Annotated in this window: 109 protein-coding genes (2 of these 109 running past the window's edge); 54 read left to right on the top strand and 55 right to left on the bottom strand. The window is 62.6% G+C overall.

The features are described 5' to 3' along the window. Together AC3CBN_RS18895 and AC3CBN_RS18890 are read right to left on the bottom strand one after the other, a co-directional pair. Positions 1-364 carry the 5' end (the start) of a helix-turn-helix transcriptional regulator gene (locus tag AC3CBN_RS18895; RefSeq protein WP_488634529.1) on the bottom strand. The gene continues 449 nt to the left of window position 1, outside the view, so 364 of the gene's 813 nt are visible here — the first part of the coding sequence; it begins with the start codon at positions 362-364; its stop codon lies off the left edge, out of view. Positions 365-703: 339 nt separating this feature from the next. Beyond that, positions 704-1,495, bottom strand: a complete 792-nt coding sequence (locus AC3CBN_RS18890) for an SDR family NAD(P)-dependent oxidoreductase (protein ID WP_488634528.1) — start codon at positions 1,493-1,495, stop codon at positions 704-706. A gap of 179 nt (positions 1,496-1,674) precedes the next feature. Between AC3CBN_RS18890 and AC3CBN_RS18885 the strand changes: the two genes are divergently transcribed. Then, on the top strand, positions 1,675-2,682 hold the full coding sequence (locus AC3CBN_RS18885; protein ID WP_488634527.1) for a sigma-70 family RNA polymerase sigma factor: 1,008 nt from the start codon (positions 1,675-1,677) through the stop codon (positions 2,680-2,682). A gap of 72 nt (positions 2,683-2,754) precedes the next feature. Here AC3CBN_RS18885 and AC3CBN_RS18880 read toward each other — a convergent pair whose 3' ends face one another. Continuing rightward, the gene (locus AC3CBN_RS18880; protein ID WP_488634526.1) at positions 2,755-3,609 is read right to left on the bottom strand and encodes a LysR family transcriptional regulator; all 855 of its coding nucleotides are present in this window, start codon (positions 3,607-3,609) and stop codon (positions 2,755-2,757) included. Positions 3,610-3,760: 151 nt separating this feature from the next. Between AC3CBN_RS18880 and AC3CBN_RS18875 the strand changes: the two genes are divergently transcribed. Continuing rightward, the gene (locus tag AC3CBN_RS18875) at positions 3,761-4,762 is read left to right on the top strand and encodes a zinc-dependent alcohol dehydrogenase family protein (protein ID WP_488634525.1); all 1,002 of its coding nucleotides are present in this window, start codon (positions 3,761-3,763) and stop codon (positions 4,760-4,762) included. A 162-nt stretch (positions 4,763-4,924) separates the two neighbouring features. On the opposite strand, the gene AC3CBN_RS18870 is transcribed toward AC3CBN_RS18875, so the two are convergent. Together AC3CBN_RS18870 and AC3CBN_RS18865 are read right to left on the bottom strand one after the other, a co-directional pair. Further along, positions 4,925-5,218: a hypothetical protein gene (locus tag AC3CBN_RS18870; protein ID WP_488634524.1), complete on the bottom strand. Its 294-nt coding sequence runs from the start codon at positions 5,216-5,218 to the stop codon at positions 4,925-4,927. Between the two features lie 170 nt (positions 5,219-5,388). Continuing rightward, on the bottom strand, positions 5,389-6,861 hold the full coding sequence (locus AC3CBN_RS18865; RefSeq protein WP_488634523.1) for a PAS domain S-box protein: 1,473 nt from the start codon (positions 6,859-6,861) through the stop codon (positions 5,389-5,391). A gap of 185 nt (positions 6,862-7,046) precedes the next feature. Between AC3CBN_RS18865 and AC3CBN_RS18860 the strand changes: the two genes are divergently transcribed. From AC3CBN_RS18860 to AC3CBN_RS18845, 4 genes are all read left to right on the top strand, one after another. Beyond that, positions 7,047-7,208 carry a hypothetical protein gene (locus AC3CBN_RS18860; protein ID WP_488634522.1) on the top strand — a complete coding sequence of 54 codons (162 nt, stop codon included), beginning with the start codon at positions 7,047-7,049 and terminating at the stop codon, positions 7,206-7,208. Between the two features lie 43 nt (positions 7,209-7,251). Then, positions 7,252-7,596: a BON domain-containing protein gene (locus tag AC3CBN_RS18855; RefSeq protein WP_488634521.1), complete on the top strand. Its 345-nt coding sequence runs from the start codon at positions 7,252-7,254 to the stop codon at positions 7,594-7,596. A gap of 60 nt (positions 7,597-7,656) precedes the next feature. Continuing rightward, positions 7,657-7,854 (top strand): CsbD family protein, encoded by a 198-nt coding sequence (locus AC3CBN_RS18850; protein ID WP_488634520.1) that lies wholly within the window; start codon positions 7,657-7,659, stop codon positions 7,852-7,854. Positions 7,855-8,215: 361 nt separating this feature from the next. Next, positions 8,216-8,518 carry a putative quinol monooxygenase gene (locus tag AC3CBN_RS18845; RefSeq protein WP_488634519.1) on the top strand — a complete coding sequence of 101 codons (303 nt, stop codon included), beginning with the start codon at positions 8,216-8,218 and terminating at the stop codon, positions 8,516-8,518. Positions 8,519-8,620: 102 nt separating this feature from the next. On the opposite strand, the gene AC3CBN_RS18840 is transcribed toward AC3CBN_RS18845, so the two are convergent. Together AC3CBN_RS18840 and AC3CBN_RS18835 are read right to left on the bottom strand one after the other, a co-directional pair. After that, positions 8,621-9,520, bottom strand: coding sequence for a hypothetical protein (locus AC3CBN_RS18840; RefSeq protein WP_488634518.1), 900 nt, complete (start codon positions 9,518-9,520; stop codon positions 8,621-8,623). Positions 9,521-9,864: 344 nt separating this feature from the next. Then, complete coding sequence (locus tag AC3CBN_RS18835; RefSeq protein ID WP_488634517.1) at positions 9,865-10,332, bottom strand: nuclear transport factor 2 family protein; 468 nt, start codon at positions 10,330-10,332, stop codon at positions 9,865-9,867. 49 nt (positions 10,333-10,381) lie between these two features. Here AC3CBN_RS18835 and AC3CBN_RS18830 point away from each other — a divergent pair, with 49 nt between their 5' ends. Continuing rightward, on the top strand, positions 10,382-11,008 hold the full coding sequence (locus AC3CBN_RS18830) for a TetR/AcrR family transcriptional regulator (protein WP_488634516.1): 627 nt from the start codon (positions 10,382-10,384) through the stop codon (positions 11,006-11,008). Between the two features lie 99 nt (positions 11,009-11,107). Here AC3CBN_RS18830 and AC3CBN_RS18825 read toward each other — a convergent pair whose 3' ends face one another. Both AC3CBN_RS18825 and AC3CBN_RS18820 read right to left on the bottom strand, forming a co-directional pair. Then, positions 11,108-11,614 carry a hypothetical protein gene (locus AC3CBN_RS18825; RefSeq protein ID WP_488634515.1) on the bottom strand — a complete coding sequence of 169 codons (507 nt, stop codon included), beginning with the start codon at positions 11,612-11,614 and terminating at the stop codon, positions 11,108-11,110. 275 nt (positions 11,615-11,889) lie between these two features. Continuing rightward, on the bottom strand, positions 11,890-14,781 hold the full coding sequence (locus tag AC3CBN_RS18820) for a bifunctional diguanylate cyclase/phosphodiesterase (RefSeq protein ID WP_488634514.1): 2,892 nt from the start codon (positions 14,779-14,781) through the stop codon (positions 11,890-11,892). A 278-nt stretch (positions 14,782-15,059) separates the two neighbouring features. On the opposite strand from AC3CBN_RS18820, the gene AC3CBN_RS18815 reads away from it, so the two are divergent. From AC3CBN_RS18815 to AC3CBN_RS18780, 8 genes are all read left to right on the top strand, one after another. Further along, complete coding sequence (locus AC3CBN_RS18815) at positions 15,060-17,375, top strand: SpoIIE family protein phosphatase (RefSeq protein ID WP_488634513.1); 2,316 nt, start codon at positions 15,060-15,062, stop codon at positions 17,373-17,375. 4 nt (positions 17,376-17,379) lie between these two features. Further along, on the top strand, positions 17,380-17,772 hold the full coding sequence (locus AC3CBN_RS18810; RefSeq protein WP_488634512.1) for an STAS domain-containing protein: 393 nt from the start codon (positions 17,380-17,382) through the stop codon (positions 17,770-17,772). Positions 17,773-18,168: 396 nt separating this feature from the next. Continuing rightward, positions 18,169-19,680, top strand: coding sequence for an efflux transporter outer membrane subunit (locus AC3CBN_RS18805; RefSeq protein ID WP_488634511.1), 1,512 nt, complete (start codon positions 18,169-18,171; stop codon positions 19,678-19,680). Further along, positions 19,670-20,860 carry an efflux RND transporter periplasmic adaptor subunit gene (locus tag AC3CBN_RS18800; protein WP_488634510.1) on the top strand — a complete coding sequence of 397 codons (1,191 nt, stop codon included), beginning with the start codon at positions 19,670-19,672 and terminating at the stop codon, positions 20,858-20,860. Before AC3CBN_RS18805 ends, AC3CBN_RS18800 begins: the two co-directional genes overlap by 11 nt. A gap of 47 nt (positions 20,861-20,907) precedes the next feature. Further along, entirely contained in the window at positions 20,908-23,982 is a 3,075-nt protein-coding gene (locus tag AC3CBN_RS18795) for an efflux RND transporter permease subunit (protein ID WP_488634509.1), read from the top strand. Positions 23,983-24,321: 339 nt separating this feature from the next. Beyond that, a complete protein-coding gene (locus tag AC3CBN_RS18790; RefSeq protein ID WP_488634508.1) occupies positions 24,322-24,720 on the top strand; it encodes a hypothetical protein in 399 nt (132 codons plus the stop codon). Between the two features lie 31 nt (positions 24,721-24,751). Continuing rightward, positions 24,752-25,123, top strand: a complete 372-nt coding sequence (locus tag AC3CBN_RS18785) for a hypothetical protein (RefSeq protein WP_488634507.1) — start codon at positions 24,752-24,754, stop codon at positions 25,121-25,123. Positions 25,124-25,203: 80 nt separating this feature from the next. After that, complete coding sequence (locus tag AC3CBN_RS18780; protein WP_488634506.1) at positions 25,204-25,998, top strand: TOBE domain-containing protein; 795 nt, start codon at positions 25,204-25,206, stop codon at positions 25,996-25,998. 89 nt (positions 25,999-26,087) lie between these two features. Here AC3CBN_RS18780 and AC3CBN_RS18775 read toward each other — a convergent pair whose 3' ends face one another. Further along, complete coding sequence (locus tag AC3CBN_RS18775; protein ID WP_488634505.1) at positions 26,088-27,416, bottom strand: hypothetical protein; 1,329 nt, start codon at positions 27,414-27,416, stop codon at positions 26,088-26,090. A gap of 294 nt (positions 27,417-27,710) precedes the next feature. On the opposite strand from AC3CBN_RS18775, the gene AC3CBN_RS18770 reads away from it, so the two are divergent. Beyond that, positions 27,711-27,971: a hypothetical protein gene (locus AC3CBN_RS18770; RefSeq protein WP_488634504.1), complete on the top strand. Its 261-nt coding sequence runs from the start codon at positions 27,711-27,713 to the stop codon at positions 27,969-27,971. Here the strand turns inward: AC3CBN_RS18770 and AC3CBN_RS18765 are convergent. Next, complete coding sequence (locus tag AC3CBN_RS18765; protein ID WP_488634503.1) at positions 27,941-28,666, bottom strand: DUF4440 domain-containing protein; 726 nt, start codon at positions 28,664-28,666, stop codon at positions 27,941-27,943. The genes AC3CBN_RS18770 and AC3CBN_RS18765 overlap by 31 nt on opposite strands. Between AC3CBN_RS18765 and AC3CBN_RS18760 the strand changes: the two genes are divergently transcribed. Beyond that, the gene (locus tag AC3CBN_RS18760; protein WP_488634502.1) at positions 28,665-28,796 is read left to right on the top strand and encodes a hypothetical protein; all 132 of its coding nucleotides are present in this window, start codon (positions 28,665-28,667) and stop codon (positions 28,794-28,796) included. The genes AC3CBN_RS18765 and AC3CBN_RS18760 overlap by 2 nt on opposite strands. A gap of 35 nt (positions 28,797-28,831) precedes the next feature. On the opposite strand, the gene AC3CBN_RS18755 is transcribed toward AC3CBN_RS18760, so the two are convergent. Both AC3CBN_RS18755 and AC3CBN_RS18750 read right to left on the bottom strand, forming a co-directional pair. Continuing rightward, a complete protein-coding gene (locus tag AC3CBN_RS18755; RefSeq protein ID WP_488634501.1) occupies positions 28,832-29,668 on the bottom strand; it encodes a DUF2182 domain-containing protein in 837 nt (278 codons plus the stop codon). 8 nt (positions 29,669-29,676) lie between these two features. Beyond that, positions 29,677-30,441 carry a DUF899 domain-containing protein gene (locus AC3CBN_RS18750; RefSeq protein ID WP_488634500.1) on the bottom strand — a complete coding sequence of 255 codons (765 nt, stop codon included), beginning with the start codon at positions 30,439-30,441 and terminating at the stop codon, positions 29,677-29,679. Positions 30,442-30,567: 126 nt separating this feature from the next. Here AC3CBN_RS18750 and AC3CBN_RS18745 point away from each other — a divergent pair, with 126 nt between their 5' ends. The 4 genes from AC3CBN_RS18745 (at position 30,568) to AC3CBN_RS18730 (ending at position 36,396) form a co-directional block, all read left to right on the top strand. Next, positions 30,568-31,785: a helix-turn-helix domain-containing protein gene (locus tag AC3CBN_RS18745; protein WP_488634499.1), complete on the top strand. Its 1,218-nt coding sequence runs from the start codon at positions 30,568-30,570 to the stop codon at positions 31,783-31,785. Between the two features lie 35 nt (positions 31,786-31,820). Next, positions 31,821-32,474: a Vgb family protein gene (locus AC3CBN_RS18740; RefSeq protein ID WP_488634498.1), complete on the top strand. Its 654-nt coding sequence runs from the start codon at positions 31,821-31,823 to the stop codon at positions 32,472-32,474. Between the two features lie 555 nt (positions 32,475-33,029). Continuing rightward, entirely contained in the window at positions 33,030-35,858 is a 2,829-nt protein-coding gene (locus tag AC3CBN_RS18735; RefSeq protein WP_488636769.1) for a C1 family peptidase, read from the top strand. 127 nt (positions 35,859-35,985) lie between these two features. Then, entirely contained in the window at positions 35,986-36,396 is a 411-nt protein-coding gene (locus AC3CBN_RS18730; RefSeq protein WP_488634497.1) for a VOC family protein, read from the top strand. 54 nt (positions 36,397-36,450) lie between these two features. Here the strand turns inward: AC3CBN_RS18730 and AC3CBN_RS18725 are convergent, their stop codons facing one another. From AC3CBN_RS18725 to AC3CBN_RS18710, 4 genes are all read right to left on the bottom strand, one after another. Beyond that, positions 36,451-37,161, bottom strand: coding sequence for a DUF899 family protein (locus AC3CBN_RS18725; RefSeq protein ID WP_488634496.1), 711 nt, complete (start codon positions 37,159-37,161; stop codon positions 36,451-36,453). Positions 37,162-37,304: 143 nt separating this feature from the next. Continuing rightward, entirely contained in the window at positions 37,305-39,887 is a 2,583-nt protein-coding gene (locus tag AC3CBN_RS18720; protein WP_488634495.1) for an ATP-binding protein, read from the bottom strand. Between the two features lie 85 nt (positions 39,888-39,972). Beyond that, the gene (locus tag AC3CBN_RS18715; protein WP_488634494.1) at positions 39,973-40,323 is read right to left on the bottom strand and encodes a DUF4242 domain-containing protein; all 351 of its coding nucleotides are present in this window, start codon (positions 40,321-40,323) and stop codon (positions 39,973-39,975) included. Between the two features lie 149 nt (positions 40,324-40,472). Continuing rightward, positions 40,473-41,093 carry a hypothetical protein gene (locus tag AC3CBN_RS18710; RefSeq protein WP_488634493.1) on the bottom strand — a complete coding sequence of 207 codons (621 nt, stop codon included), beginning with the start codon at positions 41,091-41,093 and terminating at the stop codon, positions 40,473-40,475. 284 nt (positions 41,094-41,377) lie between these two features. Between AC3CBN_RS18710 and AC3CBN_RS18705 the strand changes: the two genes are divergently transcribed. Further along, positions 41,378-43,687: a transferrin receptor-like dimerization domain-containing protein gene (locus AC3CBN_RS18705; protein WP_488634492.1), complete on the top strand. Its 2,310-nt coding sequence runs from the start codon at positions 41,378-41,380 to the stop codon at positions 43,685-43,687. A gap of 138 nt (positions 43,688-43,825) precedes the next feature. On the opposite strand, the gene AC3CBN_RS18700 is transcribed toward AC3CBN_RS18705, so the two are convergent. The 3 genes from AC3CBN_RS18700 to AC3CBN_RS18690 all read right to left on the bottom strand — a co-directional run bounded on the left by AC3CBN_RS18700 (position 43,826) and on the right by AC3CBN_RS18690 (position 46,310). Further along, entirely contained in the window at positions 43,826-44,092 is a 267-nt protein-coding gene (locus tag AC3CBN_RS18700) for a GIY-YIG nuclease family protein (protein ID WP_488634491.1), read from the bottom strand. Positions 44,093-44,212: 120 nt separating this feature from the next. Then, positions 44,213-45,730, bottom strand: a complete 1,518-nt coding sequence (locus tag AC3CBN_RS18695) for a hypothetical protein (protein ID WP_488634490.1) — start codon at positions 45,728-45,730, stop codon at positions 44,213-44,215. A gap of 64 nt (positions 45,731-45,794) precedes the next feature. Then, positions 45,795-46,310 carry a hypothetical protein gene (locus AC3CBN_RS18690; RefSeq protein ID WP_488634489.1) on the bottom strand — a complete coding sequence of 172 codons (516 nt, stop codon included), beginning with the start codon at positions 46,308-46,310 and terminating at the stop codon, positions 45,795-45,797. A gap of 211 nt (positions 46,311-46,521) precedes the next feature. Here AC3CBN_RS18690 and AC3CBN_RS18685 point away from each other — a divergent pair, with 211 nt between their 5' ends. Beyond that, positions 46,522-47,202 carry a 2'-5' RNA ligase family protein gene (locus AC3CBN_RS18685; RefSeq protein ID WP_488634488.1) on the top strand — a complete coding sequence of 227 codons (681 nt, stop codon included), beginning with the start codon at positions 46,522-46,524 and terminating at the stop codon, positions 47,200-47,202. Between the two features lie 17 nt (positions 47,203-47,219). Here the strand turns inward: AC3CBN_RS18685 and AC3CBN_RS18680 are convergent, their stop codons facing one another. Both AC3CBN_RS18680 and AC3CBN_RS18675 read right to left on the bottom strand, forming a co-directional pair. Further along, positions 47,220-47,717, bottom strand: a complete 498-nt coding sequence (locus tag AC3CBN_RS18680) for a hypothetical protein (RefSeq protein ID WP_488634487.1) — start codon at positions 47,715-47,717, stop codon at positions 47,220-47,222. Positions 47,718-47,936: 219 nt separating this feature from the next. Further along, on the bottom strand, positions 47,937-48,338 hold the full coding sequence (locus tag AC3CBN_RS18675) for an ExbD/TolR family protein (protein WP_488634486.1): 402 nt from the start codon (positions 48,336-48,338) through the stop codon (positions 47,937-47,939). Positions 48,339-48,510: 172 nt separating this feature from the next. On the opposite strand from AC3CBN_RS18675, the gene thpR reads away from it, so the two are divergent. From thpR to AC3CBN_RS18635, 8 genes are all read left to right on the top strand, one after another. Then, positions 48,511-49,122, top strand: a complete 612-nt coding sequence (gene thpR, locus AC3CBN_RS18670; RefSeq protein ID WP_488634485.1) for an RNA 2',3'-cyclic phosphodiesterase — start codon at positions 48,511-48,513, stop codon at positions 49,120-49,122. Positions 49,123-49,236: 114 nt separating this feature from the next. After that, positions 49,237-50,634: a M20/M25/M40 family metallo-hydrolase gene (locus tag AC3CBN_RS18665; RefSeq protein ID WP_488634484.1), complete on the top strand. Its 1,398-nt coding sequence runs from the start codon at positions 49,237-49,239 to the stop codon at positions 50,632-50,634. An 88-nt stretch (positions 50,635-50,722) separates the two neighbouring features. After that, on the top strand, positions 50,723-51,490 hold the full coding sequence (locus tag AC3CBN_RS18660; RefSeq protein WP_488634483.1) for a class I SAM-dependent methyltransferase: 768 nt from the start codon (positions 50,723-50,725) through the stop codon (positions 51,488-51,490). Positions 51,491-51,533: 43 nt separating this feature from the next. Continuing rightward, positions 51,534-51,707, top strand: coding sequence for an oxidoreductase-like domain-containing protein (locus AC3CBN_RS18655; RefSeq protein WP_488634482.1), 174 nt, complete (start codon positions 51,534-51,536; stop codon positions 51,705-51,707). A gap of 158 nt (positions 51,708-51,865) precedes the next feature. Beyond that, positions 51,866-52,675, top strand: coding sequence for a creatininase family protein (locus AC3CBN_RS18650; protein ID WP_488634481.1), 810 nt, complete (start codon positions 51,866-51,868; stop codon positions 52,673-52,675). Positions 52,676-52,723: 48 nt separating this feature from the next. Next, entirely contained in the window at positions 52,724-53,899 is a 1,176-nt protein-coding gene (locus AC3CBN_RS18645; protein WP_488634480.1) for a YncE family protein, read from the top strand. Between the two features lie 1,027 nt (positions 53,900-54,926). Further along, positions 54,927-56,024: an AI-2E family transporter YdiK gene (ydiK, locus tag AC3CBN_RS18640; protein ID WP_488634479.1), complete on the top strand. Its 1,098-nt coding sequence runs from the start codon at positions 54,927-54,929 to the stop codon at positions 56,022-56,024. An 84-nt stretch (positions 56,025-56,108) separates the two neighbouring features. Next, entirely contained in the window at positions 56,109-57,107 is a 999-nt protein-coding gene (locus tag AC3CBN_RS18635; protein ID WP_488634478.1) for an LLM class flavin-dependent oxidoreductase, read from the top strand. Positions 57,108-57,116: 9 nt separating this feature from the next. On the opposite strand, the gene AC3CBN_RS18630 is transcribed toward AC3CBN_RS18635, so the two are convergent. The 10 genes from AC3CBN_RS18630 to AC3CBN_RS18585 form a co-directional block, all read right to left on the bottom strand. After that, positions 57,117-58,064 (bottom strand): HDOD domain-containing protein, encoded by a 948-nt coding sequence (locus AC3CBN_RS18630; RefSeq protein WP_488634477.1) that lies wholly within the window; start codon positions 58,062-58,064, stop codon positions 57,117-57,119. Between the two features lie 181 nt (positions 58,065-58,245). Beyond that, positions 58,246-59,508, bottom strand: coding sequence for a TIGR03862 family flavoprotein (locus AC3CBN_RS18625; protein WP_488634476.1), 1,263 nt, complete (start codon positions 59,506-59,508; stop codon positions 58,246-58,248). A gap of 8 nt (positions 59,509-59,516) precedes the next feature. Beyond that, positions 59,517-60,071 (bottom strand): YaeQ family protein, encoded by a 555-nt coding sequence (locus AC3CBN_RS18620; protein WP_488634475.1) that lies wholly within the window; start codon positions 60,069-60,071, stop codon positions 59,517-59,519. 48 nt (positions 60,072-60,119) lie between these two features. After that, a complete protein-coding gene (locus AC3CBN_RS18615; protein WP_488634474.1) occupies positions 60,120-60,875 on the bottom strand; it encodes a slipin family protein in 756 nt (251 codons plus the stop codon). Positions 60,876-60,899: 24 nt separating this feature from the next. After that, on the bottom strand, positions 60,900-62,264 hold the full coding sequence (locus tag AC3CBN_RS18610) for an NfeD family protein (RefSeq protein WP_488634473.1): 1,365 nt from the start codon (positions 62,262-62,264) through the stop codon (positions 60,900-60,902). Between the two features lie 114 nt (positions 62,265-62,378). Next, positions 62,379-62,891 carry a hypothetical protein gene (locus AC3CBN_RS18605; RefSeq protein ID WP_488634472.1) on the bottom strand — a complete coding sequence of 171 codons (513 nt, stop codon included), beginning with the start codon at positions 62,889-62,891 and terminating at the stop codon, positions 62,379-62,381. A 60-nt stretch (positions 62,892-62,951) separates the two neighbouring features. Beyond that, the gene (gene minE / locus AC3CBN_RS18600; RefSeq protein ID WP_488634471.1) at positions 62,952-63,221 is read right to left on the bottom strand and encodes a cell division topological specificity factor MinE; all 270 of its coding nucleotides are present in this window, start codon (positions 63,219-63,221) and stop codon (positions 62,952-62,954) included. A gap of 5 nt (positions 63,222-63,226) precedes the next feature. Next, complete coding sequence (gene minD / locus AC3CBN_RS18595) at positions 63,227-64,042, bottom strand: septum site-determining protein MinD (RefSeq protein WP_488634470.1); 816 nt, start codon at positions 64,040-64,042, stop codon at positions 63,227-63,229. 43 nt (positions 64,043-64,085) lie between these two features. Then, on the bottom strand, positions 64,086-64,862 hold the full coding sequence (gene minC / locus AC3CBN_RS18590; RefSeq protein WP_488634469.1) for a septum site-determining protein MinC: 777 nt from the start codon (positions 64,860-64,862) through the stop codon (positions 64,086-64,088). Then, complete coding sequence (locus tag AC3CBN_RS18585; RefSeq protein WP_488634468.1) at positions 64,859-65,479, bottom strand: GNAT family N-acetyltransferase; 621 nt, start codon at positions 65,477-65,479, stop codon at positions 64,859-64,861. Before AC3CBN_RS18585 ends, minC begins: the two co-directional genes overlap by 4 nt. A 209-nt stretch (positions 65,480-65,688) precedes the next feature. On the opposite strand from AC3CBN_RS18585, the gene AC3CBN_RS18580 reads away from it, so the two are divergent. From AC3CBN_RS18580 to AC3CBN_RS18550, 7 genes are all read left to right on the top strand, one after another. Continuing rightward, on the top strand, positions 65,689-66,918 hold the full coding sequence (locus tag AC3CBN_RS18580) for a sensor histidine kinase (RefSeq protein ID WP_488634467.1): 1,230 nt from the start codon (positions 65,689-65,691) through the stop codon (positions 66,916-66,918). Positions 66,919-67,033: 115 nt separating this feature from the next. Then, positions 67,034-67,675 carry a response regulator gene (locus tag AC3CBN_RS18575; RefSeq protein ID WP_019464490.1) on the top strand — a complete coding sequence of 214 codons (642 nt, stop codon included), beginning with the start codon at positions 67,034-67,036 and terminating at the stop codon, positions 67,673-67,675. A 225-nt stretch (positions 67,676-67,900) separates the two neighbouring features. Further along, positions 67,901-69,253 carry an SRPBCC family protein gene (locus AC3CBN_RS18570; protein ID WP_488634466.1) on the top strand — a complete coding sequence of 451 codons (1,353 nt, stop codon included), beginning with the start codon at positions 67,901-67,903 and terminating at the stop codon, positions 69,251-69,253. Between the two features lie 169 nt (positions 69,254-69,422). After that, positions 69,423-70,355, top strand: coding sequence for an ABC transporter ATP-binding protein (locus AC3CBN_RS18565; RefSeq protein WP_488634465.1), 933 nt, complete (start codon positions 69,423-69,425; stop codon positions 70,353-70,355). Further along, positions 70,352-71,086, top strand: a complete 735-nt coding sequence (locus tag AC3CBN_RS18560; protein WP_488634464.1) for an ABC transporter permease subunit — start codon at positions 70,352-70,354, stop codon at positions 71,084-71,086. The genes AC3CBN_RS18565 and AC3CBN_RS18560 overlap by 4 nt, the downstream gene beginning before the upstream one ends. 2 nt (positions 71,087-71,088) lie before the next feature. Beyond that, positions 71,089-72,984 (top strand): GldG family protein, encoded by a 1,896-nt coding sequence (locus AC3CBN_RS18555; RefSeq protein ID WP_488634463.1) that lies wholly within the window; start codon positions 71,089-71,091, stop codon positions 72,982-72,984. A gap of 97 nt (positions 72,985-73,081) precedes the next feature. Further along, positions 73,082-73,960 carry a cytochrome c oxidase assembly protein gene (locus AC3CBN_RS18550; protein ID WP_488634462.1) on the top strand — a complete coding sequence of 293 codons (879 nt, stop codon included), beginning with the start codon at positions 73,082-73,084 and terminating at the stop codon, positions 73,958-73,960. Between the two features lie 44 nt (positions 73,961-74,004). On the opposite strand, the gene AC3CBN_RS18545 is transcribed toward AC3CBN_RS18550, so the two are convergent. Together AC3CBN_RS18545 and AC3CBN_RS18540 are read right to left on the bottom strand one after the other, a co-directional pair. Continuing rightward, complete coding sequence (locus tag AC3CBN_RS18545) at positions 74,005-74,484, bottom strand: copper chaperone PCu(A)C (protein WP_488634461.1); 480 nt, start codon at positions 74,482-74,484, stop codon at positions 74,005-74,007. Further along, complete coding sequence (locus tag AC3CBN_RS18540; protein WP_488634460.1) at positions 74,481-75,098, bottom strand: SCO family protein; 618 nt, start codon at positions 75,096-75,098, stop codon at positions 74,481-74,483. The genes AC3CBN_RS18545 and AC3CBN_RS18540 overlap by 4 nt, the downstream gene beginning before the upstream one ends. An 80-nt stretch (positions 75,099-75,178) precedes the next feature. Here AC3CBN_RS18540 and AC3CBN_RS18535 point away from each other — a divergent pair, with 80 nt between their 5' ends. Continuing rightward, positions 75,179-75,565 (top strand): DUF423 domain-containing protein, encoded by a 387-nt coding sequence (locus AC3CBN_RS18535; RefSeq protein WP_488634459.1) that lies wholly within the window; start codon positions 75,179-75,181, stop codon positions 75,563-75,565. 6 nt (positions 75,566-75,571) lie between these two features. Here AC3CBN_RS18535 and AC3CBN_RS18530 read toward each other — a convergent pair whose 3' ends face one another. From AC3CBN_RS18530 to AC3CBN_RS18515, 4 genes are all read right to left on the bottom strand, one after another. Further along, positions 75,572-76,036: a DUF1203 domain-containing protein gene (locus tag AC3CBN_RS18530; protein WP_488634458.1), complete on the bottom strand. Its 465-nt coding sequence runs from the start codon at positions 76,034-76,036 to the stop codon at positions 75,572-75,574. 118 nt (positions 76,037-76,154) lie between these two features. Further along, the gene (locus AC3CBN_RS18525) at positions 76,155-76,346 is read right to left on the bottom strand and encodes a type II toxin-antitoxin system antitoxin (RefSeq protein ID WP_488634457.1); all 192 of its coding nucleotides are present in this window, start codon (positions 76,344-76,346) and stop codon (positions 76,155-76,157) included. Further along, the gene (locus tag AC3CBN_RS18520; protein ID WP_488634456.1) at positions 76,336-77,205 is read right to left on the bottom strand and encodes an SPFH domain-containing protein; all 870 of its coding nucleotides are present in this window, start codon (positions 77,203-77,205) and stop codon (positions 76,336-76,338) included. The genes AC3CBN_RS18525 and AC3CBN_RS18520 overlap by 11 nt, the downstream gene beginning before the upstream one ends. A 65-nt stretch (positions 77,206-77,270) precedes the next feature. Next, complete coding sequence (locus tag AC3CBN_RS18515) at positions 77,271-78,785, bottom strand: transglutaminase-like domain-containing protein (RefSeq protein ID WP_488634455.1); 1,515 nt, start codon at positions 78,783-78,785, stop codon at positions 77,271-77,273. 146 nt (positions 78,786-78,931) lie between these two features. Between AC3CBN_RS18515 and purT the strand changes: the two genes are divergently transcribed. From purT to adhP, 3 genes are all read left to right on the top strand, one after another. Continuing rightward, entirely contained in the window at positions 78,932-80,113 is a 1,182-nt protein-coding gene (gene purT, locus AC3CBN_RS18510) for a formate-dependent phosphoribosylglycinamide formyltransferase (RefSeq protein WP_488634454.1), read from the top strand. A gap of 183 nt (positions 80,114-80,296) precedes the next feature. Next, positions 80,297-81,817 (top strand): FMN-binding glutamate synthase family protein, encoded by a 1,521-nt coding sequence (locus AC3CBN_RS18505; RefSeq protein ID WP_488634453.1) that lies wholly within the window; start codon positions 80,297-80,299, stop codon positions 81,815-81,817. Between the two features lie 132 nt (positions 81,818-81,949). Next, entirely contained in the window at positions 81,950-82,987 is a 1,038-nt protein-coding gene (gene adhP / locus AC3CBN_RS18500; protein WP_488634452.1) for an alcohol dehydrogenase AdhP, read from the top strand. A gap of 35 nt (positions 82,988-83,022) precedes the next feature. Here adhP and AC3CBN_RS18495 read toward each other — a convergent pair whose 3' ends face one another. From AC3CBN_RS18495 to AC3CBN_RS18480, 4 genes are all read right to left on the bottom strand, one after another. Then, positions 83,023-83,733: an arginyltransferase gene (locus AC3CBN_RS18495; protein ID WP_488634451.1), complete on the bottom strand. Its 711-nt coding sequence runs from the start codon at positions 83,731-83,733 to the stop codon at positions 83,023-83,025. 102 nt (positions 83,734-83,835) lie between these two features. Next, positions 83,836-84,228: a hypothetical protein gene (locus AC3CBN_RS18490; protein ID WP_488634450.1), complete on the bottom strand. Its 393-nt coding sequence runs from the start codon at positions 84,226-84,228 to the stop codon at positions 83,836-83,838. Positions 84,229-84,351: 123 nt separating this feature from the next. Beyond that, positions 84,352-85,215, bottom strand: a complete 864-nt coding sequence (tesB, locus tag AC3CBN_RS18485) for an acyl-CoA thioesterase II (protein WP_488634449.1) — start codon at positions 85,213-85,215, stop codon at positions 84,352-84,354. A 72-nt stretch (positions 85,216-85,287) separates the two neighbouring features. After that, a complete protein-coding gene (locus AC3CBN_RS18480; protein WP_488634448.1) occupies positions 85,288-85,878 on the bottom strand; it encodes an N-acetylmuramoyl-L-alanine amidase in 591 nt (196 codons plus the stop codon). Between the two features lie 85 nt (positions 85,879-85,963). On the opposite strand from AC3CBN_RS18480, the gene AC3CBN_RS18475 reads away from it, so the two are divergent. The 3 genes from AC3CBN_RS18475 to AC3CBN_RS18465 all read left to right on the top strand — a co-directional run bounded on the left by AC3CBN_RS18475 (position 85,964) and on the right by AC3CBN_RS18465 (position 89,171). Further along, the gene (locus AC3CBN_RS18475) at positions 85,964-86,491 is read left to right on the top strand and encodes an alpha/beta hydrolase (RefSeq protein WP_488634447.1); all 528 of its coding nucleotides are present in this window, start codon (positions 85,964-85,966) and stop codon (positions 86,489-86,491) included. Next, complete coding sequence (gene rlmKL, locus AC3CBN_RS18470; RefSeq protein WP_488634446.1) at positions 86,488-88,683, top strand: bifunctional 23S rRNA (guanine(2069)-N(7))-methyltransferase RlmK/23S rRNA (guanine(2445)-N(2))-methyltransferase RlmL; 2,196 nt, start codon at positions 86,488-86,490, stop codon at positions 88,681-88,683. The genes AC3CBN_RS18475 and rlmKL overlap by 4 nt, the downstream gene beginning before the upstream one ends. 125 nt (positions 88,684-88,808) lie before the next feature. Continuing rightward, on the top strand, positions 88,809-89,171 hold the full coding sequence (locus AC3CBN_RS18465; protein WP_488634445.1) for a hypothetical protein: 363 nt from the start codon (positions 88,809-88,811) through the stop codon (positions 89,169-89,171). A gap of 82 nt (positions 89,172-89,253) precedes the next feature. Here the strand turns inward: AC3CBN_RS18465 and AC3CBN_RS18460 are convergent, their stop codons facing one another. Then, positions 89,254-89,682: a DUF6491 family protein gene (locus AC3CBN_RS18460; RefSeq protein ID WP_488634444.1), complete on the bottom strand. Its 429-nt coding sequence runs from the start codon at positions 89,680-89,682 to the stop codon at positions 89,254-89,256. A gap of 215 nt (positions 89,683-89,897) precedes the next feature. Here AC3CBN_RS18460 and egtB point away from each other — a divergent pair, with 215 nt between their 5' ends. Both egtB and egtD read left to right on the top strand, forming a co-directional pair. Beyond that, a complete protein-coding gene (egtB, locus tag AC3CBN_RS18455) occupies positions 89,898-91,151 on the top strand; it encodes an ergothioneine biosynthesis protein EgtB (RefSeq protein ID WP_488634443.1) in 1,254 nt (417 codons plus the stop codon). Next, the gene (gene egtD / locus AC3CBN_RS18450) at positions 91,148-92,140 is read left to right on the top strand and encodes an L-histidine N(alpha)-methyltransferase (protein ID WP_488634442.1); all 993 of its coding nucleotides are present in this window, start codon (positions 91,148-91,150) and stop codon (positions 92,138-92,140) included. Before egtB ends, egtD begins: the two co-directional genes overlap by 4 nt. An 80-nt stretch (positions 92,141-92,220) precedes the next feature. Here the strand turns inward: egtD and AC3CBN_RS18445 are convergent, their stop codons facing one another. The 5 genes from AC3CBN_RS18445 to AC3CBN_RS18425 form a co-directional block, all read right to left on the bottom strand. Beyond that, complete coding sequence (locus AC3CBN_RS18445; protein WP_488634441.1) at positions 92,221-93,378, bottom strand: calcium:cation antiporter; 1,158 nt, start codon at positions 93,376-93,378, stop codon at positions 92,221-92,223. A 12-nt stretch (positions 93,379-93,390) separates the two neighbouring features. Beyond that, entirely contained in the window at positions 93,391-93,819 is a 429-nt protein-coding gene (locus tag AC3CBN_RS18440) for a VOC family protein (RefSeq protein ID WP_488634440.1), read from the bottom strand. Between the two features lie 58 nt (positions 93,820-93,877). Next, positions 93,878-94,795 carry a LysR family transcriptional regulator gene (locus AC3CBN_RS18435; RefSeq protein ID WP_488634439.1) on the bottom strand — a complete coding sequence of 306 codons (918 nt, stop codon included), beginning with the start codon at positions 94,793-94,795 and terminating at the stop codon, positions 93,878-93,880. A 230-nt stretch (positions 94,796-95,025) separates the two neighbouring features. Beyond that, the gene (gene mfd, locus AC3CBN_RS18430; protein ID WP_488634438.1) at positions 95,026-98,481 is read right to left on the bottom strand and encodes a transcription-repair coupling factor; all 3,456 of its coding nucleotides are present in this window, start codon (positions 98,479-98,481) and stop codon (positions 95,026-95,028) included. A gap of 117 nt (positions 98,482-98,598) precedes the next feature. Next, the gene (locus tag AC3CBN_RS18425) at positions 98,599-99,204 is read right to left on the bottom strand and encodes a GNAT family N-acetyltransferase (RefSeq protein ID WP_488634437.1); all 606 of its coding nucleotides are present in this window, start codon (positions 99,202-99,204) and stop codon (positions 98,599-98,601) included. A 33-nt stretch (positions 99,205-99,237) separates the two neighbouring features. Between AC3CBN_RS18425 and AC3CBN_RS18420 the strand changes: the two genes are divergently transcribed. Beyond that, the gene (locus tag AC3CBN_RS18420; RefSeq protein ID WP_488634436.1) at positions 99,238-99,786 is read left to right on the top strand and encodes an MmcQ/YjbR family DNA-binding protein; all 549 of its coding nucleotides are present in this window, start codon (positions 99,238-99,240) and stop codon (positions 99,784-99,786) included. Further along, positions 99,783-100,178 carry a VOC family protein gene (locus AC3CBN_RS18415; RefSeq protein ID WP_488634435.1) on the top strand — a complete coding sequence of 132 codons (396 nt, stop codon included), beginning with the start codon at positions 99,783-99,785 and terminating at the stop codon, positions 100,176-100,178. The genes AC3CBN_RS18420 and AC3CBN_RS18415 overlap by 4 nt, the downstream gene beginning before the upstream one ends. 8 nt (positions 100,179-100,186) lie before the next feature. On the opposite strand, the gene AC3CBN_RS18410 is transcribed toward AC3CBN_RS18415, so the two are convergent. The 3 genes from AC3CBN_RS18410 to AC3CBN_RS18400 form a co-directional block, all read right to left on the bottom strand. Then, positions 100,187-101,095, bottom strand: coding sequence for a cation diffusion facilitator family transporter (locus AC3CBN_RS18410; protein WP_488634434.1), 909 nt, complete (start codon positions 101,093-101,095; stop codon positions 100,187-100,189). A 46-nt stretch (positions 101,096-101,141) separates the two neighbouring features. Next, complete coding sequence (locus AC3CBN_RS18405; protein WP_488634433.1) at positions 101,142-101,657, bottom strand: Slp family lipoprotein; 516 nt, start codon at positions 101,655-101,657, stop codon at positions 101,142-101,144. Between the two features lie 91 nt (positions 101,658-101,748). Beyond that, on the bottom strand, positions 101,749-102,630 hold the full coding sequence (locus AC3CBN_RS18400; RefSeq protein WP_488634432.1) for a 23S rRNA (adenine(2030)-N(6))-methyltransferase RlmJ: 882 nt from the start codon (positions 102,628-102,630) through the stop codon (positions 101,749-101,751). Between the two features lie 228 nt (positions 102,631-102,858). On the opposite strand from AC3CBN_RS18400, the gene AC3CBN_RS18395 reads away from it, so the two are divergent. From AC3CBN_RS18395 to AC3CBN_RS18380, 4 genes are all read left to right on the top strand, one after another. After that, the gene (locus tag AC3CBN_RS18395) at positions 102,859-103,212 is read left to right on the top strand and encodes a hypothetical protein (RefSeq protein ID WP_488634431.1); all 354 of its coding nucleotides are present in this window, start codon (positions 102,859-102,861) and stop codon (positions 103,210-103,212) included. A gap of 81 nt (positions 103,213-103,293) precedes the next feature. Then, positions 103,294-105,036 carry a copper resistance system multicopper oxidase gene (locus AC3CBN_RS18390; RefSeq protein ID WP_488634430.1) on the top strand — a complete coding sequence of 581 codons (1,743 nt, stop codon included), beginning with the start codon at positions 103,294-103,296 and terminating at the stop codon, positions 105,034-105,036. After that, positions 105,033-106,016, top strand: a complete 984-nt coding sequence (locus tag AC3CBN_RS18385) for a copper resistance protein B (protein ID WP_488634429.1) — start codon at positions 105,033-105,035, stop codon at positions 106,014-106,016. The genes AC3CBN_RS18390 and AC3CBN_RS18385 overlap by 4 nt, the downstream gene beginning before the upstream one ends. Before the next feature lie 11 nt (positions 106,017-106,027). Beyond that, entirely contained in the window at positions 106,028-106,651 is a 624-nt protein-coding gene (locus AC3CBN_RS18380) for a c-type cytochrome (protein WP_488634428.1), read from the top strand. Between the two features lie 47 nt (positions 106,652-106,698). Here AC3CBN_RS18380 and AC3CBN_RS18375 read toward each other — a convergent pair whose 3' ends face one another. Next, complete coding sequence (locus AC3CBN_RS18375) at positions 106,699-107,340, bottom strand: NAD(P)-dependent oxidoreductase (protein ID WP_488634427.1); 642 nt, start codon at positions 107,338-107,340, stop codon at positions 106,699-106,701. A gap of 186 nt (positions 107,341-107,526) precedes the next feature. Between AC3CBN_RS18375 and AC3CBN_RS18370 the strand changes: the two genes are divergently transcribed. Then, complete coding sequence (locus tag AC3CBN_RS18370) at positions 107,527-108,426, top strand: LysR family transcriptional regulator (RefSeq protein WP_488634426.1); 900 nt, start codon at positions 107,527-107,529, stop codon at positions 108,424-108,426. 4 nt (positions 108,427-108,430) lie between these two features. Here the strand turns inward: AC3CBN_RS18370 and AC3CBN_RS18365 are convergent, their stop codons facing one another. The 3 genes from AC3CBN_RS18365 to AC3CBN_RS18355 all read right to left on the bottom strand — a co-directional run. Beyond that, on the bottom strand, positions 108,431-109,546 hold the full coding sequence (locus AC3CBN_RS18365; RefSeq protein WP_488634425.1) for a calcium:cation antiporter: 1,116 nt from the start codon (positions 109,544-109,546) through the stop codon (positions 108,431-108,433). Between the two features lie 115 nt (positions 109,547-109,661). Further along, positions 109,662-110,591 (bottom strand): DMT family transporter, encoded by a 930-nt coding sequence (locus AC3CBN_RS18360; RefSeq protein WP_488634424.1) that lies wholly within the window; start codon positions 110,589-110,591, stop codon positions 109,662-109,664. 69 nt (positions 110,592-110,660) lie between these two features. Next, positions 110,661-112,339, bottom strand: the 3' portion of a protein-coding gene (locus AC3CBN_RS18355; RefSeq protein WP_488634423.1) for an AsmA family protein. It continues 481 nt past the right edge of the window; only the last 1,679 of its 2,160 coding nucleotides appear in the window; its start codon lies beyond the right edge, outside the window; the stop codon is at positions 110,661-110,663.

Genomic DNA, 112,339 nt, shown 5'->3' with positions numbered 1-112,339 from the left:
GCAAGCACTGTCCGAGATGGAAAAGTATCGGGTCGTTGAGGTAGTCGCCGGCGCCGAACACAAGTCCTTCCACTTGTGGTTGGCCAAGCGCTTGTCCCACTTCCGTCAGCGCCTGTCGTGGCACATAGAGTTGCAGCGAATGGAACGGGTCCCGCATGAAGGCAACGGGGTCGCTTCGCAAGTCGCGAAAGGCCACCGTGCCCTTGTCGAAAGGCTTGACGGAAACAGGGTTTCCATCGACCCACAACTCGTGCCTCACCATGCCCTGCAACTGAAGGCCGACCAGATACGCATCGTCCCTGGGTATGGGAACGGTCATCCCATAGTCGATGCCGTCAAACCACACTTCAGTGGCAGCAAGCACATGGCCTTCCGTCGTGCTCGAAAGCAAGGTCGGCGGATTGCATTGCCGAAACGTCTTTCCCAATCCCTCACCGAATGCACCACGCCGCATACGCCAAATGCCCTCCTTCGGATGGGAACGACATACTGCCCACGGCTGACATCACCGGCCGCTTTCCTTTCACAAGCCGTCGACGCATCGCTGCAGTGAGCGCGGCACCAGCATAGTCCACATGGCGCATGCCAAGCCTGAGAGGTTTCTTCAGGACGCGATCGAGTCCGCATCGATGCCGGACCCGATGCGGACTGACAAATTCAGGAAGGATGTGTTCAGACCATCCCTGGCAGATCCACATGACCGCTAGTCATCCAGGCTACCCATGGTCAAGTTGACGGTAGTGCCAGTCATTCCGCTCGCCTTGTCCGAAGCCATGAAGACTGCCACGTTAGCTACCTCTGCCAGCGCCATGACCCGTCGCGAGTGAGTCATGCCTGCGAGAAACCCTTGGAACTGTTCCCAGGTCATTCCCGATTCCTTTGCCTTGAGTTCGTAGACTTCCTTCATCGTGGCCGTCTCCGGCATGCCATGGGGCCGCAGGCCGACCACGCGAATGCCATGGGGTGCAAGCTCGGCGGATAGATCTCGAGTAAGAGCCTCTTTGGCAGCTTGCGCCGAACCGTAGCCCCCGTTCGATGTGGTGCCTTTGCGCGAGGGGAGTGCGGTGATGGTCATGATCACTCCCGATTTGTTCGCAACCATCCGCCGGGCCGCCAGGCGCGCGGTCAGGAAATAGGACGTCGTGTAGGCCGCGATCGGCAGCGAGAATTGCGCGGCGTCCAGTTCGATCAGCGGCACACCCACAACTTTCGAACTTGGAATACCCACCGCGTTGAACGAAATGTCGACGCGACCCGCTTTGTCGATGACGGATTGCAGATGCTTGTCCACCGCCTGCTCGTCGAGCGCGTCGACTGCCGCCGCCTTGGCGGATCCGCCAGCGGAAGCGATATCCCTGGCGAGCGCCTCGATCGGTGCCAGGACACGACCAGTGAGAAAAAGCGTGGCTCCCTCGCTCGCAAAGGCGCGTGCAACAGCGCTGCCGATCGCACCTCCGGCTCCGTAGATCACTGCCACTTTGTCTTTCAGCATCATCGGTGGTTCCTCCTTCATCAGTAGTCGGTATCTGGGTTGTCAGATCCGTCGTTGATGCAGACACCGCGACGAGGGGAAACTGGGCGCTCACCGACCGCCCAGTTTGTCCCTCGGCCGGTGTCCACACGGGATGGAGGTGCGACCATGGGCGGGAAGAGGGCGATGCGATGCTGAGCGTGATGACTACCGACCTGATCTCAAGGGCGCGGGCCGGCGACGGTGATGCGTTTCGGGAGCTGACCGAGCCGCACCGCCGAGAGTTGCAGGTGCACTGCTATCGGATGCTCGGATGCTTGCAGGATGCCGAGGACGCTCTCCAGGACACGCTGCTCACAGCGTGGCAAGGCCTCCGGGGGTTTGAGGGACGTGCCTCGCTGCGCACATGGCTCTACCGGATAGCCACCAACCGTTGCCTCAACGCGTATCGCTCGGCCAGCCGACGACCCGCCAAGGAATGGAGCGCTCCAGGGATTGAACCGCCCGAGCCGACCCGGCTCGGCGAGGTGGTATGGCTTGAGCCGTTTCCGGACGCTCTCCTGGACGGTGTGATCGACATGGCGCCTGGCTCGGAGGCCCGCTACGAGCAGACTGAATCCATCTCGCTCGCCTTCGTGACCGCCCTTCAGGTCCTGCCGCCTCGTCAGCTCGCCGTTCTCATCTTGCGCGACGTCCTAGGGTTCCACGCAAAAGAAGTGGCCGACATGCTGGACTCGACGGTCGAATCGGCCAACAGCGCGCTCAAGCGGGCGCGGGCCAGCCTGAAGCATCGACCGCAGCCCGCTGCTGATCGCGAGCCGCCTTCCACCTCCGACTCAGCGTTCGAGGATGCGGTCGTGGCGAAGTTTGTCAGCGCGTACGAGTCTGCCGACCTCGACGCGCTGGTGGCCCTTTTGACAGACGACGTATTCATGTCGATGCCACCCATGCCACTGGAATACGTGGGCCGCGACGTCGTGGGCCGCTTCTGCGCCATCATCTTCCGTGCGGGCCGGCGGTTCGACCTCGTGCCGACGCGAGCCAACGGCCAGCCGGCATTCGGAGCGTATCTGCGAGGCCCCGACGGCATTCGCCACGGGGCCGGCTTCATCACGCTCACCCTTGCTGGCGACCGGATCTGCGCCTTGAGCCGCTTCGAGAACAGCGTGTTCCCATGGTTCGGGTTACCGCTATCTCTCCCGAGCCGATAACAAGCCTCCGAGGCGCGGGACCATCGTGGGGTCGGCAAAGTGGGTCGGCAACGAAGGTGACGATGAAATGACTCAATCGCTCGCCAGACGCTCCACCATCAGGTCAATCAATGCGCGGAGGCGTGCCAGCTTTCGCATGTCCCGGTGGTAGCCGATCCAGGTATCACGCGATGGCGGGTCTTGCTGCAGCGGTATCCGCTCGATCCCTTTGGTGGCGTCCCCCAGCGGACGCGGCAGTACCGCAAGCCCCACGCCTTGCGCACACAGGCGCGCATGGATGTCGCGCGCATTGCTGCGAAAAGCAACGTTCGCATGGGGAAACAAGCGTTGCAGCCATGGCACGTCGGGCATGTCGCCAAAGGCCGCATCCATGGTGATCAGCGACGCGCCGGTGCCGTCGCCGGGCTGCGGATGGCGCCTGCCTTTTCGAATATAGAGCCCGTATGGCATGTGCAGCAGCTTGCGTGAGACCACGTCCGGTTCATCGAACGGCTTGATGCGAAACGCCATGTCCGCCTCTCTGCGGGCAAGGCTCAGGAAACGCGTGTCGGTCAGCAGTTCGATGGTCACCTGCGGATGAAGGCGTGAGAACTCGGCCAGTACCGGTGCCAATACGTGCGCACCGAACCAGTCGGAAGAGGTGATGGTGAGCTGGCCGTCGAGCTGCTGTTCCTGGCCGGCAAGCGTGCGCTGGAATGCCAGCACCTCGTCTTCCATGCGCTCCGCATGTTGATAGATCATCGCGCCTTCATCGGTGAGCACGAAGCCGTCGCTGGTTCGCTGCAGCAGCGTGTATCCGAGGGATGCTTCCAATGCGCGAAGCCGCCGACCCATGGTGGGCTGGGTCTGCCCCAGTGTCCTGGCGGCGGCGCCCAGCGTTCCTTCGCGCACGATGGCCAGGAAGATTCGTAGATCGCTCCATTCCATACGTGGCACCCCGTTTCTGATGGCGCGCCCTTATCGACGGCTGCTGTTTTGTATCATGCATTTATGCATGGAAGAAATGCATTTGATTTTGTTTTCATGCATATATGACTGGCGTAGTTTGTTCAGCAGTTGAATTGCCGAGGAACAAGCCATGACGCACGCCGACACCATGCAAGCCGCGATTCTTGAGCGCCACGGGGCCGAATTTCGAAACGCCGCCATCGCCCGGCCCGTGGCGGGCCCAGGCCAGGTGCTGGTGCGTATCCAGGCAAGCGGGGTCAATCCGCTGGATCTGAAAATCCGCGCCGGTGCCGCAGGTCACGCCAGGCATCCACTGCCTGCCGTGCTCGGCATCGACCTGGCCGGCGTGGTGGAAAGCGTCGGCTCGGGCGTCACGACGTTTCGGCCCGGCGACGAGGTGTACGGCATGACGGGTGGCGTGGGTGGCGTGCAAGGTTCACTGGCGCAATTCGCCGCCGTGGATGCTGCGCTGCTTGCACTCAAACCTGCCCACTTCAGCATGCGCGAAGCTGCTTCGCTCCCATTGGTGTTCATTACCGCGTGGGAAGGGTTGGTCGACCGCGCGCACGTGCAGGCTGGGCAAACTGTGCTGGTGCAAGGCGGTGCCGGTGGCGTAGGCCATGCGGTGATCCAGCTTGCGCGCGCTTTCGGCGCCAAGGTATTCGCCACGAGTTCGGCTGCGAACGCCGAGCTGTTGCGTTCGTGGGGCGCGACGCCAATCGACTATCGCTCCGTGGCCGTCGAGGAGTATGTGGCCGAACATACGAACGGCCGCGGCTTCGACATCGTCTACGACACCGCGGGCGGCGAGAGCCTGGACGCTTCGTTCAAGGCCGTTGCGCGCTTCGGCCACGTAGTCAGTTCATTGGGCTGGGGAACACATGCGCTTGCGCCGCTGTCGTTCCGTGCTGCTACCTACTCAGGTGTCTTTACGTTGTTGCCGTTGCTGACGGGTGAAGGCAAGGCGCATCACGGTGACATCCTGCGCCAGGTAACGGCGCTGGCCGAGTCGGGGCAGATCGCGCCGAACGTGGATGCGCGGCGTTTCGATCTTTCGTCGGTGGGAGACGCGCATGCATGGCTGGAGAGCAGGCAGGCGCGGGGCAAGGTGGTTATCGATATCGCGGAGTGATGCGCGAGACAGGAGTGGCGCCCATGAATCGCTTCGATGGTGTCAGGGCTGCCCGTCGCGCCTGATCAATTCAAGAAAGCGCACCCCAAAGAAACAGGGCTGACGACCTGGCAGGCCGTCAGCCCTGTGACGATGGATATCAGGAAACGAAATCGCCGAGGATCACTCCTCGGTATCGTCCTCTTCTTCCTCTTCCTCTTCGTCTTCTTCCTCGTCTTCCTCGAATTCGGCCAGTTCTTCGACGCGCAGGAAGTTGGCGACCTCATCGGCAAAACCAACGCGCTTGCCATCGACACGCATGGGGCGGACATCGCGGCGCTTGGCGTCGTTATCACCCGACTCCACCAGCGCAAAGCAGACAAGGGCCTCGGCGCTTTCGTCACCATTCTGGTCGTCGTAGACAGCAACCCAGCCGGTGGCAGGCATGATCTGGATGATGGTTTCTTGCTTGGACATAACGCTTCCGCTTGGCTAAAACGCGCAAGATTGCCCGGCGCCAAACGCGACTGCAAGCGAAGTTTTTTTCCGGCTGACGGGACCGTGAGCCAATACCGATCCGGGGCCGGCTTCCTGAGTGGACTTGCACGCCGATTTTCCGTGGCCCCGGCGGGCCATGCCGGCATCACCTAATAGCTGACCACACCACGTTCGCGCCCCCAGACCACAGCCGCGCTGCGTCGATTGACGCCGATCTTGCCGTACAACGTTGCAACATGGTTACGCACGGTGTTGCGTGAGAGTTTAAGGATCGCTGCCATGTCCTCATCACTGTGGCCCTTGCATATGAGCACCAGGACCTCTTTCTCACGCGGCGTCAAATCGTCCAGTTCGAAGGTCGCCGCGCTTCCGACGCCTGCGTGTCGGACCTGCGCCAGCTTCTCCATCACTGTTCTGCTGAACCAGGACGTGTCTTGCATCACGGCGTCGATGGCCGAGATCAAGTCCATCTCCGATCGCTTGCGCTCGGTGATGTCCTGCGCAACGAAGAGAATGCAGGCCTGGTCCTGGATGACGACAGGCTCGGCAGAGAGCAGGCAGTCGATGACGCCCCCTTCGCGCGTATGCAGAGGAATTTCCATACCTCGGACAGCTTCGTGCGCGTTGAGTTTGGCCATGAGTGCTCGATAGGGCTTCAGGTCGTTCCATAGATCGACCTCCGTGATCGTTTTACCCAGGATGTCATCCGCTGCATGCCCGGTTACGGTCGAAAATGCCGCGTTGACCTCGATGATCTGCAGGTCAGGCAGGGCACAGACCATCATGGGTACCGGGGCCAGCCGGAATGCTATGGAGAAACGTGCCTCGCTTTGGCCCAGCGACATTTCCGCCTTCTTGCGCGCATCAAGATCGATAAAGGTGAAGAGCATGCAGCTCTCCTCGTCGATCTCTATAGGCTGCCCGGCCACGATAACGAATTTCTCGTCGCCATCAGGCAGCCGTAGCACCGCCTCCCTCTGCGTGATCGTTCGGGACTCTTGAAGGCACTCAATCGCCTCCTCGCGATTATCGGCGTTCTCCAGTACGTCCAATTCATACATGGAGCGATCGATCACCGCATCACGATCATGACCGGTCATTTCGAGAAATCCCTGATTGACCTTGATGTATCGGAAATCCGATAGGCGGCATATCAGTGCGGGCGCTGGATTGGCGTTGAACGCTCTTTCAAAGCGTTCTTCAGCATTGAACCGATCGGTGACATCCTGCATGACCAAAACCATCGACTCTCCCGATCCCGCCGAATTGGTCAAGATCAGGCTGCGCGTCTGATGGATGCAGAAAAACTCATCGTCGCCGGTTTGCGTTACCTGGACGACCACGTCGCGGAACAGCTCGCCAGCAAGCACCCGTTCGATTGGATACTGCGCTGCTTTCAGCGCGTGGTTGTTCCGGTACTTGAGGGCGAACTTCTTGCGATACCGCGTGGCGTCGGCACCTAGATCGGCCAATTCCTTGACACCGTGTATCGCCAGCGCCGTTTCATTCGCCCAGACAATCGAACGATCCGGATCGATAAGCAAAATGCCTTCGGTGAGCCCGGCGACCAATTGCTGGAGCTGGAGTCGATCGACCTTTGGCCTGGAAGTCGTTGCGCCCATGGTTACCCCACCAGCACGTCGCCTGATTAAGCACCTTACTGCAAATGCGCCGTAAAGCCGCATCGCTCGCCGGAAAAGAATACTAGTTCAACTAGTGCAGCTTGCTCTGGTCGTCATCGTCCCCGACTCGTAGGTTGAGTTCACCACCGACAACGCGGTGGGTTTTCTGATCAACGGAGATAGCGATGAATACGACACAGCAGCCCGACCCCAGTCGCTCACCCGAGCGCAAGCCGACTCCGACGCACCGCGATGACGACAAGAAGCATCCCGGTCAAGCCAAGCCAGACCATCCGGATCGCCAGGATGATCGCGACAACGGCCGCGACACGCCGCAGAAGAAATAAGGTGCCGGCCAACCCGGTGATTCAACTCTGATGAGGAGGTTTTATGCGATTGCGTATCGCGTTTCCTGCACTTGCCCTTGTGGGGCTTCTTTCACTCGGAAGTTTGGTTAATTCCGGGCAAGCGGCCCATGCCGCCCCTTTCCAGGACAGCTCAGATCGTTCGAGCCAGCCCACGACGGATACATGGATAACCACCAAGGTGAAAGCCGAACTGGCCTCCACCGATGGTGTGAACAGCACCGACATTTCGGTCACCACTGTCAACGGCGAAGTCACGCTGACTGGCGTTCTCGCCAATGACGTCGCCATCAAAAAGGCCGTTGCTGTGGCCAAAGGCGTCAAGGGCGTAACGAAAGTGGATGCGTCAGGGCTCAAGAGCAAGGGTTAGCCAACGACTGCCGCGCTAAATACAGCGAGGCATGCACCAACCGATGAAGAGGTATCAGGCATGAACGAAGACAAGATCCAAGGCCAATGGAAGCAACTCAGCGGGAAGCTCAAAGAGAAGTGGGGAAAACTCACCGACGACGATCTGAAGGTCGCTGAAGGAAATAGCGAATATCTCGCCGGAAAATTGCAGGAGCGCTACGGCATCGCCAGGGACGAAGCAGAGAAGCAGATCAGGGAATTCGATAGAAACCTGTAATCACGTTGTCGGAAGGCGGCGGTCATGCCGCCTTCCCGGAGGAGGCCATATCCATGAGGAAGTACCTTCTTGCGTGGCTGCTGGGTGTCCCAGTCGGCCTACTGGTTCTTATCTATTTCTTCACCCACCTGTGACAGTGCTCTTATCAGGGAAGAACCTGGCCATGGCCAGGACAGGCCAAGCGTGTTTCGGTCCGACCCATGCATGAGCATGGCTATTCGGCCTGGGACGAACATCAGCCTTCGACGACTGGCCCGCGTTTGGCAATATGATCGCTTTAGCCATCGGGTGGCCCTTCGCGCGCCAGGTTGTCTGGAATGTGCGGAGATCGTGATGTCCTTGCAGTAACGGGAGCAAAGTCATGGTCAAAGTCGCGTTGTTCGTTCGCCTTGAGGCGAAACCCGGAAAGGAGAAAGAGGTTGAAGACTTTCTCTTGAGTGGCCTTCCCCTTGTGCAGGACGAGCCTGCCACCACGGCGTGGTTCGGCATTCGCATGGGGCCTTCGACCTTCGGTATTTTTGACGTGTTTCCCGATGAGGCGGGCCGGCAGGCGCATCTTTCCGGCAAGGTCGCGGCGGCGTTGATGGCAAAAGCCGATGAGTTGTTCTCCCGGCCACCATCCATCGAAAAGATTGATGTCCTTGCGGCGAAGCTGGCTGGCTAGGTACAACGGGCGATGCGATGCGGCAAAAGGCTGAGGTTTTGCCTCAACCCGCAGCGACGCGGCAGCCATGTCGCCCGGGTGGCCAAATGAGCTGGACGTGGTTCACGTCATGACTGCTGTATCCACGGGTCGTCCGGCCAGCCAGAACGCGAGATTCCTGACGTAGCGCTCGATGGATCGCTGCGCTTCGGGTGCGTGCGCAAGCCCATCACTGGGCGGCTCGGTGACAAAACTCGGCGCACCCTTCGAGGGGTCCCAGTTGTAGTCAACGAAGTGGTGGAAGGTGGACTCGGCAATCGCAGGTCCGCCGTCTGACGATGGCTCAAAGGCCACCACCAGATTGAATTCCGTTCCACTGAGCTTGCTGCATCCCGTGGCAATGACGCGTGCGGTGGGATCGTTCGCTGGCTTGCCTACGGCGCCTTCGTGCGGATGCGATGGCAAGGAATGCACCGCGCCACTGGGTGAATCCGGATCGGTCAGCACTGCATGCAGCGGGCCATTCGCCTTGATGTGCTGAAAATCGCCGTTGGCACCGGAGTGATAATTGGGCCATTCGATGCTCATGGTGAATGTGTCGTCCCTGTGATGGCGCGACACATCGGGATCGGGATTCTTGCTATGGAAGAAATGCGCCGCACCCACGCCACCCAGCGTGCATACCGAGGAGCCGAGGTCCATGTGGTCGCGCGTTACGAGCAAACCGCCCCCGCGCTGACGAAAGCGTGAGATCGCCTCGCAGTCTTCCGGGGTGAGACCGTCGCCCATGTCGACGGCAAATAGCCACATTTCGTCGAATGACATCGCATCGAGTTGCGACAGCACGCTGTCTGGTGAGCCGGGCGGATCGCGGTCGCGCGCAACGACTTCGAATACGTTGTCACCGGCAGCATCGCGAAGGTTGGCGAGATAGTCGCGCAGAAGGCTGAAGCGACCAATGTGCCAGTCGTCGACGAGGGTGGGTATCGTCGTCTGCAGCAGGATCCTGGTTGGTGTGGCCATGATGAGCCTCCGGTCAGAAATTGCGTGGCATCGGACCGAGCTGTGGCGATCAGACGATCGCGAAAATCAAACATGATTTCGTCGGCGTGGAACCCGCCCTAATCCTCCGGTGGACCGTTGTTCTCCATCATCGGACGCTACGTGTGATGAAAATGAGTGGTCGAGTGACGATCCGGTGAATCGTCGCCGCCACCCATCTGTCCACAGCGACGACAGGTATACGGGGGAACCCTAAGGTCTCAGGAACGGTTCTCGGGGATGACGGTTTACGGGCGCTACGACTGCGCCGACAGACACACAAAGCCGCCGCGCGTCTCCCGCGTCTCGGCGGCTTGATGTGGATATCAGAAACCGAAGGAACTCAACGCCGGATGGTCGTCAGGGCGGCGCCCGAGGGGCCAGTGGAATTTGCGCTCCGACTCCGCCATGGGCCGGTCGTTGATGGAGGCGCGGCGGTTGATCATGAGCCCGGCGTCATTGAACTCCCAGTTCTCGTTGCCATAGCTGCGGTACCACTGCCCGGCGTCGTCGTGCCATTCATAGGCAAATCGCACAGCAATGCGATTGCCGCCGAAGATCCACAGTTCCTTGATCAGGCGATAGTCCAGTTCACGGTCCCACTTTCGCCTCAGAAAGGCCTTCGCAGCCTCGCGACCGTCAATGAACTCGGCGCGGTTGCGCCAGTGGGTGTCCTGCGAATACGCCATCGAAACCCGCTCAGGATCGCGGCTGTTCCAGGCGTCTTCCGCCAGTCGCACTTTTTGTGTGGCGGTTTCGGCAGTGAATGGAGGGACGGGTTGACGAATTTCCATAAACACCTCGACTTGCAGTGTGAGAATGAATGTGGACAGATCTGTCTACATGATCACGCTAGCGTATGTAGACAGACTTGTCTACCATCTGGGCATGCCTGCCAAAACTGTTCCAAAGACTTCGCCGCCGTCGGCTCGGGATCGGATCCTGCAAACCGCGCATGACCTTTTCTATCAGGAGGGCATACGGGCGACGGGTATTGATCGTGTCATCGCGGAAGCCGGTGTGACAAAGGTGACTTTCTATCGCCAGTTCCCGAGCAAGAACGATCTTGTCCAGGCGTTTCTTGAAGTCAGGCATGAGCGATGGATGCAATGGTTCGTTGATGCCTTGCGGCGGCATGCCTCAGATGGTGGTGACGGTCTGGACGCCATCGTCGATGCCCTGGCTGAGTGGTTCGCCAAAAAGGAGTTCCGTGGCTGCGCCTTTATCAACACGGTGGTGGAGCTGGGGGAAAGCGTTCCCGGCCTTGTGGCGACATCGCGCGAGCACAAGCTGGCGATGACGGAAGTCATCAAGCATCTCCTTCCACCATCAGCCGATCGGGAGTCCGATGCAACGGCTGTTGCCATGGCTATCGATGGCGCCATCGTCCGCGCCCAATATGCAGAAAAGCCTGAAGAGGCGTTGGGTGCTTTGAGGCGACTTCTCCAAACGTTTCGGCAGCCACGCTGAATAGTGACGTTCGCGCCAGTGGCCGTGTCGCATCTGGCTGCGCGCGGGTATGTCGCGCGCGAAAGATGCGATCACCGACACTGCTCGAGCAGGTCGTGGTTAGCGACTGGGCAAAGGACCGAAGAACATCGCCTTGAGTCGGTCTCCGCCGATTAGCCGGGCCAGCTCCGCGAATACGCAATAGTTGGCGATCAGTGTCACCAGCAGGATCTGGACGGCCCAGAAGCGTGGCCAGTTGAGCTCGACAAGCAGCTGATGGTTGGCGGCAACCAGACTGGGGGCTTCCTTCCAGTAGTCGTACAGGTGCTCGAGGTAGTGCACAAACAACGCCACCAGCGTGTAGATCAGTGTCTTCCAGCCGGCATTCCATATCAGCGGCTTTTCGGGAAAGCGATTGATGAATGGCAACATGTTCGCGAGCAGCACGGACTTGCCAAGAATCAGGGCCGCGATCGTGACGGAGGCTGACGTTGGCAACGAGATGCCGGTGCCACGGATCATCAGCGCGCGAATGATCGCGACCAGATGCAGGATGACGAAAAAGAAGATCGTCGGTGGAAGCATTTCCAGGAATTCACGTTTGATCGTGGCGGTCAGCTTGCTCATGCTTTCCTCCGGGTACCGTAGGTTTCACCAGCGTCCGAACATCCCATCGATCTGGACGATGGCACGCCGATGCCAAATGACAGCTGTGGCGTCGCACTGAGGTGTGCACGCAAGCCGCCCCAACCAGAGTAGAAGCCCGGATCCCGTTGGGAACCAGCGCAAATGTACGCGGCCGCGCTAGGTAGTTTTACGGAAACGCTCGAAACTAGCGTCCGGTATCGACGGGTCTTCGCGCTCAACTGTGGGCGAGCACTCCCGCCAACACCAATCCTTGCTCAGGTCGTGTCGGCAGGAATGGTACCGAGGTAGGCCTCTGCTTCCTCAGCGGGCAGGGCGGGTGCGAAGTAATGTCCTTGCAGCAGGTCGCAGCCCATCATTGCCAGAAGCGCTGCCTGTGCTTGTGTCTCCACGCCCTCGGCCGCCACCTCCATGCCCAATTGATGAGCGAGCGTGACGATGGTGTTGGCAATGGCGACGTCCTTGGTGTCCCCTGGCAGGCCATTGACAAAGCTCTTGTCGATTTTCAGTTTGTCTATCGGGAACTGTCGAAGATAGGAGAGGCTGGAATAGCCCGTGCCAAAATCATCCAGCGACAAACGCGTGCCCAGACTCTTGAGTGCGGCCAGTGTGTCCCTTGTTCGAGTCACGTCCTCCATGAGGGCGCTCTCCGTCATTTCGATTTCCAGCATCGTTGCGGGCAGCCCGTGCCGTTCCAATGTTTCGCGAATGTTTTCGGCCAATCCCGCACGCATCAGCTGTTGCGCCGACACGTTGACCGCCATGACGAATTGACGGTGCCCCAGGTCAAGCCAGGCGCGGGCCTGGCGACACGCAGTGTCCAATACCCAGGCACCGATCTCTGGCATGAGCCCGAGCGCTTCGGCTATCGGAATGAAACGCGCGGGTGACAAGGCGGAGAGTGGGCTGAAATTCCAGCGCAGAAGTGCCTCAAAGCCGACCAGGCCAAACCCGCTCGAGCGGTGCTGAGGCTGATAGTGGAGCTCAAACTGTTCGCGCTTGATGGCGTCCTGCAGGCGAGATCCGAGAGTGACTCTGTCCTCTAGTTCCACCATTTGAGCGATGGTTAGTTCAGAGAGCTGATCTCGGCCGTCCCTCTTGGCCTGGATCATCGCTGCTTCGGCGCGGCGCAACAGGTCTTCCGATGAGTGGCCATGCTCAGGGAAGTGGCTTATGCCCACGCTGGCGGTCAGTAACAATCGGTAGTCCTGTCCTTCCAGAGGTTCGGCCACAGCGCGGCGTAGACGTTCGGCCAGCTCGCGTGCGGCTGGTGGTTCGAAACCGGCGACTGCGATCGCAAACTGGTCTCCGGCGATGCGCGCGAGGCGGCCGCGGTCCCTGAGGGTGGCCTGCAAACGCATGGCCAGGCGCTTGAGCACGTCGTCAGCGGCGAGATGGCCGATGGATTCGTTGACCACCTGAAAGCGATCCAGGCCAATCACAAGAACCGACACGTTGCCGGTCGTCTCGTGCAGCATGGCTTCAAGATCACTTTCGAACAGCAGATGATGCTGGAGCCCGGTCACCGAATCGTGGGTTGAGGCATAGGCAAGCTTTGCTTCCACAAGGCGACGCTCGGTGATGTCGCGCGCAACCGCATAGAGCAAGCCGTCGGGTGCCGCAAACGAAACCCACTCCAACAAGCGCGTGCTGCCATCCTTACATACGCAGCGTCCCACGAATTCATGAATCCGCCGCCCCGTCTCATTGAAAGTGGGGGCGAGATCCCCTGAAGCCTCGTCGCGCTCTTCCTGAAAGAACTCCCGATAGCTTCGCCCGGTCAGGTCTTCTGCGTCGTATCCGGTTAGCTTTTGCAGCGATGGGTTGAACTGGATCAGCCGTTCCGTGGTTGGATCGATGATGCAGAACAGTTCGAGAGACATTTCGAAGAAACGATCGCGCACTCGCAGGCGATGGATGAGCTTGGCGCTTTCCATCGCCACGCCGGCAATGGGAACCATCTGGTCGATGGTTTCAAGCTCGTCAGCGCGTGGATAACGTGGTTCGCGGTAATACACCGCGAAGGTGCCGAGCACTCGGCCATCGCTGCCGAGCACCGGGGTTGACCAGCACGCCTTCAGCTCGTGGCCCAGTGCCAGCGATTTGTAGTCAGTCCAGTAGGGATGCGTCGCAATGTTGGCCACCACGACACGTTCGCGGCGCCACGCCGCGGTGCCGCATGAGCCGCGACCGTCGCCGATTTCCAAACCGTTCAAGCAGGCGCTATAGGCCGGTGGAAGACTGGGAGCCGCGCCATGAAGCACATGCGTGCCGCAGTCGTCGAGCAACAAGATGGAGCATAAGGCGCCGGGATTGAGTGCCTCATGCAGTCTGGCAATGCGTTCCAGACTTTCCGGCAGCGGGTGTTGCGCAGCGATGCCCACCAGGATGTCATGCTGGCCCAGGGCCAGTTGCCGTGAACGCTTCTGCTCGGTGATGTCCTGGCAGGCGACCAGCACGCGTGCTGCGTGTCCGAGGCTGTTTGATTGAATCAGCCCGCGACTGTAGAGAGTGCGAACCGCGCCATCGGGCTGGATAACCTTGCCTTCGAATTCGAAAGGTCGGTGATCGGCACAGGCCTTTTCTATGAGCTTCGCGATGCGCGCCCGATCATCCGCATGCCATAGCGAAAGATAGCTGGCGAGGGTGGACTCGCTCTGCTCGCCGTCGAGGCCGTAGATGCGGCGCAGCGCGCTGGACCAGATGACCCGATCGTCGTCGACATCCCATTCCAGGCTGCCGACGTGCGCCAGTTCCTGTGCCTGGGCCAACATCCGCCGATCGGTCCATGGTTCGTTGTCGGCGAAACGCGTGTCGCTGATATCGTAGAAATAGATGGTCAGCCCATCGTTTGACGGATAGATCCGATTTTCGAGGCGTCGATTGCTGGACGTGTCCAGAACTTCAATGGACATGGCCCGCTGATCTCTCATCGCCTTTTCATAGGCGAGGCGAATCGGCTGGCGGATGCCCGCTGGCAGCTCGGTCCAGACCTGCTTGCCAATCAGATCCGCGGCTTCACGCCCGAACATGGCGCAGGCGCGGGTGTTCACGTAGGTAAGGCGAAAGTCCTTGTCCAACGCGACCACGACATCGGTGACGCGCTGAAACGCCCGATGCAATCTCGCCGTGCCTATTGTGCCGCCCATATCGCGCTGGACCCCTCAAGCAAGATCTTTGGCTGACGGTTTCAGGTTACGCCTGCGCGTGAAGAGAAATGTTTCGAGCCGGTTGTTCGCTTCTTGGTGTGAATTCCGTGTGGAGAGGGCAGGCCGCTTAAGGCTGGCCAAGGGATTTGCCAGGGAATGACTTCCCGAATCCTCGCGTGCTTCGGCAAAACAACCCCGCAACGCCATGACTGAGACGCGGCTCCCTTGCGGGCTATTGGGCTGACTCGCTAGATTCGCTGCACCAAGGGGAGCGTCGCATGGCGTTGCGCAGCATTGCTTCACGACTGGCCTTATGGGTCCTGGCCGGCACCATGCTGGTGGTCGTCGCCGGTGGGTTCCTGCTCTTTCGATGGGTGGGTCACCAGATCCTCGAGCAAACCCACCGGGAAGCCGCAGCGCTGGCGAGCGATGCCGGTAATCGCATCCAGCAGCGACTCGACAAGGTCACCAATACCGCTCAAATGCTCGCTGCACTCATTGGCCCACGGCCGGATGATGCGCAATCGCTGATTTACGATGCCATGCTGCACAATCCCGATCTTGCGGGCCTGGCAGCGGCGTACGTTCCGCAAACGGCCGCCGCGCAGGCGTCCGGCCGATCTCCTTTCGTGAGTCGGCAGGACGATGGTTCATTGACCATTCGCGACATGCTGGAAGATCCGTCCCCCTATTGGGACCGCCCCTGGTTTCACATGGGCCTGGGCTGCGTCGAGGGGTGCTGGCAGCAACCGTTCTTTTCCCAATCCAGGCATCGCAAGCTGGTCAATTATTCGTCGGCCATCCGGGTTGGCGGTCAGGCCGTGGGCGTGATCAATGCGGACGTCACGCTCGAATGGCTCCAGGGTGTTCTCGACACGCTGAATAAACCTCCCGGGACCGAGGCCTTCGTCATCGACCAACAGGGAGCCTATCTGGCGAATGACTCTCCGGAACTCGTCGGCCAGCAAGCAAAAACCGGGTTGCTCGAAGCCCTGCGCCGCGGCGACGCCAAGCCCATACGGCAAGCAACCGTCCAGACAGCGCGGGCCGAGGGGCCGGTGTGGATCTATCACGCGCCCATCAACGGGACGCACTGGCAGTTCGGGCTCGCGGTGCCGGAAGTGCAGATTTACGCCGACGTGCGGCACACCTTCGTCATCGCACTCGTCATGGGTTCGCTCGCGCTGCTGATACTCACGATAGTCACGTTTGCCATCACCCGGCGCATCATGAATCCGTTGGGTGTGCTGACCGAACGAGCCGAGCAAGTGGCGCGTGGCGCACTGGATTTTCCTCTGCCCGCAGTGCGCGAGCGTGATGAGATTGGCAGGCTGACGCATGCCTTCGATCGCATGCGCCGCGAGCTGGCCCAGCACCTGGCCGAACTGACCCGAGTGGCGCGCGAGCAGCAGCGGCTCGCGAGCGAATTGGAGATTGCTCATCAGATTCAGACGGCGCTGCTTCCGGGCCCGCACTATCTGGATGCGCGCTGCCGGAACTTTGAGTTGCATGCGGTTCTGCAACCGGCACGGACCGTGGGCGGCGACCTGTACAGCTACTTCATGCTGCATGACCAGCGCTTCTACATCATGGTCGGCGACGTCTCGGACAAAGGCATTCCAGCCGCCCTGTTCATGGCGCGAGCGATCACGCTGGCCAAGGCCATGGCCCCTCGCGCCCAGTCGCCGCAGCAGTTGCTGCACATGCTCAATCAGGAGCTTTGCCGCAACAACGATGGCTGCATGTTTGTCAGCCTGCTATGCGGCTTGCTGGATACGGTCACCGGCAGCCTTGTCATGTCCAGTGCAGGCCATGAACCTCCGGTCCTCTGGGGAAGCCACTCGCCGCGTTTGCTCGAACTTGAAACCGGACCGGCACTTGGCCTGGATGAAGAGGCTACCTATTCGTCGCAGCGCGTGCGCCTGCGGCCGGGCGAAACGTTGCTCATGTACACCGACGGCATCACTGAAGCGACCGACGGTGAATTGCAGATGTATGGCCAGGAAAGGATGCTTGCCTGCCTGGCTCGACATGCCGAAACCGGAGATGGCGATCCGGCCGGCTACCTTGTGGCCGACGTTGAGGCTTTCGCGGCGGGGCATGGGCAGGCCGACGACATTACGGTGCTTGCACTACGCTGGCATCACGCTGGAGCGGAAAGGAGCGCGTCAATGCTGGATATTTCTATCGCCGCGTCCATGGCAGAAGTGTTCGGCGCGCTCGAACGCTGCGATAGCCAATTGGATTCGGCAGGCATCGAGGCTGGCGTTCGGGAGGACGTGCGACTGGTGCTCGAGGAACTGATGGTCAACATGGTGGAGCATGGTCATCCGGAACCGCGCGTTGGGCATATCGAGCTGCGCATGACGCTGGCCAGTGACGCCATCATGGTCGAGTTGCATCACGACGGCCAACCGTTCAACCCACTGCTTTCGCCTTCACCCTTGCTCACCGGTGACATTGCAGACCGGGAGTTCGATGGCGGCCTCGGCATTCATCTGGTGAGGGCCATGGCCAGCGATCTCAACTACACGCACGACGAGCAAGGTAATCACCTCCAACTTCGCTTCATCTATCCCCATCGGCCGGAGTAAGACCATGACGTTCAACCTGCGCACTGACAGCTTGTCGCCCCAGCGCTCCACGCTGCGCCTGCACGGGCGTCTTGATGCAATGACCTTCGGCCAGTTCGATGAAGGGGTCGCGCCGGTGCTACAGCAGATGGGCGAGGGAGGCACGGTGGTGGTTGATCTTTCCTCGCTCGAATACATCAGCAGTGCCGGCCTTCGAAGCATTGCAAAGATCCGCAAGGCGATGCGGGCCCGCAACGGCCATACCTTGCTGGTCAATCCGCAGCCTCAGGTGCGCAAGGTGTTCGAGATCGTCAAGGCCGTGCCCGTCAGTGATGTCTTTTCCAGTGTGGAAGAACTGGACAGCTACCTCGATCACATGCAGCGAAAGATCGTGAAGGGCGAGGAAGACGACATCTGATTGAAGCGTTGCCAGGTGCTCGCGGCCGGAGAGGGTTAGGCAGGTCTCGGGAGAGGGCAACAGGGAGCATGACAATGGTCATGCTTCAGGCCGCGCTTCGGCTCGACCGGTGGCCAGGCGAGCTGGGGATCGCGGACATTCCACCGTAGACCTCCCAGCTCCCGCACGGCACATCGTCGAGGCCGGTCGTCCGCCAGCGTGAAAACTTTCGCCGCCGTCCCTGAACTTGTCCAAGCGGTCGTGTGATATATCTCCGCTTCCATCAGGGGATGGCGAACAAGCAAGGCGCAAGGGATGCGGAAGGGTGATCGCCGACGATATCGGGGACACCTGATGCCTGGCTTTAAGAGGGCCATTTCGTTGGCCGGGGCAGACAGAAGAGAACTGATCTTGCTGATGGAAGTCTTCGCGTACGCCAATTTGTCGCCTTTACGCCGCCTGCGTTTCGCCGTGGTACTGGCCTCGTCGCTGTTGGCCGGTTGCGCCGTTGGGCCTGACTTCAAGCGTCCCGCTGCCCCAGACGCCACTGACTACACCGCCCATCCGGTCCCGGCCACGGTGGCCACCAAGGACGTGGACGGTGGCGAGGCGCAGCGCTTTGCCAGGGGAGCCGACATCCCCGGCGACTGGTGGACCTTGTTTCACTCCAAGGCGCTCAACGAGCTGATCGAGCAATCGCTCACCAACAACGCCGACCTCAAGGCCGCGCAGGCCGCGCTGACCGTGGCCAGGGAAAATGCGCTGGCGCAACGCGGCACTTACTATCCCAATGTCTCGGCAGGTTTTTCCGCCAGCCGCCAGAGACAGTCGGGGACCATCGCGCCGACGCCCAGTTCGAACGCCTTCCTGTACAACCTTTTCACGCCGCAGGTCAGCGTTTCCTATGTGCCCGACATTTTCGGCCTGAACCGCCGGACGGTGGAGTCGGTGCAGGCGCAGGAGCAGGCGGTTCGTTTCCAGATGATCGCGGCGCAGATCACCCTGAGCACCAACGTGGTCGCCGCCGCGGTTCAGTTGGCCGCGTTGCAGGCGCAGATCGACGCGACCCACGAGCTCATCGACCTCAATACCCACATGGTGACGATCCTGCGTGATCAGCTCGCCAAGGGCTACGCCAGCGGGCTTGATGCTGCCGCGCAGGAGTCCCAGCTGGAGCAAACCCGGGCCACGCTGCCGCCGCTGATCAAGCAACTGGCGCAGCAACGCGATGCGCTGGCCGCACTGGTCGGGCAGTTTCCAAGCCAGGTATCGGAGCAGACATTCGAGCTCTCGAGTTTGCAGCTGCCGCAGGAGCTTCCGGTAAGCCTTCCTTCGAAGCTGGTGGAGCAGCGTCCAGACGTGCTGCAGGCCGAGGCCAACATGCATGCCGCCAGTGCGCAGATTGGCGTCGCCATCGCCAATCGATTGCCCAATATCGTGTTGAGCGGAAACGTGGGCAGCACGGCGGAGACGATGAATCAGTTGTTCAAGTCGGGCACCGGGTTCTGGGGTCTGGGCGCTGACATAACGGCGCCGATCTTCCAGGGCGGCACGCTGCTCCACCAGGAGCGCGCCGCCAAGGCAGCCTACGTGCAGGCGGCCGAGCAATACCGCAGCACGGTCATCAGTGCCTTTCAGAGTGTGGCCGATACGCTGGCGGCACTGGAACAGGATGCCGAAGGCCTGAAGGCTGCTGCCGCCGCGGCCGATGCTGCCAAGCGCACGCTCGATTTGTCGGAGCGGCAATGGAAGGCGGGTTACGCCAACTATCTCTCGTTGTTGAGTGCGGAACAGGCCTATCAGCAGGCGCGGATCAACCTGGTGCAAGCCCAGGCCAATCGTTATGCCGACACGGCTGCATTGTTCCAGGCGCTGGGTGGTGGATGGTGGAATCGCGCAGATCTAGTCCAGGATAAAAATGAAAAATAGATCGCTCTACCGCCTGCCTGCAGCATGGCATCAAGGCAAGCTTGCGCGTGTGCCCGCCGCGTTTCTGTTGGCAGCTACGGTCACGATGTTTGCCGGGTGCTCCAGCAAAACGGATGACAACACGCCAGCTGCCACCGGAGAAGCTCGCAACGTCACGCTCACGGCGGACCAGCGCCAGCACATCCGTCTTTACACCGTGTCACCGTCCCGGTTTCACAAGACTATCGAGACCACCGGATTGGTCGACTTCGACAACGACCATGCCACGGCCGTACTGGCACCGATCTCCGGGCCTGTGTCGCGTCTGCTGGTGGACATCGGCGACCGTGTGAAGAAGGGTGATGCACTGGCGGCCGTGGATTCTCCCGATTTTACCAGCGCTATCAGTGCCTATCGCAAGGCGCTCACGACGGCGCATACCGCTCGTCGTCTCGCCAATCTGGAAAAGGATCTTGTGCAGCACCAGGGTGTTGCCCAGCGCGAAGAGGATCAGGCAGAAACCGACGCCGCCAACGCCGATGCGGATCGCGATGCTGCCTTGAAGGCGCTCGTCTCGCTCAACGTGGACCCGCAGAGCATCAAGGCTGTTGAGGAAGGCCGGCCGATCTCGCGCATCGAAGGCTTCATTCGTTCCCCGATCGCGGGCACCGTGGTGGACAAGCAGATCACGCCCGGCCAGCTGCTGCAGGCCGGCACCACGCCAAGTTTCACGGTGGCCGATCTTTCGCGCGTGTGGGTGATGGCGCAGGTTCCCGAATCGGACCTCGCGGCCATCAGTCTGGGAGATGCGGCGGACGTGATCACCGCCGCCGACGCCAAAAGCATGGCCGGCAAGGTGACGAACATCTCGGCGCTGGTGAACCCGGATACCCGTCTGGTGGCAGCACGCGTAGTGGTCGACAACCCGGGTGCCCTGTTGAAGAAGCAGATGTACGTCAATGTGAAGATTCACGCGCATCAGGAAACCAGCGGTCTGCTCGTCCCTGTATCGGCGATCCTGCGCGACGACGAGAACCTGCCGTTTGTCTATATCGCCCAGCACGACGGCAGCTTCGCGCGCCGACCCGTGACGGTTGGTTATCGAACCGGAGACCAAGTGGACATCGCTGCTGGCCTGAAGTTGGGCGAGCAGGTGGTGGTTGATGGCGGCATCTTCGTCCAGTTCATGCAAGACCAATGAGCGACCAACTGCCTCCAGGCGTATCGCCGTCGCGAACTGCGTCGGTCATGAATCGGATCGTGGCCGCGTCGCTGGGCCAGCCGTTCCTGGTCATCCTGATGACGCTTCTGCTGATCGGCGCTGGCGCGCACTCGCTCCAGCGGCTGCCGGTGGATGCCTATCCGGATCTGTCGCCTCCCATCGTGGAGATCGTCACCCAGTGGCCCGGGCATGCCGCCGAGGAAGTGGAGCGGCTGATCACCGTACCCGTCGAGCTCGGCATGAACGGCACGCCGAAGACGGCCAACACACGGTCCATCTCGCTCTATGGTTTGTCCGACGTCGTCCTCACGTTCCAGAACGGCACGGACAACAATTTCGCCCGCCAGGAAGTGTTCAACCGGCTGGGTGACCTGAGTCTGCCAAGTGGCGTAACGCCGTCGGTGTCTCCGCTATCGGCGCCTTCAGGCCTGATCTATCGGTACGTGCTGCAAAGCCCCGATCGCTCGCCGATGGAATTGAAGACGCTGGAGGACTGGACGGTCGAACCACAGTACAGGTCGGTTCCCGGCGTGGCCGACGATTCGGGCTTTGGCGGCGGCACCATGCAGTACCAGGTGCTGCTCGACCAAGCCAAGATCGCGGCCGTTGGCTTGTCGGCGGTGCAGGTGGAGGCCGCGCTGACGGCCAATAACGCCAACGCCGGCGGCGGTTTCTATTCGCAGGGTGGGCAGTTCTATTACGTGCGCGGTGCCGGCCGCGTGGAGACGCTGGAAGACATCGGCAATGTCGTGGTGGCCGTGCACGACGGCACGCCAGTGCTGGTGAAGGACGTGGGCCGCGTCACCATCGGCATCGCTCCGCGCCTGGGCGAGTTCGGCTACGAGAAGCAGGACGATGCCGTGGAAGGCGTGATCCTGCTGCGCACCGGCGAGAAGACGCAGGACGTCCTCAAGCGCGTGGAAGCGAAGACGCAGGAACTCAACGATCAGATACTGCCCAAGGACGTCAAGGTCGTTCCGTTCTACGACCGCACCGATCTCATCGGCCTGACCACGAAGATCGTGGAGGACAACCTGCTGCGCGGCATGTTGCTGGTCGTGGTGATCCTCATCTTCTTCCTTTACGACGTTCGTGCGGGCCTGATCGTCGCCACCACCATTCCGCTGGCGTTGCTCTTCGCATTTATCTGCCTGGATCTTCAGGGCGCGTCGGCCAACCTGCTTTCCATTGGCGCGGTGGATTTCGGCATTCTGGTGGATGCGGCTGTGGTGATGGTGGAGAACATTTTCCGCCAGATTGCCGAGCGCAAAGGCACGCCGCTCAACGTCAGGGAAATTATCAGGGACGCGGCGGCGGAGGTGGATCGTCCGCTGTTCTATGCCGTCGCGGTAATTGTTGTCAGTTTCCTGCCGATCTACGTGTTGTCTGGCCCTTCCGGCGTCCTGTTCAAGCCCATGGCTGACACGATGATCTTCGCGCTGGTCGGCTCGCTGGTTGTCACGCTCACGCTGCTGCCGGTGCTATGCGCCTGGTTCATGCGCAAGGGCGTGCAGGAGCGGCGCAGTCGCGTGTTCGAGGCAATCAAGTCGGTCTACATCAAAGGCCTGGATTTCTGTCTCGCCCGGCCGTGGGGCACCACGATCGCCTCGGCCATTGTGTTGGTGCTCTCTCTGTTGCTCGTACCGCGCATCGGTGCCGAGTTCATGCCGCAGCTGGACGAAGGCGCGCTGTGGGTGCGTGCCACGATGCCGTACACCATTTCGTTCGAGGAAGCTTCCAAGGTCACACCCAAGGTGCGCGACATCTTGCGCTCCTTCCCGGAAGTCACCACGGTTGCCTCGGAACTTGGTCGACCCGACGACGGCACGGATTCGACCGGCTTCTTCAACGTCGAATTCTATGTCGGCCTCAAACCCTACTCGCAGTGGACCGGCACCTATCGCAACAAGGCAGCCTTGATCGAGGCCATCAACCGCAAGCTCGAAGCCTTCCCGGGCATCATCTTCAACTACACCCAGCCTGCGGAAGACGCGGTGGACGAAGCGGAAACAGGCCTGAAGAGCGCGCTCGCCGTCAAAGTCTTCGGGCCCGATCTCAATACGCTCGAGCAGAAGGGCAAGGCCATCAAGCAGCTGCTTGGGCAGGTGCGCGGCATTCGCGACGTGACTCTGGTGCAGGAGCTTGGACAGCCAAGCCTCACCATCAAGATCAATCGCTCCAAAATCGCCCGCTACGGCTTGAATGTCTCCGACATCAACGGCCTGATCCAGACGGCCATCGGCGGTGACGTGGCCACTCAGGTGGTGCAAGGGGAGAAGCAATTCGATCTGGTCGTTCGCCTCGAACAGCAATACCGTGACAACCCGGAGGAGATCCGCAACATCCTGGTGACCACGCCCAACGGGCAGCAGATTCCGCTCAAGGAATTTGCAGACATCCAGGTGACCAATGGCGCGTCCTTCATCTATCGCCAGGACAACTCGCGCTACATCGGTGTGCAGTTCTCGGTGGAAGGACGCGACCTTGCGGGTGCGGTGGGCGATGCCATCCAGCAGGTCAACGAGAAGGTGAAACTGCCACAGGGCTATCGCCTGGATTGGGGCGGCGAATATACGGAGTACACCGCTTCGCGTGCGCAGTTGAATGTGATCCTGCCACTGACGCTCGCGCTGATCTTCCTGCTGTTGTTCACGCTCTACAGCAACTTCAAGTTTCCCTTCATCACCGTACTCGGCGTACTGCTGTCGGCACCCGTCGGTGGCATCGTGGCCCTGTGGGTGACGGGCACGCCGTTCTCGGTTTCCTCCGGCGTGGGCTTCCTGGCCTTGTTCGGCGTTTCGGTTCAGACGGCTGTCGTCTATATCTCGTATGTCAACGAACTTCGTCGTAGTGGCACCAGCCTTACCGATGCCATTCGCGAGGGCGCCATCCTGCGGCTGCGACCGATCATGATGACCGCTCTGGTGGCGGCGTTGGGCTTGCTGCCCGCGGCGTTGGCCACCGGTGTCGGCACGGATACGCAACGACCATTTGCGCTGGTCATTGTCAGCGGCCTGTTCACGCGACTGCTGATCAGCGTGTTCCTCATGCCGACGCTGTATACGTTGGTTGCGCGTCCGGACGACAGGTTGGAGGTGTGATGCCAAAGTTGCTGGACTGGGTTGCGCAAACGGAGATGTCGTATTGCGTGACAGTGCAGGCGATTGCAGGCTTTGAGATATCCGTTCGAACAGACTAATTGCTATTGATTGGCGTTCGATAATAGGTGGGAAGGCTGGGCCATAGGGATGGTCATGCCCAAGGGGGAATTCATTAGTTGAACAAGTTGGCGCGCCAGAGTGACGGCGTGTCCGTTTGTGTGGCCAGCGGGTAACGCTGGTGGCGGCGAACATGCCAAATCATGATTTGGCTGAGTCGCATGGTGTGGTCACTCAGTACCAGGCATTGTCTCGTCAACTCAACAGGGGGAGTGGTTCGTGATGAAGAACGTATCAGGGAAGTTCGCAATCGCCGCTTGCATGCTGGTCCTTGCAGGTTGCTCCGCAACGCCGACCAAGCCGGCTGATACCACGCCGAGCATCGTCTACAACAAGTCGGAGACTGCCGTTCAGAAGGCCGCTGTTGACGCATTGGTGGCAAATGGCTTCGTGGTCAGCAAGTCCGATGCGGAGTATGTCGAAGGAGCTCGCCCGCACAAGGTTGGCCTTGTCGTGGGGTCGGGCGGCGAGTCTGCGGGTGTTTGGCTGGCGTCGCTTGGAAGCGATAAGACTTCGGTGAAGGTCAGTACGGCCAAGTCGTTCGCCGGGATGGCGGGCCAAAAGAACTGGGACAAGGAAATCATCGCCGAGATGGACAAGAGCATCGGCATGCACCAGTAATTCCATTGGGCCGGACGGTGCGAGGGAGATCATGAAAAGAACTTTGAGTATGGTCTTCCTCGCATCGGGCCTGTGCGGCTGCATGGCAACGACCGGAAACTACCGGCCGTTGAATGAGCGCTATCCGCCCCGAGCCGTCGATTGCGATATCGCGATATTCAAGGATCAATCTCCGGCCAGGCCATTTGTCGCCATATCGCAACTGAATGTCCATCTGGAAAAGACCTTCTTCGTACCTTCCGACTTTTCCTCGGCCCGCGGCGAACTCAGGAGACAGGCATGCCTGTCCGGTGCCGACGGTGTCATGGACATCGAGGAGAAGAATTCGAGCTACCTGGAAACACGCATCTATAACCTGTCGGCGACGGGAGTAAAATTCCTCGATCCGGTCTCTGCGCCATAGCGCTGTCCAGGCTGGATTGGTGAACGAGTGCATGTCACCAGATTCGTATGGCTTCGCGGAGCTTTGAGTGAGGGCATCAGATGCTTGAGCTGAAGGGCATGCTTTCTATCTACGCGGGCGAACACCCGTTGGGTGGTCGAGACCGTATTGATCTGCTGGAAAAGATCGCAGAGACCGGTTCGATTTCAGCGGCCGCGCGCGCGGTGGGGATGAGCTACAAAGGTGCATGGGATGCTATCGACGTCATGAACAACCTCGCCAGCGAACCTCTGGTTGTGAGGGTCACAGGTGGCAGGCGTGGTGGTGGTACGGCGCTGACGGAGCGTGCGTTGCGCCTGATTGGGGTCTTCAAGGCGGTGGAAGCGGAGCACGGACGATTCGTCGCGCAATGGAGCACGCTTGGAGAATCTTCTCTGCAAGACTTTCAACTGATGAGGCGATTCATGATCAGAACAAGCGCACGCAATCAGCTGCTGGGCAAGGTGGTGTCGATACAGAAGGGCGCCGTCAACGACGTCATCGAGCTGGAAATCCAGGGTGGCCAGCGCATGGCAGCCACCGTAACCGGTGAGAGCACCAAGAGCCTTGGGTTGGCTCCGGGCAAGGAGGTCATCGCACTTATCAAGGCATCGTCCGTGATCGTCGGGCTGCCCAATGCATCAATGAGACTGTCCGCCCGCAATCAATTGGCTGGCAAGGTTTCACGACTCACACGAGGTGCGGTGAATGCCGAGGTGTCGATTCAATTGAATAGCAGCGGTGTCGTGGTGGCTATTGTCACCAACGCCAGTGCCGAAGCGCTGGATCTGAAGGAAGGTCTTGACGTCGTCGCCATCATCAAGGCATCGAGCATTATCCTCGGCACCATGGTCTGACCATTCCGCAGCAAAGACGGAGAAGTGGCTGTCGCTCGCACCTGCCGGTGCGGCGACAGGCGCGTCGTTGTCAGGTTACGCGGGGCACTTCAGAACTTGTAGGTAATCATCAGGCGGTTGTATGTAAACGGCTCGTTGCCTGGATTGAGGTTCGCGGTGCCGCCAACCGATCGTTCCCATCGATTACGCAACGTAAGACCTTTCAGATAGTCGTCCAGGTTATAGATGATGTCGAAGTAGATGTCGTGGCTATCGCCACGCAAGTCCGTCGTGTACTTGGCGTAGGCGGCGACCAGCTGAAGCTTCTTGTTGAAGAAGTTGTAGGACGCCCGGGCCTTCCACGCATGTCCGGGGCCTTGTTCGACCAGACCACGGATCATGGACGTGGTGAACAACGGATCGGTCGCGTAGTTGGTGGTATAGGGCGATATCAATGCACCTCCGCCCACGGCGCCCGCTTCCTGTTTGAGCTCGTTGTAGGCCACATCGATCTTGCCGTCGTAGATGGACGTGCCAAGGTCGACACCCCAGGCCTCGCTGCGCACCCGGTCTCCGGCGACGCCGAACAGTTTCGTATGCGTATCGACGAGAATGTTGTCGCTGCTGCTGTTTTCCTTCACAAACTGCGCGGAAATGAAGGGATCAACATGTGTTCCGGTCTTCAGCGTGTAGGTGCCGTCGGCATAGCCCATGCGTGCGAAATCAAGGAAGTCGTAGTACCAGACCTGCCCTTTGAAGACGTCATTGGTATAGGTGGTACCAGCCGCCCACGTACCGTCGGCTTGCTTGGCCGTTAACGGCAACGAGCCGTTGTTGCCGTACATCTGGTCGCCATCGTAAGTCGATGGGTAGTAGAGGTTGTCCGAGTACATGCCCGTGGAAGTCCGGCTCTTCCAGCTGAAGGTCCGTATGCCGACGATGTCCCAGCCCGATAGCGGTGTGACGATGGCGCTGATGGCGTTGTAGGACGACGGGATGACGCGCGAGTCGTTGTTCCCCATCCACGGCGTGTTGAGATACTGGTAGCCGCCGCGCATGGTCAGCCAGCTGTTGGCGTACTGAAGATAGGCTTGGCTGAATGCACCAATGGATTGATGTGGTCCCATCAATGAGGTGTCGATCTTGGCGACGTCGTCCGACTGCGTTCCCAGTGAATTGGCCGTAGCGAATGAGCCGCCAAAGCTGAAACCACCCAGAAACTTGCCTGTTTGCGCGTTGATCAGTGCCGCCACGGAGAACGCCTTCGCGTCCGGCGTCGCGTCGGTGTCGTACATGCGGTTGAAGTTGTACGCACGCAGTTCGCCGTCAACATGACCGTTGTTGAAGATGTCATTGAAGCCGTAGTCGTCGGCGTGCGCGGTTGCACCCATCGTTATCACGATTGTGCCCACTGCGAAGGCAAGTAGCTTCTTGCGCATGACATGCCTCTGGTCGATCTGCTTGTGATGAATGCCGAAGCACGCGTCGCGAGAGACGATGCACGTCGACACCCTTGGCGAACGGCCCAATTCCTTGATTCATTCGGCCGCCAAAAACCCCAAGGCAGGCCGTTATGTAACCAAATATATAGCGTAACAAACGACGAACTGAAACAAACGCGGCAAGCGAATGGCGATGTCAGACATCATCCAAGGAGTGTGCTAGTAATCGTAATTATTTGCGACTAACTGGGCTGGCCCGTTTATACGGCGCTGGCCGAAGAGGGGCGCGCGATGCATGGCCGCGAGTCTCGGCATGGCGTTGACGTCAACGAAAGCAATGAATCGCTCGGCCGCCATTTGGAAGTTCGAGGCCTTCCCTGGCCGCTCATTCAGCCGGCGAAGCGCCGATGGCGCGTGGCGGACATGGATATCGCGTTGATCCATGCGCTTGCGGATATGGCCTGTGCAACGCGGCCGGAAGTGCGCCGCGCTGCTTTCAGTGCCTGTCGTCGAGCGCGGGATCAGGCGATTTTCCTGAAGGCAAAACCGTGACCTTCGCGGCGGGACGAGAACCCGGTCACTTTGCCATTGCCATCGCGCTCGAACACTCTGCGTGCACGTGCCTGCCCGGGCGTAAAGAGTACGTCGCGTACCTCGGCCAGCAGCGGCGTGGGCTTGGCGCCATTGGTGGCGCTGAGCAGCTGATTGCCTTGACGAGTGATCGTGACGACCAGGCCGGGCGAAGCCTGATAAGTGCCCACGTAGGCATCCAGTTGGTCGGGTGCCAGCGTTGTGGCGGGCGGATCATCGGAAAGCGCCACCGTCTGGCTCGATATCATGCGCCACGCATTGCCTTCCTTGAGCCAAACCTCGGTGGAGCGGAAGCGTGGCGTCATCGTCTGGTCACCTGCGCGCACCGTTGCGTTGTCGGTAAAGCTGGTGACCGCGACGTTGCCGTGCACTTCAATGTTGAAGTCGGTTTGCACCAGCTTGTTCGTAACACCTTTCGGGCCCGCAGGTCCCGGCGCGATGATGTCTTTCTTCGTGGCGATGTCGCCACCTTCGTTGATGAAAATCACCCGGTCGTCGAGGTATCGCGCGAGTACCTCGGTATCACCTGACGCTGATGCGTCGGAGAATTCCTGGGACTGGCGCTTGATCGTCGCGACGACTTCGTCAGTCGCGTGTGCAGGGCAAGTGGCAAGAGCGGCAAACATGATCATCGCGCAGGGTAGGACGCGTCGCATGGCTATCTCCCGTGGGTGGACGCCACTGTATATGTCGTGCGCGGCGTTTCATGTGCCGTTCGTCGTGGTGGAATGGATGGCCATCGCGCGGAATGCCCGGCAGGTCGACGCAGTGGTGCCGGACCGGTAGGGAGGGCGACGTGCCAACGCATCACGCGCGATGCGTCATCCGAACCCGACGGCTTGCGCAATCAGCAGCAAACCTGCACCGATGGCGACGAGGCCGATGGTCTGCGCGAGGCGTGCAGTAGCCGGTGCCAGACGTTCCATGGTGATGGCAGCCGTTACGACAGCCATCACTTGGATGTCCATCACACCGACGACAAGCAGGACCGCAGTCAGGCCGGCACAGCAGATGCTGCAATGAAGACCCAGGCGCAGACCATGTCGCCAGGCCGCGCCGGCGTCCGCTACCAGTGCGCGGCCGTGCCCGGGCATGGCCTGGCAACAGGCTAGGTGATTGGCTTTCCACGCGGTGAACTGGAGCGCACCGGCCAGCAGTACAACCGTGCCAACCGCGACAGGAACGACGCGCGCCAGTTCTGGCAGCTGCATTTCAGCGGCTGCCAGCGCGACACCCAGCGGAAAGACGGCCATACCGAGCGCCGTCCACACAACGAAATACCCAGTGCCGACCAGCGCGGTCAGCAGAGCCAGGCGCAGCGCACCTGTCCTGCCGACCGCCTGGCGATAACGCCACAACATGGGTGCCAGCGATGGCAACATCATTGCGATCATCATCACGATCCACATGCCGAGGAACGAGGTCACGGCGTCGAGCCACGTCTGTCCGGGCATCCGCATCCATGCCATCGACATCGTCCAGCCGCCGGGCATGGGCATCTCGCCCATGACCGACATGGAGTGGCACCAGGCAATCGTCCCCGCTGCGCTGGCTGCAAAGAGCAGTGCCGAGACAGCGACGAACGCTTGCCGGGAAACGCGCCCAGCAGCCATGTGCCGCGTGACCTGCTGTTCCCTGGTTGTGCCATCGACACTCATGACATGCCTCAGCCGTTGCTGTATTCGTCGTGACGCCGCCACCAGATACCCGCCTCGTTGCGCCCCTTGGGTGCGCGGTCGAGCCACTGATACATGCCCCAGAGACCGTCCAGCCCGCGGGCATAGGTGGAATAGGTGTGATAGACGACACCATCTTCGATCGCGAATGCGCTCAGGCCCGGCCTGTCCCGCGCGTACGTGGCCGCGTCAGTGCCGCAGGTGGCTGCGAACTGAGCCACGGGTTCGGGCGCCGGTACGGCGTCCATCGCGTGGCGGCCGCGCTGGTAGTTGTATTCAAGGCTACCGTCGCGCTGCTCCTCCTCGGTGAACGAGACGTTGAAGTCAAAGTTGAAGTCGGTGCTGGTGGAAGAAGCCCACGGAAACGTCCATCCCATTCGCTGCTTGTATGCCTGCAGCTTCGCGAGCGGCGCCCGTGATACTGCCGCCAGCGTGACGTCGTGGTTCGCCAGATGAATGGCGAAGCCGTCGAACCCGTCGGCAATGGACGAGCAGGAAGGGCAGCCCGCCTTGTAATCGGGCCCGAACATGAAGTGATAAACGAGGAGCTGCGAGCGCCCCTTGAAGAGGTTTGCCAGTGAGGCGTTTCCTTCATCGGTCTCGAATCGATATGTCTTGTCGACTCGAACCCACGGCAGCTCCTGACGCCGCTGAACCAGTTCGTCACTGCGTCGCGTCAGCTGTTTCTCTGCCTGGAGCAGCTCTAGCCGCGCTGCCAGCCATTCTTCGCGTGTTCCGGTCATGTGCCTGGTCATTGCTCTGTCCTCCGTAGGGGCTTCGTCGTTCGCCTCGTTGGCGATACGACCAGCGGGTTGGTGGTCGTGAGCTAGACTAAGTACCGGGCATCGAACCGCGGGAGTGACAAGTGTGGCGGGATTCAGATGGACTCTCTGATCACGGCCGCTGCGCGTGCGCTCGCCGCAGGTGATCCACTCGGCGCGCTGAATCGAATTGCCTTGCGTGACGACCCGTCGGCGCTCGCCCTCCGCGGCATCGCGATGGCGCAGCTGGGCGATCTCGTTCGAGCCAAGACATTGCTGCGCAGTGCGGCGCGTGCTTTCGGTCCGAAAGAAGCTGTGGCTAGCGCGAGATGCGTAGTCGCCGAGGCAGAAATTGCGCTGGCGTCGCGCGACCTGGGCTGGCCCGCCAAGGCACTCGACGTGGCGCGGGCGAGGCTCGAGGCGCATGGCGACCGGGTCAACGCCGCACACGCGCGGCACCTCGCGATCCGCCGCCTTCTTCTCATCGGTCGACTCGACGAGGCCGAACGTGCACTTGCCGAGCTGGACCCGGCGCCCTTGCCACCCGCACTAAGGGCTGTGCATGAATTGGTCGTCGCGGGGATTGCGATGCGCCGCCTGCGGACAAAGACAGCGCGCGCCGCGCTTGCTCGGGCCGAGTACGCTGCGCTCCACGCGGGCATTCCTGCGCTGACCGCGGAGGTCGAAAGTGCATTGCTGCTCCTGAGCACGCCGGCCGCGCGCCTGATTGCCCGTGGCGAGGAGCGGCTCTTGCTGCTCGAAGAGGTCGAAGCGTTACAGACGTCCGCGACGTTTGTCGTGGATGCCTGTCGTCATGTCGTGCGTGACGCGAGCACGGTGGTCTCGCTTTCGAGGCGCCCGGTGTTGTTCACGCTCGCGCGCGCGTTGGGCGAGGCGTGGCCGGAAGACGTGCCAAGGGACGCGCTCATTGCACAGGCATTCCGCACGAAGCACCCCGACGAATCGCATCGTGCGCGGTTGCGCGTCGAGATGGGGAGGCTTCGCGCGGAGCTTGGCGCACTCGCCGGCGTGAACGCGACGAAGCGAGGGTTTGCGCTGGAGCCACGCGCACACGACGTCGCCGTGCTGGCGCCACCGGTCGATGAGAAGCATGCGGCGGTGCTCGCCTTCCTAGCCGATGGTGAGTCGTGGTCGAGCTCGGCCCTGGCTCTCGCGCTTGGAGCCAGTCAGCGCACGACGCAGCGGGCACTCGATTCGCTTGCGACGGCAGGCAAGGTGCGGTCGTTTGGCCGCGGGCGGGCTCGTCGTTGGACGACCCCGCCCATGCCGGGACTCGCGACGACCTTGTTACTCCCCGTTTCGCTGCCGAGTGACTAGGATGCACTGCATAGCCCAGTGACAAGGACGGGAGCATGAAACGATCAACAGCGGAAGTCCTTCGCGAATATGGACCCTTCCCGGGCGCGAACAGTGTTGCCGGGGTTTCGTTTGACGGACAGAACGTGTGGTTTGCTTCCGGCGACAAGTTGAACGCGCTGGATCCGGCGAGCGGAGAGACGTTGCGCTCGATAGACGTCGCCGCGCATGCGGGAACGGCTTTCGACGGCGAGCACCTGTTTCAGATCGCAGAGGCCCGCATTCAGAAGATCGACCCGCAGACCGGTCGTGTGCTGGCCACGATACCGGCGCCCGGTGGTGGCGGTGACTCGGGGCTCGCGTGGGCTGAAGGGACACTCTGGGTGGGGCAGTATCGAGAGCGAAAGATTCATCAGGTCGATCCCGAGACAGGGGCGATTCTTCGCACCATCGAATCCAATCGCTTTGTGACCGGAGTCACCTGGGTCGACGGCGAGTTCTGGCACGCCACGTGGGAAGGTGACGAGAGCGAAGTGAGGCGAATCGACCCTCGCACCGGGGAGGTGCTGGAGAGGCTTGATATGCCATCTGGCGTGTTTGTGTCAGGGCTCGAGTCCGATGGTGGCGACCGGTTCTTCTGCGGGGGCGGAGAAAGCGGAAAGGTCAGAGCCATCCGCCGGCCTACGCGAGCCTCTGCGGCGCGAAAATAATCGAAGCGATCCACGCGAGGCAGCCGCGTGGAATGACCAGCGATCGGATCAAGCAGCAGCTAATCACCGCCCGACGGCGGCGTTTGCGCGTGCCACAGGTGCGCAAACCAACGGGCGATGCATTTGGCATCGCGGACTAGGTCTTTCGTGAGATAGCGATCGCTCACGACGGGGATACACTTTCTGGCGATTCAATTTGAACGGTGGTTCGCGAGGGCGGATGCGCGGATAGCCAGACCAGACTTGTTCGTAACTGACGATCCTCCCTGGAACGGCTTGCGCATCCGAAGCACGGCACGATCTTCTTGCATGCGATGAGGTTCCGCTCTGCGGGCCACACCTTTGCACCGAGCTGCACCTGACAAGGGAAGCCAACGACAGCTACACGGTAGAAGCGGGATCAGGCCCGGCCGGTCGACAACATCGCTCCATGGTTTATGCCTGATTTCTGTTTGCGCGACTGGCCACATACGCTTGCCGGCGGACGCTTGTGATTCGAACGTGCCGCGGCGGCAAGTCATCATCGTGGAAGGATGAGGAGAATCCATCGTGGCCATGCTTCTGATGAAGGACGCGTCGGGACCGGATGTTGCGCAGTTGCGCAAGAAACTGGCATCGGCATTGAGTGCGGAAGCCCAGGAGTTTCCGGGCTTGGCAACGGGGGACAACTTCGATGCCTTGACCGACGCCGCCGTCAGGCGTTGGCAGGCAGGTATCGGTGTGGTGGCGGATGGCGTCATGGGGCCTTATTGCCAGAGCGTGCTCGGCATGATCACGCTTCAGGCGACCGAAGTGCCCATCACGCTCGATGCAGTGAAGCAGCTTTTTCCGGCGACCAAGGCTTCGAATATCGCCCGCTATCTTCCCTACGTCGCGGCAGCGCTCAATGTGGTGGGATTGCGGGACCGCGCGATGATCTGCGCTGCGCTGGGCACGATACGCGCAGAGACCGAAGGTTTCGTGCCGATTGCCGAGTTTCCCTCGCACTTCAACACCACACCAGGCATGGCGCCATTCAGTGCCTACGATGGACGTGTTTCGCTCGGCAACACGCAGCTTGGCGACGGCGCGCGTTTTCGCGGGCGTGGTTTCGTGCAGCTGACGGGGCGGGCGAACTATCACACTTACGCGGCACAGATCGGCGTAGACATCGAGAGCTTTCCCGATCTGGCCAACGCGCCGGAACCCGCTGCGGTGCTGCTGGCGGTGTTTCTCAATCACGCCGCTGACAAGATGCGCGCAGCGTTGGCGTCGAACAACTATGCGACGGCGCGCAAGCTGGTCAACGGTGGCACTTACGGCCTGGACAAATTCCGCAACGTGTTCCAGTTGGCCGCCTCGGTTTGGCCTGTGGTTGCCGCAGCGGGCCGCACGGCGCGTGCTGCCAAGGCAGCAGTTGCCGCTTCGCCTATCCGCAAACTGACGGCTACCAAGGACCCCGTCGACCTGCGCGATCGCATGTACATGCCACCGCCGCTCAGCCTGCCGGATTGCTCGCCGAATGACGACGACATACGCGATCTTCTTCCCGTCTACGCCAGCGCCGGCCTGATTCTGAATCAGGGACAGGAAGGGGCATGCACGGGCTTTGGCCTGGCTTGCGTCGTCAACTATCTGCGGTGGCGCAAGGCGGGAACACCCAAGAAGCTGGTGTCGGTCAGTCCGCGCATGCTTTACAACTTCGCTCGCCGGTACGACGAATACGCTGGCGAAAACTATGATGGTTCGAGCTGCCGCGGTGCGCTGAAGGGCTGGTTCTACCATGGCGTGTGCATGGAGGAAGACTGGCCATACAAAGCCGAGGACACGCAGCCGCCCAAGTTCGGATACGCGACCCGCGCCACCGCCAACACGCTTGGCGTCTACTATCGCATCGACCTCAAGACCATCACCGATCTGCAGGCGGCCATTCTTCAGGTGGGTGCCATCTATGTCTCGGCCAACACGCACGACGGCTGGCAGAACGTGCCCAACGTGCGCAAGAAGATCGTCGGGCACGAGACCCTTCCCGTTATCGATTTTGATGGCCACCCATCGCAGACCGACGGTCATGCGTTTGCGCTGGTGGGTTTCAATGATCGCGGCTTCGTTGTGCAGAATTCCTGGGGAAGAAGTTGGGGATGCGGCGGCTTTGCCGTGCTGACCTATGCGGATTGGCTCGCCAATGGCATGGATGCATGGGTGGCCGCGATGGGTGTGCCGGGCCTGGTGTTTGGGCAGCGTGCCGCAGGCGTCAATGGGGCAGCGCGGCGAGCCGGTGCGGATCGGGTGGGCGCCTGGGACGATACTGACGCGTACCAGCATGGCATCGTGCTCGGCAATGACGGTCGCGTGACGCGTTACCTCACACAGGATGAATTGACTCGGTCGCTGCTGTATCAGGCATGCACGTTGCCGGACCAGTGGTTTCGCCAGCAGGCATCGGCCACCAAACGGCTGGTGATCTACGCGCATGGCGGCCTCAACAGCGAAGCGGATGCCATCAAGCGCGCTCGCGCCATGGGGCCTTACTTCATCGGCAACGGCTGCTATCCCTTGTTCATGGTGTGGAAGACGGGGTTGCTCGAATCGATTGGCGACATCATTACTGACAAGTTCCGGCGCGAGCCCTCTATCGCTGGCGGCATCCGTGAGGCCATCACCGATGTGACGGATGGGTTGATCGAGCAGACCATTGGCCGTCCGTTCGCGCGTCCGGTCTGGAGCGAGATGAAGGAGAACGCGGAGTGGGCCAGCCAGCCGATGCGCGGGGCCGACCTGCTGGTAACTGCGTTGCAGAACCTCCAGAAGACCTGGGGCGACAAGCTGGAGATTCATCTGATCGGCCATTCGGCGGGCTCCATCTTCCTGGGCTGGTTTGTTGACCTGCTGGCCGCGCGTGGGCTCGATGCGCTGGCAACGTCCATTCACTTTTACGCTCCGGCCTGCACGGTGCAGTTCGCCAATCGTCACTTCGCGCCGCACGACGGTCTGATGAAACAGATGTACATGGACATCCTTTCCGAAGAGAACGAACGCGATGACAACGTGGTATCGATCTACCGGAAATCGCTGCTTTATATGGTTTCCGACGCGCTTGAGCTGGATGTGCGCACACCGATCCTTGGCATGGCCAATGTGATGGATGCCGCGTACAGCAGGTGGGATGGTTCGTCGAGCACGGGTGAAGCGTTGGGCAACTGGCGTCAGGCTGCCAAGCAGAGCGGCCTGGACAAGCGCATCGACATCCTTGAGGCCGATAAGGTCATGACCAGCCGCTCCGGCACGACTATCAGCGCCAGTCATGGCAGTTTCGACAACAACATCGATGTGGTGGGCCGCACGTTGCAACGTATTACGGGCGGCAAGCTGGCCATGCCGGTCGACGATCTGCGTGGATTCTGAGCAGCTGTTCATCGCCACCGTGGTGGCGGGTTGTCTGTGGCATGTCGATCTGGCGAGTCTTGGTTCGTCGTGTCCATGAGGCCCGCCAAGAGGGTGGACCAGACCCCCAACGTCAGGAGTTTCCACCATGCAGTTCATCCCGTACCTCGATTTCGACGGGCAGTGCAAGGAAGCATTCGATTTCTACGCGACCGTCTTCAAGGGCAGCATTACGATGCGCATGTTGTACGGCGAGTCGCCCGTGGCCAGCGAGATGCCGAAGGAGACGCACGGACGCGTGATGCACAACCAGCTGGAAAGCGCCGGCGGCATCCTGATGGGCGCTGATGGTCCGCCGGGCAACAAGGGCCACAAAGGGTGCGTGAATCTGATGGTGGATACGCCCCAGGAAGCGGAGCGCGTGTTCCACGCATTGGCTGAAGGTGGCGAAGTGCAGATGCCTATCAACGAAACCTTCTGGGCCCATCGCTTCGGCATGTTGACGGACCGCTATGGCAAGGCATGGATGGTCAACTGCATGAAGACGCCGGGCGGGTGACACCCGAGCGCGGGCTGCCCCTGTGGCAACCCGCGCTGTTTTGCATTGCGGTTGTCAGCCGGGGTAATCCAGCTTTGGATACCAATCGGTGCCGCGCCCTTCGGGTACGCAGTCGAGGATGGTCCAGAGGGGCATGAGGTCGGGCGCGCCGCGCGGGTCCTGGCCGGGGTCTGCGGTGGCGAAGCCCATTTCACCTGCCCAAAACAGGCGAATGGCGCCGTCGCGGCGGGTGAATACGTTGAAGGCCGGTTCGTCGCCGCCGTTTTCGCCGATAGCGAGATAGTCGCGGCTGAAGTTGCCGTTGATATCCGAATACAGCTTGAGTGCCTGCCAGCCACGCTCCTTTTTGAAGGCCACGAGTTTCTCGATCGGTGAGCGCGCGATGATGGCCAACGCCACGCGTTGTTCGACGTCACGCGCTTCGCCGTCCCATGCGCTCAACAGCGACGTGCACATGGGGCAGGGGCGTTCTCGTTGCGGGCCGAACATGTAGTTGTAGGTGACCAGAGTCTGTTTGTCACCGAACAGGCCGGCAAAATCGACTGGGCCGTGTTCGCCCATGAAGCGGTAGTCGCCCTTTGCCTCGGGGCCAGCCGGCAGGGCGCGGCGTTGTTCTGCCACGCGCTCGATGTGTCGACGCAGTTCGATCTCCTCGGCGAGCAACGCATCGCGGGCGCGGCGATAGTCGTCGCTCTCGTGGGGAAAGCGGACGCCATTGCGTCGCACGAGTTCGGCGGCGGGGACAAGGGTGGCGACATCGTTCATGGTGGATGACCTCAACGGTGACTTAAGCGGGTTGGGCATACGACGTCTCTCCATGCGGCCTTGCCGGCCCGCCGTAGAGGCGTTTCTCTACGGCGACGAACGAGGCACCGGAAATTCGACAGGGCCGAGGCCCAGCTTCGCGTCTAGTGCGACTCACTCAGCCCGAGACGGCCCGCGAGCATCACCGCTTCGCCGCGGGAATGGGCGTCGAGTTTGCGCAGCACCGCCGATACATGATGCTCGACCGTTTTCTCCGAGCGGGCGATGCGGCAGGCGATCTCGATATTCGACAACCCTTCGGTGAGCAGGGTAAGGATCTGCAGTTCACGGACGGTGAGGCCGGCCGGATTGGCCGAGGTGCTGGCGCGGGGGCCGCGCGCCATGCCACGCACGCCTGCGCGCTGAAGTTGGTCCCTGCATCGCTTGAGCGTCGCACTGGCCTCCAGCGCAGAAAGGGTTGCCAGCCCTTCGGCCATGCTCGCCTCGTCACCCTCCAGCAGGGCGAAGGCACGCTCGAAGGGGCAGCCGAGGCTTTGCCACGCCATGGCCGCTGCTTGCCACTCGCCGTCATTCTGCAATGCGTAGGGCATTTCGATCACACCGTCGCCAGGCCAATCGGCGCCGGACCAGCGGCACCAGAACCGCAACTCACCCAGTGCGCGAGGGTCGTACAACTCTGCCGCCAGTTCGCAGGTCTGCCGCACGATGGGATCGGCGAGCGCTTCGTCGCCGTGCAGCCACGCAGCCTCGGCGCGTGCGGCCGCCACAGGCGCAAGCCGCTGCAACTCGCCGGTGGCGCAGGCGAGTCGGCTCACTTCTTCCAGCAGTTCATTCGCTCCTGGATCACCGCGGCGAAGGCGAATGCGTGCCAGCACGGTCATCGTGGGGATGCGCGTGATCGGAGTGACATCCGCGCGAGCCAACAACTTATCGGCCAGCGCGCCGGCTGCCTCCCAGCGGCCTTGTTCGAAGTCGAGCCGCGCCTGATATGCCATGACATAGTGCGACCAGGAGTCAAGATCGCGATCGGCGAAGTAAACGCCGGCGCGACTGATATGCCAATGCGCCGAGTCGTAGTCGCGCGCGGTGACTGCCGCACTGGCGAGGTTGGCATAGGCGCGGGCCGCATGTTCGCCGTAGCCATGCTCGAGAGAAAGTTGCAGGCTGCGCTCGATCATGTCCTGCCCGTCTGCGTGTTCACGCTCAGAGCGTGCGGTGCCGACATTGTTCAACGCGTGTACGAGCACCTCCGTGTCGCCGTCCTGGGTGGCCAGCTCGATGGCGCGCGTGCCCCAGGCGACGGCTTCCTCCGTGTGGCCAGCCAGCATGTGCAACTGCGAGCGATTGCTCAGCGCCCACGCCAGTTCGATTCCCGCGTGGTGGAATTCCAGCAGCTGCACGGCCTGCTCTGCATACGCCTCGGCGTCGGCATTGCGTCCTGCGATCCAGTAAGTGCGCGACAGCCAGCGCAGCATGTGGCCTTCCTTCAAACCATTGCCCAGCTTGCGCGAGATCACCAGTGCGGCCTCGTAGGACGCGATGGCGCAATCGATCTGGCTGGTGAGGTAACACTCGTAGGCGTGACGTTCGAGCAGATCGGCGCGCTCTTCGTCCGTCAGGCGATCGGCATGGGCAAGCGCCTTGCTGTAAAGCCATGCCGCGTCGCAGTGCGAGCCGTGCATGGCGGCTTCGGCTGCCGCTTTGGGCGCGTACTTCATCACCGCGGCGGAGTCGCCCGCGCCCGCGGCGTGATGCACCAGTCGCGCCATGGGTACGTTTTCTTCGCTTTCCAGATAGCGCAACACGCGAGCATGCAGTGCCGCCGCTAGGGGTGCAGGCAGCGCCTGTTCCACGGCGATGCGTGCAAGTTCATGCCGATAAGCGTAAGTGCCGCCTTTGGCCGATAGCAGGCCCGAGGTAAGTGCCGCAGAGATGTCCTCATGCGTGGGTGAAAGCAGGTCGTCGATCAGGGCCACGTCGATGCGCGCGGGCACGGTGGCGGCGAGGTCGAGAATGGCGCGCACCGAGGGCGGCTGGCGCGCAGCGCGTGCCAGTACGGCATCGCGCACCGTGGCGGGCACACCTTCGGACGCTAGTGCCTCGGTGACGAAGAACGGATTGCCACCTGTCGTCACATAAAGGCCATCGGCTGCGCGTCCGCATCGTTGCGCCAGGTCGATCACAGCCACTTCGGAGAGCGGCAACAGGGGAATGCGCACGGCGACATCGGCCGGCAGTTCGCCAAACAGCAGACGCAACGGGTGTCGCTCGTTCAACTCATCGTCGCGATAGGTCAATACCAGTAGTGCGCGCGTGTGCTGTATGCGACGCGCAAGGTATTTGACGAGATCCAGCGTCGCCGCGTCGGCCCAGTGCAGATCTTCCAACACAAGCAGCGTGGTGCCGTCGAAGGCTTTCAGGTCGGCGAGCAGCGAGGCGAACAGTTCTGCTCGGCCTCCCTCGCGGCCCAGCAGATCTTGCGTCCTCGTGCTGAACGCATCGGCCATGTCGTAGAGCGGGCCGAGCGGCTGTGGCGAGAACAGTGCCTCGCACCAGCCGCGCAGGAGGCGGCCATCTTCATAGGCGGCGGCCAGGCATTGGACCAGCGAGGTCTTGCCAATGCCTGCTTCACCGTAGACCAGCGCTGTGAGACCGGCACCTTGCCGCGCCAGCGCCAGCGCGTCGGACAGACGCTGCAAGGCGTAGTCGCGTTCGATCAGTTCCACCGTTCAGACTCCTGGGAACCTTTCGATTGTCGCACCAACCTGCAGCGTGTAAGAGGACGCCGAACTTCCTAGGCCTTTAGCGCTATCACAGGAAGTAGCGGAATGGCCGCCAGGGGGCCCGATAGACCGTACGGTTGGCGGCCGCGCGGCTGGCTCCGGCCATGCTGAGATAGAAGTACGGGTTCAGCACTGAAATCTCAGTGATCTGGTCGACAGGCAGTCCGTTGCGGCGCGCCACCTGGCGGATGGCTTCGGGGTTGGGCGCGTCATACACGCAGTAGGTCTTGCTGTGGTCGGCACTCACGTAGGAGTGCAGCCAGGTCACGCCTTCCTCGGCGTTGGTATTGACGATCTCGACGCACTTGGCGGCGCCGGCGATATTGGTAGGGAGAGATAGGCCTTCCGGAAAGGAACGTTCAACGACATAACGCGACATGACGGTTTCCTCGTGGCATCGCAGCTCGAACTTGGGCTGCAGGACCAGATTAGGAAGAAGCGCGGTGCGCAACATCGGGAATGTCCCCCAGATTGCGCTGGTGAAGTACCCATTTTATCGGGCAGCGGATCGGCCGCCCCGAGACAGTGTCAGGCAGCCAGGCGCTCGGCGAGGTAAGGCGATACAGCCGCTTTGATGGTGAGAGCCATCTGGTGCGCCAGCTCGGCGTAAGTGTCGGCGCGCGGCACGCGTGCGCGCTTGGGTGCATTGGCGAGCACATCGACGTGCTTTTGACCCATGGCATCGGCCAGGCTGGCAAACATGCAGGCTCGCGGCGAGTCGAGAAATACGCGCATCTCGATCACGGCCATGGTTTCCAGGTTTTCGGTTCCGTCCGGCTTCACCAGGATGGTGAGCGAGCGGTTGCCTTGGCGACGCAGCAGGCGCAGGCATTCTTCCAGCTCGATCACCAGCTGATGACCAAAGGGAATGCAGAGGTCGCGCAGCAGGACGGCTTCGAGTTCTGCTGTCGCCTTGCGCACTTCGTTCTCGATGCGCCCGAGGAAGCCCGCGCGAAGTTCGTGGCGCGTGTAATGCACGGGCATGGTCGATACCTGGACGTGATTCTTGTGCACCAGGGTCGAGTGGTTGATGCGCGTGAAGCTCAGGCCGGCCGCTTCGTAACTCTGCCCGGCATTGACGCCGCTGATGCCCGAGAAGGCGGCCCAGGCGGCTTTGAGGTAGGCAATGTTCGGTGCCGAATGCAGCATGGGTTTCCCGCCATGAAAGATTCGCCCGGGCAGAGCTCGTACGTCACGCCAGGCCAGGCAGCGTCCCGTTTCCGGGGCATGAGGGGTTTATCGGCACCCCGCCGGCAAACTTCAGTATGGGCGGTGAGCATCACATTCTTGCGATCCGATGCATGACCTCTGTCCGAGGCGATGAATGCGTGCCACGCGCTATAACTGGGAAATTGGCTCGTCACGGGCAGCCGTGCCCGAATGACCATGCCTGCACGACAAAACCGCACGACCATCCTGGGGAGAGTAATCGCATGACCCGAATGAAGATCCGGCCGCTGTTGGCGGCTTGCCTGCTGGCAACCATGGGCAACGCATGGGCAGCCGACGACAACGGCCAGGGCAAGGACGGCATGCTGGGCTTCACGCCAGATGGCGCGGTCGCGCAGCGAAACCTGGAACAGCGCTTCGATGCACTGCTCGATCCTGCCGACCAGCGCGAGTGGCTCCGGCAGATGTCGTCCGAACCCAACCAGGTTGGCTCGCCGCACGACAAGGCCAACGCCGAGTTCATGCTGGCGAAGTTTCGCGAATGGGGCTGGGATGCGCACATCGAAACATTCAGCGTGCTGTATCCCACGCCAAAGAAAGTGGCGCTGGAACTGCAGGGGCCGCATCCCTATACGGCCAAGCTGAGTGAGCCGGCTGTGGCAGGCGACGCCACTTCCGGCATCCGCGAGAACGCGTTGCCGCCGTACAACGTCTATGGCGGTGACGGCGATGTCACCGCGCCGCTGGTCTACGTCAATTACGGCATGCCGGACGACTACAAGGAGCTGGCGCGCCGCGGCATCGACGTGCGCGGCAAGATTGTCATCACCCGTTACGGCGGCGGCTGGCGAGGTCTCAAGCCCAAGCTCGCGCAGGAACACGGCGCGGTGGGCTGCCTGATCTATTCCGATCCGCACGACGACGGTTACGCGCAGGGCGACGCTTATCCGCAGGGCGGCTGGCGTCCGGAGGATGCCGTGCAGCGCGGCTCGGTAGCCGACATGCAGCAGTATCCCGGCGACCCGTTGACGCCGGGTATTGGTTCCACGCCGGGCGCCAAGCGATTGGCCCTGAAGGACGCCAGGACCGTTCTGAAGATTCCGGTAATGCCCATTTCCTATGCCGATGCCACGCCGCTGTTGCGCTCGCTGACTGGGCCGACGGCGCCGTCCGGCTGGCGAGGTTCACTGCCGCTCACGTACCACGTGGGACCAAGCGCTGCGCCCGTGCACCTGACCGTGCAGTCGCAGTGGGGGCAGAAACCGGTGTACGACGTGATCGCGGTGCTCAAGGGTTCCACCGAGCCCGATCAGTGGATCGTGCGCGGCAATCATCACGATGGCTGGGTGTTTGGCGCGTGGGACCCGCTCGCCGGCAATGTGGCGCTACTGGCCGAGGCCAAGGCTATCGGCACGCTCTACAAGCAAGGCTGGCGCCCACAGCGCACGCTGGTCTACGCCAGTTGGGATGGCGAAGAGGCGGGTCTGCTCGGTTCCACCGAATGGGCGGAGACGCATGCCGACGAGTTGAAGAAAAAGGCGGTGCTGTACGTCAACTCCGATACCAACGGTCGTGGCTTCCTCGGTGCCAGCGGTAGCCATTCATTGCAGCACCTGGTGAACCAGGTCGCCGATGGCGTCACCGATCCCGAGACAAAGGTGAGCGTCCGCGAACGCATGCGTGCGCGACTGCTGGTGAAGGCCGACAACAAGGACGCCAAGCCGGCCGTGAAGGAGGATGCGAAGCTGGCGGCCCAAGGCGGCGATGTGCCTATCGATGCACTCGGGTCCGGTTCCGACTACAGCGCGTTCCTCGAACATCTGGGCATCGCCTCGCTCGATCTCGGCTTCGGCGGCGAGGACGACAACGACGGCATCTATCACTCGCAATACGACTCCTTCGACCACTTCGTGCGCTTTGGCGACCCGACGTTCGAGTACGGCGTGACGCTGTCGAAGGTGGCAGGTCACGTTGCGCTACGCACGGCCAACGCCAGCGTCCTGCCGCTTCGCTTCGGTGATTTCAGCGACACGCTGGATCGCTATGTGGAGCAGTTGCACAAGCTGGTCGACGACACCCGCAAGGACACCGAGCAACAGCACAAGCTGCTCGACCAGCAAGCGTTCGCACTGTCATCCGACCCCGCACGGCCGTTGGCGCCGCCGGTTCGCGATTCGGACGTGCCGGATATCAAGCTGGCGCCGTTGGACGAGGCGGCGAAGAAACTCAAGCAGAGTGCACAGGCTTACGATGACGCCTACAACGAGCGCGCCGCTGCGGGTCTCAAGCTCACGCCTGAGCAACAGCAGCAGCTAAACACCCTGATGGGACGCATGGAGCAGGCGCTCGCCAATCGCTCCGGACTGCCAGGGCGTCCGTGGTTCCAGCACATGATCTATGCGCCAGGCATGCTCACCGGCTACGAAGTGAAAACCGTACCGGGAGTACGCGAGGCGCTGGAGGGACGCCGTTGGGACGAGGCGAACCAGTACGCGGCCGTGACAGCGAAGACACTGGATACGTATCGAAAGCAGCTCGACCAACTCACGGCGTTGTTGAAGAAGGCGTCGTGACGGGATTGGAACAAACTGCTCCATGTTGACCGTCATTCCGGCGGATGCTGGAATCCAGTGACTTTCCAGACGCCGAAGGCGCTGGATCCCAGCGTACGCTGGGATGACGGCTCAAAAATGAGGCGCTTCAAGAACGCCTCAGGTCTCGCTCGCCGTCAGGAAGCCCACCTTGCGGTGCTTCGGCAAACGCTTGATCTCCCATTCTGCACGTGATGCGGCCGCGCGATTCTCATAAGCGCGCGCGCCGATCAATCGCACCGGTGGATGTGAACGCGTGTAGCGCGCACCACGACCAGACGCATGGGCTTCATAGCGTGCGTCGAGGTCGTTGGTGATGCCTGCGTAGTAGGAGCCGTCCCTGCATTCGATCAGGTAGAGCCACCATTGGCGTTGAACGAGTGGCATGCGGTCCTCGGTTCTGGCGTCGCTCATCCGTCGTGCGGCTGGTGAGCGAGTGGGCATGCCAATCGTATATGGACAGGCGGGTTCGATGGAGGCGGCGACCTGCCGCCTCGTTCGCAGCTATCAGGTTTCGACCGGGTCGAGATTGAATTTCTCGATGCGACCGACCTTGGCCAATGCCTGTTGCACCTTGGGCTGTGCGATGACGGCACGCCAGCGTTGCAGGCGCTCGGTGTCCATCGGCGTGCTCAGCGTATCGGCATACTGTTGCATGTCCGAAAGCGCAGCGCTCCGCCATTTTTCGCTGCCAAGGCGCTCGACCAGGAGATCGGCAGCGCCATCGAGATCACCATTGAGCAGCAGTGCGGTCTGCCATGTGGCGATGGCATCGGTGCGGTGTTCGCGCATATAGGCAAGGTGCGACGTAACGGCAGCCTGATCCTGCTGAACGATGGCCGCCTCCAGTTGCACGATCTCCACTTGCATGCGTCCGAATGCGCTCGCGTTACCCAACTCCTGGACAGCTTCCAGTGCATCCTTCGGACGTTTCAGGTCGGCGTACAGTTGGGCGAGGTTGATGATCTGGCTGACGTTCATGGCGCCCTGTTCGGGGCGACGCGCGGCACGCTCCCATTGTTCGACGGCCTCGTCCCACCGGCCAAGTCGGGCGAGCGCGCGCGACCGTTCGTCGAGGAGCCAGATGTACTGGTCGTCGAAGTCCTTGTAGATCGATGGGCCCCGTCCATCTCGCACCTTGGCCACGACTTCGTCGGCGATGGCAAGCACTTCGTCGTAGTGCCGCGTACCAAGCAGCAAGGCCTGCAGGCGAACGAGTGGACGCAAGTTGTCCGGTGATGTCTTGACCAGCTCTCGTGCCGCATTGATCTCCGCGGCAGCGACGCGTTCTACATCGTAACCACGAGGGTTTGCACGGGTGATGGCATCGAATTGCCTATCCACCCGCATGGCCAGTACTTCCCGGGCCGATTGAATACGGGCGGCTGCCGTCAACGCTTTCCGCTGGTCGCCCGCGGCCAACCAAAGGCGTGCCAGCTCACGCCAGAATTCACTCGGTTCGCCGTCCGAATCTCTCCAGCCCGCGTCGAACAGCGCCTGCAGATAATCACGTTGGATGACCTGCGCGCCGGCATCGCCCAGTTCAGTGTTGATCGTATAAATGGCGCGCTGGTTGATTTCATCCAGCGAGGATGGCCAACGCTTGGCGATGGTGGCTACGCAAAGGGCGCTGTCCGGGTAGTTTTCGCTCTCGAAGGCGCTGGCCAGGCGGGCGTGCCAGACCGTGTTGTCTGCCCGGCTGAATTCACTTGCCCTCACAAGCAGATCGTGCGCCTCGGCGTGCTTGCCGCTGTCTTCCGCAATACCGCCTGCGAGCAGCAGTGCGACGTAGCGCAGGTCATCCGGCAACTGGGCGAAGCCCTTGGTGTGCAACACCCTGTCCAAGGTTTCGGTGGCTGCGGCGGTGTTGTTATTGCGGATGTAGATGTAGGCGAGGCGAACGTCTTCGCGGGCAGCGTCGATTTCTTGGTTTGCCGGCGCCTGAATGGTGTCGGGCTTGCTCTTTGATGCGTGTGCAGCGCATGCCGCTGCCAACAGCAAAACGAATACTCCTGCCTTGCGCATGATGACTCCCCCCGGTGGTCGCAGGGGAGTTTGCCTGAAACGTCGATGCGCGGGCAGGTGGGTGTTAAGGCGCCTCGGCCATCGGGTGTTTGGTGCCCAGGAATAGCCTTGCCACGAACGCCACGATCCAGCCGAACAACAGCATCGCTGCAAGATTGGCAATGAAGCTGTAGGTGGTGAAGTGGGGGATCTTGCCTAAGGCCGAAAGCGGCACGACCACGTAGTTCATGACCGCGAAGACCACCACGCCATAGGCAACGCCCCAGACCGGCCATTGGCGCGTTGTGGCAATGCGGCGTCGCATGAACAACACGAAGATGGCGGCGATGATGATGGACATGATCCATTGCAACACCAGACCAAGCACCGCATTGGATGGGCCGCCGGCAAGCGAGGCTTTGCCGAGCAATCCACCGGCGATGTATTTGAGAATGACGACCGGGTTGTAGCCGCTGATGAGCGAAGCGGCACCGATGTCCAACGTACCGGCGATAAAGCCACCCCAGAGCGTGGCGGCAAGTGCAGGATGACGCGTGCGACGCATGGCGATCTCCAATGGCGTTGGTTTCCCTTCGGTCATGGGTTGGCCTCCGGGCATCGCCACTCTAGTGAGAGAAGGGGCGGATGGCGACATGGCCTCCCGCAGGAGCGCCATGGCCCCAGCGGGGCGTTCGCGGCAAAAGCGCTCGAAAGCATCGGCGTGGCTGCGTCCGAGCCTGGATGGATGGTTGGTTCGGCCCGTCCTGCGCCCGACGTCACGCATGGGAGATCGGTGCCGCTACCATCAGCGCATGCTTTTCTCCGACCCCACCGCGAGCCCGGCCGAAACCCTCGTAGCCGAGCTGGGTGATTACCCGCAGTGGCATCGAGGTCGCACGCGTTACGGCGTGTGGGTGGTACCGATCGAGAATGCGGACCTATTGGGCTATATCGAGGATGTGCGGCAGCGGCTTGCCGACCTGCTGCATCCTTGCCCGCGGCGACAGCCACACCTGACGGTGTTCGTATGCGGGTTTCATCAGCCACGATGCATCGCTGACGACGACTTCTCGCCAGACCTTCTGGAACGACAAGTCAAATTGCTCGACACCGCCGTCGATACGACATGTACGCTGCCGCTGGCGCCGCCGGATAGCTTTGCCAGCGCAGCGTTCATCCCTGTCGGCGATCCGGAGGGCAGGTTGGCAAACTGGCGTGCCATGTTTGCGCGAGTCAGTCGCGAGGTGCGCCAGTCTGTCTACGTACCGCACATCACCTTGGGGCTGTACCGGCGCTGCGTCAGTGCGGAGGTCATTCGCGCCCGCCTCGGCGTATTCGATGCGCCGCCTGCACCGCTAGCGATCACGCAGTTGCATTACGCGACCTACGCCGCACGCCGCCATTTCGGTCCGTTGCGCAGCCATCACCGCCTGACGCTTCGGTCGACGGCGCAGACGCACGCCGACTCCAGGAAGTGCGTTGTCACGCCGTAGCTTTGGCCTCAGCTCACCTAGGTCAGCATCGTGTGGGCATGGAACGGCAGATGCGTGGCGCCCGTGCCTTCCATGGCGGGCTCGGCGACCGACAGGCAGTCCTTGTTGCCATCGATGACCACCAGGATGTGGCCCGAGGCGATCTCGCTCTTGAACTTGCGATGGATGACGTCGGGCACCTCCGAGCCGACCAGTGCGCCGGTCCAGCCGCCCACAGCGGCGGCCGCCAACGCCATGGCGCCCGCGCCAACCAACGTCACGCCCAGTGGTGGAATGGCGGCGGCGACCAGGCCCAACACCACGCCGGTACCGCCGCCGCATGCGACGCCGCGCATGGCGGCAGGATAGAAGTCGGTGCGACCGGTCATCAGATGATCGGGAATGGAGTCGCGCTCGATGTCCTCGCGGGCAATCAGCGAGATGTCTTCATCGCGAATGCCTGCGCGCAAGGCCGCCTCCATCGCCGCACGGGCAGAGGCAAGATCGGGCGTGCTGAAAACGCAGCGGGATTTCATACAGTCCTCCTACCATGTCGGCGCAATGCGTCCGCATGCTGGAGGCGGTAGCTGGTGGGCACCACGCTGGGCAGCGGGCCTGCTGGTTCACCTGCATTCTTGCGCGAAGCCGGCAAGGTGGCGTGATTGCCTTGTTAATCGCGCCACTGGCCCGCTGCCTTGCTCCCATGGGCGCTGGCAAGCGCGTCCATGGGAGCCCGGATGGCATAGGTGTGACGCCTAACGCGCACCCATGAAGTCGATCTTGTCCAGCCCCTGCTGCTTGGCATGGGATATCACCCCGGCCACGGTCTGGTACGACGTGCCGTCAGCCGGGTCGATCAACAGGTGCGGCGTCTGGCTCTGGTGGGCGGCAATGGCAAGCTGCGTCGCCAGCGTGGCTTCGTTTACCGGCACATCGTTCCAGTACAGAGACCCATCCGCGTGAATGGAGAGTCGCACCATTTCGGGCGTCTCCACTCGATTTGTCTTGCCGGGCTGAGGCAGGTCCAGCTTCAACTTATGCGTTAGCACGGGCGAAGTGATCATGACGATCACCAGCAACACCAGCAGAACATCAACCAGCGGCGTGACATTGATCTGTGCGAGGGGTGCATCCGAGACACGTGCAGAGAAAGCCATGGTTCTTCCTCCTGACGGCGTGATGTGACATCGATGTGGGACGCCGGGCGTGGGGACGCGCCGGCGACTTCAGCTTACGCCGTGCAGTCGATGGATGGCTATAACAAGCGCATGGCCATACGGCGGAAGCAGTTTGCGGTAGGCTTTGACGGTTTCCAGAGATGTTCCACGCATGAGCCCCCGCCGTTCACTCCCCGCCGACGTACAGCCTGACTTGCTTGGGGGCAGTGCGAACGTTCCCACCGAGATACACCGCCTGTTCTTCGCCCTGTTGCCGGGTGAGGCGGTTCGCCGGCGCATCGAAACGGGGGCGGCCGAGGTTGCGGCGACGCAGCACCTGCGCGCACGCATGATCCGGTCTTCCCGCTATCACGCCACGCTGCATTTCCTGGGCGACCATCCCATGCTGCGCGAGGATGTCGTCAGCGCGGCGATTGCCGCGGCGAGCAAGGTTCACTGTGCGCCGTTCGAGCTGGTGCTGGACAGCGCGGCTGGTTTCCATGGACGCGAGCCGCCCTGCGTGCTGCGCTGCTCCATTGTGCCGTCCGCGCTGCAGACGCTGTGGCAAGACCTTCGACAGGCACTGGTGCTGGCCGGGCAGGGGGCACAGATCTCGCGGAGCTTTACGCCGCACGTCACCTTTGCCTATAGCCGTGGTGCGCTGCCGCAGCCTATGCCCATCGAACCGATTGCCTGGCACGTCGAAGGCTTTGCATTGCTGCACAGCATCGTAGGTGGCGGCGAGTACCAGACCCTCGATGCATGGCGTTTCCAGCCGCTTTAGCAACGAACGTTTGGCCGCCCATACCGACAGGAAAATTCTTTGCGACGGGCGGCACCACAAGAAACCTGTAACACGACATACTCACCGCTCCTTTCGACGCCGGTGAGATGCTCCATGTTCAAACCCTTGCTCGCTTCATTGCTGATGTTCTCCGTGGCACTTCCTGCCGCTGCAGCGAAACTGGACCCCAACCAGGCCCAGGCACGCGATATCTTCAGTCACCTCATCGCGTTCAAGACCGAGATTGGGCAGGGACAGGTGCCGGTGATGGCCAAGTACCTGGCCGACCAGTTCCGCGCAGCGGGCTTTCCGGATTCGGACATCCACATCATTCCCCATGGCGAGACGGCGGCCATGGTGGTGCGTTACCGCGGCAATGGCACCGGCGGCAAACCGATTGCGCTGATGGCTCATATGGACGTGGTGACCGCCAAGCCGGAGGACTGGCAGCGCGATCCGTTCAAGCTTATCGAGGAAAACGGCTATTTCTTCGGGCGTGGCACCGAGGACATCAAGAGTGGCGTCACCGTGCTCGCGGCCAACTTCATTCGTCTGAAGAAAGAGGGCTTCGTGCCCACGCGTGACCTGATCATCGTGTACACCGGTGATGAAGAAACCACGCAGGACACCATGGATGACCTGGTCAAGAACCATCGCGACCTGGTCGATGCCGAGTACGCACTGAACACGGATGCCGGCGGTGGCGAGCTGAGCGAGTCGGGCAAGCCGCTGGTGTTTGGTTTGCAGACGGCCGAAAAGGCTTATGCCAGCTTCGAGCTGACCACGCATAACCCGGGCGGTCATAGCTCGCTGCCTCGCCAGGACAACGCCATCTACGAGCTGGCCGATGCGCTGAAGAAAGTGCAGGGCTACCAGTTTCCGGTGATGTGGAACGACACCACGCTGGCTTCGTTCAAGGCATTGGGCGCCACCAGCCAGGGCAAGCTGGGCGAGGCAATGCGTGCGTTCGCCAAGGATCCGCACGATGAGGCCGCCGCAGCCGTACTGGCCGGCGAACCCGCGGAAGTGGGCAAGACCCGCACCACCTGCGTGGCCACTCTGTTGCGCGGCGGTCATGCGGACAACGCTTTGCCGCAGTCGGCCACAGCCACCATCAACTGTCGCGTGTTCCCTGGCGTGGCCATCGACACCGTGCGCAAGTCGCTGCAGGAGGTGGTGGGCCCGAAGGTCGACGTCGCGCTGGTCGGCAAGGCCGTGTCCAGCGACGCCTCGCCGCTGCGCCCCGACGTAGTGGCGGCGGTGACCAAGGCGGTGCATACCATCCGGCCGGGCGTGGAGATCACCCCGATTCAGGAGTCGGGTGCCACCGACGGCCTGTATTACCGCGCCGCTGGCATTCCCACCTACGGCGTCAACGGCATGTTCATGAAAACCAGCGACGCGTTCGCGCATGGCCTCAACGAGCGCGTTCCGGTTAAGTCGTTCTATGACGACCTGGCTTACTGGCATGTGCTGCTGACCACGGTGGCCGGCCCGGGGGCGGCCAAATAAGGCATCGGAGCGTATGCCGAAACTCCTGCTGCGGTTTATGCTGTGGGGGCGCAGTATTGCGCTCCCACATCTGACCACGGAGTTCGTCATGCGTCCGACCGTTCTAGCAGTGCTGGTTGCTCTCGCCTTGCCCGTGACCGCCGCGCTGGCTGCGCCGCCGGCACGATCGAACACTCCTGCGTATGTCACCGCAGCCATCAATGATCCTGTCCGCGCGAGTGATGTCGGCGACGACGATCGCCGCAAGCTGGCTGACCTGATGACTTTCACCCAGGTGAAGCCAGGCCAGTCGGTGGTGGATCTGATCCCTGGTAGCGGCTACTTCACTCGCGTGTTTAGCGCCATCGTGGGACCGCAGGGCCACGTGTACGTGGTGTGGCCGAATGAGTACGCCGTCGAATCGAAGTCCGACGTGCAGGCGTCCAAGGCGATGGTAGCCAATCCGCATTACGCCAATGTGGGCGTATTCATGGCGCCAGCGAACGAGTTCAAGACGCCCGAGAAGGTGGACGTGGTGTTCACTTCGCAGAACTACCATGACTATCCCGACAAGTTCATGGGCAAGGTCGATCCGACGGTGTTCGACAAGCAGGTATTCGACGCGCTCAAGCCTGGCGGCCTGTTCGTGGTGATCGATCACGTGGCCGAGGCGGGCTCGGGCATGCGCGACACCGACACGCTGCACCGCATTGATCCGGCCATCGTGAAGAAGCAGGTGGAGTCGGTCGGTTTCGTGTTCGACGGCGAAACCGACGTGCTTCGCAACGCGGCCGACCCGCACAACATCAAGGTATTCGACAAGTCGATCCGCGGTCACACCGACCAGTTTGTTTATCGCTTCCGCAAGCCTGGTTAATGATTTGACTGATTCACAGCGCTCCAACGCGACGGAGGGCACCATGGCGCCCTCCGTCGATTCACCTCCCACGCGCCCGCAACGGCCCGATGACGAGGATTGCTGCGGCCAGGGTTGCGTGCCCTGCATCTTCGACCTCTACGACGAGGCGATGGGCCGCTACCGCGAAGAGCTTGCGGCGTGGAAAGAGCGACATCCCGGCGAACCTCCCGAGTAAACCGACATCTTTTTGTAGGAGCGCACCCAGTGCGCGAAAAGCCTACCACCCAAGGTGGCCGAGCACAGCGGTAACGCCGTATTTCCGCGGTCGCGCACTGGGTGCACTCCTGCAGGGGTGCGTTTTACACTAGCGACTCTGTTTTGCCGGATGCTTCGATGCGTTCCCGATCGCTCGCCATGCTCGCTGGCTTCCTGTTGTTCGCCACGGGATTCGCCTTTGCTCAGACGCCCCATACTGTCCTGCTGGAAGACCTGACCTGGACGGAGATCCGCGACCAGATCCAGGCCGGCAAGACCACCATCATCATTCCTATCGGCGGCACCGAGCAGAGCGGCCCGGGCATCGCGGTAGGCAAGCACAATGTCCGGGCGGCATTTCTCTCGCGGAAGATCGCCGAGCGACTGGGCAACGCGCTGGTGGCGCCGGTGGTTACCTATGTGCCTGAGGGCGGCTATGCGCCGCCAAGCTCGCACATGCGTTTTCCCGGCACCATCACCGTTCCTGATGCGGTGTTTGAGCAGATGTTGGAGTCAGCCGCGCAGAGCTTCGCGGTGCATGGCTTCCGCAACATCGTTTTCCTGGGCGATCACGGCGGTTACCAGAAGGACCTTGATCGCGTCGCGGCCAGGTTGAACAAGACCTGGGCCGGCAAGGCACGGGCCATCGTGCCCCCGGAGTACTACGCCAGTTCGTCGGATGGTTACGCGCAGCAGCTGCGCCAGCATGGCTTCCGTGATGACGAAATCGGCACGCACGCCGGTCTGGCGGACACGTCGCTTCAATTGGCAGTGGCGCCGCAGATGGTCCGGCTCGAGCAATTGCAGCACGGACCCAAGCTGGGCCAGGCGGACGGCGTGTACGGTGGCGACCCGCGCCGGGCCTCGGCCGACCTCGGTCAGGTGGGCGTCGATGCTATTGTGTTACATACCGTTGACGCCCTGAAGAAAGACACTCAGGGACGCTGATGCCCCTTCGGGGGTGACCTCCGATTTTCACCCACAAGTTGTTCGCCCATGGCCATTGCTACCTCCCCGCGCTCTTCCCGTTTGATCCGTCTGGCATCGTTTGCGCTCACCGCGGCGTGTCTTGGCGGTAACGCCCTGGCGGCCTCGGCCGTCACCACGGTTCCCGGCATGCCGTCGGTGCCCAACCCCGCCAACATGTACAGCGAAGCAGGCCTCAATCATCTGAGTCCCGCCGTTGCGAACGACCCGGCGCGCATCTACGTGCCCAACCTGCGCTCGAATGACGTCTACGTCATCGATCCGGCCACTTACAAAGTGGTGGACAAGTTCAAGGTCGGCGAAAGCCCGCAGCACGTCGTGCCGTCGTGGGATCTGCGCACGCTGTGGGTCACCAACAATGCCGAGCGCAAGACCACCGGCAGCCTGACGCCGATCGATCCGCGCACCGGCAAGCCCGGCGCGAATGTTGCTGTCGATGATCCGTACAACATGTATTTCACGCCGGACGGCAAGGAAGCCATCGTGGTGGTCGAGGCGCACGCGCGTCTGGACTTCCGCGATGCGCATTCCATGGCGATGCATTCGAGCCTGCAGGCGCCCGATTGCAAGGGCATCAACCATGCCGAATTCGCTATCGATGGTACCTACGCGATCTTCACCTGTGAGTTCACCGGCAAGCTGGCCAAGATCGACATGGTGAAGCGCCAGGTAATCGGTTACCTCGATCTCGCCAAGCACGGCATGCCGCAGGACATTCGCGCGTCCCCCGATGGCAAGACGTTCTTCGTGGCCGACATGATGGCTGACGGTGTCTACCTGATCGACGGCAAGAGCTTCAAGCAAGTCGGTTTCGTCAAGACCGGCGTGGGTACGCATGGCCTCTATCCGAGCCGTGACGGCACCAAGCTGTACGTCGCTAACCGTGGTTCCAACAAGATCCACGGCCCGCGCAAGGGCAAGGGCAGCGTGTCGGTGATTGACTTCGCGACACAGAAGGTGGTGGCGAACTGGCCGGTTCCCGGCGGCGGCAGCCCGGACATGGGCAACGTCAGCGCAGACGGCAAGACGTTGTGGCTGTCTGGCCGCTTCGATGACGTGGTGTATGCCTTCGATACCACCACTGGCCAGGTCCGCTCCATCAAGGTGGGCCAGGAACCGCACGGTCTCACCGTGTGGCCGCAGCCGGGTCGTTATTCGCTCGGCCATACCGGCATCATGCGCTAAGCGCCTGGAGCCACTCACGACCATCGGGGCCGGGCACACGGTTAGATAACGGCGACCGATCCGGCCGCGGTGGTTCAGCGTCAGCTTGAGGCATGCAACGACAAGGACGTCGACGCCTGGCTCGCCACCTATGCCCCGACGCCGAGCAGTTCATGCTGCACGGCGCGCGGCTGGCGAAGGGCATGAGGAGCTGAGGCGTCGCATTCTTGTTTGCTTTGCCGAGCCCGATCTTCACGCGCGGCTGCTCAGCCGCGTCGTGACGGGGCCGGTAGTGGTAGATCTCAAGGAAGTCACCTGCACCTTCCCCGAAGGCAAGGGCGCAGTGGAAATGCTGTGCCCTACGAGGTGGCGCAAGGCCACATCGCCAAGGCTTCATTTGCGATAGGGCAGCCCATCCTGGGTGATTGGGCCGTTTCGGGCTTGCCTCGAAACGGCCGTTCGCTTTTTCTGACGGCGCCGCTGCAAGGCGCAATCATTTCCCTATTTCCGCGCGTCCGACTCGCCGTCGGGTCGGCATTGCCTGACACAAAATTCAATCAAGGCTTCGCCTGTCATGGCGTGTCATCGTCTTGCGCCTCGCTCGCTGCTAAAGTGTGACGAACATCACATTGCTGTCATTCGGGATGAGGGAAGGGAATGAACTGGAATCAGGGGTTTGGCCGTTTGGTCTGTCGGGTGCTGAGCCATAAGTGGGTGCGCTCCGAGTCGGGCCGACGCGAGTGCGCGCGTTGCGGCCGGGTTGAGCAGCGAACCTGGCGTTTCGGCTAAAGCGCGACTCGTCATAGGGATCGTCCGCTTTCCTGGCCCGTTGCGGCATCGCGTAGTGATGGGTGGCTCATCGATAGGTTGGATGCTTGTCGCGGTCATCGCAGGTTCGATAGCTCGCATCCAGTCGCAGAGGCGCGTCCGGGCCTGATGGAGGCGCCTTCGATGCCATCGAAGGCGAAGCTCTTGATTAGGGAAAACTACTGGGGCGCGTAGCGGCGCCTGCGTGCCACAATCGGTAGGAGGCATTGGGAGGTCTGCCATGACCACGGCCGTTCGCTTACAGCTTGATCTGGCGCGGCACCTTTTCGTCATCCTGATCGTCGGCGTACTGATGCTCGGCAGCCTGTACGTCTTGCAGCCGTTCCTGGCTGCACTCATCTGGGCCACCATGATTTCCGTGGCCACGTGGCCGATCCTGCTCAAAGTCCAGCATCGTGTACGCGAAAAGCGCTGGCTTGCCGTGTTGGTCATGATGCTTGCGATGTTGCTGGTGATCGTGGTGCCGATTGCGGCAGCGGTGCTCACCCTGGTCGATCACGCGGCTGGTATCCACGCCCTGGTCGAGGCGATGCCGCAATACGCACTGCCTGCGCCACCCGACTGGCTGCTCAATATCCCGCTGGCGGGAAAGAAGCTTTGGACACAGTGGAAGGCGTTGTCGGACGCCGGGCCGGGTGGGCTGATGGCACGTGTCGAGCCGCATGCCGCGCAGATCGTCAATTGGGCACTCAGCCAGGCGGGCTCGATAGGCTCCCTGCTACTTCATCTGCTGCTCACCACCATCATTACCGGCATCCTGTTCGCCAAGGGCGAGATCGCGGGACATGCCGTGGTCCGCTTTTCGCGGCGGGTCAGCGGGCAGCGCGGGGAAGTGGTGGTGCTGCTCGCGGCGCAGGCGATACGCGCCGTGGCGCTTGGCATCATCGTCACCGCCGTCGCGCAGTCCTTGCTCGGTGGCATCGGGTTGTTGATTGCGGGTGTTCCGCTGGCGGCTGTGCTGACTGCCGTGATGCTGATTCTTTGTATCGCCCAGCTGGGCCCGGGCCTGCCCTTGCTCGCGGGTGTGGGCTGGCTGTACTGGCAGGGCCATACGGTCACCGCGCTCGTGCTGCTCGTGTGGACGGTGATCGTTGGCACGCTCGACAACTTCCTGCGACCCCTGCTGATCCGGCGGGGCGCGGATCTTCCCTTGCTGCTGATTCTGGTGGGCGTGATCGGCGGTCTGCTTGCGTTTGGCCTGGTGGGGCTTTTTGTCGGGCCCATGATTCTCGCGGTCACTTACACGTTGCTGCAGACCTGGATCAACGAAGTGCCAGACGATCAGGAGTCCGAGGTTTCACCGCCGCCTCCCGTCTAGCGAGCGGCGGCGGTGCCATGGGGGCGGGGCTGGCATTTCCCTTCGCCGTCCCCACATCGGTGGCTTCCCCGCCGAGGAAGCCACATGACTCCGTTTTCCGTACTCGACCTGGCGCCGGTCACCGAGGGCAGCAACACCACGCAGGCGTTTGCCAATACGCTCGATCTGGCGCGCCGCGTCGAACAGCTGGGCTATACGCGCTACTGGCTGGCCGAGCACCACAACATGCCGGGCATCGCCAGCGCGGCGACTGCCGTGCTGATCGGGCACGTAGCAGGCGGCACGAAGAACATTCGCGTGGGCGCGGGCGGAATCATGTTGCCCAATCACGCGCCGCTGCAGGTGGCCGAGCAGTTCGGAACGCTGGCGTCGTTGTATCCAGGTCGTATCGATCTCGGGTTGGGACGCGCACCAGGCACCGATCACGCCACCGCGCGTGCGCTGCGGCGTTATTTCGACAGCGCGGACGCGTTTCCGCAGGACGTCGCGGAGCTGCTGGCCTATTTCGAGCCAGCTACCGCCGAGCAGCCGGTGCGCGCCGTGCCGGGTGCGGGCATCGAGGTGCCAGTGTGGTTGCTGGGCTCCAGCCTTTTCAGCGCGCGACTTGCCGCCGCGATGGGCTTGCCATTTGCGTTCGCCTCGCATTTCGCGCCGGATGCCATGGACGAAGCGCTGGCGCTGTACCGTCGGGATTTCCGGCCATCCGCGCGACTGCAATCGCCCTACGCGATGCTGGGTATCAACGTGGTGGCGGCCGATAGCGATGCCGAGGCACGGCGCCTGTTTACCACGCAGCAGCAGAGTTTCGTCAACTTGCGGCGTGGCATGCCGGGGCTGATTCCTCCGCCCATCGACGATATCGAGAATTACTGGACGCCTACCGAAAAGTTTGGCGTGGAACGCGCGCTGGCCTGCGCGGTTATCGGGGACGCCAACTCGGTGAAGCAGGGCATTGAAGCGTTCGTAACGCGGCATCGCCCCGACGAGTTGATGGTGACGGCCAACGTGTTCGATCACGAGGCGCGATGTCGTTCCTTCGACATCGTGGCGAAGGTAAGAGAACGCATCGCTGCCGGCGAATGACGGCAGCGCTCAGGAGACGACGAAGTTCTGTCGAAGATCCTGCCGGCAGCGTGCAAGCAGCTGTTCGGGGAACTGCGTGATCGAGTCGTCGACGTAGCCTGCCTCGCCATCCATCAGGCCTTGTTCGGCCAGCAGTTGGCACATGGCCAACCGTTGCGCAGCGTGCAACACGCGGCTCATCGGCAGCACCATGGCGTCCGCACCGGTGTCCGCGTGCTCGATCAGGGCATCAAGCACCGGCGGCGGGAGATCCCAGTGCCTCCCGGCTTGCACGCTGAGCTGGGCGGCAATGCGGGCGCAGCCGGCGACAAACGCCTGTGAACAGGCGGGCAGGGTGTTACTCAGGTCCTTTTCGAGCAGCCGCGCGACGGCGCCCAGGCCGCTGTAGGCGACCAGGCCGGCCAGCTGAGCCTCGAACGGATCGCATTGTCCCTTGCTGAGGAACACGGCCGCGTGCGCGCAGCGTTCCGCGTGGTCCCACAGCCGCTGGCCCACCAGCTGACCGTTGGCGCCGGCGCTGGCCATCAGGATGGGTTTCATCACGTAGACCGACACCACGTGGCGCAGGCCGATCTGGCCGAGCAGCACCACGGCATGCTGCAGGCTGCCCACCGGGTGGGCGGTGCGATAGGTCACGCTGCCGGTGACACGCATGACTTCACCGACCAGCACCGGGTCGCGCCGGATCAGGTTGGCCAGCTGAGCGCCATTGAGGTTGTCGCTCTTCATTGCGCGCATCAGCTGGGGCAGCACCGTAGGCATGCGCGGCAGCGTGCGCACGTCGAAGCGGCCGCTGTCGCACAGGTCCTTCAACCGCTGCAGCAACAATTGTTCCCGCGCAAGGTTGGCGCCATCGCGCGCGTTCACGGGCAAGTTCAGGATGAAGCGGTTGAAGCGCTCCTCGATCTCGTCGCCCGTGACGGTGCCATGGGGCAATGCTTCCATGGCATCAGGCATGTTGTGGTCGGTCGCAGGCGGGCGCGGCGCCGGTGTTGCAGACGCGCGTTCACGTGCGAAGAACCGCCACCAGTAACCCATCATCTTGCTATCTGCTCCCGCTTCACGCCCCCGCTCCGCTGTTGTATCGGCGCGGGGCGGAAAATATGTAGCGCGAAATAACGAACCTGCGACGCGCTGCTCAGCCTTGGGCGCGGGCCTGCAAGTGATTGATCCAGCTGGCGGCTCCCAGGCCGGCGCGGCGTCCGCTGGCGAAACAGGCGGTCAGCAGATAGCCCCCCGTAGGTGCTTCCCAATCAAGCATTTCGCCGGCGCAGAACACACCGGGCAGGATGGTGAGCATCAGTTGGTGGTCCAGTGCTTCCAGGCGCACGCCACCGGCACTGCTGATGGCTTCTTCGATCGGGCGGGCGCGCTTGAGCTGCAGTGGGAGGCGCTTGATGGTGCGAGCCAGCGTGTCCACATTGTGGAACTGCTCGCGGGTCAGCACTTCATGGAGCAGCGCGGCCTTGACGCCGGTGAGGCCGGTTTGCCGGCGCAGGTGCTCGCTCATGGTACGGCTGCCATGCGGTTTGGCGAGGTCGCCGAGCAGGCGCTCCAGGGAGCGGTCCGGGGACAGGTCAAGCTCGATGGTGGTTGTGCCGTGTGCGGCAACTGCGTCGCGCAGGACACCGGAGAAAGCGTAGATCAGGCTGCCTTCGATACCGGTGGCGGTGACGACGCACTCGCCCTGTCGCGAGTGTGCGTTGCCGGCCGCGTCGCGCAGGTGAATCACCACGGGCTTGAGCGGCGCACCCGCGAAACGGCTGGCGAGAAGCTCGCTCCAGCCGATGTCGAAACCACAGTTGGACGGCACCAGTGGCGCCACATCGACACCGCGTGCCATCAGCCACGGCTGCCAGGCGCCATCGGAGCCGAGCTGTGGCCAGCTGCCGCCGCCCATCGCGAGCACAGTTGCGTCGGCGCTAATTGCGCGCTCGCCATCTGGCGTGGCCATGCGCAACGTGCCGTCATCGTTCCAGCCCAGCCAACGATGTTGCACGTGGAAGCGCACGCCGCTTTCACGCAAGCGGTGCACCCAGCCACGCAGCAGTGGCGCGGCCTTCAGGTCGCTGGGAAACACACGACCCGAGCTGCCGATGAAGGTTTCGATGCCAAGTCCTCGCGCCCACGCGCGTAATGCATCGGCGTCGAAATCGTGCAGCCAGCGGCCCACTTCCATTGCCCGCGAACCGTAGCGCTGCACGAAATCGGGCTTGGGTTCGCCATGCGTGAGGTTCATACCGCCCTTGCCGGCGATAAGAAGCTTGCGGCCGACCGAGCCCTTTGCCTCAAAGAGATCAACGTCGACGCCCGCCGCCCGCGCGGTCTCGGCCGCCATCAATCCGGCGGGGCCGCCGCCAATGATGGCGAGGCTGGTGCGAACGGGGAAAGCGGAGGACATGGCCGCTATCAGTTCGGCAGCGTGGCCGTCATGCGTCGCAGCGGATCCACCGCCACGCTGGTCGTCTCGCTCATCACCTGCAGCTGGCCATCCTGGATCAGGCACTGCAGGCGCATGCCGCGCTCGGACATGGCCGCCAGCATGTCCACCGTCTCGGCCGGAATATCCAGCACGGTGAGGTTGCGGTTGCGACCGAGGGAGCCGGCGATCTTGTCCCACCAGATGTCAGCGCTGCGGCCGCTGTAGTTGATCACCACCACCTGCTGCGCACGGCCACACGCCTTGCGAATGCGCGCCTCGTCCGGCTGGCCCAGCTCGATCCACTGCTCGATCTCGCCGGTGTATGCCTTGCGCCACAGCGCCGGCTCGTCCTCATCGCTGAGGCCCTTGCCGAATTCCAGGCGATCGTCGGCGTAGAGGGCGAACGCCAGCAGGCGCACCATCAGGCGCTCGGCCGTCTCGGAAGGGTGCCGCGCCACCGTCAGCGCATGGGTGGCATAGTAGTGCCGGTCCATGTCGCTGACCTGGAGCTCGGCCTTGTAGATGGTGGCGTTGAGGGCCATGGGGGGTGCCTGCGGAAGGTAACCACCCATTGTACGCGCCCGGCACGGTCAGCTACGGGGCATTAAGTCCAGCAGGGGCTTGAGCAGATCCATCGGCAACGGGAAGACGATGGTGGACGCCTTGCCGCTGTTGGACATGTCGGACATCGTCTGCATGTATCTCAGCTGCAGGGCCTGTGGTTGCTGCGAAAGCATCGCAGCGGCGTCGCGCAGCTTCTCCGCAGCCTGCAGCTCGCCTTCGGCATGAATGACCTTGGCGCGCCGCTCGCGCTCGGCTTCGGCCTGGCGGGCGATAGCGCGCACCATGGTTTCGTTGAGGTCGACATCTTTGATTTCGACATTGCTCACCTTGATGCCCCACGGGTCGGTGGCCTCATCGAGGATTTGCTGCAGGCTGCGATTGATCGAGTCGCGCTGCGAGAGGATGTCGTCCAGTTCGTGCTGGCCCAGCACTGAGCGCAGCCGGGTCTGCGCGAGCTGGCTGGTGGCCTGGAAGAAATCAGCCACCTGCAGGATCGACTTGTCCGGTTCCACCACCCTGAAATACACCACCGCGTTGACACGCACCGAGACGTTGTCGCGCGAGATCACGTCCTGCGGTGGCACGTCCATCACTGTCACGCGTAGGTCCACCCGCATCATGCGTTGCACGATGGGTATCAGGATCACCAGTCCGGGCCCCTTGGTGCCGGTGTAACGGCCGAGCGTCAGCACCACGCCGCGCTGGTACTCCGGCAGCACCTTGATCGACAGAAACAGCAGCGCTGCCACCCAAACCACGATCACACCGACGAAGCCGAGCATGAGCATCTCCTTTTGGTATCGACATCAGGCCGGGGTAACCCGCAAAAGCAGGCCATCGCGTCCCACCACGCGCACGCGCGTGCCGGCAGGCAGCGCCGATTCGCAATGCACGCGCCATTCTTCACCGCCAATGCGCGCCCAGCCTTCGCCGCCGGCTGTTACCGCCTGCAGCAATTCGCCAGTGGTGAGCAGCATCTGTGCGTCGCCATGAAATGGCCGGGTTCGTCGCGAACGCCTGACCAGCCGCAGCAATAGGGCGAACAGCACCACCGCGGAAAACGCGATGCCACCGATCACGCCGAGGTTCACCGCATAGCCCGGCACGCCGGTGTTGAAAAGCATGATTGAGCCGATCACGAAGGCAATCACGCCACCGATGCCGACGGCACCTATCGAAGGCACCAGCGCCTCTGCAAGCATCAAACCCACACCCAGCACCATCAGTGCCAGGCCTGCGTAGTTCACCGGCAAAAGCTGCAGCGCATAGAGGCCGATCAGCAGGCAAATGGCGCCAGCTACGCCAGGCAGCAGTGCGCCGGGGTGAAACGCTTCGATCACCAGCCCATACATGCCGGCAAGCAGCAGCATGTAGGCAATGGTCGGGTGGGTAATGATGTCGAGAAAGCGCGTGCGCCAGTTCGGCGCGTAGTCGCGAATGGGCAGGTCTGCCACGTGCAGCGTGATCTCGTTGCCTGCCACGCGCACGTGACGCCCATCGGCTCGCGCCAGCAAGGTTGGGGTGTCGGTGGCGATCAGGTCGATCACGTGTTTCTGCAATGCCTCGTCCGCGGTCAGCGTGGCTGCGCCGCGCACGGCCTGCTCGGCCCATTCGGCATTGCGTCCGTTGAGTTGCGCCAGCGATCGGATTGAAGCGATGGCGTCGTTGAGCACCTTGTTCGATTCGGCGTCCGTGGTGGGGCGCGCGGCGGTGCCCGATGGCGCAGGCGGATTGCCCAAAGGCAATGGACTCCCGCCACCCAGTGGCACCGGCGTTGCGGCGCCCAGGTGGGTGGCGGGCGCCATGGCGGCCACCTGGCAGGCATAAAGAATATAGGTGCCCGCGGATGCCGCCCGTGCACCGCCCGGCGCGACGTAACCCAGCACGGGCTGCCGCGCCGCCAGGATGCTGGCGATGATTTGCCGCATCGAATCGGACAGCCCGCCGGGCGTATCCAACTGCAGCACGATGACGGAAGCGCCATCGCGATTGGCTCGATCGAGGGTGTCGTCAACGTATTCGGCGGCGGCGGGGCCGATGGGCCCGGTCAACTCGATGCGAGCTGCAAATCCACCGGCACGCACAGACCCGTCAGCGACCTGTCCGGCCGCTGCTGTCGCGGCCAGCGTCACTAACAGCGCGCTGGCCAACATCCCGGCCCATCGCGTCACACGATGCCTCCTGGCGGGTGGCATCGTCACATTGCGCCAAGGAATGTTGCCTCGGTGTGAGGTGGAATCGGGCGCGTCGGCTGCACGGGAACGGCAAGCAAGGCCGCCCGGGTTTCAGCTGAAGATCGGCCGCCCATCCTGGTCAAGCAGGCCACGCTCCACCAGCCACTGCTTTGCATTCGCCGCATCGTGGTCAAACCACGCCTGCGCGGAGCCGAGCCGAAAGGTGTATCCCCAAGCATCCATATCCAGCATCAGGCGTTGGCGGCCGACGCCCGGTAACTCATCGGCGAGCACGATCTGCAGGTAGCAGGTGGCGTCTTCCTCGTCGATCGAATCGGTGGCGTCGGTGTGTACCAGGGCACGGCGTTCCGACGGCAGCACCATCAGGTGGCCGGCCTCGTGCAGCAGCGAGTGCACCGGCGTGTCATCACGGGCGTAGACCATGGTGCCGATGATGCCGGCCTCTTCATCACCCCAGAAGCTGCCAGGAATAGCCTGCTCTGGCTCCACGCGAGTCAACTGCAGACCGTAGCGGGCAAGCAGCGTCGCCGGCGCGGTAAAGCCGATCTGGCCGAGGCGAATGATGCTGGCTTCGGCAGGGATAGGGAGGTTGTTCACTTGCATGGGGCAGTAGCGCGCCGGCTGCGGTCAAACGGCGGCGCGGGCACAGCCCGCGCCGCGCTGTCAGACGGACTTGGCCGGGGTGTTCTCGGGCAATGCCACGGAAAGTTCGAGGATCTCGTGCCCGCTGTCGCGCTCAAGACTGATGTTGATGGCTTCGAGGTCGACGTGGACGTATTTCTTGATCACTTCGAGCAGCTCGTTGCGCAGCAACGGCAGGTAGTCGGGTGCGCCACGGGTGGAGCGCTCCTGAGCCACGATGATGCGAAGGCGCTCCCTGGCGACGGCAGCGGTGGGCTCCGGCTTGCGCTTCAGGAAATCAAGAATACCCATCGCTATCAACCTCCGAACACGCGCTGGAAGAAGCCCTTCTTCGGCACATCGACGAAGCGCAAGGCGCGTTCTTCGCCGAGGATTCGTGCCACTGTGTCGCTGTAGGCCTGGCCAGCGAACGAGTTGTCGTCGAGGATTACCGGCACGCCTGCATTGGATGCAGCCAGCACGTTCTCCGATTCGGGAATGACGCCAACCACGTTGATGCCGAGGATTTCTTCCACGTCCGTGACACTGAGCATCTCGCCCACAGCCACGCGGGCCGGGTTGTAGCGGGTCAGCAGCAGATGCTGCTTGATCGCGCCATCACCGCGCTCGGCGCGACGTGTCTTGCTGGCGAGCAGGCCGAGGATGCGGTCAGAATCGCGCACCGAGGACACTTCCGGGTTGACCACCACCACGGCGTGGTCGGCGAAGTACATGGCCAGGTGCGCACCCTTCTCGATGCCGGCTGGCGAATCGCATACGACGTAGTCGAAGCCTTCCTTGCCGAGGTCTTCGAGCACCTTCTCCACGCCTTCCTGGGTGAGGGCGTCCTTGTCGCGCGTCTGGCTGGCGGCCAGCACGTAGAGGGTCTCGTAGCGTTTGTCTTTGATAAGGGCTTGCTTGAGCGTGGCCTCGCCGTGCACGACGTTGACGAAGTCGTACACCACGCGCCGCTCGCAGCCCATGATCAGATCGAGGTTGCGCAGACCGACGTCGAAATCGATCACCGCGACTTTCTTGCCGGCCATGGCGAGGCCAGTGGCAAGCGATGCGCTGGTCGTGGTCTTGCCGACGCCGCCCTTGCCCGAGGTGACAACGATAATCTCAGCAGTCAAGGCTCATCTCCGCGTGATTCTTTGTAGTAATAATGGTCGATCGTCAAAGCTTGGCGATCACTAATTTTTCCCCTTCGAGCCAGCATTGCACAGACTGGCCTTCCAGGTCTTTCGGAATTTGTTCAAACACGCGGTAGTGTCCAGCGATGGCCACCAACTCCGCGCGGAAGTCGGAAATATAGATGCGCGCCTTCTCATCGCCCTGTGCGCCAGCCATCGCACGACCACGCAAGTTGCCGTAGATGTGAATGCTGCCGTCGGCGATGACTTCGGCACCGTTAGCTACCGCGCCGGTAATGACCAGGTCGCGATCGCGCGCATAGACCTGCTGGCCCGAACGCACGGTGCCTTCGACATGCTGCGCACCCAAGTTGGCGACCGCGGGAGCCGCCTCGTTGCGCACGGGTTCGGCGCGACGTGCGGGCTCGGCCGGGGCAGCAGCAGCCGGTGCTGGCGGAGCGATGCTGCCGCCATCGGCCGGTTCATACGCTGCGCGGAATTTGGCGATCAACGGCAGGCCCATGCGGCGCGACAGTGCCTCGACATCGCTGGTGCCATAAGCCAGGCCCACCGGCAACATGCCGGCGCTGCGCACGGCTTCGAGCAGGGCGTCGACCGTGCCTTCGTCCGGCAGCTCCAGCAGATGGCTCAGGTCCAGCACCACCGCAGCGCGGGAAAACAGCTGCGGGGCAGCGCGCACGCGGCGCTCCAGCTCCTCGCAGAGCGCAGCCGCGTCAACGCGGCGGATGCGCACATTGGCAATACCGACCTGGCCGAAGCGCAGGTCACAAGCGTCTTGAGTATCCATTTGTACATTCATGAGCGCCGCTCTCCGGCGAGGCGGCGCTGGGGGGCATCAGGGTGGAAAGGGCGATGGCGTTCCGCCAGCCATGGCACATCGGGCAGACCGTCGTTGTCCAGATAGCTTTCTCGCACGTAGGCGTAGCTGGGCAGGTCCTTGGCAAGCAGGCTCACCTGGGGACCTTCCGAACCCATGCGCTGCTGGCCCACTTCCTGGAATCCATAGGTGCCATGGAACAGCACCACCACGTCGTCGCGTGGCTCCAGGAACACTTCGCAGGTAAGCAGCGGCACGCGCACTTCGGCATAGCTGGTCACGTCGCAATAGAAGATGCGACCCAGGCCATGACGACGGTAGGCGTTAGCGATGACGATGCGGTCGATATAGGCGAACTGCGGGTAATGCTCGGAGAACCAGCGATAGTTGGTGCTGTCGTAGTCGCTCCCTTCGCGCAGCGCGATAAGGAAGCCGGCAAGGTGGCCATCGATCTCGGCCACGCGGAAATAGTCCGCGTAATCGTAGAAATAGCGCAGCTGGACGGCGTCTAGGGCGAGGATGGTGCGGCCGGCGGCGTTGTTGAGCGCCAGTACGGCATCCAGGTCGTGCTCTCGCACGTCGCGGATGGCAAGGGCCATTCGTTGCTCCGCTTTGTGTGGTTCGAGGACAAGACCGTTGGTTCGGCCCCGCGTGTCGGCGGCATTATGACATGCGTACGGCGGCCGCACATATCACGGCGCACCATGTAAAACCTTTGTAAAGCGTCAGCGCACATGGCTTCTGGCAGGGGGAGGGGAATGACTTCTCACGCATTGCACCACGCCCGCTGCCGGCTGATGATGCGTGTATGGCATGGTCAAACATCAATCACATTCGGCTGCTGCGGTACGCCGGCCTGACCACGTACCTGTGCGTGGCGCTGCCGCTGCTGCCGGGTAGCTGGAGCTTGGCGCAGGTCAATTCGTGGTGGAGCAACCCCGATATCTCGGGCTGGATTTTTTCCTACCTGACCTTCGGAGTCACCTATCTGCTGTTGACCCGGCGCTCGACCGTGAACCGGCAGAGCGGGCTTCCCACCATCAGTCGCCTGATCGGTCTGGTGATCCTCACCGGTTCGGCGATCGCCATGGGCTGGTTCAGCCAGAGCGGCCTGTCGGCCATGCTGATGCTGGTGATCGCGGTGGTGCTGCCGTGGCAGCTGCCGGTGGGCGCTGGGCTGGTGTGGATGCTGATGCAGAACCTGATGCTGATCCCCATCATCGCCAGCTACAAAGGCTGGACCACGGTGACAGCCATCCTGCAGGTGTGCATGTACCTGGGCATTTCCGCGCTGGTGTTCTTCACATCGATGATCGCCAGCCTGCAGGCCGAGGAGCGCGAAGCCCAACGGCGCCTCAATTCGGAGCTACGCGCCACCCGCGCGCTGCTGGCCGAGTCAACCCGCATTGCCGAACGCATGCGCATCGCCCGCGACCTGCACGACCTGGTCGGCCATCACCTCACCGCGCTCAGTCTCAATCTGGAAGTGGCCAGCCACCTCGTCAATCCTCAGGCGGCCGAGCACGTGCACAAGGCCCAGGTGACGGCCAAGCATCTACTCTCGGACGTGCGCGAGGTGGTGAGCGAGCTGCGCCAGGATGACGCCATTGACCTCACCCAGGCGCTGCGCAGCCTGATCGAAGGTGTGCCCGGCCTGCGCGTGCATGTGGAAACGCCGCCGCGTTTCAGCGTGGAGGACCCGCGTCGCGCGCAGGTGCTGCTGCGTTGCGCGCAGGAGATAATCACCAACACGGCGCGACACGCCGGCGCGCGCAATCTGTGGCTGCGCTTCGATTACGTCAATGCGAATCTGCTTGAGCTATTTGCACGTGACGACGGTCGAGGCGCAGCGAATTTCAGGCCTGGCAACGGCCTGTCCGGCATGCGCGAGCGCTTGACCGAATTCGATGGCAGTGTGACGGTAGATCTGGCCCACGCGCAGGGCTTCGCACTCACCGTCCGTTTGCCGTTGGGAGAGGTGTCTGAGCTGGCGCACACGCCGTCACGGTTCGAACCGCCTGCTCTGGGCATGCTGTAAGAATTCACGTCTGATCGATCGGTCGTGCCAATATGAAGTGCTTGGATAGCAACATCGTTCTTCCCCGCTGGCCGCGGGCATCGCACGCAGGCCACAACCGCTTCGAGGATCCGCGATGATTTCCGTCTGTCTTGTCGACGACCAGAACCTGGTTCGCCAGGGTGTCCGTTCACTGCTGGACCTGGCGGAGGATATCCGTGTGGTGGCTGAGTGCGCCGATGGCGCCCAGGCTGTGCAGGATATTCCGCGAGTGAAACCCGATGTGGTGCTGCTGGATCTGCGCATGCCCAACATGAGCGGCCTGGAAGTGTTGCAGGCGCTGTCCGCGCGCAACGAACTGCCACCCACCATCATCCTTACCACCTTCGATGACGATCAACTGGTGCTCCAGGGCCTCAAGGCCGGCGCCCGGGGCTATCTGCTCAAGGATGTTTCGCTGGAGCAGCTCGTAGAGGCCGTACGTACCGTGGCGGCGGGGGGGTCTCTCGTGGCGCCCATGGTCACCCAGCGTTTGCTGGCTGGCGTGGGGCGCATGCAGAACCAGTTCACCAGCCTGGAGCAGCCCGATCCGCTGACCGAGCGCGAGACCGAGATCCTGCGGCTGCTGTCGGGCGGCTACAGCAACAAGGAAATCGCCAACTCCCTGAAAGTGGCAGAGGGGACGGTGAAGAACCACGTTTCCAACATCCTCTCCAAGTTGGGCGTGCGCGACCGCACCCGCGCTGTCCTCAAAGCGCTGGAGCTGGGCATCGTCTGAACCCCCGCGAGGCCTTGCTGGACGCCATTCGCGGGCGTCTGGCAGGCCTCATCCAAGCCGCCTTTACGGCTGGATGGCGTTCCTGCGCGCGAGCAAGTAACATCGGTGGCTTCGGCGCTGGCCGACCCCCTGTCGCGATACGATTCTTCGGGAATCTCCCGTGCGGGCCGGTCTCCGGCGACTGCCCTTGTGCCGTGTATAGAGAGACGTGCGGAGAATCCCGGAATGATGCGTGTTCTTGAATTTATTGTTGCCCTGATCATCGTTGCCGTCGTGGCGGTGGTGGTGGGCGTGGTTATGCCTGGTAGTGGCCACGTGGACAGGTCGTTGGTTGTCGGCAAGGACATGCGTCAGGTCTATGACGTGCTGAACAACTTCCGCCGCTTCCCGGAGTACTCCGTGCAGCGCGAGTACGACCGCAACATCAAGTTTGATTTCTCCGGCAAGGCCTACGGCCCGGGCGCCGAGCTGAGCTGGTCCAGCAATGACGACAAGGTTGGCAACGGCAAGTTGACCATCGCTTCGGCCGAGCCGAGCTTCGACAAGGTCGACTCGACCGCCAGGAAGGCCTCGATTGTCTGGAACCTGGACAACGACTGGCGTGGCAACGACAAGCACTTCACGCTCGACCTCGAGCGCCAGGGCAGCCGTGGCCAGCTGACCAAGATCACCTGGTCGTATGACGTCGCCTATGGCTTCAACCTGATCAACCGTTACTCCAGCCTCTACATTCATGGCGATCCGGATGCCTTCATCCAGTTCACCGTGAACAACCTGCAGAACGTGCTGGCCTCGGTGCAGAACCTCGACTACACCAAGCTGATCCCGTACATCGAGCAGACGCAGCCGACGCCGGTGCTGATGGTGTCCTCGTCGATCGAGCGCAAGGGTGGCCTTGAGGCGCTCAATGACGCCACCGACAAGGCCGTCGGCCAGATGCAGGCTGCCGCCAAGAAGCTTGGTGTGAATGTGGTGGGTCCGCGCATCATCTACACGACCAACTACGGCGACCAGACCTACTCCTTCGACGTGGCCCTGCCGATCAGCGCGACCAGCCTGAACGTGGGTGGCCAGACGATGGAGCTGACCGCCGCCAAGTCCCCGGACCTGGCCGCGCCGGCCGAAGCCAGCACCAGTGCCAACGCTGCCGGTGCCGCCGCCAGCGACAATACCCCGGGTGGCCATGACCGCTTCGGTCGCGTGATCGTGGACAACGACGTGCGCGCCTTCCTGGCCTTTGGTGGTCCGACCCTCAAGGCAGTGTGGAATGGCACCGCAGCCGGCGTGCCGCAGACCCGCGACCTGCTCAAGGCTTATGCCCTGACCCACGGCTACAAGTTCGACGAAGTGGTCAACCGGTTCTACGACATCGAAGCCAAGCCGGAAGTGAAGCAGGGCGACGAGGTGAAGAGCTACGCCGAGTTCGACGTGTACCTGCCGCTGAGCTGGGCTCCGGACCAGACCCCGGAACAGGAAGCGGGCATCAAGCCGCCGACGCTGGACGAGGGTAGCGAGCAGGCTCCGGCCTCCTCTGGCACCGCCGCCGCTCCGGCCAGCGCTGCCACCACAGCGCAGTAAATCGCCCGGACGGCAAGTATCGAGAAGGCCCTTCCCCGTGAAGGGCCTTTTCATTTCTGTCGCACGCATCGCCCGGTATGGGCGAACTTTTCGGTTACATTGCGGGTCGACTCGCTGAATTCACAAAGACGAACGAGTTGCCAATGCCCGCCTCCTGCTTCGACCGGACATGATCGAAACCGAACAGCTCACCCGACGCTATGGCGCCCTCACGGCGGTCGATTCGCTGAGTTTCCGAGCCGAGCCCGGGCAGGTACTGGGGCTGCTTGGCCCGAACGGCGCCGGCAAGACCACCGTGATGCGCATGATCGCGGGTTTCCTTGCACCGAGTTCCGGTACCGCGCGGGTTTGCGGTTACGACGTGCGAAAAGAACCGCTGAAGGCCAAGCGCGCTCTCGGTTATCTGCCGGAGGGTGCGCCGAGCTACGGCGAGCTGACGGTGCGCGAATTCCTTACCTTCATCATCCGCATGCGCGGCCTGCAGAGGGACGAAGGTTATCGCCGCTTCGAGCGGGTCGTCGGGGGCCTGCAGCTGGAGGGCGTGCTCGATCAGTGCATCGACACGTTGTCCAAAGGCCTGCGTCGCCGCGTGGGTCTGGCGCAGGCGATCGTGCACAACCCGCAGGTGTTGATGCTGGACGAACCGACCGACGGCCTCGATCCCAACCAGAAGCACACCGTGCGCCAGCTAATCGACGCGATGGCGCGCGACCGCACGATCCTTATCTCCACGCATCTGCTGGAGGAAGTCCACGCGCTGTGCAATCGCGTGGTGATCATCGCCAACGGCCGCTTGCTGGCCGATGCAACGCCGGCGGAATTGGAGGCGCGCTCGCGCTATCACGGCGCGGTGTCGTTCAGCGCGCCAGGTAGCGGCGTGTCACAGGAAATGCTGGGGCGCCTGCCGCAGGTGGCCTCGATCGAAGTGGATTCATTGGACGGCCGAATCACCGTGTTTCCCCGGCCGGGCGAGCGCATTCTGGAACCGGTGGAAACACTGTTGCGCCAGCAGGGCCTGGAGGTGTCGGAGATCCAGCTTGAGCGTGGGCGCCTTGACGAGGTGTTCCGCCACATCACGACCGGCGTGGAGGGTGGGGCATGAGCCCGGTCGCGGCAGTCGTGCGGCGCGAGTTGCGCAGTTACTTCGTCACGCCGGTGGCGTACGTGTTCCTGGTCATCTTCCTGGTGCTGGCTGGCATCCTCACGTTCTACGCGGGTGATTTCTACCAGCGAGGGCAGGCCGACCTGCAGCCGTTCTTCGTGATGCATCCGTGGCTGTATCTGGTGTTGGTGCCTGCGGTTTCCATGCGCATGTGGGCGGAAGAGGCCAAGGGCGGCACGTTGGAGCTGTTGCTTAGCCTGCCGCTCACGCTGGCGGAGGCGATGCTGGGCAAGTTCCTGGCTGCGTGGCTCTTTATCGGGTTCGCTTTGGTGCTCACGTTTCCGATCTGGCTTACCGTGAACTATCTCGGTTCGCCGGACAACGGTGTGATCCTCGCCGGCTATCTCGGCAGCTGGCTGATGGCCGGTGCCTTCCTGGCGATCGGTGCGTGCCTGTCGGCCGTGACGCAGAGCCAGGTCGTGGCCTTCGTGTTGACCCTGGTGGTGTGCTTTCTGCTGATTCTGGTTGGGCAGCCGCAGGCCATGGAGTTCTTGCAGGGGGTTGTGCCGCGCAAGGTGGTCAATGGCTTGGCGCACCTGAGCATGCTGCGCCACTTCGAAGCGATTTCGCGCGGGGTGCTCGATTTGCGCGACTTGCTGTATTTCGTGCTCAGCATGGCTGCCTGGCTGGTGGCAGGCGTGCTGGTGCTCGACCTCAAGCGGACGCCTTGAATATGGCCCGCCTCCATTTCACTCGACGCGCCGTTTTGCTCGCCGCCCTGGTGCTGCTGGTTGTTGCGTTCATCGCCATCACGCTCGGTAGTAGTCGCTGGCTGCGGGTGGGGCGCGTGGACCTCACCTCTGACAGGCTGTACACACTGACACCGGGTACGACGCACATCGTCGACAACATGCACGCGCCACTCAAGCTCACGTTGTACTTCTCCGAGCATGCCACCCGCGATCTGCCGCAATTGCGCAGTTACGAACAGCGGGTTAGCGAGATGCTGCAGGAAATGGTGGCTCGCGCACATGGACGTTTGCGTCTGCAGATCGTGGATCCGGTGCCGTATTCCGACGACGAAGCCAGCGCAGAGGGCTACGGGCTGACGCCGATCAGCGGCGGCAGCAACGGCGAGCGGGTCTTCTTCGGTCTGGTGGGCAGCACGCTTCCGCCCAATGCGGACGCCGAGGTTGATGGCGAAGAGCATCTGCCGAGCAGGATCCTGGCTATTCCGTTGTTTGATCCGTCGCGCGAGACGTTCCTCGAATACGACATCGCCAAGCTGCTCTACGAGCTGGATCAGCCATCAAAACCGCACATTGGCCTGATCAGCAGCCTGCCCGTAGAGGGCAATCCGGTGATTGGCGAGGAGCCCTGGACCGTGATGCGGCAGCTTGGCCGGCAGTTCGAGGTCAAGATGCTCGATCCCGCCAAGCTCAAGCGCATCGACAATGACATCAAGGCGCTGCTGCTGATCCATCCCAAGCAATTGCCGGTCGATGCGCTGTATGCCATCGACCAGTACGTGCTGAGCGGCGGTCATCTCGTGATATTCGTCGACCCCGTGGCGGAGATGGACAACACGCCCTTCGTCGATAGCAGCGGCAGGACCGACGACCACAACTCCGATCTGTCGAAGTTGTTTGAGACATGGGGCGTGCAGTACGACCCGCAGAAAGTGGTGCTGGACCGGTCACGCGCGCTGCGCATCGAACTGGCCGACAGCAGTTCGATGAGCCATCCGGCCATGCTCGGGTTCGGGCAGCAGGAGCTCAGCCATGACGACGTGATCACGGCGAGCTTGCAGCGGATCAACGTGTCCAGCGTCGGCTACTTCGACCTGGCCCAAGGAACAACGCTGCGGCTACAACCCTTGATGCAAAGCACGACCGACGCCGAGATCGTGTCCAGTCAGCGCGTGCGTGAATCGATCAACAACCCCGGCGGTCTGCTGGACAACTATCGGCCCGATAACACCCATTACGTCATCGCGGCGCGTCTGCGTGGGCAATTTGCCAGCGCCTTTCCCGAGCGCGCGAAGCTTGCCGGCCACCTGGCAGCGTCGGGGGACAATGCGGAAGTGATCATGGTGGCCGATACCGATCTGCTCAGTGATCGCCTTTGGGTGTCCTACACGCAGAGCCTATTGGGTCAGCCGCAGCTCAGCGCCATTGCCAACAACGGCGACCTGGTTACCAACATCGCCGATAACCTCAGTGGTTCCTCGGCGCTGCTCTCCATCCATGGGCGTGTGAGCTCCCAGCGTCCGTTTACTCGCGTGCTGGCCTTGCAGAGCGCGGCGGACCAGAAGTATCTAGCGAAGAAGCAGGAACTGCAGCGCGAACTGGCGGTGACACGCAGTCGTCTCAACGAGCTACAGCCAGCCAAGGCGGCGCGCGGCGAAGCGGTAGGCACCGAGCAGCGCGCCGAGATCGAGCAGTTCCTGCAGCGTCAGCTGGCGATCAACAAAGAGCTGCGCGATGTGCAGCACCAGTTCAACGCCGAGATCGATGCGCTTGGCTTGCGCCTGAAGTTCATCAACATCGTGCTGGTTCCGGCCCTGATGACCTTGGTGGGCCTGCTTTACGGATGGCGCCGTTCGCGTCGCAGTCGACGACGCGCCTGAGCGTGGAGTCCTCCGCGGTACAGAGACGTGATGTCGGTGAGGTGGCGGTGACGGGCTATGATGGACGGTCGCCGCTGACCCGGCCCGGATTCGATCGATGATGGCAAGCGTTATCAAGTGGATAGTGCCCTGGGAATTCTCCTGGGTATTTCTGCTGGCCTTCGTGGTCTGCAGTGTGCTCTATGTGCGCGGCTGCCGGCGCCTTCCGGTAAGCATCGGCAGGCGGCTGGCCTTCTGGGTCGGCATGGCGATGATCTATGTGTCGCTGCATACCTATCTGGATTATTTCTTCGAGCATGAATTCTTCATGCACCGTATCCAGCAGGTGCTGCTGCATCACCTTGCGCCGCTGCTGATCATTGCTTCCTATCCGGGCACGGTGCTGCGCAAGGGATTGCCGCTGTCGCTCCGTTTGCGCCTGTTGCGTCCGGTGCTGCGATCATGGCCCTGGCGCCTGTTCAGCGCGGTGCTGCTGAATCCGGCGGTGGTGACGATCCTGTTTGTCGCATTCATCCTGATCTGGCTGATTCCGTCGATGCAGACGCTGGCCATGCTGGACTGGCGCATCTACCGCTTCATGAACTGGTCGATGCTGGTCAGCGGCTTCAGCTATTGGTGGCTGGTGCTTGATCATCGCCCACGTCCACCGGGTCGCATGACTCCGGGTCTGCGCGTACTGTCGCCGGGCATCACCATGACGCCGCAGATACTGGCGGGCGCCATCGTCACGTTTTCCAAGACCGACCTTTATCCGATCTTCGAGATCTGCGGACGCGCCTTCACCTTCAACGTGCTCACCGCACAACTCGTTGGCGGCGTGATCATGTGGGTGCCCGCGGCGATCATTGAATCCATCGGCGGCCTGCTGGCGATGCGGCAATGGTTGGGCTTGTCCCGCAGGGGGCGCATTCGACGCAAGCCGTGGCCCGCACGGCGTACCGCGGCAGTGGCTCGGGTACAACCTGTGCAGGAATAACGTCGCTCTCCCTCTCCCTGGTGGAGAGAGGAAGTGAGTCTTTCTCAGTGATGCTGATCGGTGTCGTCGTTGATACCGGTCGCATTGGCGGGACGTGCCATGAAGTCGGTATCCAGCGTGCTGCCATCGCCAAAGCTCAACGTTACTTTCACCTTGTCGCCGGGTTTCACCGGGACTGGCGCCTTCATCAGCATCAGGTGATAACCGCCAGGCGCCAGCTCGGCCTTGCCATGGGCGGGAATGGCTAGGGTTTCCACCATCGCCATGCGGCTTACGCCGCCTTCGGCGCTGCTCTTGTGCAGCATCGCGCTCCCATAACTGGCGCTGCGCACACTGCGCAGCGTGGCCGCCTGGTCGCCCGTGTTCTCCAGCGTGACATACGCACCCGCGGGCAGGTCGCCCGGCAGCACGCGGATCCAGGCCTGGTTGGCTTGGATGTGTTCCGCTTCGCTGGCATGCGCACCAGCGGTCAGTAACAGGCCGCCCAACAGCCAGGGCAGGGCGCGCGTGGTACGGAAGATCATGAAGACGCTCCCAGGCTCAGCAGCAGGTGCAGATCATGGACGAGATCGTCCTGCGGGTTGGCCGGCGTCGAAAGCAGGCGCGCCTTGCCCTCGCGGTCGAACACATAGATGGCCGAGCTGTGGCTCACTTCGTACTGCCCGTCGCCCTTGTCGGGCTCACGCGTATAGGCCGAGCGGTAACGCTTGCTCAGCGCCTCGATCTCGCGCGGCGGACCCGACAGACCCACGGCACGCGGATCGAAGGCATTGACGTAAGCATGCATGATGTCAGGCGTGTCGCGCGCCGGGTCCACGCTGACGAACAGGATGCGCGCACCGTCGGCCAGAGGTCCGAGGCGCTGCATCACGACGTGCAGTTGAGCCAGCGTCAGCGGGCAAACATCCGGGCAATGCGTGTAGCCGAAATACAGCAGCACGACTTTGCCGCGATAGTCCTGGCCAGTGACAGTCTTGCCTTGATCGTCCACCAGGCGGAAGTCCAGGTCGGGCATGTGGCCGGTGACGTTGGTGAGCTGCCACGGTATCGAGTCGCTCCGATTGCAGCCGGCGAGCAACACGGCGACAAGGGACAACAGCATTGCCAGCAGGAGGCGCCGGGTGCGACAAGGCTTCATGCGAGAATCGATGGGAGTCATCCTCCCAGCATACGACACTGGCCGCCCGGCTGGCTTCCGGCGACCCGAGGAACGTCATCATGCGACAACCTATTCCCGCCCTGAGCGTGTTGATCGGTCTGGCCGGCGCCAGCGCCGTGCTGCTCGGTGCATTCGGCGCACATGCCTTGCGCGATGTGCTGGACGCGCGCGCCAGTGAGCTGTGGCACACCGCTGTGAGTTACCACTTCTGGCATGCGCTCGCGCTGGTACTGGCGGCGGTTGCCGGGGCAGGGCACGGGCGACGCGTCGCCGTGACGGCCTTCGCCACCGGCATCGTGATTTTCTGCGGCAGCCTGTATGCCCTGGCGCTGGGCGCACCGCGCTGGGTCGGCGCGATCACGCCACTGGGCGGAGTGGCCTTTATCGTTGGCTGGATCGCGTTGGGTATCGCACTGGCTCCGCGGGTCGTGCGCGACCCGCGCTGAGACTTGTCACGCGCGATCCACCCGTGCCGCGTAGCAACCGGGACGGGCCATGTGGACGTGCAGGTACGCAATGTTTTCATCACCGAACAGGCGCTCGATCAACGGCTCAAGTGCCATGCCCTGCGCCACGTCTGCATCGCGCAACATGCCGTGCTGGTCGAAACCGCGCACCGACAGCAAGCGTCGACGCAGCTGGTCAGGCACCACATCGACTTCGTCGTACTGTTGCTCGCCTTCGCGGATGTAGATGGCGTGATTGGAGCGGAAAGGCGAGTCTGCTGGCTGATGTTCGTAGTTGAGCAGGATCAGGGACTGGCCAAGCTCGGCGTCGGTGAGGCTGATGCGGCAGGGGTAGCCATGGTCGCTGTCGGCCACGACGCGGACGGCGCGCTGGGCGGCCAGTTCCTCATCGGTCAGGGAGAAAAGTTCAGCGAAGGGTTCGGCGGGCAGGCCGGTGATGCGAAAGCGCATGGCTGGGCTCCAAGAGAAGGAGCCATGAGCTTGCCGCTAGACCGCGATGCCAGCCATCCGGATCTTGCGCCGTGGAGACAGGTCTGCGACACCAAAGACGCGAAACATTCGCACGCGATCAGTCGGTATCGTCGTCGGCGACGGGTTCGGCGGCATCTCGCTTCAGGCGTCCGTTCTTGCGCAAGGCATCGCGCAGCACGAATTCGATCTGCGCGTTGACGCTGCGCAGATCGTCATCGGCCCAGCGCTGCATGGCTTCGAGCACGGCAGCGCTGATGCGCAGCGGATAGGCTTTTTTCTCAGCCGCCATAGAGCGTGCCGGCGTTTACCACCGGCTGGGTCGCGCGATCGCCGCAAAGCACCACCAGCAGGTTGCTTACCATCGCCGCCTTGCGCTCTTCGTCCAGCTCCACCACGCCTTGCTCGCGCAGCTTGTCGAGTGCCATGGCGACCATGCCTACCGCGCCTTCGACGATGCGCTCGCGCGCAGCCACTATGGCGCTGGCCTGCTGACGTTGCAGCATGGCCTGGGCGATTTCCTGCGCATAAGCGAGGTGACTGATGCGTGCCTCGATGACATGCACGCCGGCCTTGTTCAGCCGCGCCTGGATCTCGTCACGCAGATGGTTGTTGATGACATCGCCGTGGCTGCGCAGGGCGGGCTTGCCATCGTCGTGCGCGTCATAGGGATAGTTTTGCGCCATCTGCCGCAGTGCCGATTCGCTCTGGATGGTGACGAAGTTTTCGTAGTCGTCCACGCAGAACACGGCTTCGGCCGTGTCGATGACTTCCCAGACCACCACGGCGGCGATCTCGATGGGGTTGCCATCACTGTCATTGACCTTGAGCTTGTTGCTCTCGAAGTTGCGCACACGTAGCGAGACACGGCGACGACTGCAGAACGGATTGGTCCAGCGCAGGCCTTCCGCGCGCACCGTGCCGGCGTATTTGCCGAACAGCTGCAGCACCAGGCCCTCGTTGGGCGCGACCTGGAAGAAGCCTTTGAGCATGAACAGCGCGATCGCAATGAGACCCACGCCAGTCAGGCCGAGCCAGCCCTGGTTGGTCTGGATCATGTTTACCCAGAGCGCCGCGCTGATCAGCCCAAGTACGAGGCAAACGACAATGGTGGGAATGCCGGCAACCGAGAAACCCTGACGTTCGTTCATGATGATTCCTCCCTAGTTGGGAGGGAGTAGATATCACAATGATATCTATATGCAAGTGACCTTGCTTACTTCCCGCCGTTGGAACTCGCCGGGGGACCGGCAAACGAAGGTGGCGGGAGAATGCCCGCCAGTTCCGACGTCGGGGTGATTTCCTCGATGTGCATCTGGCCGAACAGGTTGGCAACGTTGAAGAAATGCCAGGGGTCGCCATCGCCCGCGTCCAGCGCGATATGGCTGCTGTCGAACCGACGCAGCGCGGCATCGAAGCTCTGCCAGCGGCCATTCACCCAGGACTGCACCCAGGCATGGGGCACGAAGACGCGCGAGGCGCCGGAAAAGCGATCTGCGTAGACCATCCCCGTGACGATCCTCGTCGGAATCCCTTCGGCTCGCGCCAAGGCTGCCAGCAGCACCGCGTACTCGGTGCAGTCGCCTTCACGGGTACGCACCACTTCCAGTGCCGAGGCATAACCGACATCCAGCCCGTGCTGGGTGATGTAGTCGCTGACGAAGCTGCGCAGGCGACGCATCTTTTGCAGATCGTCCTGCGCATCCCCTGCAGCCTTTGCCGCCATCTGATGAATCACCGTTGCGTCCGATTGCACCCAGCCGTTGGGCAGCGTGTCGTCGGGGGTTGGCGCTGTCTCGCCACCTGGCTGCGGGTTGCCGATATCGACCAGCCAGTCGCCATGTCCCAGGTTGGTGATGTGCTGTTCGTCGGTACTTATGACGGGTTGCGGGCTGCCCACTGGCGTATGGATCCGGTAGCGCAGGAACGAGCCTCGCAGGTAAGCGGGAAGCACACGCGGCGAATCCACCATGGCCACTCGAAACATGTCCACGCTCTGTACGGGCGCCATTGCGCACTGTTGAGTGCAGGCGAGCATCTCCAGTTCGTGCCCCAGCATGGTCAAGGTGCCCTTGCGGGCCAGTCCCTGGTTATCCAGCCACAGATCCATGGTTTGCTCGCCGCGGGGCGTCCGCAGTACCTGGCGCTGGTGATTGAGAACCACCAGACCATCGGGCAGGGCCACCTTCTCGTTGCCGATAACCTGCATGTCCACATGCGCTACCGCCTGGCTGGCCGGGTCGAACATGTCCATCGTGTAGTTTTGCCCGGTGCGGCCGATGGCATTCACCAGTGCCAGTCGCTGGCCTTCACTGAGCACGGCACCGGGCGGCCAGCTGAGCGTGGTCTGCCGTGCCGCGCCACCAACCGTGCTGGTTACCGCGAAATTGCCGTCTGGCTGTCGGTTGCCTTCAACCGTGCTGTCGGTGGACGACAGGGTGCTGCGTGCATAGAAGCCCAGTGGCAGGCCGTTGGCGCTTTCCACGCTGCGAGTCATGACACCAAGGGGGACGCTGTTGCCGTTCCGGTTGAGTTCGATCACCAGGGTTTGTGTCGTGGTGACGACGTCACCCGCACGCTGGTGCTCAATCTGCAGATGACCGATTTTGCGGCCGCCCAGCAGGACAGTCATCCAGGTCGTATCTGTCGATACCGTATCGGCCCGGGCGACAAACCCGAGGGCGGGGCACAACGACAGCACCAGCAATAGCACGGCAGTCCGGTTGCGCATGATCGCTCCGCGGGGACGGTGGCAGTGACAGTCAATGCCGGTTCAAGGCATTCGTCAATGGGACTTCCGGCAGGTGGTGCGTATTGTCTGCGCGATGCCCACCGACGCCGCTTACAATGGGTTTTTGCCACATCCCGGAGACATCGATGAAGCCGTTTGGCACGCCTTATTCCGACCATGCCCTGCGCGTATTGCTGCTGGGTTCCGGCGAGCTCGGCAAAGAGGTGGCAATCGAGTTGCAGCGCTATGCCGTGGAGGTGATCGCGGTGGATCGCTATGCCGATGCACCGGCCATGCAGGTGGCGCATCGCAGCCATGTGATCGACATGCTCGACGGCGCCGCGTTGCGGCAGTTGATCGAACAGGAAAAGCCGGATCTCGTGGTGCCGGAGATCGAGGCGATCCACACGCCCACGTTGATCGAACTGGAAAAGGAAGGCCTGCGCGTGATTCCCACCGCGCGTGCCGCCTGGCTCACCATGGATCGCGAAGGTATCCGTCGCCTCGCCGCCGAAGAACTCAAACTGCCAACGTCGCGCTATCGCTTCTGCGATACCGAAGTGGAATATCGCGAAGCGGTGGCGGCCATCGGCCTGCCGTTCGTGATCAAGCCGGTGATGAGTTCCTCGGGTAAGGGGCAGAGCGTGGTACGGCAGGAAGGCGAACTGCAGCACGCCTGGGACTACGCGCAATCCGGTGGCCGCGCAGGCAAGGGTCGGGTGATCGTCGAAGGCTTCGTTGATTTCGATTACGAAATCACCCTGCTTACCGTACGCCACAAGGACGGCGTGAGCTTCTGTGCCCCGATCGGCCATCGCCAGGAGGATGGTGACTATCGCGAATCGTGGCAGCCGCAGCCCATGAGCCAGGCCGCGCTGGCCGAGGCGCAACGCCAGGCGGCCGCGATTACGGCTGCGCTAGGCGGCTGGGGCGTATTTGGCGTGGAATTTTTCGTCAAGGGTGACGGCGTAATCTTCTCCGAAGTGAGCCCACGTCCCCACGACACTGGCTTGGTGACGCTGATCTCGCAGGATCTGTCCGAGTTTGCCCTGCACGCACGCGCCATTCTCGGGTTGCCGATTCCAGCGATTCGCCAGCTTGGGCCATCGGCATCGTGCGCGGTATTGGTGGAAGGCGAGGGTGAGGCGCCGCGTTACTTCAACGTGGCCGAGGCGCTGGCCCAGCCCGACACGCAGCTGCGTATCTTCGGCAAGCCGACGGTGAAAGGTCGTCGTCGCATGGCGGTCACGTTGGCGCGCGATGAAGGTATCGAGGCGGCCAAGGCGAAGGCGATATCGGCGGCACAGGCGTTGCGCGTAGAGCTCTAATCTTTGCTTCCTCTCCCCGTTGGGGAGAGGATTGAGGTGAGCCACCTAAAGGTGGTGAAGGGCGGGTGCTTGCGAAAGGATTTCTGCGAAGCCTGCTTCGATCCGGCTTTATCGCAAGATTGACCCCTCACCCCAACCCTCTCTCCAACGGGGAGAGGGAGAAACAGATAAGCGGAGTAAACGATGGAATCCACAGGATTTGCGCACTGGCTGGTCGTGGTGGTCGAAACCTTCGCCACTCTGTTTCTGTTGATGCTGGCATTGCTGGTCGTGGTAGTGCTGGTGGTTTGGGTCGTGGATCGCAACCAGACCACTAACTCCGTGCTGCGCAACTACCCGGTTATCGGTCACTTTCGCTACTGGTTCCTGCATCTGGGCGAATTCTTCCGCCAATACCTGTATTCGAGTGATCGGGAGGAGTTGCCGTTCAATCGCGCTCAGCGCATGTGGGTGTATCGCGCAGCAAAGAACACGGACAACACCAACGCCTTCGGTTCCACCCGCGACCTGCGCGGCGAAGGCGTGCCGTTCTTCGTCAATGCACCGTTTCCGGCGCTCGGCGAGAAACATGTGGAGCCACGATTGGTAACGCTGGGGCCGTACGCGCGTGAGCCGTATCAGCACGCGGCGTTCTTCAATATCTCCGCGATGAGCTTTGGTGCCCTCTCGGCACCGGCCGTACGTGCGTTGTCACGGGGCGCGGCCAAGGCCGGTATCTGGATGGATACGGGCGAAGGCGGTCTGGCGCCTTATCACCTGGAAGGCGGCTGCGACATCATCTTCGAGATCGGTACCGCCAAGTACGGCGTGCGCACGCCCGATGGCAAGCTCGACGACAACAAATTGTTGGCGATCTGCGCGCACACGCAGGTGAAGATGGTGAGCATCAAGCTCGGCCAGGGTGCCAAGCCCGGTATGGGCGGCTTGCTGCCGGCGGCCAAGGTAACGGCGGAGATAGCTGCCATCCGCGGCATTCCAGCCGGGCAGGATTCGCAAAGCCCCAATCGACACCTGGACATCGGCAACGTGCACGAGCTGATGGACGCGATTCGCCACATTCGCGATCTCACCGGCAAACCGGTCGGCTTCAAGGCGGTGATGGGTGGCTTGGACTGGATCGGCGAGCTGTGCGATGAAGTGCAAAAGCGCGGCATCGAGAGCGCACCGGATTTCATCATCGTCGACGGTTCGGAAGGCGGTACGGGTGCCGCGCCGCAGACACTGATGGAAGGCGTGGGCCTGCCGCTGCATGAATCGTTACCGGCGCTGGTGGACATGCTGATCGTCAAAGGCCTGCGCGAGCGCATCAAGGTGATCTGCTCGGGCAAATGCATCACCGCGTACGACGTGGCGTGGGCCTTGTCGATGGGCGCGGACTTCGTCAATTCCGCGCGCGGTTTCATGTTGGCGTTGGGCTGCATTCAGTCGCTGCAGTGCAATCGCAATACGTGTCCCACCGGCATTACCACGCAGAATCCGAAACTGCAGCGTGGCCTGGTGGTCACCGACAAGAGTGAGCGCGTGGCGCATTACGCCACCAACGTCATGCATGAGGTGGGCATCATCGCGCATAGCTGCGGTGTCGAAGAACCGCGACAGCTCAATCGCACGCATTGTCGCGTGGTCGGCGATGACGGTCTCTCGGTGCCGCTGGTCAAGCTGCATCCCTATCCGATCGTGCCGCGTGCAACGGCCAGATCCTGACGGTTCACTGATTCATTGATCCTGGTCACCCGTCCATCACGTGATGGGCGGCATCTTGCTGCGGTCAGCCCCTTTACCCAGCTGCATTAAGTGGCTGGGTAACTGCGCTTCATAACTGCAGAGGAGGTCGCCATGGCACCCAAGACAATGAAAGCCGCCCTTGCCCATCGTTTCGGCGAACCGCTGCGGATCGAAGAAGTCCCCGTACCGGTTCCCGCTCGTGGCGAAGTGCTGGTGAAGATCATCTGCAGCGGCGTGTGTCACACCGACGTCCATGCTGTGGATGGCGACTGGCCGGTCAAACCGCAGCCACCTTTCATTCCCGGCCACGAAGGTGTTGGTGTGGTGGCGGTGTTGGGCGAAGGCGTGGAGAACCTGAAGATGGGTGACCCGGTCGGCATCGCCTGGCTTCACGATGCGTGCGGCCATTGCGAGTACTGCATTACGGGTTGGGAGACGCTGTGCGAAGCGCAGCATGACAGCGGCTACAGCGTGAATGGCAGCTTCGCCGAGTACGCCATCGGCAACGCCGCTTATGTGGCGCGTTTGCCGAGCGACGTGGATTTCGCTTCGATGGCGCCGATCCTGTGCGCTGGTGTGACCACCTACAAAGGCATCCGCGAGACAGAAGCCCGCCCAGGCGAATGGATCGCCATTTCCGGCATCGGCGGTCTTGGCCATTTGGCCATCCAATACGCCACGGCGATGGGGCTGCAGGTCGTGGCGGTGGACGTGGCCGAAGAGAAACTGGCGTTGGCGCGCAAGCTCGGCGCGTCTGCCACTGTCGATGCGCGAGGGCCACATGCAGTGGAGCAGGTGCTCGACATCACCGGCGGCGGCGCGCATGGCGTGCTGGTAACCGCCGTGTCGCCTTCGGCATTTTCCCAGGCGCTGGGCTTTACGCGTCGTCGCGGCACGATGAGTCTGGTGGGGTTGCCGCCCGGCGACTTTGCCACGCCGATTTTCGATGTGGTGCTCAAGCGCCTCACCATCCGCGGTTCCATCGTGGGCACCCGCAAGGATCTGGCCGAAGCTGTCGCTTTCGCTTCCGAGGGCAAAGTGGCAGCGACCATCGAGCGGCGAAAACTGGAAGACGTCAACGGCGTACTGCAAGGCCTGCGCGAGGGCCACATCCAGGGACGCGTGGTGTTGGATATCGGCAACGCCTGATACCGGCACCGTTCACACGCAGGGCGGTTCCCGGGCTAAGCCTCGGGCATCTCCACCCAGCCCTCACTGGTCCGGATCTGCAGCGGCCTGAAGCGCCGCTTGTAGTCCATCTTTGGGTGGCCGGCGATCCAGAAGCCCAGGTAGATCCAGGGCAGGCCACGGCGCCGCGCCAGGGCGACCTGTTGCAGGATGGCGTAGGTGCCGAGACTGCGTGAGTTCTCGTCAGGGTCGTAAAAGGTATAGACGGCTGACAGACCTTGTAGGCACACATCCGTTACGGCCACGCCCAGCAGACGAGAGCCCTGATGAAATTCCAGAAACAGAGTGGGACTCCAGGGCGCCGTCAGGAAGCGTCTGAAATCACTGGCATCGGCCTCATCCATACCCCCGCCAGGGTGTCGCTGACGCAAGTAGCGCTCATACAGCACGTGCCTCTCGGTGTTGTAGCCGGCCATCGATTCGACAACCTGCAGGTCGTCATTGCGCTTAAGGCAGCGCCGCTGGGCACGGTCCGGCGTGAAGTGGGCCACATCGATCCGGCAGGGCGTACAGGCCCTGCAGCTGCTGCAATACGGGTAGTACAGGTGCCCGCCCGCACGGCGAAAGCCGCGTTCCAGCGCCGGGCCGTACAACTGGTCGAGCTGTGGCGCGGCCGGGTCGATCACGAGGTTCTGTGCCGTGCGCTCGGCAAAGTAGCCGCACGTGTGCGGCAGGGTTTGGAATAGGCGGACACGATCGGAGCGCATGAGCCGATTCTATGTCCGCTCCGGTCCGTCGTGTGAGTAGGAAAAATCCTATAAGCGCCGTCAGATCATTTTGCTGGGGCTGTCAGTTCAGCTTGGCGTCTCTCAGATGACGCCCATATATCTCAGCATGAGGATGACGAAGGCGCCTGCCATCGCCAGCATGACGATGCGGCGGACCCGGCTGGCGACACCTTGCCGTTGCATTTCTGGCGTGGGATTGCGGGCCAGGGCCAGCTCCTCGGCATGCCGCACGACAGGTTCGATGCCCAGTTCTTTCAGCACCTTACGGGCCTCGGTGTAGTCGTCGGCCCTGTTCACCCATAGCTGGGGCCAGTTGTCCCGGTTTTCCCGACGCAGGGAGTAGCTGAAGCGCTCATAGCTGGGCTTGTTCCAGTTGGAGCGATTGATGACGGTGCACTCGATGCCCTTTTCGGCCAGCAGCGCAACGACACGGTCGATGTTTTCCTGGCGGGGCGAGGTGTAGAGCTGACGCATGGGGAAGCCTGTGTTCGTCGCCGGAGCGGGCCAAAAGGGGGAGTCCTGGCCCGACGGACCTGCCGGGCCGGTGTTGGCCGTGCCCGGGATGCGGCTCAGATTTTACTACGGCTGTCCGGCGCCTTAGTTGCGCAGGCGGATCAGGCCTTCCTGAGCGGTCGAGGCCACCAGGCGGCCATCACGGGTGAAGATCTGGCCGCGGGCCAGGCCACGGGCACCCTGCGCAGTAGGGCTGTCGAACGAATACAGCAGCCATTCGTCCACCCGGAATGGGCGATGGAACCACAGCGCATGGTCCAGGCTCGCCATCTGCACATTGTGGGTGTAGTAGGAAATGCCGTGCGGCAGCGTCGCCGTGCCGATCAGGTTGAAATCCGAGGCGTAAGCCAGCAGGGCGCGATGTAGCGACGGGTTGTCATCTATCGGCGCGGTGAGCCGGAACCAGATGTGTTGGATCGGCGGTCGTTTGGTAGGGTGCAGGCGGTTCTCGGGCCATACGTGGCGGAACTCGAAGGGCGAGTCCACGCCCAGCCAGCGCTGGAGTTTTTCCGGCAGTTTGGCCAGATCCTCTGTGGGCAGCGCCTGCATCGGTTCGATGTCTTCCGGCATCGGCACTTCCGGCATCGACATCTGATGCTCGAAGCCTGGCTCCTGCACCTGAAACGAGATCGAGCCGTTCAGAATGGGCTGTCCATGCTGGATTGCTACCACCCGACGGGAAGAAAAGGTGCCGCCGTCGCGGGTGCGCTCCACGCTATAGACGATTGGCGCGTCGATATCGCCTGCGCGCAGGAAATAGGCATGCAGCGAATGCGCTTCGCGCGCCGAATCGACTGTGCGCTGAGCGGCCGACAACGCCTGACCCAGCACCTGTCCGCCAAATACGAACTGCGTGCCGATGTCCCGGCTCTGGCCACGGAACAGATTGTCCTCGAGCCGCTCAAGCTCAAGTAGATCAACCAGTTCTCGGACGTGGGATTCCCTCATGGGTGGCGCTCGGCGGATTAGTGGCCGGCGATTATAGCGGCCTTATCCGGACCGATTCAGACCGGGGTCCAGTCAATGTGTCGGGTCGTTGGCCGACATGCGTGGATTAACGCCGATCCGCTGCAGGCCGCTGTCCTTGAGTACCTCGGCCCAGGGGAACATCGGCCCCGGGTCGAGCTTGCGCGGTACTTCCACGGCCGGGTCGTCGCCGGCCGGCACGCGGGCGGTGTCCAGGTCCTCGTGGCCCGCGATCAGGTGTAGCTCGGGGAAGTCTTGCCGCAACTGGGTCAGCAGGGTGCGCAGAGCGGTGATCTGAGCTGCCGTGTAGGGTTCGGTCATGGTCTGGTGCTTGGAGTTGAACCAGTCGGGATAGCGTCCCAGGTTCACCAGCTCGATGCCGATGGAATTGGCGTTCTGCCCGCGCACATGGTTGGCCACCCGGGTATCGGGCACGTAACGGTAGATCGTGCCGTCGCGGTCTATGTAGTAGTGGCCGCTGGCGCCCGCGCCGCTTTCATAAAGCACGCGCTCCCCGTATTCACGGGCGGTGGCCAGGTCGGGCAGCTCGGTGCAGTGGATGACCACCAGCTCCACTGCGCTGGCGGGGCGCTCCGGCAGCAGGGAGACATAGGGCAGGGGCTGGTCGTGGATGGTGATCGGCATCGGGCCAGTCTCGCACGAGCAAAAGTGTCGTGGAACGCCGCCTGTTACCATGCGCGGCCTGATGGATGCAGTTTCGGAGACCGCTATGCGCGGCCAGATCATTCTTTCGCACGGATCGGACTCCGGTCCGGACGCCACCAAGGTCAGTGTAATGGCCGCCTTTGCCGAAACGCTCGGCTGGCAGACCCAGCGGCCGGACTATCGCCGCGACGATGCGCCGGGCCATGCCGGCTCGATTGAGCCGCGTATTTCGCGCTTGCTCGCCGCTATCGACACACTGAATACGCCGCCGGTGCTGGTGGGATCGAGCATGGGTTCGTTTGTTTCCGGCCTCGCGTCGTTGCAGCGTCCGGTAGCGGGCCTGTTCCTGCTTGCCACGCCTAGCGAGATTCCCGGTTACCAGCAGGCTTTTGATGCGCGCGCAGATGTGCCAACCCTGCTGTATCACGGTTGGCAGGACGACGTGTGCCCGCCAGAAGGTGTGCTGGCGTTTGCCGGCCGCCGGCGCCTGCCGCTGATCATGGTCGATGACGATCATCGCCTGGGCGGCAGCGTGGACCACATCGTTGCGCAGTTCCGCCTGTTCCTTGATCAATTGGCCGTTGCCGCATGAGCGCCTTCTTCGCCACCTGCCCCAAGGGCCTGGAATACCTGCTGCGCGACGAACTCGTTGCACTAGGCGCCGAAGACGTGCGCGAAGCGCTGGCTGGCGTGCACTTTGCCGGCACGCTGGAAACCGCCTACCGCGCCTGCCTTTGGTCGCGCCTGGCCAGCCGTGTGCTGATGCCGTTGGCGGAGTTCGACGCAGCCACGGACGATGCGCTTTATGCAGGCGTGCAGGCCATCGACTGGTCACGCCATCTCGCCTCCCATGCCACGTTGGCCGTGGATGCGAACTCTGCGCTAAGCAAGCTCACCCACAGCCAATTCATCGCCCAGCGTGTGAAGGACGCGGTGGTCGATCAGTTTCGCCAGCGCGATGGTTCGCGTCCCGGCGTGGATACCGAAGAGCCCGACGTACGCATCAACCTGCGTTTGCGCCGGGACCGCGCCACGCTGTCGCTCGACCTTGCCGGAGCACCGTTGCATCGTCGTGGTTGGCGTGAGCTGCAGGGCGAAGCCCCGCTGAAGGAAAACCTCGCCGCCGCCATGCTGCTGCGCGCACGCTGGCCGGAAGTCTACGTCGAAGGCGGCGCGTTGCTCGATCCCATGTGTGGCTCGGGCACGCTGCTGGTCGAGGGCGCATGGATGGCGGCCGACGTGGCGCCGGGCCTGCACCGCGAGTACTACGGTTTCCTGGGCTGGGCGCAACACGACATCGCCGTGTGGCGTGGTTTGTTGGATGAGGCCCGTCAGCGCGCAGAAACCGGCTTGCGTGCCCTGCGCAGTTGCTTCTTCGGCAGCGATGCCGACCCGCGCATGGTGCAGACGGCCAAACGCAATGCGCAGGAAGCGGGCGTGGCCGGCTTCCTCACGCTGGACAAGCATGACGCCACCCACGTGTCGCCTCCGCCTGGCTACGATCGCGGCCTGGTCATCACCAACCCGCCATACGGCGAGCGCCTGGGTGAGCGGGCCGAGATGCCACGGCTCTATCGCACCTTGGGCGAAACCTTGCGCGACCGCTTTGCTGGCTGGCGTGCCGCCGTGCTGGCGGGCGATGCGGAACTGGGACACGCCATACCGTTGCGCGCGGAGAAGAAGTACGCGTTGTACAACGGCGCGCTGGAAACCGTGCTGCTGGTTTTCGAGTTGCATGCCCGTAGCGACGCACCACGGGAAGTGAAGCCATTGTCCGAAGGTGCGCAGATGCTGCGCAACCGACTGGAGAAGAACCTGCGCCACGTGCGCAAGCGGCTGGAGCGCGAAGGTATCCAGTGCTGGCGTGCATACGATCAGGATCTGCCTGAATACGCCGCAGCCGTCGACGTCTATGGCAACGAGGGCGGCGAACCCTGGCTGCATATCCAGGAGTACCGGGCGCCGGCGGAGATCCCTGCGGAGACCGCACGACATCGCTTGCGTGAGATCGTGCGCGTCGCCGGTGAGGTGCTCGGTGTGCCGCGCGAACGTATCGCGCTGAAGACGCGAGAGCGCGGCAAGGGTGGCTCCAAGTACGGCCAGTTCGACCAGCGCGGCGAGTTCGTCGAAGTGGCCGAAGGCGGCCTGCGTTTCCTGGTCAATCTCACCGATTACCTCGACACCGGCCTGTTCATCGACCACCGGCTGGTGCGCGCCAAGGTGCGCGAGCTGGTGGAAGGCCGGCGCTTCCTGAACATGTTCGCCTATACCGCTACCGCAAGCGTCTATGCGGCAGCTGGCGGCGCGCGCGACACCACCAGCGTGGACCTGTCAGCCACCTATCTGGATTGGGCGTCGCGCAACCTCTCGCTGAATGGTTTCACCGGCGCCAGGCACCGCCTGATGCAGGAAGATGCCATGGTGTTCCTGCAGCGTGACCGAGAACGTTACGGGGTGATCTATGTCGATCCTCCGACGTTTTCCAACTCCAAGCGGGCGGATGACTTTGATGTCCAGCGCGACCACGTCCGTTTGCTGCTCGCCTGTGCCGATCGTCTGACGGCGGACGGTGTGATCGTGTTTTCCAACAATTTCCGTCGGTTCAAGCTCGATAGTGAAGCATTGGCTGAACGGTTCAGTATCGATGACTGGAGCGCGGCCAGCATCCCGTTCGACTTTACCCGCCGGTCAGATATCCATGGCTGCTGGCTATTGCGGCTGCACCCCCAGGAGTCGCCTTGGAGTGACAGTGTGAGCTACGTCCGCAAACAGGGAAAACGCTGAACGATGTGGGTATTTTGCTCAGTGCCGATTCAGCGCAAAAGTCCGAGCATTGACACCGGCAAAGAGCGATAGAAGGCAGTATCGAGCCCTTCTATCGGGATCAAGCCTCCCTTGGGAGACAAGATATGAACAAGACAAAGATTTCCACCGTCAAGCGCGTTGCACTGGCGACTGCCATGCTGGTTGGCTGTATCGCCGTTGCACCGGCCTTCGCTGGCCATGTGAGCGTGAACGTGGGTATCGGTCTGCCAGTGGTTGGTGTGGGCTACTATGGACCGCCACCTGTGGTTTACGCGCCGGCCCCGGTGGTCTACGCACCGGCTCCGGTGGTGTATGCGCCTGCGCCGGGCTACTACGGCTACGGCCCTGCGGTCGGCGCTACGGTTATCGTGGGCGGCCACCCGGGTTACTACCGTCGCGGCGGCTATTACAATCACGGCGGTTACTACAATCACGGTGGTTATCGCCACTACGGTAACGGTCACTGATCACAGTCGGCTCGTACATAGATTCAACGAAGCCCGGCTTTTGCCGGGCTTCGTCGTTTCAGGTGCCGTCAACGCAAGTGCATCACGGCAACGTGCCGTGCTGGCTTGCTTTGGTGGTGAGTTGGTCGAATTGCGTCTTGTCGATCTTGGCCACCGACTGCACGGCGCACGGCGGCTGGTCGCGCGAGGCAACGGTTTCACCGGCCTCGCCGCACAGGGCGCCCATGCCCGCCGCCATGTTGGATCGGTTGGCGCGGAAACGCAGACTTTGCCCGATGCCAAGCTGCGGGCAGCGGGCCTGGAGCTTGATCAGGTAGCGATCCGGGCCCGTACGTGCGACGACCGTGCTGGGGTCGACCACATACCATTCGTTGATGCGATCGGGGCGCAGGCACTCGCTGACGGGCCGCAGTGGCGTGTACGCTGGTGTCTGACCTGGGCCGTCCGCGGCCGCCGGCAAGGCGAAGACGGCCAGGACGCCTGCGAACAGAAGGAAAGCGGGGGTCTTCATACGGTCACCTCACGATTGGAAGGGACACTTCTGTCAAACGCATACACCGTGTTGCCGTATACCGCACTGTCAATCATTCGCCATCGGCGCATCACAAGAAGTGAACGGTCGCTGCGGCATGGTGCGCCCATGTTGCTGCGTGACGCCAGATACCAGAGCAACCCGGATGCGTCCCGTGGCAACGGGCGTGTCGGCTTTCCGTGCCGGGGGCGACAATGACCTTGGCGCGGTCGGCCCCAGAAGCCGAGGCGCTGCTGCTGCGATTCCGGCGAATCCGCTCCCGCAGCGTAGCCCTGTGTGCCCCGTTGAGTGCCGAGGACATGATGGTGCAGTCCATGCCGGACGCCAGTCCGGCAAAGTGGCACCTCGCGCATACCACCTGGTTCTTCGAGCAGTTCGTGCTGGAGCGGGATCCCGGTTACCGATCGGTGCACCCGGAATGGCACTACCTGTTCAACTCGTACTATCAGACGGTGGGTCCGATGCACGCGCGTCCCCGGCGTGGCCTGCTGTCGCGCCCGGGCAATGCCCAGATCCACGACTATCGCGAGCGCATCGATGATGCGGTAAGCGAGCGACTGTTGGCGGGTGTCGATGCATCAACCTTGGCGATCATCGAGCTGGGCTTGCAGCACGAACAGCAACATCAGGAATTGCTGCTTACCGATATCAAGCATGCCTTCGCTGCCAATCCGCTGCTGCCGGCCTATACCGCGCGCATGATGCCCGGCAATGTCACGGAAGCCGCGTCGCTCGACTTCATTACGGGGCGCGATGGCGTGATCGAGATCGGTCATGACAGCGAAGGTTTTTCCTTCGACAACGAATCGCCGCGGCATCGGACTCTGCTGCAACCACACGCACTGGCGAACCGTCTGGTGACCAACGCGGAGTACGCCGCGTTTGTGCATGACGGCGGCTATCGCGAACCTTCGCTTTGGCTGTCCGATGGCTGGGACACCGTCTGCCGCGAACAGTGGCATCGACCGCTGTACTGGCAGGAGGATCTCGCCAGCGAGTTCACGCTTGCTGGCGTGCAGACGATCGATCCGCACGCGCCGGTGAGTCACGTGAGCTACTACGAGGCGGACGCATTCGCCCGCTGGGCTGGTGCGCGCCTGCCAACCGAGGCCGAGTGGGAGAGCGCGGCGGCTGGGATGCCGGTCCAGGGCAACCTGCTCGACGGGCAGGTGTTCCATCCGCGCGCCGCAGGCCAGGCGTTGGGCTTGCTGCAAATGTACGGCGACGTGTGGGAATGGACCGCGTCGCCTTATGTGAGTTATCCGGGGTTTCGGCCACTGGCTGGCGCGCTCGGCGAATACAACGGCAAGTTCATGTGCGGACAGTGGGTGTTGCGCGGCGGTTCCTGCGCGACGCCACGCGAACACATCCGCGCGAGTTACCGGAATTTCTTTCCACCCCATGCACGCTGGCAGTTCATGGGGATTCGATTGGGGCAAGACCGATGAGTATGCAAGCCTGTGATCTTCGTGACGACGACCGCCGCCCGCCTGTCGATGAACTGACTGGCATCGTTCAGCGCGGCCTGCACGCGCAACCCAAGCGCTTGCCTTCCTGGTTGTTCTACGACGAACGCGGCTCGCATTTGTTCGAGGCGATATGCGAGCAGCCGGAGTATTACCTCACCCGTTGCGAAATCGCCCTGATGGAGGCGCACGCGGCGGAGATGGCCGATGTCATCGGTGAGGATGTGCGGCTGGTGGAATACGGCAGCGGCAACGCCGTGAAAACGCGCATGCTGCTGGAACATCTGCACGCGCCGGTCGCTTACGTGCCCGTGGAGATCTCGCCGGAACCGTTACGCCGATGCGTGCAGACGCTGGCCGAGCGGTTCCCATTGCTGGCCGTGCAGCCACTCGCGGGCGACTTCACGCGACCTCTGCGGCTGCCCATTCCACCGCGCGCGGCGCGGCGCACGGTGTTGTATTTCCCGGGTTCCACCATCGGCAACTTCGAGGCACGCGAAGCGTCCGAGCTGCTGCGAAAGATGCGCAATGAGATGGGCGAGGCCGGTGGCATCCTGATTGGTGCCGATTTGAAAAAAGACCCAGCGACCATCGAGGCGGCGTACAACGACCGCGCGGGCATCACCGTCGAGTTCACCCTGAACATGCTGGTGCGCCTGAATCGCGAGATCGGCAGCGATTTCGACCTTGCCGCCTTTCGGCATCGCGCGCACTACAACGCCATGGCGGGGCGCATCGAAACCTTCCTGGTCAGCACGCGCGAGCAGAAGGTGCGTGTTGGCAAGCAGCAGGTGGCGTTTGTGCCGGAAGAGGCCATGCAGGTCGAATACAGTTGCAAGTATTCGCACGAAGACTTCGCCGCACTGGCGGCCAAGGCGGGGTTGGAAGTGGCGCACGCATGGACGGACCCGCAGGAAATGTTTGCGGTGTACTACCTGGTTCGGGTGGGGACGCACGGACGCGGCGGCTGATCGCGCACGGGATGCGATCCCGCAAACGAGCGAAGCCCCGCTGGAGAAAACCAGTGCGCGATCTCCTTGCGCGACTCACCTCAAGGGCTGAATACCAGCACCAGGAACACCGCGAACATGGAAAGGTGCACGGCGCCTTCCAGCATCGTCGTGCGCCACCCCGAGAAGGTAAGGCTGCTAAGCACGAGGGTGGATGCGAGCAGCACCATGCTGGCTGGCGGTAGGCCGAGAACCACCGGCTTGCCGGTAAGCAGGCCAATGGCGAGCACGGCCGGCACGGTAAGGCCAACGGTGGATGCCGCAGCGCCGAGGCACAGGTTGATGGCGCGAGTGAGCTGGTCACTGCGAATGGCGATCAGCGCCGCGATGCCTTCGGGCGTGAACACCAGCATCGCGATGATGATGCCGCCCAGCGTATGCGGCGCACCCGTGGCGGCAATGCCGTAGTCCAATATCTTGGCCAGGCTCTTGGACAGAATCACGATGGGCAGGATGTTGATGAGCAACAGCGCCACATGGAAAGCCATCTCGCCCTTGCGCGGCTTGCGTGGCGGCGGTGGTGGTTCTTCCGGTTCGTTGACGTACGAGTCGGACTTCGGCGCCACGAAATAGCCCTTGTGCCGGCCTGTCTGCAGCCACAGAAACATGCCGTAGAGCGCGATGGTGAGGAGAGAGAACGCGACGGCCTGCACCGAGGTAAGCGAGCCGTCGGATGTGGACGTGGTGAAGTTGGGCAGCACCAGCGCGATGGTAGCCAGCGGGATGATCACCGCGAGGTACGCCGAGGCGCCATGCAGGTTGAACGCCTGTTCGTGGTGGCGAATGCCGCCGATCAACAAGCCAAGGCCCACCACACCGTTGAGCACGATCATCAGCACCGCGAACATGGTGTCGCGTGCCAGTGTGGCGGTATCGCCCGCACCCAGCATCACGGCCGAGATCAGCACGACTTCGATAATCACGATGGAGAGCGTGAGTACCAGCGTGCCAACCGGTTCTCCAAGCAGACCCGCCAGTTCCTCTGCCTCGTGAACAACGCCGAAGGCCACCCACACGATCACGAGGAACAGCCACGCGAACAACGACAGGCCGATTTCGTGTCTACTCAGGTGAGCCATCCAGTCCGAGCCGAATATCAGAAAGAGGGTGACCGTGATCCATGCGATCGCCGGACGGATGAGCATTTTCGCCCTGAACATGGGCAGGCCTTCGGCCGATGGCGGTGCGTCCTGCATCATAAAGTCTCCGGCTTATGGAACCTGGAACAGAGTGCCACCCCAATCGGCGGGGTCCACATCGGCAATCGATTGCGAGAACACCCAGCGATGACCGCCGATGTCCTCGGCAGCGTACTGGCGTTCGCCATAAGGATAATCCGTGGGCGGGCTGCTGACCTTGGCGCCGCTCTCGATGGCATGTGCGTGGTGACGATCCACATCGGACACACGCAGCATGATGGCGTGCGGGGCGTGCGCGACATCGGCGGCGCTCATGGCCGGGTTGCGTTGCGTGACAACAATCGATGCGCCATCGAACATCAGTTGCGCTCGATGATTGCCGATGCGAAGGCGTTCGCGGAAACCAAAGGCACGACATAGCCATGCCGCCGCCGCTGCCACGTCAACATAGGCGAGTTCGGGTACGACGACACCCGGTGGCATGGAGCGATTGTGGATCACGGTTGGGGCTCTCGTTGCGCTGCGGATTGGTGCGTGCACACTGCCGCACACCATGTTTTCAGTCGGTGATCTCCAGCCCCTTGATCAGGCGCTTGGCCAGTCGTGGCTGACGTAATTCCTCCAGCCACCACGACAGGGCGCGGCCTTCGTGATCGCCACGCCAGGCGACATAGAGGGTATTGGGTTCGCGTGGATCGGCCATTCGTTTTTCCACCAGTTCGCCGCGCTTGATCAGGCCGGCCACCCGCTGGCGCGGTAGCCAGCCCACGCCGAGGTTCTGGCGCTGGGCCATGATCTTTGCCCGCATGCTGGGCACGGCCAACGTGGCCTGGCCACCGACAAGTCCATAGGCACGGCCGGAGGAACTACGGGAGGAATCGGCGACGACCACGCTGCGATGCAGTGCCAAGGTTTCGCGCTCAAGCGGTTCCGTGGCCTTGGCCAATGGGTGTCGCGGCGATACGGCGAATACCCATTCCATGACGCCCAACTCGAACCAGCGCAGCTTGGGGATGGCGGGCGGCTCGTTGGTGGCGCCGACGATGATGTCGGCACGCCCATCGCGAAGGGCTTCCCAGGTGCCGCCCAGCACTTCGTTGGTCATGCGCAACGCCACGCCGGACTGCAGCGCGTCGAAGGCGTGAATCACTGGCGTGAAGATCTCGAACTCGAGCACTTCGTCGGTCACGATCCACAGTCGGTCTTCCCAACCACTGGCAATCTGCTTCACGCGCCGTGTCAGCCGGGAGACATCCTGCATCAGACGCGCCGCTTCCAGCGTCAGCAGCTGGCCGGCAGGCGTGAGTTGAAGACGATAGCGACGACGATCGAACAGCAGCGCATCGAAGCGCGCCTCAAGTTGACGCGCCGCATGCGATACGGTGGAGGGTGCCTTGCCGAGCCGGGCCGCAGCGCGGGAAAGGCTGCCGCTTTCGCGGATGGCTTCCAGCAAGGCCAGTTCGTCCTCGGACAACATGTTCGACTCCTTCGAACGAGTTCCCGGGTGATGGTACGGCAGTCGCTGCTGGTCTGCCGAACGTGCCGAATGACTTCACGATCGTCATTCCAGCAAAAGCTGGAATCCAGTGCCTTTAGCACCTGGCGAAGGCGCTGGATCCCAGCTTGAGCGGCACCTCGGCCGTTGAAAGCCGCTGGGGTGACGATGCGTTGAGATGTCTTGCGCAGCGCGACTGGGCAACTTCGCGATCAGCTGGGTCGGCGTGCACCCAGCTGCACCAGCACTTCCTGAGCCGAGCGAATACGCTCGGTGGCGCCTGGCAACTCCAGGTTCACCTTGAGCTTGTCCTGGCCATCCAGCTTGTACACGCGAGGCTGGCTCTGGATCAGCCGGATGATCGCCATGGGATCAACCTCCGGCTTGTCGCGGAACGTGATGCGCCCGCCATTGGCGCCGAAGTCGAGCTTGCGGATACCCAGCGGCGTGGCCATCAGCTTGAGCCCGGCCACCGCGAACAGCTGCTTGGCCGGATCGGGCAGCAGGCCGAAGCGATCGATCATCTCCACCTGCAGATCGCGCAGATGATCGTCGTTGCGCGCGCTGGCAATACGCTTGTACAGCGTCAGGCGTGTGTGCACGTCGGGCAGGTAGTCGTCGGGAATCAGCGCGGGCAGGTGCAGTTCCACTTCCGTCTCGTGTTCGCTGCTGAGATCGAAGTCGGGCAGCTTGCCGGACTTCAGTGCGCGCACGGCGCGCTCCAGTAGCTCGGTGTAGAGCCCGAAACCAATTTCCTGGATCTGGCCCGACTGTTCGTCGCCCAGAAGTTCGCCCGCTCCGCGAATTTCCAGATCGTGCGTGGCGAGCGTGAAGCCGGCGCCGAGTTCTTCCAGCGAGGCGAGCGCTTCCAGTCGTTTCTCCGCATCAGCGGTCATTGCCTTGCGGTCGGGCACCACCAGGTACGCATACGCACGATGATGCGAACGTCCCACGCGGCCACGCAGCTGATGCAGCTGCGCAAGGCCAAAGCGGTCAGCGCGGTTGATGATGATCGTGTTGGCGGTGGGAATATCGATGCCGGTTTCGATGATGGTGGTGCACACCAGCACGTTGAAACGCTGGCGGTGGAAATCCGCCATCACGCGCTCCAGCTCGCGCTCGGGCATCTGGCCGTGAGCGACGCCGATGCGAGCCTCGGGGATCAATTCCTGCAGCTCGCGCGTAGCGCGCTCGATGGTGTCTACCTCGTTGTGCAGGAAATACACCTGGCCACCGCGCGCAAGCTCGCGCTGGAATGCTTCGCGGATCAGGGCCGGCTCCCACGCCGCGATGAATGTGCGCACGGCCAAGCGATGTGCCGGCGGGGTCGCAATCAGCGAAAGATCGCGCAGGCCGCTCATGGCCATGTTGAGCGTGCGCGGGATCGGGGTGGCCGTCATGGTCAGCAGATCCACTTCTGCGCGCAGCTTCTTCAGCTGCTCCTTCTGACGCACGCCGAAACGTTGCTCTTCGTCCACGACTACCAGGCCAAGGTTCTTGAACTTGATGTCCGGCTGCAACAGTTTGTGCGTGCCGATAATCACGTCGATGTGGCCGTCAGCGAGGCGCTTGAGTGCTTCGTTGACTTCCTTGGAAGACTTGAAGCGAGACAGCACATCTACGCGCACCGGCCAGTCGGCAAAGCGGTCGGCGAAGTTTCGATAGTGCTGCTGGGCGAGCAGGGTGGTGGGCACCAGCACGGCGACCTGCTTGCCGGCGGTGGCGGCGGCGAAGGCAGCGCGTAGCGCCACCTCAGTCTTGCCGAAACCGACATCGCCACAGATCACGCGATCCATCGCGCGCGGCGCGGCAAGATCGGTGAGTACGGCGTCGATGGCCTGTTGCTGGTCGGGTGTTTCCTCGAACGGGAAGCTCGCGCCAAACTCCTCCACCAGCTGGCGGTCGATCGACAACGACTCGCCGCCGCGCGCCTCGCGTTGCGCGTAGATGGCCAACAGTTCGGCAGCGACGTCGCGCACCTTTTCCGCGGCCCTGCGGCGCGCGCGCTCCCATGCATCGCCGCCCAGCGAATGCAACGGCGCAAGCTCCGGCGCGGTACCGGTATAGCGGCTGACCAGGCCAAGCTGCGCCACCGGCACGTAGAGCTTGTCGCCCTTGGCGTATTCGATGGTGAGGAACTCACCCTCCATGCCGCCCAGTTCCATGGACACCAGGCCCTGATAGCGACCCACGCCGTGGTCAACGTGCACGATGGGCGCGCCGATGGTCAGCTCGGTGAGATCACGGATGATGCTTTCTGGATCACGCGCTGCACCGCGACGGCGTTTGCGTTCGGTACGCACGCGTTCGCCGAACAGCTCGCGCTCGGTAAGAACGGTAAGTGCGGGCTCGGTGAGGGCAAAGCCTTGTTCGAGCGCGGCGATGGTGATCGCCAGGCGCAGTTTGGCGCTGCCCGCCAGGAAAGCCTGCCAGCCGTCCACCGTGTCGGGCTTCAGGCCGGCACTGGCCAGCTGCTCGATCAGCGCCTCGCGGCGACCGGCTGAGTCGGCGGCGATCAGCACGCGACCCGGATAGTTCGATAGGAAGTGACGCAGCGACGTGCCAGGTTCTTCGCCCTTGCGGGTGAGCGGTAGCTCAGGTGCCGGCTGGGTGCCGCTTGGCAGCGCATGCTCGTGGCCGCTTTCCACCAGCTCCACGCGCAGACGCTTGTTGAGTTGTTCGCGCAGCAGATCGGGGGGCAGATAGAGTTCGGCCGGCGGTAGTACCGGGCGCTCGATGTCGTGGGCGCGCTGGTCATAGCGCTCACCGGTCTGGGTCCAGAACTGCTCGGCCGACTCCAGCGCGCCTTCGCCGAGCAGGAACACCGCGCTGTCGGCGAGGTAGTCGAACAGTGTGGCGGTCTGCTCGAAGAACATCGGCAGGTAGTACTCGATGCCGCCGGGCGTGACGCCTTCCTTCATGTCCTGGTAAAGCGGGCAGCGGCGCACATCGATGGGAAAGCGCTCACGCAGGCGCGTGCGGAAATCCTTGGCGGCATTCTCGGTAAGTGGAAACTCGCGAGCGGGCAGCAGTTCGATGTATTCCACCTGCTGTTGCGAGCGCTGCGTTTCCGGGTCGAAGCTGCGGATCGATTCCACTTCGTCATCGAACAACTCGATGCGATAAGGCTCGGCCGCACCCATCGGGAAAATATCGATCAGCGCGCCGCGCACGGCAAAATCACCCGGCTCGGCCACTTGCGGCACATTGCGATAGCCGGCGGCTTCCAGCCGGCGCTGCTCGGCAGCCAGCTCCAGCTTCTGTCCCTTCTTCACCATCAGCCCGGCGCCGGTGATATGGCTGCGCGGGGAGATGCGCTGCATCAGCGTGGCGATCGGCACCACCAGCACGCCACGTTGCGTGCTGGGCAGCTGATAGAGCGTGGCGACGCGCTGCGAGACGATGTCCGGATGCGGGCTGAACACGTCGTAGGGGAGCGTTTCCCAGTCGGGGAAATGCAGCACTGGCAGGTTGCCCGCGAATATCCGCAGCTCATCCTCGAGCGCGTGAGCGCGCTGGGTGTCGCGGGTGACCGCTACCAGCAAGCCTTCGTGTGAACGAGCAGCTTCGGCGACCAGCAGGGCGCGTGAGGAACCGTGCGGCGACGTCCAGTAACGGCGCTGTTTGGGACTGGTGGGCAGGGACGGGTGCGGAATCGTATTGGCCATGCGGACGCTGGGATCGTGGGCGCCGCCATCGAGCCGCGCCGGGAAAGCGGGCAAGTGTAACGCGACCGCCCCGGCAGGCCGGGGCGGAAGTTCACATCGAACGAATTCTGGCCAGCTTCAGAGCTGCAGCGAGATCTGCGTGGTGCCGGGTTCTTCTGGAGTCAGGCGGCGGACGAAGCCGATCTCCTTGCACAGGTGCAGCATGGGGCGATTCTCAAGCAGCACGTAACCCCAGATCTCATCCACCCCGCGGCGGCGGCAGTCGTCGACCAGTTGCTGCATCAACAATGCGCCGAGGCCCTGGCGGGTCCAGTCAGGCTCCACCAGCACGGAGAACTCCGCGCTGTTGGCGGCCTGGTCCACATAGATGCGGCCGACACCGCGCAGCTCGGCGGGCTGCACCGTTTCGTCCATCAGCACCAGAGCGGTTTCCATAGCCGGATCGATGCAACACAGGCGCTGTGCCATGGGCTCAGGCAGCTCGCCCATCGAGTGCAGGAAACGGCGGCGGATGTCTTCCGGAGACAATCGGGAAAACTGGCGCTTGAGAGCGGCCACATCGCCCGGTTCGATACTGCGCAGGCGCAGTGCCCGGCCGTCGTGCGTGTGGACCATCTCGCCCTGGGGGCGGGGCAGCTCGACCAGGCGCGGACGGGCGAAGCGTTCGCTGCTGCGCGGGGGAAGCGCGCGCCGGCTGTTGGTGAGGTCGATAGCGGGAGTCATGTCCATACTTTAGCGTATTGTGTGCGCCGCAACATGAACAAAAGTACTTATATGTGGCGTTCTTTGGAGGCTTTATGTCGCATCGCATTGCGGTATGGCGGGGTGCTGCCCAAGCGCGTGACATGCCGGCTGGTTCAGAATGCGCCACCGGGGATTTTCGGGCGTCGAGGGAGAGTGAAAACCATGGCAGCAAGTTCAAAAGGCATGACGGCAGCGCAGCTGGAGGCCTTGTGCGGCCGCTGGCCAGGGGTGACGCGGGACATCAAATGGGGTGCCGATCTTGTCTTCAGCGTGGGCGGCAAGATGTTCGTGGTCACACCGACAGACGGCAGCGAAGGCGGCCGGCTTTCGTTCAAGGTGCCGGACGAACGGTTTCTGGAACTGACCGACCAGCCGGGTATGATGCCGGCCCCCTACATGGCACGCGCGCACTGGGTCTCCGTGACCGAGCCGCAGCGTTTCACCACGGCCGAGCTGGCAGATTTCATCCGCACGGCCTATGGGCTGGTGCGCGCCAAACTCACCAAGAAGCTGCAAACGGAACTGGGGCCATGGCCCATGTCCAAGGAAAAAACGAAGTGAAGCAACATATAGGCAGCATCGCCCTGGTCGTGGCTGATTACGACGAAGCCATCGACTGGTACACGCGCGTGCTCGGCTTCACTCTGATCGAGAACACCGACATGGGCGGTGGCAAGCGCTGGGTGATCGTATCGCCGCCGGGTGCCAACGAGGCGCGACTGCTGCTGGCGAAAGCTTCAACGCCAGAACAGTCGGCAAGGGTGGGTGATCAGACCGGTGGGCGCGTGTTCCTGCTGCTGCACACGGACGATTTCTGGCGCGATTACCAGCGCATGAAAGCCGCCGGTGCGGTGTTTCGCGAGGAGCCGCGCGAAGAGGCCTATGGCACCGTGGTGGTGTTCCAGGACCTCTATGGCAACAAGTGGGATCTGCTGCAGCTCAAGACGAGCTGAACTGCGACTCAGTCGACTTCGTCCGGCTCGAAGAAGCTCCAGCGGATATCCGGGAATTCGGCCTTCATGTCGCGCTCCACATTGTTGATGGCCGCGATCAGCGAAGTCTGGTCCGGTGCAGGCGACATGCGCGCCTTCACCGCGACCATCACGTCCGGACCCATCTGCAGCGTGATGAGGTTGAGCACGACGGCCACTTCAGGGCGGGCATTGACGAAGGCCAGTATTTCTTCACGCCGTTTCGGCTCCACGCCCTGGCCGATCAGCAGCGCTTTGACCTCGTAGGCGATGGCAAACGAAACGATCATCAGCAGCACGCCGATGACGATGGTGCCTGCGGCGTCGTAGATAGGGTTGCCGGTGATCATGGTGGCGAGTACCGCCCCCAACGCCACCGTGAGGCCGAGTAGGGCAGCAAGGTCTTCGCCGAAGATCACCAGCAGTTCGCTGGAACGCGTTTCGTGGAACCAGCGCCACAGTCTGCGGCCCTCGCGCGCCTTGTTCACTTCCTTGAGGCAGCCATACATGGAGATGGATTCGGCCACCACGCCGAAGGCCAACACGCCCACCGCCACCCATGGCAATCTCAACGGCTCGGGCTGGCTCAGCTTGTGGATGCCTTCGCGGATGGAAAACATGCCGCCCACGCTGAACAACAGCATGGCCACCAGGAACGACCAGAAATACAGTGCGCGCCCCCAGCCCAGCGGGTACTCATCGGAAGGCGGTCGACCGGACTGGCGTATGCCCAGCAGCAACAGGCCCTGGTTGCCGCAGTCGGCCAACGAGTGCACGGCTTCGGCCAGCATGGCGCCGGAGCCCGTGATCCAGGCAGCGACCAGCTTGCTGACGAAGATGGCGAAGTTGGCGCCGAGGGCGATCAGGATCGCCCTCAGTGAATTGGCGGGGCCGGACATCGTGCATTCCTTTGGACGAAGGCCATAGTGTAAACGGCACCAACCGTCAGTGAACGACGCCCACCCCGATGCCAAAGCTCACGTTGGATTTGCCGCTATCCATCTCGGCAGCCGTCCATACGTGAGCCTGCGCCACGCTTACCGTCGGAAACACGTAGCCGGCTTCGCCCACGTTGCCATTGCGATTGCCGGTGATGCGACCGGCCAGCGTGACCAGCGAGCCGGAGGGATAGTCGAACGACTCGACATAGCCCGGCACGACCGCGATGAAGCGCCCCCAGCCGCCGCCGTTGTCCGCCTTGGGACGTTGCGAGCTGTCGAGCGGATAGCCGAGGATCTCGAGCTCGCTGTGGTCGTTGAAGTTGTGCACTTCCACGATGCGGCCGCCCCAGATCACGTCCGCGTTCGCATAGTGGTCCGGTGCCTGCGCCACCATGTTGGGCGCGACGGCGACGGTGTTGGCCGAGGGCTTGTAGATCGGCGCCGGCGCACACGCAGCCAGTGCCAGCAGACTGGCGGAAACGACACCACGAAGCAGGTAGGAAGCTAGACGGGCGGACATGGCGGACTCCGGCTTTGTGGGCTTGGATGTCATGAGCTTAGCCGTCCTGCGGTGAGGACGGTAGACAGGGGCGTGGCGTGTCGCCCTGTTTTCAGGCGGCGGCTTCTTCCACCAGCCAGTCGAGCCGCCATTGGGCCGGTTTTTCCTGCGAAAGCAGTGGCGCCATCACGCGCAACGAGTCACGCAGCGCATCGTCGAATTTCCACGGTGCGTTGAGGATGACCATGCCCGAGCCATTGAGGCGCAACGGCGAGTCGTCAGGGTGTACCAGCAGCTCTGCGCGCAGCACGCGACGCGCACCGCTGCGTTGCAGCCAGCGGTGGAACGGCTGCACCTGGCTGCGCAGCTTGATCGGATACCAGATCGCATAGACGCCCGTGGGCCAGCGTTGCATCGCCATCTTGATCGTCTGTTCGATCACGCGGTATTCGGAGTCCTGCGCCTCATACGGCGGGTCGATCAGCACCAGGCCGCGCTTTTCCTTCGGGGGAAGTAGCGCTTTCAACGCTTCGTAGCCGTTGCGCTGGTGTACGTGCACGCGCTGGTCGTGATGGAACAGGTCGCGCAGGCGCGAGGCTTCCTCTGGATGCAGCTCGCATACCTGGGCGCTGTCACTTTCGCGCAGGGCGTTTGCCACCTGCAGCGGCGAACCGGGATAGAGCTTGAGCCCGTGTTCGTTGCCAGGAAGCTTCAGGATGGCATCCAGCCAGCGGCGCAGCAGCGGCGGCAGCGCCTGCGAATGTCCCACGGACGGGCGCAGGTCGGGGAACAGCAGCCTGACGATACCGTCCTTGTATTCACCGGTCTTGCCCGCCTCGACGCTATCCAGTGCATAGCAGCCGCTGCCAGCGTGGGTTTCGATGAAGGCAAATGGCGTGGGCTTGGATTGCAGCGCCTCGATCAGCGCGAATAGCACTGAATGCTTGAGGACGTCGGCAAAATTGCCGGCGTGGTAGGCGTGACGATAGTTCATGGGCTTCCGGGCGCCTGGTGGTGGGGAATTATAAGGGCAGGGCGGTCGATCGCGTTGAACGCCTTTCCTTCACCTTTTAAGAGCGCGCTCTGCGCGCGACCGCGGAGTCTTCACACTCCGCTCCCTTGGCTTGTTGGCGGGGTGTGCCGCTACAAGTGAGCACTCCATACCCAATGGAGCCACCTCCAGAGTTGAGCCACAGGCCGGCGGATGGCTATTCTCCCTCCCATGACCCGCCACCTGTTCCATCGCCTACGCCGTTGCCGCGCCCTGTTCGCGCTGGCGCTGTGCGCGTGGCTGGCGCTGGCCAGTGTCGCGTGGGCGCAGGCCAGCTGCCATGCATCGATGGGCTCATCCCAAGGCATGAGCATGCATCACGGCATGGATGCGCATGGTCATGAATCGGCGCACCCCACCACGATGGCTACCGATAGCTGCTGCGCGCACGCAACCGCCAACGTGCCGGCGAACCTGGCCCAGGGCCTGACACAGGTACAGCCGGAAAGCGCAGGTTGGAAGCCAAGCCGCGAAGTGGCGCCACAACCCGTCTACGAGCCCCCGCTGCGACCGCCGGTCGCCTGATTCTCCGTTCGCTGCAAGGGGCCGAAGCTTCGGCCGACTCGACGCACCCGCGACGTGGGTGCGACTGACGGAGCAAATGCAATGAGCAATCAGGAACCGCGCGGCTTTCAGTTGCCGCGTCGGCGTTTTGTGCAGGGGCTGGCGCTGGGTGGCGTGGCGGCCGGGCTGGGGCTTTGGCGCGGCAATGCCCATGCCCAGGTCGCAACGCCGCGTACCGAGTTGCGTGGCAACCATTTCGAACTGGAGATCGGTGAACTGCCGGTCGACTTTACCGGGCGCAAGCGCATGGCCACCGTGGTGAACGGGCAGTTGCCCGCGCCGCTGCTCCGCTGGCGACAGGGAGAGACGGTGACTCTGCGCGTGCGTAACCGCATGCGCGTGGCCAGTTCCATCCACTGGCACGGCATCGTGTTGCCTGCGGACATGGACGGTGTGCCCGGTCTGAGTTTCGACGGCATTCCGGCGGGTGGCGAGTACACCTATCGCTTCACGGTGAACCAGTCGGGTACCTACTGGTACCACAGTCATTCGCGCTTCCAGGAACAGACCGGGTTGTACGGCCCCATCGTGATCGAGCCGCGCAATGGCGAGCGCCATGCGGTACAGCGCGACTACGTGATTCTTTTGAATGACTGGACCGATCTCGATCCGGAAACCATCTATGCCAACCTGAAAAGGCAAAGTGATTACTACAACGTCGGCAAGCGCACCGTGGGCGACTTCCTGCGTGACACCGGACGTGACGGCATCTCGCAAGCGCTGGCCGAGCGGCAGATGTGGAACCAGATGCGCATGGATCCCACCGATCTGGCCGATGTTTCCGCTGCCGCGTACACCCATCTGGTCAACGGCCAGACACCGGCAGGCAATTGGACGGGCCTGTTCAATGCGGGCGAGAAGGTGCGACTGCGCTTCATCAACGGCTCGTCGATGACGTTCTTCGACGTGCGCATTCCCGGCCTGAAGATGACCGTGGTGGCCGCTGACGGGCAGCCGATCGAGTCGGTGAGCGTGGATGAGTTTCGCATCGGCACGGCCGAGACCTATGACGTGATCGTGCAGCCCTCTGCCGACCGTGCGTGGACCATCTTCGCGCAAAGCATGGATCGCACCGGTTATGCGCGCGCCACGTTGGCGCCGAGTATCGGCATGTCGGCCGACGTGCCGGCACTCGACCCGCGTCCGTTGCTCAGCATGAGCGACATGATGGGTGCGATGGATCACGGCGGCATGTCGCACGGTATGGGCCATGACATGGCCGGCATGGATATGTCCGCCATGCCCGGCATGCTTGCCATGCCGATGCAGCACGAACAGGCGTCGCCGCTGAAGACTGGCCCCGAGGTGGACATGCGTGTGGCCATTCCACGCGGCAATCTCGATGACCCAGGTGTGGGCCTGCGCGACAACGGCCGCCGCGTGCTGACCTATGCGGACCTGCATGCGATCGATGCGCCGATATCACCGCGCGTGGATCGAGAGATCACCTTGCGCCTCACCGGCAATATGGAGCGCTATCTGTGGTCATTCGACGCCACGCGCTTTTCCGCCGCCGAGCCACTGCGCTTGCGTTACGGCGAACATGTGCGGGTGGTGTTGGTGAACGACACCATGATGACCCATCCGATCCACCTGCATGGCATGTGGAGCGAGCTGGAAACACCGGACGGCGCGTTCCAGGTGCGCAAGCACACGGTGGTGGTGCAACCGGCGCAGCGGTTGAGTTACCGCGTGAGTGCGGATGCCTTGGGTCGCTGGGCGTATCACTGTCACCTGCTCTATCACATGGAGGCGGGCATGTTTCGCGAAGTGGTGGTGGCATGAGCAGGCAGCTTCATTGCTGCATCGCAGTGGGTCTGCTGAGCGTCTTGCCGTCGCTGGCATGGGCGCAGAGCATGGATATGCAGGGTATGCAGGACATGCCGATGCAGCACGCGCCTGCAGCCCGCAACGATCGGGCTGATCCACACGCAGGGCACAACGCGCCCGTACAGCCCATGGATGCCGCGCACGAGCACGGTGACATGGACAAGGATCATGCCGGGCACGACATGGCCACGACGGATGGCGATGCGCTTCCACCCAATGACCATGTCCCGCCATTACCTCCGCAGTACGTCACGCACGAGATGTCCTCCTCGCAGATGACCGAGCTGATGCAGATGGACGACACCGCACCCTTGGGCATGCTGCTGTTCGATCGCCTGGAACGCACCCGCAGCACTGCGGGTGACTACGCCACCAGCTGGGAGGCGGAAGGGTGGTGGGGCAACGGCATCGATCGACTGTGGCTGAAAACCGAAGGCGAGCGAGGCAGCGAGGGCACCCAGGACGGCCGTGCCGATGTGCTTTGGAGTCACGCCTGGACAAGCTTTTGGGATTGGCAGCTGGGCGCGCGCCAGGATTTCGGGCGAGGGCCGAACCGTCAGTGGGCGGCGTTTGGCGTGCAAGGGCTCGCGCCTTACTGGTTCGAGACGCAGGCTACGTTCTACGTGGGCGAGCAAGGACGAACCGCTGTGCGTCTCGAAGCCAGCTACGAGCTGTTGTTTACGCAGCGGCTGATACTGGAGCCCCGGCTGGAGATGAACGTCTACGGCAAGAACGACCCGCAGCGCGGCGTCTCGTCGGGATTGTCAGACCTTGAGGCGGGCCTGCGCCTGCGTTACGAGTTCAGCCGCAAGTTCGCTCCGTATCTCGGCGTGAACTGGACGCGGCGTTTTGGTAGCCACAACGATCTGCCGGGCGTACCCGAGCTGCATGCTCGTGAAACGACTTGGGTGGCCGGTGTGCGCTTTTGGTTCTGAGGAGACCTAGCATGAAGTTCATCGTGATCGTGTTGTCAGGCGTGTTGTTGCTGGCGGTAGCTGGCGCGGCATTTGTCTGGTCGGGCACCTATGACATTGCGGCAGATAACCGGCACTGGGCGGTGACGGAGCGGGTCATCGACATGCTGCGCGAGCGCTCCATCGAACGGCGTGCAAGTGGAGTGGCCGTGCCGGATCTCGATGATCCGCAACGCATCCGCCGCGGCGCGGAGCACTACGCGGCGATGTGCGCAGCCTGCCATCTCACGCCGGCCATGCGCTCGACCGAACTGCGCGCTGGCCTGTATCCGCAGCCGCCGGATCTGTCGAAGCATGGCGTGCACGATCCCGCTGAGGCGTTCTGGGTGATCAAGCACGGCGTCAAGCTCACCGCCATGCCCGCATGGGGGCGCAGTCACGACGATATGGTCATCTGGGACATGGTGGCTTTCGTGCGTCAATTGCCGAAGCTGGACGAAGCACAGTTCGAGGAGATGGCCGGTTCGGCGGGCAACAATGGTCATGGTGGTGAACATGAGCATCATCACCATGACGGTGCGCCGGACAATCATGAAGCGCATGACGACGACCATGACGCGCATGACCATGACATGTCAGGGCACGGCGGGCATTAGCTCGTTCGTAAAATGCAACGGGCGGCGCAGGCCGCCCGTCAGCTGAATCAGTAGGCCACCGTGATGCGCTTGCGGCTGGCGTCGCTCTTCTCGATACGATCAAGCAGGGCCGCGGCATAGTCCGGCACGGTGATGCGGCTCTTGCCGTTGGCATCGACCAGCAACTGCTCGCCGCCCACGCGGTACTTGCCGGTGCGCGGGCCATCTTCGAGCAGGGCGGCTGGACTGATATACGTCCAATCCACATCGGCCTTGCTGTGGCGGAAAATATCCAGCGCCTTGGCTTGACCGTTGGCTTCCACCTTCCAGGCGTCCGGGAAATGCGGGTCGTCGATCACGCGCACGCCAGGCGCGGTTTCCAGCGAGCCGGCACCACCAACCCACAAGAGTCGTTTCACGCCGGCGCGGGGCAGGTTGTCCAGCAGCGTCGTGGCGTTGGTGGTGATGCTGTCGGGCTTGCCGTCGCGACGAGCGGAGAGGCTGGCGACCACAGCATCAGCACCGCGCACCGCGTCCAGCCAGCTTTCCGGTTTGGCGACGTCGCCAGTAACCACAGTCAGATGGTCGTTCCGGGTCGATAGGCGCGACGCGTCGCGCACGATGGCGGTGACGTCGTAGCCGCGCGCAAGGGCTTCGTCGAGGATGGCGTGACCAATGTGGCCGGTGGCGCCGAACAGGGCGATCTTCATGGACAAGGTGCTCCAGCGATATGAGTGGGAGGGGAGGCCGGCGAACGATGGGGTTCGGTGTGTGAAAGCTTCGCCAGCGCCGAGTGCCGGGAAACAGCATGCGCCTCGCATCGATACGGATAAACGCACCAAATGGGAATTCACTGTAAAGTTTGAGTTGACAATGGCAGGCCGCAGGCGCTCGGCGTGGCAAACGAAGTCAATCTCAATCGGCTGGCGGTGTTCGTCGCACTCATGCGTGCGGGTTCGTTCACGGCCGCCGCGGAAACGCTGGGCATGACCAAGGCCATGGTGAGTCAGCATGTAGCGCGACTGGAGCAGGAGCTGGGTGTCACGTTGCTTCTGCGCAGTACGCGCCGCATGACGTTGACCGAAGCCGGCACGGCGTTCCACGCTGCCTGCGTGAACATTCTTGCCGAGGCGGAAGCGGCCATAGAGCAGGTAGGGCGCAGCCAGGAAAAGCCCAGTGGCACGCTACGCCTGACAGCTACCAGTGACTACGGCACCGCCGTGGTGGCGCCCGCGCTGGCGGATTTCATGCAGGCCAACCCGCAGCTGCAGGTGGATCTGGTGCTCACCGATCATGTGAGCGACCTGATCGCGGAGCGGTTCGACCTGGCGATCCGCATGGGCTGGCTGCGCGACTCGAACCTGCGCTCGGCGCGACTGGGCAGCTTTCGCCAGTTGCTGGTGGCATCACCCGCTTATCTTGCGCGCCGTGGCGAACCGCGAAGCCTTGCCGAACTGTCGGGACACGACTGGGTTGCGCTGACGCTGCTGTCTTCGCCGTTGCGCTGGACGTTCACCGCGCCCGACCACTCACGCCGTACCGTGCGCATGCAACAGACAGCGCAGGCCAACAATGTGACAGCTGCGCACGCGCTGGTGCGTCACGGCGCTGGTGTAAGCGTGTTGCCTGATTATCTGGTCACCCGCGATATTCGCGAAGGCAGCCTCGTAGCGTTGCTGGCGCAATACAGCCTGCCGGATGGCGGCATCTATGCGGTGTATCCCGGTCGCCAGCCGCCGGCCAAGGTGCGCGCGTTCATCGATCACCTGCGTGCCAGGCTGGTGTCGCTGTCCTGACGCGTCAGCCCTGGAACATGAAGAACAGGTACGACACGAACAGGATCAGGTGCACTGCTCCCTGCAACACGTTGGTGTGGCCGCTGGAAAACGTCACCAGGCACAGCGCGAGCGTCAACAGGAACAGCAGCAGATCCGTGTGCTGCAAACCCAGAATGATGGGATGCGCGATCAGGTGGCTGATCATCAGGATGGCCGGAATCGTCAGGCCGATGGTGGACAGCACCGAACCGAGAAAGATGTTGACCGAGCGCTGCATATGGTTGCCACGTGCGGCTCGTACGGCACCGATCGCTTCGGGAGTGGCCACCAGCACGGCCATGGTGAGGCCCGCCAGCGCGGCCGGTGCGCCCATCGTCTCCACCACGTAATCCACCGGATGCGCCAGCTTCTCGGCGAGATACACCACGGGAATCATGTAGGCCCCGAGCAGAGCCGCATGCAGCAACGTGCGGCCGCTGCTGCCCTGTCGTGGTGCATGCACTGTCGTCTCGCCAGTGCCGGCAGCGAAATACGCGCGGTGCCGCCGCGTCTGCAGGCCCAGGAAAGCGACGTAGAGCCCGACCGAGATTACGGCGAGAAAGATCTCTTGCGGGAACGAGAGCGTGGGTCCGGGCGTGGTCGTGGTGAAGTTAGGTAACACCAGCGCGAACATGCCCAGCGGAATGACCACGCCCAGATAGGCGTTGGCGCCCTGCAGGTTGTATTGCTGCTCGCGATGTCGCCAGCCGCCGGTGAGAAGGGAAAGGCCAACCATGCCGTTGAGCACGATCATGGTCACCGCGAACAACGTATCGCGTGCCAGCGTGGGGTTGTTCGCCCCGTGCAGCATGATCGCGGTGATGCTGATCACTTCGATGGCGGTGATCGACAGGGTCAGCACCAGCGTGCCATAGGGCTCGCCCAGGCGTTCGCCCAACTGCTCGGCATGACGCACCACCGCCAGGGCCGAGCCGAGGATGACTGCGAACAGCCACGCGAAGATGAAGCCCAGCCAGGGCAGGCGGTCGAGTCCGGCCAGCAGGCGTGGGCCGAACCATAGAAAGGCCATTGAGGTGGCCACGCTGACGACGAGGAACCATTCGTTCCTCAGCCATGCGGGGAAACCGTTCGGCTTCATCGGGCGACGCCCCTGCAGGCCGGATGACACCGGCACGATCGGTGCGCCGTACTCTAGCCGCTGGACGCCGCCGTGAGTGCCTTCCTTTCGTCGTATGCCCTGGCGACGCCGGGAACTATTCCACCACGCTGTGGCTTTCCGCCGTGCCCAGCAGTTCGGGTTGCGAGGCCTTGCCCTGCCGGCGGCTGAGCAGTGGATGCATGAAGACAGCGGCGAGGATCACGGCCACGCCGGCGTAGAACCAGCCGTCCAGTTCGCGCTGCTCGCCAAGCAGCACGATGGCCAGCACGATCGCGTAGATCGGCTCCAGGTTGGTCACCATCTGCGTACCGAACGCGCTCATGTGGCGCAGCGCCACCAGTGCCAGTGCAAACGGCAACAGCGTGCAGCCGAACGACAGCAATATCAGCAGCGCTGCGTCATGCAGGGATGGCCATACAAAAGCAGCGCCTGTGTGTGGCATCAGTGGCGCCAGCAAGGTGAGGAACAGCATGCCTGTGCCCAACTCGATGAAGGTGACGGTGAGTGGATCACCGTGATCCACCAACCGTTTGTTGAGCGAGCCAAACAGTGCGACCAGCAGAGCCGACAGCGCGCCGACGGCGATGCCCACGCGCATGTCCACCGGTACACCGCCCACCACCATCGCCACGCCCGGCACCACGGCCACGCCAATCATCAGTTCGCGCGGATCGAACTTGCGTCGCGCGATCCACGGTTCCACCAAGGCGAGGAACACCGGACCCAGCGCGATGCAGGTGGCCGCCACCGAAGCGTTAGCCAGCTTGATGGCTGCGTAGAAGGTGAGCCAGTGCAGCGACACCAGCACGCCGATACCCGCATAAGCCCAACGCAGTCGCGCAGGCATTGCCTTGAACCCACGCCACACCTTGGGCATCAGCAGTAGCGCACCGGCCACCAGCAGCATGCGCCACCACACCAGCGGCAGAGCGGGCAGGGTGATCAGCTTGCCGAGAATGGCCGTGAAGCCCCAGAGCAGAACGCAGAAATGGATCTGCCAGCGGGCTTTGGTGATGGGTTGCATGGATGGATATCGGCGGGAGTAGCGCCGCATTCTAACGTTGCGACGGCGCGCGGTGGCGCCGGGGCTGGCTCAATGTGCTGGTGTCGGCTTCGACTTTGCTGCGCTGGAAGCGGGTTTGGCTTTGGAAGGGCTACGCATCTGCTCCAGCACAGTGACGCAGGTGTTGTCCGGAGCGCCTTTGCTGGTGGCGATCAGCGGGAGCAGCGCGGCGACGGGCGTGGCGAGTACGCCCAGTGCCAGGGCGCCGCCGCCGCGCAGAATGAGCGGGCCAGGCTGCACGCCCACGTCGGGGTTCTTCAGCGTGCCCTTGGCGTACAACGGCGAGCGCAGCGACAGCACGCGCAGACCTTTGGATTCCGGATGTATGTCGAGATCGAGCTGCTCGGTGGCGAAGTTGATGGTGCCGTTGATACGCACCGTCGCGTCCTCGGTGTCGAACACGAACAGGCGCGTCTGGAACAGGCCATGGGTCGCGACCAGATCCGAAGCGGCGCAATTGATCTTCACCGTTTTGTCGCCGAACAGCTTGCTTATGATGATGTTGCCCACGTTGAGCCCGGCCGTTTCAAGCAGCGCCTTGCTGATCGCGCCATCGTTCATCAGCAGCTTCACCTCGCCGCTGGATGTTCCCAGCAACTCGCTGACCGAATTGCCGCGCGCATCGAGCGCAGCATCGCCATTGATTTCGCCGAAGCTCGTCTGCATCGGTTCAAACGTGGGGAACAGCTGCTTGAGCTTGAGGTGGCGCGCACCAAGCCGGATGGTGCCCTGCATGGGCGTTCGACTACCGTCGAGGCGGATGGTGCTGTTTACCTTGCCGCCGGCCAGTTCGAAGGCGAGCGGGTCCAGGTTGAGAACGCCGTTGTCCATCACCACATGCGTCGACAACGCATCGATGGGCAGAGCGGCCTTGCGCACGATGCTGGCCGCGCTGAAGGTGACATCGGCATCCATGGCGCGCCAGCGATCCGTGCGAAACGGCTCGACTGGTAGCACCTTGTCTGCCGGTTGTGGCGTGGCATCGCCGCGTTGCTGTTTCTCGGCGTTGCTGTCGGCGCCGATCAACGGCGCCAGGTCGGCGAACATCAGCAACTGCGACTTCACGTTGCCGCTCAGCTTGGGCCGGGCGCCGCCGGTATCGAATGCGAGGCTGCCGGAAAGATCGCTGCCGCCCACCTTGCCTCGGAAGTTCTCGTAGGAGAAATGACTGCTGCCGCGCTTGAGGTTGGCTTTCAGATGGCCTTCGGTGGCATAGGGCGGCGTGTCGGGCAGGGTAATGCCGGTCAGCGGATAGAGCTTGGCCATGCTGCTGCCGGAGAACCACAGGCGAATATCCAGCGCTGCCAGGTGCAACGGATCGGTGAAGGTGCCCACAAGGGCAATGTGGCTGTCGCCCACGCGCACGTCAGCCTGCAGCGGGAAAGGCTGGTCCACCTGCTGCAGCGCGAGCACGCCGCCGGTCTTGCCGCTGCCCTTCACCGCAGCACCCTGGTAGCGTCCTTCGGCCTGCCATGCAAACTGATATGTGGCGCGAGTGCCGCCGGGTTGGTTGTCGTTGCTGGCGGCCGCCTTGGCCAATGTCGCGCGCGCGCCACCACCGACGGTCTTGCCCGCCTGTTCGCGTGCATCGGACGACTGCTGCGCCACGATCTGGTCATAGGGAACAGCTTGCTGCAGCGGTTCTACGGTCACCTGCAGATTCACCTTGTTGGCAGCATCGTCCAGCGCGATTCGGCCGCGGTCGAAGC

The organism is Dyella sp. OK584 (assembly GCF_057787755.1).
This window is presented reverse-complemented; position numbering and strand designations above follow the sequence as displayed.

Bases quoted from the DNA above. Each gene is read 5' to 3' on its own strand.
- AC3CBN_RS18890 (WP_488634528.1), bottom strand. From the start codon at position 1,495: ATGATGCTGAAAGACAAAGTGGCAGTGATCTACGGAGCCGGAGGTGCG.
- AC3CBN_RS18885 (WP_488634527.1), top strand. From the start codon at position 1,675: ATGACTACCGACCTGATCTCAAGGGCGCGGGCCGGCGACGGTGATGCG.
- AC3CBN_RS18880 (WP_488634526.1), bottom strand. From the start codon at position 3,609: ATGGAATGGAGCGATCTACGAATCTTCCTGGCCATCGTGCGCGAAGGA.
- AC3CBN_RS18875 (WP_488634525.1), top strand. From the start codon at position 3,761: ATGACGCACGCCGACACCATGCAAGCCGCGATTCTTGAGCGCCACGGG.
- AC3CBN_RS18870 (WP_488634524.1), bottom strand. From the start codon at position 5,218: ATGTCCAAGCAAGAAACCATCATCCAGATCATGCCTGCCACCGGCTGG.
- AC3CBN_RS18865 (WP_488634523.1), bottom strand. From the start codon at position 6,861: ATGGGCGCAACGACTTCCAGGCCAAAGGTCGATCGACTCCAGCTCCAG.
- AC3CBN_RS18860 (WP_488634522.1), top strand. From the start codon at position 7,047: ATGAATACGACACAGCAGCCCGACCCCAGTCGCTCACCCGAGCGCAAG.
- AC3CBN_RS18855 (WP_488634521.1), top strand. From the start codon at position 7,252: ATGCGATTGCGTATCGCGTTTCCTGCACTTGCCCTTGTGGGGCTTCTT.
- AC3CBN_RS18850 (WP_488634520.1), top strand. From the start codon at position 7,657: ATGAACGAAGACAAGATCCAAGGCCAATGGAAGCAACTCAGCGGGAAG.
- AC3CBN_RS18845 (WP_488634519.1), top strand. From the start codon at position 8,216: ATGGTCAAAGTCGCGTTGTTCGTTCGCCTTGAGGCGAAACCCGGAAAG.
- AC3CBN_RS18840 (WP_488634518.1), bottom strand. From the start codon at position 9,520: ATGGCCACACCAACCAGGATCCTGCTGCAGACGACGATACCCACCCTC.
- AC3CBN_RS18835 (WP_488634517.1), bottom strand. From the start codon at position 10,332: ATGGAAATTCGTCAACCCGTCCCTCCATTCACTGCCGAAACCGCCACA.
- AC3CBN_RS18830 (WP_488634516.1), top strand. From the start codon at position 10,382: ATGATCACGCTAGCGTATGTAGACAGACTTGTCTACCATCTGGGCATG.
- AC3CBN_RS18825 (WP_488634515.1), bottom strand. From the start codon at position 11,614: ATGAGCAAGCTGACCGCCACGATCAAACGTGAATTCCTGGAAATGCTT.
- AC3CBN_RS18820 (WP_488634514.1), bottom strand. From the start codon at position 14,781: ATGGGCGGCACAATAGGCACGGCGAGATTGCATCGGGCGTTTCAGCGC.
- AC3CBN_RS18815 (WP_488634513.1), top strand. From the start codon at position 15,060: ATGGCGTTGCGCAGCATTGCTTCACGACTGGCCTTATGGGTCCTGGCC.
- AC3CBN_RS18810 (WP_488634512.1), top strand. From the start codon at position 17,380: ATGACGTTCAACCTGCGCACTGACAGCTTGTCGCCCCAGCGCTCCACG.
- AC3CBN_RS18805 (WP_488634511.1), top strand. From the start codon at position 18,169: ATGGAAGTCTTCGCGTACGCCAATTTGTCGCCTTTACGCCGCCTGCGT.
- AC3CBN_RS18800 (WP_488634510.1), top strand. From the start codon at position 19,670: ATGAAAAATAGATCGCTCTACCGCCTGCCTGCAGCATGGCATCAAGGC.
- AC3CBN_RS18795 (WP_488634509.1), top strand. From the start codon at position 20,908: ATGAATCGGATCGTGGCCGCGTCGCTGGGCCAGCCGTTCCTGGTCATC.
- AC3CBN_RS18790 (WP_488634508.1), top strand. From the start codon at position 24,322: ATGAAGAACGTATCAGGGAAGTTCGCAATCGCCGCTTGCATGCTGGTC.
- AC3CBN_RS18785 (WP_488634507.1), top strand. From the start codon at position 24,752: ATGAAAAGAACTTTGAGTATGGTCTTCCTCGCATCGGGCCTGTGCGGC.
- AC3CBN_RS18780 (WP_488634506.1), top strand. From the start codon at position 25,204: ATGCTTGAGCTGAAGGGCATGCTTTCTATCTACGCGGGCGAACACCCG.
- AC3CBN_RS18775 (WP_488634505.1), bottom strand. From the start codon at position 27,416: ATGCGCAAGAAGCTACTTGCCTTCGCAGTGGGCACAATCGTGATAACG.
- AC3CBN_RS18770 (WP_488634504.1), top strand. From the start codon at position 27,711: ATGCATGGCCGCGAGTCTCGGCATGGCGTTGACGTCAACGAAAGCAAT.
- AC3CBN_RS18760 (WP_488634502.1), top strand. From the start codon at position 28,665: ATGGCTATCTCCCGTGGGTGGACGCCACTGTATATGTCGTGCGCGGCG.
- AC3CBN_RS18765 (WP_488634503.1), bottom strand. From the start codon at position 28,666: ATGCGACGCGTCCTACCCTGCGCGATGATCATGTTTGCCGCTCTTGCC.
- AC3CBN_RS18755 (WP_488634501.1), bottom strand. From the start codon at position 29,668: ATGAGTGTCGATGGCACAACCAGGGAACAGCAGGTCACGCGGCACATG.
- AC3CBN_RS18750 (WP_488634500.1), bottom strand. From the start codon at position 30,441: ATGACCAGGCACATGACCGGAACACGCGAAGAATGGCTGGCAGCGCGG.
- AC3CBN_RS18745 (WP_488634499.1), top strand. From the start codon at position 30,568: ATGGACTCTCTGATCACGGCCGCTGCGCGTGCGCTCGCCGCAGGTGAT.
- AC3CBN_RS18740 (WP_488634498.1), top strand. From the start codon at position 31,821: ATGAAACGATCAACAGCGGAAGTCCTTCGCGAATATGGACCCTTCCCG.
- AC3CBN_RS18735 (WP_488636769.1), top strand. From the start codon at position 33,030: ATGCTTCTGATGAAGGACGCGTCGGGACCGGATGTTGCGCAGTTGCGC.
- AC3CBN_RS18730 (WP_488634497.1), top strand. From the start codon at position 35,986: ATGCAGTTCATCCCGTACCTCGATTTCGACGGGCAGTGCAAGGAAGCA.
- AC3CBN_RS18725 (WP_488634496.1), bottom strand. From the start codon at position 37,161: ATGAACGATGTCGCCACCCTTGTCCCCGCCGCCGAACTCGTGCGACGC.
- AC3CBN_RS18715 (WP_488634494.1), bottom strand. From the start codon at position 40,323: ATGTCGCGTTATGTCGTTGAACGTTCCTTTCCGGAAGGCCTATCTCTC.
- AC3CBN_RS18710 (WP_488634493.1), bottom strand. From the start codon at position 41,093: ATGCTGCATTCGGCACCGAACATTGCCTACCTCAAAGCCGCCTGGGCC.
- AC3CBN_RS18705 (WP_488634492.1), top strand. From the start codon at position 41,378: ATGACCCGAATGAAGATCCGGCCGCTGTTGGCGGCTTGCCTGCTGGCA.
- AC3CBN_RS18700 (WP_488634491.1), bottom strand. From the start codon at position 44,092: ATGCCACTCGTTCAACGCCAATGGTGGCTCTACCTGATCGAATGCAGG.
- AC3CBN_RS18695 (WP_488634490.1), bottom strand. From the start codon at position 45,730: ATGCGCAAGGCAGGAGTATTCGTTTTGCTGTTGGCAGCGGCATGCGCT.
- AC3CBN_RS18690 (WP_488634489.1), bottom strand. From the start codon at position 46,310: ATGACCGAAGGGAAACCAACGCCATTGGAGATCGCCATGCGTCGCACG.
- AC3CBN_RS18685 (WP_488634488.1), top strand. From the start codon at position 46,522: ATGCTTTTCTCCGACCCCACCGCGAGCCCGGCCGAAACCCTCGTAGCC.
- AC3CBN_RS18680 (WP_488634487.1), bottom strand. From the start codon at position 47,717: ATGAAATCCCGCTGCGTTTTCAGCACGCCCGATCTTGCCTCTGCCCGT.
- AC3CBN_RS18675 (WP_488634486.1), bottom strand. From the start codon at position 48,338: ATGGCTTTCTCTGCACGTGTCTCGGATGCACCCCTCGCACAGATCAAT.
- thpR (WP_488634485.1), top strand. From the start codon at position 48,511: ATGAGCCCCCGCCGTTCACTCCCCGCCGACGTACAGCCTGACTTGCTT.
- AC3CBN_RS18665 (WP_488634484.1), top strand. From the start codon at position 49,237: ATGTTCAAACCCTTGCTCGCTTCATTGCTGATGTTCTCCGTGGCACTT.
- AC3CBN_RS18660 (WP_488634483.1), top strand. From the start codon at position 50,723: ATGCGTCCGACCGTTCTAGCAGTGCTGGTTGCTCTCGCCTTGCCCGTG.
- AC3CBN_RS18655 (WP_488634482.1), top strand. From the start codon at position 51,534: ATGGCGCCCTCCGTCGATTCACCTCCCACGCGCCCGCAACGGCCCGAT.
- AC3CBN_RS18650 (WP_488634481.1), top strand. From the start codon at position 51,866: ATGCGTTCCCGATCGCTCGCCATGCTCGCTGGCTTCCTGTTGTTCGCC.
- AC3CBN_RS18645 (WP_488634480.1), top strand. From the start codon at position 52,724: ATGGCCATTGCTACCTCCCCGCGCTCTTCCCGTTTGATCCGTCTGGCA.
- ydiK (WP_488634479.1), top strand. From the start codon at position 54,927: ATGACCACGGCCGTTCGCTTACAGCTTGATCTGGCGCGGCACCTTTTC.
- AC3CBN_RS18635 (WP_488634478.1), top strand. From the start codon at position 56,109: ATGACTCCGTTTTCCGTACTCGACCTGGCGCCGGTCACCGAGGGCAGC.
- AC3CBN_RS18630 (WP_488634477.1), bottom strand. From the start codon at position 58,064: ATGCCTGATGCCATGGAAGCATTGCCCCATGGCACCGTCACGGGCGAC.
- AC3CBN_RS18625 (WP_488634476.1), bottom strand. From the start codon at position 59,508: ATGTCCTCCGCTTTCCCCGTTCGCACCAGCCTCGCCATCATTGGCGGC.
- AC3CBN_RS18620 (WP_488634475.1), bottom strand. From the start codon at position 60,071: ATGGCCCTCAACGCCACCATCTACAAGGCCGAGCTCCAGGTCAGCGAC.
- AC3CBN_RS18615 (WP_488634474.1), bottom strand. From the start codon at position 60,875: ATGCTCGGCTTCGTCGGTGTGATCGTGGTTTGGGTGGCAGCGCTGCTG.
- AC3CBN_RS18605 (WP_488634472.1), bottom strand. From the start codon at position 62,891: ATGCAAGTGAACAACCTCCCTATCCCTGCCGAAGCCAGCATCATTCGC.
- minE (WP_488634471.1), bottom strand. From the start codon at position 63,221: ATGGGTATTCTTGATTTCCTGAAGCGCAAGCCGGAGCCCACCGCTGCC.
- minC (WP_488634469.1), bottom strand. From the start codon at position 64,862: ATGAATGTACAAATGGATACTCAAGACGCTTGTGACCTGCGCTTCGGC.
- AC3CBN_RS18585 (WP_488634468.1), bottom strand. From the start codon at position 65,479: ATGGCCCTTGCCATCCGCGACGTGCGAGAGCACGACCTGGATGCCGTA.
- AC3CBN_RS18580 (WP_488634467.1), top strand. From the start codon at position 65,689: ATGGCATGGTCAAACATCAATCACATTCGGCTGCTGCGGTACGCCGGC.
- AC3CBN_RS18575 (WP_019464490.1), top strand. From the start codon at position 67,034: ATGATTTCCGTCTGTCTTGTCGACGACCAGAACCTGGTTCGCCAGGGT.
- AC3CBN_RS18570 (WP_488634466.1), top strand. From the start codon at position 67,901: ATGATGCGTGTTCTTGAATTTATTGTTGCCCTGATCATCGTTGCCGTC.
- AC3CBN_RS18565 (WP_488634465.1), top strand. From the start codon at position 69,423: ATGATCGAAACCGAACAGCTCACCCGACGCTATGGCGCCCTCACGGCG.
- AC3CBN_RS18560 (WP_488634464.1), top strand. From the start codon at position 70,352: ATGAGCCCGGTCGCGGCAGTCGTGCGGCGCGAGTTGCGCAGTTACTTC.
- AC3CBN_RS18555 (WP_488634463.1), top strand. From the start codon at position 71,089: ATGGCCCGCCTCCATTTCACTCGACGCGCCGTTTTGCTCGCCGCCCTG.
- AC3CBN_RS18550 (WP_488634462.1), top strand. From the start codon at position 73,082: ATGATGGCAAGCGTTATCAAGTGGATAGTGCCCTGGGAATTCTCCTGG.
- AC3CBN_RS18545 (WP_488634461.1), bottom strand. From the start codon at position 74,484: ATGATCTTCCGTACCACGCGCGCCCTGCCCTGGCTGTTGGGCGGCCTG.
- AC3CBN_RS18540 (WP_488634460.1), bottom strand. From the start codon at position 75,098: ATGAAGCCTTGTCGCACCCGGCGCCTCCTGCTGGCAATGCTGTTGTCC.
- AC3CBN_RS18535 (WP_488634459.1), top strand. From the start codon at position 75,179: ATGCGACAACCTATTCCCGCCCTGAGCGTGTTGATCGGTCTGGCCGGC.
- AC3CBN_RS18530 (WP_488634458.1), bottom strand. From the start codon at position 76,036: ATGCGCTTTCGCATCACCGGCCTGCCCGCCGAACCCTTCGCTGAACTT.
- AC3CBN_RS18525 (WP_488634457.1), bottom strand. From the start codon at position 76,346: ATGGCGGCTGAGAAAAAAGCCTATCCGCTGCGCATCAGCGCTGCCGTG.
- AC3CBN_RS18520 (WP_488634456.1), bottom strand. From the start codon at position 77,205: ATGAACGAACGTCAGGGTTTCTCGGTTGCCGGCATTCCCACCATTGTC.
- AC3CBN_RS18515 (WP_488634455.1), bottom strand. From the start codon at position 78,785: ATGCGCAACCGGACTGCCGTGCTATTGCTGGTGCTGTCGTTGTGCCCC.
- purT (WP_488634454.1), top strand. From the start codon at position 78,932: ATGAAGCCGTTTGGCACGCCTTATTCCGACCATGCCCTGCGCGTATTG.
- AC3CBN_RS18505 (WP_488634453.1), top strand. From the start codon at position 80,297: ATGGAATCCACAGGATTTGCGCACTGGCTGGTCGTGGTGGTCGAAACC.
- adhP (WP_488634452.1), top strand. From the start codon at position 81,950: ATGGCACCCAAGACAATGAAAGCCGCCCTTGCCCATCGTTTCGGCGAA.
- AC3CBN_RS18495 (WP_488634451.1), bottom strand. From the start codon at position 83,733: ATGCGCTCCGATCGTGTCCGCCTATTCCAAACCCTGCCGCACACGTGC.
- AC3CBN_RS18490 (WP_488634450.1), bottom strand. From the start codon at position 84,228: ATGCGTCAGCTCTACACCTCGCCCCGCCAGGAAAACATCGACCGTGTC.
- tesB (WP_488634449.1), bottom strand. From the start codon at position 85,215: ATGAGGGAATCCCACGTCCGAGAACTGGTTGATCTACTTGAGCTTGAG.
- AC3CBN_RS18480 (WP_488634448.1), bottom strand. From the start codon at position 85,878: ATGCCGATCACCATCCACGACCAGCCCCTGCCCTATGTCTCCCTGCTG.
- AC3CBN_RS18475 (WP_488634447.1), top strand. From the start codon at position 85,964: ATGCGCGGCCAGATCATTCTTTCGCACGGATCGGACTCCGGTCCGGAC.
- rlmKL (WP_488634446.1), top strand. From the start codon at position 86,488: ATGAGCGCCTTCTTCGCCACCTGCCCCAAGGGCCTGGAATACCTGCTG.
- AC3CBN_RS18465 (WP_488634445.1), top strand. From the start codon at position 88,809: ATGAACAAGACAAAGATTTCCACCGTCAAGCGCGTTGCACTGGCGACT.
- AC3CBN_RS18460 (WP_488634444.1), bottom strand. From the start codon at position 89,682: ATGAAGACCCCCGCTTTCCTTCTGTTCGCAGGCGTCCTGGCCGTCTTC.
- egtB (WP_488634443.1), top strand. From the start codon at position 89,898: ATGACCTTGGCGCGGTCGGCCCCAGAAGCCGAGGCGCTGCTGCTGCGA.
- egtD (WP_488634442.1), top strand. From the start codon at position 91,148: ATGAGTATGCAAGCCTGTGATCTTCGTGACGACGACCGCCGCCCGCCT.
- AC3CBN_RS18445 (WP_488634441.1), bottom strand. From the start codon at position 93,378: ATGATGCAGGACGCACCGCCATCGGCCGAAGGCCTGCCCATGTTCAGG.
- AC3CBN_RS18435 (WP_488634439.1), bottom strand. From the start codon at position 94,795: ATGTTGTCCGAGGACGAACTGGCCTTGCTGGAAGCCATCCGCGAAAGC.
- mfd (WP_488634438.1), bottom strand. From the start codon at position 98,481: ATGGCCAATACGATTCCGCACCCGTCCCTGCCCACCAGTCCCAAACAG.
- AC3CBN_RS18425 (WP_488634437.1), bottom strand. From the start codon at position 99,204: ATGACTCCCGCTATCGACCTCACCAACAGCCGGCGCGCGCTTCCCCCG.
- AC3CBN_RS18420 (WP_488634436.1), top strand. From the start codon at position 99,238: ATGAACAAAAGTACTTATATGTGGCGTTCTTTGGAGGCTTTATGTCGC.
- AC3CBN_RS18410 (WP_488634434.1), bottom strand. From the start codon at position 101,095: ATGTCCGGCCCCGCCAATTCACTGAGGGCGATCCTGATCGCCCTCGGC.
- AC3CBN_RS18405 (WP_488634433.1), bottom strand. From the start codon at position 101,657: ATGTCCGCCCGTCTAGCTTCCTACCTGCTTCGTGGTGTCGTTTCCGCC.
- AC3CBN_RS18400 (WP_488634432.1), bottom strand. From the start codon at position 102,630: ATGAACTATCGTCACGCCTACCACGCCGGCAATTTTGCCGACGTCCTC.
- AC3CBN_RS18395 (WP_488634431.1), top strand. From the start codon at position 102,859: ATGACCCGCCACCTGTTCCATCGCCTACGCCGTTGCCGCGCCCTGTTC.
- AC3CBN_RS18390 (WP_488634430.1), top strand. From the start codon at position 103,294: ATGAGCAATCAGGAACCGCGCGGCTTTCAGTTGCCGCGTCGGCGTTTT.
- AC3CBN_RS18385 (WP_488634429.1), top strand. From the start codon at position 105,033: ATGAGCAGGCAGCTTCATTGCTGCATCGCAGTGGGTCTGCTGAGCGTC.
- AC3CBN_RS18380 (WP_488634428.1), top strand. From the start codon at position 106,028: ATGAAGTTCATCGTGATCGTGTTGTCAGGCGTGTTGTTGCTGGCGGTA.
- AC3CBN_RS18375 (WP_488634427.1), bottom strand. From the start codon at position 107,340: ATGAAGATCGCCCTGTTCGGCGCCACCGGCCACATTGGTCACGCCATC.
- AC3CBN_RS18365 (WP_488634425.1), bottom strand. From the start codon at position 109,546: ATGAAGCCGAACGGTTTCCCCGCATGGCTGAGGAACGAATGGTTCCTC.
- AC3CBN_RS18360 (WP_488634424.1), bottom strand. From the start codon at position 110,591: ATGCAACCCATCACCAAAGCCCGCTGGCAGATCCATTTCTGCGTTCTG.